At 37.2% G+C, this 115,343-nt stretch carries 113 protein-coding genes, 4 pseudogenes, 1 riboswitch and 1 other annotated feature (1 of these 119 running past the window's edge); of the genes and pseudogenes, 18 read left to right on the top strand and 99 right to left on the bottom strand.

Features of this window, described 5'->3' with window-relative positions:
* The 18 genes from BN1243_RS00610 to BN1243_RS00525 all read right to left on the bottom strand — a co-directional run.
* On the bottom strand, nt 1-154 hold the beginning of the coding sequence (locus BN1243_RS00610) for a pentapeptide repeat-containing protein (protein WP_062104364.1). The gene continues 566 nt to the left of window position 1, outside the view; 154 of the gene's 720 nt are visible here — the first part of the coding sequence; the start codon lies at nt 152-154; the stop codon falls past the left edge of the window.
* An 18-nt stretch (nt 155-172) separates the two neighbouring features.
* Nucleotides 173-451, bottom strand: a complete 279-nt coding sequence (locus BN1243_RS00605) for a PadR family transcriptional regulator (RefSeq protein ID WP_407638875.1) — start codon at nt 449-451, stop codon at nt 173-175.
* Nucleotides 452-633: 182 nt separating this feature from the next.
* Nucleotides 634-1,050: a DUF1801 domain-containing protein gene (locus tag BN1243_RS00600; RefSeq protein ID WP_062104362.1), complete on the bottom strand. Its 417-nt coding sequence runs from the start codon at nt 1,048-1,050 to the stop codon at nt 634-636.
* A complete protein-coding gene (locus BN1243_RS00595; RefSeq protein ID WP_062104361.1) occupies nt 1,043-1,615 on the bottom strand; it encodes a TrbL/VirB6 family protein in 573 nt (190 codons plus the stop codon). The genes BN1243_RS00600 and BN1243_RS00595 overlap by 8 nt, the downstream gene beginning before the upstream one ends.
* Nucleotides 1,616-1,741: 126 nt before the next feature.
* A complete protein-coding gene (locus BN1243_RS00590) occupies nt 1,742-2,728 on the bottom strand; it encodes a BadF/BadG/BcrA/BcrD ATPase family protein (protein ID WP_062104360.1) in 987 nt (328 codons plus the stop codon).
* A 112-nt stretch (nt 2,729-2,840) separates the two neighbouring features.
* On the bottom strand, nt 2,841-3,536 hold the full coding sequence (locus tag BN1243_RS00585; RefSeq protein ID WP_062104359.1) for a YjjG family noncanonical pyrimidine nucleotidase: 696 nt from the start codon (nt 3,534-3,536) through the stop codon (nt 2,841-2,843).
* Between the two features lie 602 nt (nt 3,537-4,138).
* On the bottom strand, nt 4,139-4,843 hold the full coding sequence (locus tag BN1243_RS00580; RefSeq protein ID WP_062104358.1) for a class I SAM-dependent methyltransferase: 705 nt from the start codon (nt 4,841-4,843) through the stop codon (nt 4,139-4,141).
* Nucleotides 4,844-4,937: 94 nt separating this feature from the next.
* A complete protein-coding gene (locus BN1243_RS00575; protein ID WP_062104357.1) occupies nt 4,938-5,786 on the bottom strand; it encodes a deoxyribonuclease IV in 849 nt (282 codons plus the stop codon).
* Nucleotides 5,787-5,806: 20 nt separating this feature from the next.
* Nucleotides 5,807-6,616 carry a bifunctional DNA-formamidopyrimidine glycosylase/DNA-(apurinic or apyrimidinic site) lyase gene (mutM, locus tag BN1243_RS00570; protein ID WP_062104356.1) on the bottom strand — a complete coding sequence of 270 codons (810 nt, stop codon included), beginning with the start codon at nt 6,614-6,616 and terminating at the stop codon, nt 5,807-5,809.
* 164 nt (nt 6,617-6,780) lie between these two features.
* A complete protein-coding gene (locus BN1243_RS00565) occupies nt 6,781-7,923 on the bottom strand; it encodes a GNAT family N-acetyltransferase (protein WP_062104355.1) in 1,143 nt (380 codons plus the stop codon).
* Nucleotides 7,917-9,218 (bottom strand): F390 synthetase-related protein, encoded by a 1,302-nt coding sequence (locus tag BN1243_RS00560; protein ID WP_062104354.1) that lies wholly within the window; start codon nt 9,216-9,218, stop codon nt 7,917-7,919. The genes BN1243_RS00565 and BN1243_RS00560 overlap by 7 nt, the downstream gene beginning before the upstream one ends.
* The gene (locus tag BN1243_RS00555) at nt 9,215-10,057 is read right to left on the bottom strand and encodes an MBL fold metallo-hydrolase (protein WP_407638807.1); all 843 of its coding nucleotides are present in this window, start codon (nt 10,055-10,057) and stop codon (nt 9,215-9,217) included. Before BN1243_RS00555 ends, BN1243_RS00560 begins: the two co-directional genes overlap by 4 nt.
* Nucleotides 10,041-11,039, bottom strand: a complete 999-nt coding sequence (locus tag BN1243_RS00550; protein ID WP_062104353.1) for an NAD-dependent epimerase/dehydratase family protein — start codon at nt 11,037-11,039, stop codon at nt 10,041-10,043. The genes BN1243_RS00555 and BN1243_RS00550 overlap by 17 nt, the downstream gene beginning before the upstream one ends.
* Nucleotides 11,036-12,184: an ATP-grasp domain-containing protein gene (locus BN1243_RS00545; protein WP_062104352.1), complete on the bottom strand. Its 1,149-nt coding sequence runs from the start codon at nt 12,182-12,184 to the stop codon at nt 11,036-11,038. The genes BN1243_RS00550 and BN1243_RS00545 overlap by 4 nt, the downstream gene beginning before the upstream one ends.
* Entirely contained in the window at nt 12,174-13,169 is a 996-nt protein-coding gene (locus tag BN1243_RS00540; protein ID WP_062104351.1) for a beta-ketoacyl-ACP synthase III, read from the bottom strand. The genes BN1243_RS00545 and BN1243_RS00540 overlap by 11 nt, the downstream gene beginning before the upstream one ends.
* 317 nt (nt 13,170-13,486) lie before the next feature.
* A complete protein-coding gene (locus tag BN1243_RS00535) occupies nt 13,487-13,936 on the bottom strand; it encodes a hypothetical protein (RefSeq protein WP_062104350.1) in 450 nt (149 codons plus the stop codon).
* Nucleotides 13,937-14,086: 150 nt separating this feature from the next.
* Nucleotides 14,087-15,688, bottom strand: coding sequence for an ABC transporter permease (locus tag BN1243_RS00530; protein ID WP_062104349.1), 1,602 nt, complete (start codon nt 15,686-15,688; stop codon nt 14,087-14,089).
* A complete protein-coding gene (locus tag BN1243_RS00525) occupies nt 15,688-16,581 on the bottom strand; it encodes an ABC transporter ATP-binding protein (protein ID WP_062104348.1) in 894 nt (297 codons plus the stop codon). Before BN1243_RS00525 ends, BN1243_RS00530 begins: the two co-directional genes overlap by 1 nt.
* 163 nt (nt 16,582-16,744) lie before the next feature.
* On the opposite strand from BN1243_RS00525, the gene BN1243_RS00520 reads away from it, so the two are divergent.
* A complete protein-coding gene (locus tag BN1243_RS00520; RefSeq protein ID WP_062104347.1) occupies nt 16,745-17,332 on the top strand; it encodes a TetR/AcrR family transcriptional regulator in 588 nt (195 codons plus the stop codon).
* A 177-nt stretch (nt 17,333-17,509) separates the two neighbouring features.
* Here BN1243_RS00520 and BN1243_RS22260 read toward each other — a convergent pair whose 3' ends face one another.
* The 7 genes from BN1243_RS22260 to BN1243_RS00490 all read right to left on the bottom strand — a co-directional run bounded on the left by BN1243_RS22260 (nt 17,510) and on the right by BN1243_RS00490 (nt 22,750).
* Nucleotides 17,510-17,863, bottom strand: coding sequence for a hypothetical protein (locus BN1243_RS22260; protein ID WP_230200062.1), 354 nt, complete (start codon nt 17,861-17,863; stop codon nt 17,510-17,512).
* A gap of 249 nt (nt 17,864-18,112) precedes the next feature.
* On the bottom strand, nt 18,113-18,961 hold the full coding sequence (locus tag BN1243_RS00515) for a DUF72 domain-containing protein (RefSeq protein ID WP_062104346.1): 849 nt from the start codon (nt 18,959-18,961) through the stop codon (nt 18,113-18,115).
* Nucleotides 18,962-19,204: 243 nt separating this feature from the next.
* Nucleotides 19,205-19,726, bottom strand: a complete 522-nt coding sequence (locus BN1243_RS00510) for a DUF6886 family protein (protein WP_062104345.1) — start codon at nt 19,724-19,726, stop codon at nt 19,205-19,207.
* Nucleotides 19,727-19,747: 21 nt separating this feature from the next.
* The gene (locus tag BN1243_RS00505) at nt 19,748-20,440 is read right to left on the bottom strand and encodes a YwaF family protein (RefSeq protein WP_062104344.1); all 693 of its coding nucleotides are present in this window, start codon (nt 20,438-20,440) and stop codon (nt 19,748-19,750) included.
* Between the two features lie 50 nt (nt 20,441-20,490).
* Nucleotides 20,491-21,702, bottom strand: a complete 1,212-nt coding sequence (locus tag BN1243_RS00500) for an MFS transporter (protein WP_062104343.1) — start codon at nt 21,700-21,702, stop codon at nt 20,491-20,493.
* 75 nt (nt 21,703-21,777) lie between these two features.
* Nucleotides 21,778-22,335: a D-glycero-alpha-D-manno-heptose-1,7-bisphosphate 7-phosphatase gene (locus tag BN1243_RS00495; RefSeq protein ID WP_069201743.1), complete on the bottom strand. Its 558-nt coding sequence runs from the start codon at nt 22,333-22,335 to the stop codon at nt 21,778-21,780.
* Nucleotides 22,316-22,750, bottom strand: a complete 435-nt coding sequence (locus BN1243_RS00490) for an NUDIX hydrolase (protein WP_062104342.1) — start codon at nt 22,748-22,750, stop codon at nt 22,316-22,318. Before BN1243_RS00490 ends, BN1243_RS00495 begins: the two co-directional genes overlap by 20 nt.
* 279 nt (nt 22,751-23,029) lie before the next feature.
* Between BN1243_RS00490 and BN1243_RS00485 the strand changes: the two genes are divergently transcribed.
* Nucleotides 23,030-24,625: an aspartate:alanine exchanger family transporter gene (locus BN1243_RS00485; RefSeq protein WP_062104341.1), complete on the top strand. Its 1,596-nt coding sequence runs from the start codon at nt 23,030-23,032 to the stop codon at nt 24,623-24,625.
* A 47-nt stretch (nt 24,626-24,672) separates the two neighbouring features.
* Here BN1243_RS00485 and BN1243_RS00480 read toward each other — a convergent pair whose 3' ends face one another.
* The 8 genes from BN1243_RS00480 to BN1243_RS00445 all read right to left on the bottom strand — a co-directional run bounded on the left by BN1243_RS00480 (nt 24,673) and on the right by BN1243_RS00445 (nt 33,100).
* Nucleotides 24,673-25,752, bottom strand: a complete 1,080-nt coding sequence (locus tag BN1243_RS00480) for an AI-2E family transporter (protein ID WP_062104340.1) — start codon at nt 25,750-25,752, stop codon at nt 24,673-24,675.
* A 209-nt stretch (nt 25,753-25,961) separates the two neighbouring features.
* On the bottom strand, nt 25,962-26,732 hold the full coding sequence (locus tag BN1243_RS00475) for an APH(3') family aminoglycoside O-phosphotransferase (protein WP_062104339.1): 771 nt from the start codon (nt 26,730-26,732) through the stop codon (nt 25,962-25,964).
* A 33-nt stretch (nt 26,733-26,765) separates the two neighbouring features.
* Nucleotides 26,766-27,782: a S66 family peptidase gene (locus BN1243_RS00470; protein ID WP_062104338.1), complete on the bottom strand. Its 1,017-nt coding sequence runs from the start codon at nt 27,780-27,782 to the stop codon at nt 26,766-26,768.
* 30 nt (nt 27,783-27,812) lie between these two features.
* Nucleotides 27,813-28,295, bottom strand: a complete 483-nt coding sequence (locus tag BN1243_RS00465) for an NUDIX hydrolase (RefSeq protein ID WP_062104337.1) — start codon at nt 28,293-28,295, stop codon at nt 27,813-27,815.
* Nucleotides 28,296-28,427: 132 nt separating this feature from the next.
* A complete protein-coding gene (locus BN1243_RS00460) occupies nt 28,428-29,465 on the bottom strand; it encodes a sensor histidine kinase (protein ID WP_062104336.1) in 1,038 nt (345 codons plus the stop codon).
* Nucleotides 29,462-30,139 (bottom strand): response regulator transcription factor, encoded by a 678-nt coding sequence (locus BN1243_RS00455; protein ID WP_195892056.1) that lies wholly within the window; start codon nt 30,137-30,139, stop codon nt 29,462-29,464. Before BN1243_RS00455 ends, BN1243_RS00460 begins: the two co-directional genes overlap by 4 nt.
* A 38-nt stretch (nt 30,140-30,177) precedes the next feature.
* Nucleotides 30,178-32,331: an ABC transporter permease gene (locus BN1243_RS00450; protein WP_062104334.1), complete on the bottom strand. Its 2,154-nt coding sequence runs from the start codon at nt 32,329-32,331 to the stop codon at nt 30,178-30,180.
* The gene (locus BN1243_RS00445) at nt 32,321-33,100 is read right to left on the bottom strand and encodes an ABC transporter ATP-binding protein (protein WP_062104333.1); all 780 of its coding nucleotides are present in this window, start codon (nt 33,098-33,100) and stop codon (nt 32,321-32,323) included. The genes BN1243_RS00450 and BN1243_RS00445 overlap by 11 nt, the downstream gene beginning before the upstream one ends.
* A 116-nt stretch (nt 33,101-33,216) precedes the next feature.
* Here BN1243_RS00445 and BN1243_RS21445 point away from each other — a divergent pair.
* Nucleotides 33,217-33,348: pseudogene (locus tag BN1243_RS21445) on the top strand (IS3 family transposase); the annotation flags it as partial.
* 70 nt (nt 33,349-33,418) lie between these two features.
* Here the strand turns inward: BN1243_RS21445 and BN1243_RS00440 are convergent.
* From BN1243_RS00440 to BN1243_RS00300, 29 genes are all read right to left on the bottom strand, one after another.
* Complete coding sequence (locus tag BN1243_RS00440; RefSeq protein ID WP_062104332.1) at nt 33,419-34,531, bottom strand: CAP domain-containing protein; 1,113 nt, start codon at nt 34,529-34,531, stop codon at nt 33,419-33,421.
* A 150-nt stretch (nt 34,532-34,681) separates the two neighbouring features.
* Entirely contained in the window at nt 34,682-35,170 is a 489-nt protein-coding gene (locus BN1243_RS00435; RefSeq protein WP_062104331.1) for an NUDIX hydrolase, read from the bottom strand.
* A gap of 13 nt (nt 35,171-35,183) precedes the next feature.
* A complete protein-coding gene (locus BN1243_RS22820) occupies nt 35,184-35,318 on the bottom strand; it encodes a hypothetical protein (protein WP_268258059.1) in 135 nt (44 codons plus the stop codon).
* 297 nt (nt 35,319-35,615) lie between these two features.
* Nucleotides 35,616-36,575, bottom strand: coding sequence for a hypothetical protein (locus BN1243_RS00425; RefSeq protein ID WP_062104329.1), 960 nt, complete (start codon nt 36,573-36,575; stop codon nt 35,616-35,618).
* 20 nt (nt 36,576-36,595) lie between these two features.
* On the bottom strand, nt 36,596-36,958 hold the full coding sequence (locus tag BN1243_RS00420) for a GNAT family N-acetyltransferase (protein WP_062104328.1): 363 nt from the start codon (nt 36,956-36,958) through the stop codon (nt 36,596-36,598).
* Nucleotides 36,959-37,075: 117 nt separating this feature from the next.
* A complete protein-coding gene (locus BN1243_RS21925) occupies nt 37,076-38,902 on the bottom strand; it encodes an ABC transporter ATP-binding protein (RefSeq protein WP_062104327.1) in 1,827 nt (608 codons plus the stop codon).
* Nucleotides 38,903-38,946: 44 nt separating this feature from the next.
* A complete protein-coding gene (locus BN1243_RS00410; RefSeq protein WP_062104326.1) occupies nt 38,947-40,797 on the bottom strand; it encodes an ABC transporter ATP-binding protein in 1,851 nt (616 codons plus the stop codon).
* Between the two features lie 209 nt (nt 40,798-41,006).
* Nucleotides 41,007-42,311, bottom strand: a complete 1,305-nt coding sequence (locus BN1243_RS00405) for a nucleobase:cation symporter-2 family protein (protein WP_062104325.1) — start codon at nt 42,309-42,311, stop codon at nt 41,007-41,009.
* Nucleotides 42,311-42,895 (bottom strand): xanthine phosphoribosyltransferase, encoded by a 585-nt coding sequence (locus BN1243_RS00400; protein ID WP_062104324.1) that lies wholly within the window; start codon nt 42,893-42,895, stop codon nt 42,311-42,313. The genes BN1243_RS00405 and BN1243_RS00400 overlap by 1 nt, the downstream gene beginning before the upstream one ends.
* 139 nt (nt 42,896-43,034) lie before the next feature.
* Nucleotides 43,035-43,136: riboswitch (purine riboswitch) on the bottom strand.
* 101 nt (nt 43,137-43,237) lie between these two features.
* Nucleotides 43,238-43,564 carry an HIT domain-containing protein gene (locus tag BN1243_RS00395; RefSeq protein WP_062110239.1) on the bottom strand — a complete coding sequence of 109 codons (327 nt, stop codon included), beginning with the start codon at nt 43,562-43,564 and terminating at the stop codon, nt 43,238-43,240.
* 174 nt (nt 43,565-43,738) lie between these two features.
* Nucleotides 43,739-44,107, bottom strand: coding sequence for a GNAT family N-acetyltransferase (locus tag BN1243_RS00390; RefSeq protein WP_062104323.1), 369 nt, complete (start codon nt 44,105-44,107; stop codon nt 43,739-43,741).
* A gap of 53 nt (nt 44,108-44,160) precedes the next feature.
* Nucleotides 44,161-45,603: an RNA-guided endonuclease InsQ/TnpB family protein gene (locus BN1243_RS00385; protein ID WP_062104322.1), complete on the bottom strand. Its 1,443-nt coding sequence runs from the start codon at nt 45,601-45,603 to the stop codon at nt 44,161-44,163.
* 234 nt (nt 45,604-45,837) lie between these two features.
* Nucleotides 45,838-46,239, bottom strand: coding sequence for an HIT family protein (locus BN1243_RS00380; protein ID WP_195892055.1), 402 nt, complete (start codon nt 46,237-46,239; stop codon nt 45,838-45,840).
* Nucleotides 46,232-46,765 (bottom strand): ankyrin repeat domain-containing protein, encoded by a 534-nt coding sequence (locus BN1243_RS00375; RefSeq protein WP_154669777.1) that lies wholly within the window; start codon nt 46,763-46,765, stop codon nt 46,232-46,234. The genes BN1243_RS00380 and BN1243_RS00375 overlap by 8 nt, the downstream gene beginning before the upstream one ends.
* Before the next feature lie 571 nt (nt 46,766-47,336).
* The gene (gene thrS / locus BN1243_RS00370) at nt 47,337-49,265 is read right to left on the bottom strand and encodes a threonine--tRNA ligase (protein ID WP_062104320.1); all 1,929 of its coding nucleotides are present in this window, start codon (nt 49,263-49,265) and stop codon (nt 47,337-47,339) included.
* 54 nt (nt 49,266-49,319) lie between these two features.
* Nucleotides 49,320-49,556: a binding site (T-box leader), on the bottom strand.
* A 44-nt stretch (nt 49,557-49,600) separates the two neighbouring features.
* Nucleotides 49,601-50,428, bottom strand: coding sequence for a putative sporulation protein YtxC (locus BN1243_RS00365; RefSeq protein ID WP_230200290.1), 828 nt, complete (start codon nt 50,426-50,428; stop codon nt 49,601-49,603).
* Between the two features lie 163 nt (nt 50,429-50,591).
* Nucleotides 50,592-51,524: a primosomal protein DnaI gene (dnaI, locus tag BN1243_RS00360; RefSeq protein ID WP_062104318.1), complete on the bottom strand. Its 933-nt coding sequence runs from the start codon at nt 51,522-51,524 to the stop codon at nt 50,592-50,594.
* Nucleotides 51,508-52,917, bottom strand: a complete 1,410-nt coding sequence (locus tag BN1243_RS00355; RefSeq protein WP_062104317.1) for a replication initiation and membrane attachment family protein — start codon at nt 52,915-52,917, stop codon at nt 51,508-51,510. The genes dnaI and BN1243_RS00355 overlap by 17 nt, the downstream gene beginning before the upstream one ends.
* A gap of 18 nt (nt 52,918-52,935) precedes the next feature.
* The gene (gene nrdR / locus BN1243_RS00350) at nt 52,936-53,391 is read right to left on the bottom strand and encodes a transcriptional regulator NrdR (protein WP_062104316.1); all 456 of its coding nucleotides are present in this window, start codon (nt 53,389-53,391) and stop codon (nt 52,936-52,938) included.
* Between the two features lie 122 nt (nt 53,392-53,513).
* Nucleotides 53,514-54,116, bottom strand: a complete 603-nt coding sequence (gene coaE, locus BN1243_RS00345) for a dephospho-CoA kinase (RefSeq protein WP_062104315.1) — start codon at nt 54,114-54,116, stop codon at nt 53,514-53,516.
* Nucleotides 54,117-54,133: 17 nt separating this feature from the next.
* Nucleotides 54,134-54,778 carry a sporulation membrane protein YtaF gene (gene ytaF / locus BN1243_RS00340; RefSeq protein ID WP_062104314.1) on the bottom strand — a complete coding sequence of 215 codons (645 nt, stop codon included), beginning with the start codon at nt 54,776-54,778 and terminating at the stop codon, nt 54,134-54,136.
* 90 nt (nt 54,779-54,868) lie between these two features.
* Complete coding sequence (mutM, locus tag BN1243_RS00335; RefSeq protein WP_062104313.1) at nt 54,869-55,702, bottom strand: DNA-formamidopyrimidine glycosylase; 834 nt, start codon at nt 55,700-55,702, stop codon at nt 54,869-54,871.
* Between the two features lie 80 nt (nt 55,703-55,782).
* Nucleotides 55,783-58,413 carry a DNA polymerase I gene (polA, locus tag BN1243_RS00330; protein WP_062104312.1) on the bottom strand — a complete coding sequence of 877 codons (2,631 nt, stop codon included), beginning with the start codon at nt 58,411-58,413 and terminating at the stop codon, nt 55,783-55,785.
* Between the two features lie 164 nt (nt 58,414-58,577).
* Nucleotides 58,578-59,507 carry a protease modulator HflC gene (gene hflC, locus BN1243_RS00325; protein WP_062104311.1) on the bottom strand — a complete coding sequence of 310 codons (930 nt, stop codon included), beginning with the start codon at nt 59,505-59,507 and terminating at the stop codon, nt 58,578-58,580.
* Nucleotides 59,500-60,480 (bottom strand): FtsH protease activity modulator HflK, encoded by a 981-nt coding sequence (hflK, locus tag BN1243_RS00320; RefSeq protein WP_062104310.1) that lies wholly within the window; start codon nt 60,478-60,480, stop codon nt 59,500-59,502. Before hflK ends, hflC begins: the two co-directional genes overlap by 8 nt.
* A gap of 304 nt (nt 60,481-60,784) precedes the next feature.
* Nucleotides 60,785-61,723 (bottom strand): malate dehydrogenase, encoded by a 939-nt coding sequence (mdh, locus tag BN1243_RS00315; protein ID WP_062104309.1) that lies wholly within the window; start codon nt 61,721-61,723, stop codon nt 60,785-60,787.
* 125 nt (nt 61,724-61,848) lie between these two features.
* Complete coding sequence (icd, locus tag BN1243_RS00310) at nt 61,849-63,117, bottom strand: NADP-dependent isocitrate dehydrogenase (protein WP_062104308.1); 1,269 nt, start codon at nt 63,115-63,117, stop codon at nt 61,849-61,851.
* Nucleotides 63,118-63,186: 69 nt separating this feature from the next.
* Entirely contained in the window at nt 63,187-64,302 is a 1,116-nt protein-coding gene (gene citZ, locus BN1243_RS00305; RefSeq protein WP_062104307.1) for a citrate synthase, read from the bottom strand.
* Between the two features lie 276 nt (nt 64,303-64,578).
* Nucleotides 64,579-65,040, bottom strand: coding sequence for a DUF441 domain-containing protein (locus BN1243_RS00300; RefSeq protein WP_062104306.1), 462 nt, complete (start codon nt 65,038-65,040; stop codon nt 64,579-64,581).
* Between the two features lie 97 nt (nt 65,041-65,137).
* Between BN1243_RS00300 and ytvI the strand changes: the two genes are divergently transcribed.
* A complete protein-coding gene (gene ytvI / locus BN1243_RS00295; RefSeq protein WP_062104305.1) occupies nt 65,138-66,256 on the top strand; it encodes a sporulation integral membrane protein YtvI in 1,119 nt (372 codons plus the stop codon).
* A 32-nt stretch (nt 66,257-66,288) separates the two neighbouring features.
* Here ytvI and BN1243_RS00290 read toward each other — a convergent pair whose 3' ends face one another.
* From BN1243_RS00290 to dnaE, 8 genes are all read right to left on the bottom strand, one after another.
* Nucleotides 66,289-66,675 (bottom strand): FxsA family protein, encoded by a 387-nt coding sequence (locus BN1243_RS00290; RefSeq protein ID WP_062104304.1) that lies wholly within the window; start codon nt 66,673-66,675, stop codon nt 66,289-66,291.
* A 91-nt stretch (nt 66,676-66,766) separates the two neighbouring features.
* Nucleotides 66,767-68,527 (bottom strand): pyruvate kinase, encoded by a 1,761-nt coding sequence (gene pyk, locus BN1243_RS00285; protein ID WP_062104303.1) that lies wholly within the window; start codon nt 68,525-68,527, stop codon nt 66,767-66,769.
* A gap of 239 nt (nt 68,528-68,766) precedes the next feature.
* Nucleotides 68,767-69,726 carry a 6-phosphofructokinase gene (pfkA, locus tag BN1243_RS00280; protein ID WP_062104302.1) on the bottom strand — a complete coding sequence of 320 codons (960 nt, stop codon included), beginning with the start codon at nt 69,724-69,726 and terminating at the stop codon, nt 68,767-68,769.
* A gap of 160 nt (nt 69,727-69,886) precedes the next feature.
* Entirely contained in the window at nt 69,887-70,864 is a 978-nt protein-coding gene (gene accA, locus BN1243_RS00275) for an acetyl-CoA carboxylase carboxyl transferase subunit alpha (RefSeq protein WP_062104301.1), read from the bottom strand.
* Nucleotides 70,858-71,730 (bottom strand): acetyl-CoA carboxylase, carboxyltransferase subunit beta, encoded by an 873-nt coding sequence (accD, locus tag BN1243_RS00270; protein ID WP_062104299.1) that lies wholly within the window; start codon nt 71,728-71,730, stop codon nt 70,858-70,860. The genes accA and accD overlap by 7 nt, the downstream gene beginning before the upstream one ends.
* Complete coding sequence (locus tag BN1243_RS00265; protein ID WP_062104297.1) at nt 71,723-72,352, bottom strand: FadR/GntR family transcriptional regulator; 630 nt, start codon at nt 72,350-72,352, stop codon at nt 71,723-71,725. The genes accD and BN1243_RS00265 overlap by 8 nt, the downstream gene beginning before the upstream one ends.
* Nucleotides 72,353-72,357: 5 nt before the next feature.
* Nucleotides 72,358-73,596, bottom strand: coding sequence for an NADP-dependent malic enzyme (locus BN1243_RS00260; protein WP_062104295.1), 1,239 nt, complete (start codon nt 73,594-73,596; stop codon nt 72,358-72,360).
* A 187-nt stretch (nt 73,597-73,783) separates the two neighbouring features.
* Nucleotides 73,784-77,116, bottom strand: a complete 3,333-nt coding sequence (dnaE, locus tag BN1243_RS00255) for a DNA polymerase III subunit alpha (protein WP_062104293.1) — start codon at nt 77,114-77,116, stop codon at nt 73,784-73,786.
* Between the two features lie 189 nt (nt 77,117-77,305).
* Between dnaE and BN1243_RS00250 the strand changes: the two genes are divergently transcribed.
* Nucleotides 77,306-77,638: a sporulation membrane protein YtrH gene (locus BN1243_RS00250; protein WP_084781757.1), complete on the top strand. Its 333-nt coding sequence runs from the start codon at nt 77,306-77,308 to the stop codon at nt 77,636-77,638.
* Nucleotides 77,635-78,141: a sporulation membrane protein YtrI gene (gene ytrI / locus BN1243_RS00245; RefSeq protein WP_062104291.1), complete on the top strand. Its 507-nt coding sequence runs from the start codon at nt 77,635-77,637 to the stop codon at nt 78,139-78,141. The genes BN1243_RS00250 and ytrI overlap by 4 nt, the downstream gene beginning before the upstream one ends.
* 174 nt (nt 78,142-78,315) lie before the next feature.
* Here the strand turns inward: ytrI and BN1243_RS00240 are convergent, their stop codons facing one another.
* Nucleotides 78,316-79,251, bottom strand: a complete 936-nt coding sequence (locus tag BN1243_RS00240) for a DHH family phosphoesterase (RefSeq protein ID WP_062110233.1) — start codon at nt 79,249-79,251, stop codon at nt 78,316-78,318.
* A 106-nt stretch (nt 79,252-79,357) separates the two neighbouring features.
* Between BN1243_RS00240 and BN1243_RS00235 the strand changes: the two genes are divergently transcribed.
* Nucleotides 79,358-79,663 carry a YtpI family protein gene (locus BN1243_RS00235; protein WP_062104289.1) on the top strand — a complete coding sequence of 102 codons (306 nt, stop codon included), beginning with the start codon at nt 79,358-79,360 and terminating at the stop codon, nt 79,661-79,663.
* Nucleotides 79,664-79,687: 24 nt separating this feature from the next.
* On the opposite strand, the gene BN1243_RS00230 is transcribed toward BN1243_RS00235, so the two are convergent.
* The 3 genes from BN1243_RS00230 to BN1243_RS00220 form a co-directional block, all read right to left on the bottom strand.
* Nucleotides 79,688-80,998, bottom strand: a complete 1,311-nt coding sequence (locus BN1243_RS00230; RefSeq protein ID WP_062104287.1) for a CBS domain-containing protein — start codon at nt 80,996-80,998, stop codon at nt 79,688-79,690.
* Between the two features lie 72 nt (nt 80,999-81,070).
* Nucleotides 81,071-81,301, bottom strand: coding sequence for a hypothetical protein (locus BN1243_RS00225; RefSeq protein WP_062104286.1), 231 nt, complete (start codon nt 81,299-81,301; stop codon nt 81,071-81,073).
* A 58-nt stretch (nt 81,302-81,359) separates the two neighbouring features.
* Nucleotides 81,360-82,043 (bottom strand): metal-dependent hydrolase, encoded by a 684-nt coding sequence (locus BN1243_RS00220; RefSeq protein ID WP_062110231.1) that lies wholly within the window; start codon nt 82,041-82,043, stop codon nt 81,360-81,362.
* 193 nt (nt 82,044-82,236) lie between these two features.
* Between BN1243_RS00220 and BN1243_RS00215 the strand changes: the two genes are divergently transcribed.
* Nucleotides 82,237-83,331, top strand: a complete 1,095-nt coding sequence (locus BN1243_RS00215) for a M24 family metallopeptidase (protein ID WP_062104284.1) — start codon at nt 82,237-82,239, stop codon at nt 83,329-83,331.
* A gap of 76 nt (nt 83,332-83,407) precedes the next feature.
* Here the strand turns inward: BN1243_RS00215 and BN1243_RS00210 are convergent, their stop codons facing one another.
* The gene (locus BN1243_RS00210; RefSeq protein WP_062104283.1) at nt 83,408-83,614 is read right to left on the bottom strand and encodes a zinc ribbon domain-containing protein; all 207 of its coding nucleotides are present in this window, start codon (nt 83,612-83,614) and stop codon (nt 83,408-83,410) included.
* A gap of 82 nt (nt 83,615-83,696) precedes the next feature.
* Between BN1243_RS00210 and BN1243_RS21920 the strand changes: the two are divergent.
* Both BN1243_RS21920 and BN1243_RS00205 read left to right on the top strand, forming a co-directional pair.
* Nucleotides 83,697-83,827 (top strand): annotated as a pseudogene (locus tag BN1243_RS21920) (IS1595 family transposase); the annotation flags it as partial.
* 130 nt (nt 83,828-83,957) lie between these two features.
* Complete coding sequence (locus BN1243_RS00205) at nt 83,958-84,182, top strand: hypothetical protein (RefSeq protein WP_062104281.1); 225 nt, start codon at nt 83,958-83,960, stop codon at nt 84,180-84,182.
* A 204-nt stretch (nt 84,183-84,386) separates the two neighbouring features.
* Here the strand turns inward: BN1243_RS00205 and ald are convergent, their stop codons facing one another.
* From ald to BN1243_RS00190, 4 genes are all read right to left on the bottom strand, one after another.
* Nucleotides 84,387-85,502 (bottom strand): alanine dehydrogenase, encoded by a 1,116-nt coding sequence (ald, locus tag BN1243_RS00200; protein ID WP_062104279.1) that lies wholly within the window; start codon nt 85,500-85,502, stop codon nt 84,387-84,389.
* A gap of 307 nt (nt 85,503-85,809) precedes the next feature.
* Nucleotides 85,810-85,947: a hypothetical protein gene (locus tag BN1243_RS21915; protein ID WP_154669776.1), complete on the bottom strand. Its 138-nt coding sequence runs from the start codon at nt 85,945-85,947 to the stop codon at nt 85,810-85,812.
* Nucleotides 85,948-86,340: 393 nt separating this feature from the next.
* Entirely contained in the window at nt 86,341-87,714 is a 1,374-nt protein-coding gene (gene argH, locus BN1243_RS00195; RefSeq protein WP_062104277.1) for an argininosuccinate lyase, read from the bottom strand.
* The gene (locus BN1243_RS00190; protein ID WP_062104275.1) at nt 87,711-88,916 is read right to left on the bottom strand and encodes an argininosuccinate synthase; all 1,206 of its coding nucleotides are present in this window, start codon (nt 88,914-88,916) and stop codon (nt 87,711-87,713) included. The genes argH and BN1243_RS00190 overlap by 4 nt, the downstream gene beginning before the upstream one ends.
* 188 nt (nt 88,917-89,104) lie before the next feature.
* Between BN1243_RS00190 and BN1243_RS00185 the strand changes: the two genes are divergently transcribed.
* From BN1243_RS00185 to BN1243_RS00175, 3 genes are all read left to right on the top strand, one after another.
* A complete protein-coding gene (locus BN1243_RS00185; protein WP_062104273.1) occupies nt 89,105-89,284 on the top strand; it encodes a hypothetical protein in 180 nt (59 codons plus the stop codon).
* 356 nt (nt 89,285-89,640) lie between these two features.
* Complete coding sequence (locus BN1243_RS00180; RefSeq protein ID WP_062104271.1) at nt 89,641-90,183, top strand: ClbS/DfsB family four-helix bundle protein; 543 nt, start codon at nt 89,641-89,643, stop codon at nt 90,181-90,183.
* A 59-nt stretch (nt 90,184-90,242) separates the two neighbouring features.
* On the top strand, nt 90,243-90,524 hold the full coding sequence (locus tag BN1243_RS00175) for an NUDIX hydrolase (RefSeq protein ID WP_062104269.1): 282 nt from the start codon (nt 90,243-90,245) through the stop codon (nt 90,522-90,524).
* 498 nt (nt 90,525-91,022) lie between these two features.
* Here the strand turns inward: BN1243_RS00175 and BN1243_RS00170 are convergent, their stop codons facing one another.
* The 9 genes from BN1243_RS00170 to sppA all read right to left on the bottom strand — a co-directional run bounded on the left by BN1243_RS00170 (nt 91,023) and on the right by sppA (nt 98,324).
* Nucleotides 91,023-91,529, bottom strand: a complete 507-nt coding sequence (locus BN1243_RS00170; RefSeq protein ID WP_062104267.1) for a MogA/MoaB family molybdenum cofactor biosynthesis protein — start codon at nt 91,527-91,529, stop codon at nt 91,023-91,025.
* Nucleotides 91,526-92,368, bottom strand: a complete 843-nt coding sequence (locus tag BN1243_RS00165) for an EcsC family protein (protein WP_062104265.1) — start codon at nt 92,366-92,368, stop codon at nt 91,526-91,528. The genes BN1243_RS00170 and BN1243_RS00165 overlap by 4 nt, the downstream gene beginning before the upstream one ends.
* A gap of 29 nt (nt 92,369-92,397) precedes the next feature.
* Nucleotides 92,398-93,591, bottom strand: a complete 1,194-nt coding sequence (locus BN1243_RS00160; protein ID WP_062104264.1) for an acetate kinase — start codon at nt 93,589-93,591, stop codon at nt 92,398-92,400.
* 130 nt (nt 93,592-93,721) lie between these two features.
* Nucleotides 93,722-94,726 carry a class I SAM-dependent methyltransferase gene (locus BN1243_RS00155; protein WP_062104262.1) on the bottom strand — a complete coding sequence of 335 codons (1,005 nt, stop codon included), beginning with the start codon at nt 94,724-94,726 and terminating at the stop codon, nt 93,722-93,724.
* A 327-nt stretch (nt 94,727-95,053) separates the two neighbouring features.
* Nucleotides 95,054-95,554, bottom strand: a complete 501-nt coding sequence (gene tpx, locus BN1243_RS00150; protein WP_062104260.1) for a thiol peroxidase — start codon at nt 95,552-95,554, stop codon at nt 95,054-95,056.
* A 153-nt stretch (nt 95,555-95,707) separates the two neighbouring features.
* Nucleotides 95,708-96,187 carry a GerW family sporulation protein gene (gene ytfJ, locus BN1243_RS00145; protein ID WP_062104258.1) on the bottom strand — a complete coding sequence of 160 codons (480 nt, stop codon included), beginning with the start codon at nt 96,185-96,187 and terminating at the stop codon, nt 95,708-95,710.
* Complete coding sequence (locus BN1243_RS00140; protein ID WP_062104257.1) at nt 96,180-96,785, bottom strand: DUF2953 domain-containing protein; 606 nt, start codon at nt 96,783-96,785, stop codon at nt 96,180-96,182. Before BN1243_RS00140 ends, ytfJ begins: the two co-directional genes overlap by 8 nt.
* A 54-nt stretch (nt 96,786-96,839) precedes the next feature.
* Nucleotides 96,840-97,304 (bottom strand): RDD family protein, encoded by a 465-nt coding sequence (locus BN1243_RS00135; protein WP_062104254.1) that lies wholly within the window; start codon nt 97,302-97,304, stop codon nt 96,840-96,842.
* 15 nt (nt 97,305-97,319) lie between these two features.
* Nucleotides 97,320-98,324 (bottom strand): signal peptide peptidase SppA, encoded by a 1,005-nt coding sequence (gene sppA, locus BN1243_RS00130; protein WP_062104252.1) that lies wholly within the window; start codon nt 98,322-98,324, stop codon nt 97,320-97,322.
* Between the two features lie 128 nt (nt 98,325-98,452).
* On the opposite strand from sppA, the gene BN1243_RS00125 reads away from it, so the two are divergent.
* Nucleotides 98,453-99,253 carry an NAD kinase gene (locus tag BN1243_RS00125; RefSeq protein ID WP_062104251.1) on the top strand — a complete coding sequence of 267 codons (801 nt, stop codon included), beginning with the start codon at nt 98,453-98,455 and terminating at the stop codon, nt 99,251-99,253.
* An 84-nt stretch (nt 99,254-99,337) separates the two neighbouring features.
* On the opposite strand, the gene BN1243_RS00120 is transcribed toward BN1243_RS00125, so the two are convergent.
* The 4 genes from BN1243_RS00120 to ezrA form a co-directional block, all read right to left on the bottom strand.
* On the bottom strand, nt 99,338-99,538 hold the full coding sequence (locus BN1243_RS00120; protein ID WP_062104249.1) for an alpha/beta-type small acid-soluble spore protein: 201 nt from the start codon (nt 99,536-99,538) through the stop codon (nt 99,338-99,340).
* 93 nt (nt 99,539-99,631) lie between these two features.
* Nucleotides 99,632-100,840, bottom strand: a complete 1,209-nt coding sequence (gene thiI, locus BN1243_RS00115) for a tRNA uracil 4-sulfurtransferase ThiI (RefSeq protein WP_062104248.1) — start codon at nt 100,838-100,840, stop codon at nt 99,632-99,634.
* A complete protein-coding gene (locus BN1243_RS00110; RefSeq protein WP_062104246.1) occupies nt 100,837-101,985 on the bottom strand; it encodes a cysteine desulfurase family protein in 1,149 nt (382 codons plus the stop codon). Before BN1243_RS00110 ends, thiI begins: the two co-directional genes overlap by 4 nt.
* A gap of 158 nt (nt 101,986-102,143) precedes the next feature.
* Nucleotides 102,144-103,910: a septation ring formation regulator EzrA gene (ezrA, locus tag BN1243_RS00105; protein ID WP_230200061.1), complete on the bottom strand. Its 1,767-nt coding sequence runs from the start codon at nt 103,908-103,910 to the stop codon at nt 102,144-102,146.
* 223 nt (nt 103,911-104,133) lie between these two features.
* Here ezrA and BN1243_RS00100 point away from each other — a divergent pair, with 223 nt between their 5' ends.
* Nucleotides 104,134-104,664 carry a YcxB family protein gene (locus BN1243_RS00100; RefSeq protein ID WP_062104243.1) on the top strand — a complete coding sequence of 177 codons (531 nt, stop codon included), beginning with the start codon at nt 104,134-104,136 and terminating at the stop codon, nt 104,662-104,664.
* Nucleotides 104,665-104,784: 120 nt separating this feature from the next.
* On the opposite strand, the gene refZ is transcribed toward BN1243_RS00100, so the two are convergent.
* Nucleotides 104,785-105,423, bottom strand: coding sequence for a forespore capture DNA-binding protein RefZ (gene refZ, locus BN1243_RS00095; RefSeq protein ID WP_062104241.1), 639 nt, complete (start codon nt 105,421-105,423; stop codon nt 104,785-104,787).
* 174 nt (nt 105,424-105,597) lie between these two features.
* Here refZ and BN1243_RS00090 point away from each other — a divergent pair, with 174 nt between their 5' ends.
* Nucleotides 105,598-106,077, top strand: a complete 480-nt coding sequence (locus tag BN1243_RS00090) for a GAF domain-containing protein (protein WP_062104239.1) — start codon at nt 105,598-105,600, stop codon at nt 106,075-106,077.
* Between the two features lie 102 nt (nt 106,078-106,179).
* Here the strand turns inward: BN1243_RS00090 and BN1243_RS00085 are convergent, their stop codons facing one another.
* Nucleotides 106,180-107,598: a sensor domain-containing diguanylate cyclase gene (locus BN1243_RS00085; protein ID WP_062104237.1), complete on the bottom strand. Its 1,419-nt coding sequence runs from the start codon at nt 107,596-107,598 to the stop codon at nt 106,180-106,182.
* Nucleotides 107,599-108,311: 713 nt separating this feature from the next.
* On the opposite strand from BN1243_RS00085, the gene rpsD reads away from it, so the two are divergent.
* Complete coding sequence (gene rpsD / locus BN1243_RS00080) at nt 108,312-108,914, top strand: 30S ribosomal protein S4 (RefSeq protein WP_062104236.1); 603 nt, start codon at nt 108,312-108,314, stop codon at nt 108,912-108,914.
* Nucleotides 108,915-109,049: 135 nt separating this feature from the next.
* On the opposite strand, the gene BN1243_RS00075 is transcribed toward rpsD, so the two are convergent.
* The 5 genes and pseudogenes from BN1243_RS00075 to BN1243_RS22975 all read right to left on the bottom strand — a co-directional run.
* Entirely contained in the window at nt 109,050-109,751 is a 702-nt protein-coding gene (locus tag BN1243_RS00075; protein ID WP_084781756.1) for an N-acetylmuramoyl-L-alanine amidase family protein, read from the bottom strand.
* 30 nt (nt 109,752-109,781) lie between these two features.
* Nucleotides 109,782-110,678, bottom strand: coding sequence for a polysaccharide deacetylase family protein (locus BN1243_RS00070; protein WP_407638806.1), 897 nt, complete (start codon nt 110,676-110,678; stop codon nt 109,782-109,784).
* Between the two features lie 408 nt (nt 110,679-111,086).
* Nucleotides 111,087-113,051: a sensor histidine kinase gene (locus BN1243_RS00065; RefSeq protein ID WP_062104234.1), complete on the bottom strand. Its 1,965-nt coding sequence runs from the start codon at nt 113,049-113,051 to the stop codon at nt 111,087-111,089.
* Nucleotides 113,048-113,308, bottom strand: a pseudogene (locus tag BN1243_RS22980) (winged helix-turn-helix domain-containing protein); the annotation flags it as partial. The gene BN1243_RS00065 and the pseudogene BN1243_RS22980, both read right to left, overlap by 4 nt.
* Before the next feature lie 62 nt (nt 113,309-113,370).
* Nucleotides 113,371-113,731, bottom strand: a pseudogene (locus tag BN1243_RS22975) (response regulator); the annotation flags it as partial.
* 502 nt (nt 113,732-114,233) lie between these two features.
* Here BN1243_RS22975 and BN1243_RS00055 point away from each other — a divergent pair.
* A complete protein-coding gene (locus BN1243_RS00055; RefSeq protein WP_062104230.1) occupies nt 114,234-115,025 on the top strand; it encodes a TerC family protein in 792 nt (263 codons plus the stop codon).
* Nucleotides 115,026-115,343: the final 318 nt, after the last annotated feature.

The raw sequence follows: 115,343 nt of genomic DNA, 5'->3' as shown, positions 1-115,343 counted from the left end.
GATATGCTTCTTCCTCACTGTACCCTTTCTGTTTAAAATCTCGAAATTTATCGGTTAAATTTTGCAAAAGCTCCTCTTCTAACTCTTGGGCAGAACTCGAATTTTTATATGGTGCAAAAATGTTCTGAACACGTGTCATTAACTGATCCATCATACAATCAAATCTCCCTTCCTATAACAAGCGTTCAAGAATTTGCTTCGCTTGTACCCAGTTTTCCTTATTTTTCCGGTATGTCTCTTCTCCAATCGACGTAATCTTATAGTATTTCCGTCTTCCTCCTTGTGAAGAATCTCCCCAATAGGAGCGAATATTTCCTTCTTTCTCAAGCCGCTTCAAACTGGAGTACATAGTGGCTTCTTTTAATTCAAATTGATCGCCGGATTGAGAAAAAATTAGTTTACTTATTTCATAACCATATTTATCACCGCTTAAGAGTAGTTTAAGAATCATCGTATCCGCATGGCCTCTAAGCAGATCCGAGGTCAATTTTGCTTGTGTCAACTTCCTCACCGCCTTGAGTATAATATAAAATATATTACTATGCCTGTCAAGGTAATGTTTCAAGTATAACACCTGTCTAAAAAAAATCGGCATAAGCCGATTAAATTGGTAACTCCTTATGTTTTTTCTCTTTATCCGTACATCTTCTTCAAAAAAGTGATTGATTCCTTGATCAATTCTCTAAGTACCTCTACGTCAATATCTGCCACTTTACTAATGTACACACATGCCTTTCCAGAAGTGTGTTTACCGAATTTTTTTAATATCTCATCTCGTTTCGTATCACCTGTTGCAAAATATAAGCTGATTTTCGCTTTTCTAGGAGAAAAACCGACAAGCGGGGCATCCCCTTCATGACCGGATTCATATTTATAATGATAAGACCCAAACCCAATAATACTCGGTCCCCACATTTTTGCCTCATAACCTGATGTTTCAGTAAATATATCAAGCAATTTATAAGCGTCTTCGCGTTTTTTCGGACTATCGACACTTTCAATGAATTCAATAACACTTTCATCATTTTCTTTTGTCTTCAGTTCATACATCTTCTAACACATCCATCTTATGATTTATATTAATATATTTCCGTTCAATTCTGAGCAGCTTTTCAGTCCGTGGCAAATAGCGGATAAAATAAGTCTCTCCTTCCTCTATTTGTGAAAAACCCTTTCCTCTATAGCCCTCTTCAAAAGTTCGACCATCTGAAAAAGTATAATAGTACAAATGACCTTCGGTTGTCTTTATATAGCGAAAATCAGAAATAATGACCGTTTCTTCTTTTACATTACCGACCAAGTAAGATCTCGCATCAGCAAAATCATCGAATATATTATAACTCAAACCGATCCCAAGGCTAAATGTAATAAGCATCAATACAATGGCAGGCATGATCGTACCTTTAGGATTGACTGCTTTCTTGCTAATGATCATATACAAAGTGAAAATTAGCGTAAACAATCCCGCCAACAGGAGGATGGTTCCCCAAAAGTTAACAATAAACACGTCAAAAAGTAGAAACTTGATAAACTGGCCAAAATCTTCCAGTGCGATTAACCATTTTGAAATTAATACCATAGCCAAAAGGATAATGAAAATCGCAAAAAACCTCATTTTTTAATATTACCTCCTCTCCTCTTTAGAAGCGCTATGGGATGAAGGTAGCTGTTTGATATACGTACTTGTACTACGATTTGAAGATTGTTTTTGTTTCATTTATGATTCAATCCTACATCTAGCTTACAAAACACTTACCAATGATTTTTCATGCATTAGTAACCGCTCTACAATATTATCTGTAACATGAATCCCACTTTCTTTTAAAGACATGGCCACCGCCCCAGCAACTGGTGACATGAGTGGCTCCATGATGTTATAACGTTTATGCGAGCAGCGTTGAAGTATATCTGAAAAACGTCTACTGAAATATGGACTACGAATAACACTACCTACGAAACAAACTGGAATATCGTGATCAGTAAAGTAACTTCCTAGCAAACGGACACCTGTCTCCAAAGTACGAATCGCTTCATCACAAACTCTTACAGCTAAAGGTACTCCTTGTGAAGCAGCTACTGTTAAAATAGGAGCCATTAACCCAAATCGACGATCCATTTCCTGTTTACTTAAATGATAATCTTGTAGAGCCAGCTCTCGGAATTCAGCCATATCTTTGACTCCCCAAAACTCAAAAATCTGTTCTATAAAAGCGGTGTCTTCCAGTTCCACTTGACCTGCCAACAAATAGTGAATAGCCTGGTATGATAAAAAACGTGCAGCTGTCGGGGCATAATGTCTAAAAGTACTGTTGAAAAGAACATGCCCATTCTCGGTGTAGCCCATTACGATTGAGCCTGTTCCTGAAACAACCATGATTCCCGGTTGAAATAAAAGCGCACCAGCATGACCAACAACAGAATCATTGACAATCGTTTTTTGACATGCAAGACCTTCAATATCAAGCAAGCTATGAGCTAATGGTAAATCTTCTTCTTGTTGATAACTAGGAAGACCTGCAGTAAAGTGAACTACTTCATTTAATGAAACTTCTGCAGTCCTCAAGGCTTGTAACACCGCGTTTTGAATATTTTCCCCTGCTCGAGGATCTCGATATGGATGAGCGCTGCCCGATTCTTTATACGCCAATATATTCCCTTGCAAATCCGCAACCATGACTCTCGTAAAACTTCCGCCGCCTTCCAAGCCAATTACATATGAATTTTGCATTCGGTCTCCTCCACTTTCTCATATTTTTTGATACAAGAATACTAGGATACTTTTTAGGATTATAATAACTTGAGCATAGAAGTTAATACTAGTTAAGTAAATCTAGCTCTTATCAACCTAAAACATTCAATATCTCTTCTAATTTTTCAACAATGAATTTAGGTCGTTCTTTATCTTGAACGGGAATGCCTTTTGGATTGTATAAACAAAAATCTATTCCCGCGTTTAAGGCGCCATAATAATCATCATTAATAGAATCTCCAATATATAAAGCTTCGGTATGATCGACATTTAATTGCTTCAATGCCAAATTAAATATTTCTTTGTCTGGCTTCCAATATCGAACTTCATCTGAAACTACTAATGCATCAAAATAATGAGCAATACCACCTACAGCAAGCCTACTTCTCTGAGCTTCTCCAATACCATTTGATATAATCGCCAATTTATATTTTCCATGTAATTGAGATAAGATCTCTGGTGCATATTCTTCAAAATGATATGTATTGCAAAAGGTTCGCCAATAAGATTTTGCCAAGGTTGCCGATTCGGAGTAATCAAGATTTAACTCATTTATAGTGTCTTGAAAAGATTTCTCTAGCACTTTATAGATACTATAGTTGGACTTAACCCGATCATTCCAATGATTCATGTTAATTTTTTGATAGAGACCCCAAAATTCACTCCAATTAAATAATTTATTTTCGGTTAATCCATGCTCTTTCACTGTATTTTGCATGGAATGTAGTTCACTAGTAGAATAATTTAAAAGAGTATTGTCTAAATCGAAAATAATTGCTTTATACATTTGTGATGCCCCCTTCTTCTGCCGTATCTTGCAGTCGATCTACATGAAACTCTCAAAATTTGTTTGACTTTTCGCATTTTGTGTTATAATAAACATAAAGTTGAATATATTAAAACTGACCGCCCAGTGCTGGTAACACTGAACGGTCGTTGTAATAGAATCGCTTCAAAGGCGATCAGCAGTTTCGCGATAATCCGCTCTATTGCTTGTGAGGCGCAAGGGCGGATTATTTATTATCCCTAAATGACAAGATCATAAGGACTAAGCCTGAAAATGAAATAGCAAGCATTAATCCTTCGAACACCGTCATAAGGCAGCACCCCCTTCCTACCAAAAGTACCATGGCAGGGACAAAGACAGGTGCTGACCGCCCTTAAATACCTCTTCTATTACAATATTTATTATAACATTTAATAGTTTCCATTTGCTTTTTTATCGGAATATTCGTTAGATTTCGCTAAAATTTATGGATTTTCTTCCTCAAAACTTGTGAAATAGAAAAGAGATCCTTTAACCCGATGGAATTATAAAATAGTGGTAAACATCATGTTGTGAAGTGTGCTTATTCTTAAGGTAGGAAAGTTTGCTTTCATCTCGTATAATTACTCTTTAATTCCAATTACTCCTAATAAAGGTGGAATTTCATAATGGGAGATCTGTTGTCCCTCTAAAGGAATATCTCGTGAAATTGTTAATTCCCTTATATGCTTAAGCTTAAATCCTGTGGAAATAAAGGAATTTATGTAGTTTTCTAATGTCCGATGATAGGCACCTAAAGTCCCCCTAATAGTCCCTTTTCCATTTGATTTCCACCATTGATCTTCATACATTACAATTCTCCTAGATCCGTCTTCTAATGTCTCACTATAAGGTGATTGAAAACACGGATGTGTGATTACCCAAATCATAATTCCCTGATGCTTAAGTATTCTGTATGAGGATTGGAAGACCTTTTGAAAATCTGGAACATCCATAAGCATAAGATTAGATACTACAATATCAAACTTTTCCGATTCTATCTTACTTAATTTTTGTGCATCATCTTCTACCCAATTAATCGTGTCGGAACAGGGATAATCGAGTGCTAATTTAAGAAGCTTCTTGCTGAAGTCGATTCCTGTTACGATCCCTCCATTTTGTGTTAATCGTCGACTAAGTTCCCCCTGACCGCATCCTAAATCACATATTTGCTTACCTTTTATATCATGAAGTTGGTCTATTACAAAGTTAAAGGCTAATTCATTAACAGGTGAACCTTTTCGTATGACATTATCATACGTATCTGCAAAAACGTCATAACCATCCATTTTTCACCCACTCCTTGTTCACGATCTATTTATTACATCGTAATTATACCATTTTATGGAACGAGTAGTTATTCTTTTCTAATTTTTCAATGTTTTATCTCCCCAATTTTTGTCCCCATCTTTCCTGTATAAGTTTTATTTCCTTTTCATGTGGTATCTCTTCTTTAGGGGTTTCCAATATAAAAGGAATATTTTGAAGTTGAGGTGTTTGCATTAGTTGGTCAAATTGGTTTACCTTTATATATCCTGGTCCAAAAATCGGTGCATGACGATCTTTTCCTAAACGAGTGTCGTACTTTGAATTATTGAAATGAATTACTTCTAACTCATCAAAAAATCCAAGCTCTATCCCATTCTCCAATACCTCCTCCCAATTTTCTCCATCCCACAAACCTGAAGCGAAAGCATGACAAGTATCCAGACAAAAGCCAATTTTTTCTGGATACTCACAAAGTTTGCGAACTTGGACGAGTTCTTCCAGAGTTGTTCCAATACTTCCGGGAAGACCCGCATTATTTTCGAGTAAAATCTTTGCTTTTCCTTCCCATCGCTCAAGAACAGTATTTAACATTTCGATCATTATTTGATAGCTGTGAAGAGGGTTTGATGATGAAATCTGCTTTCCAAAGTGAACAACTATACCTATGGAACCACATGCTTCAGTAATTTCGAGATCATTTAACAATGAAGCGATGACTTGGTTTTTCCTTTTTTCATCATGAGGCGTCAAACTTGTTGGATAAGGAGAATGACTAACAGATTGAAGATTGTTTTCCAGACAAAACGCTTTACACTCTGCAGCATCTACTCGATCAAAATCTTTAACTAATAAACTTCGTGGATTTTTTGGAAAGTATTGAAAAGCTGTAGCATTCCATGCAAGTGCCTGTTTCGCAGCACCTAAATAACCTTCCTTTATCGAAAGATGACAACCAAATTTCATATCAATTCCTCCTACACCGTTCACTGCTGACAGTTTGGACAATAATACGTTTTTCGTGCAGAAATCTCTTTTTTCACAATGGAAGTACCGCATCTAGGGCATGTTCTTCCTTCACGATTATGTACATTCATGATCTTCTCGTATTGGCCTGTCTGACTATCTCCGCGAAAAAAGGGCTCATCCATATAACCTCCATATTGAATTCCCTGTTGTAAAACAAATTTGATCGAATTATATAATCGCACTTTTTGATCATGCGCTAACTCATTGGTCTTCATGGAAGGCGATATTTTCGCTTGCCAAAGGATTTCATCAGAATAACGATTCCCAATTCCAGCTACGAACTCTTGATTGATTAAAGTCGTTTTCAGTCCTCCTCTCCTTTCTTTAAGTAATTGAAGAAAGGTATCAAGTGAAAAATTGGGATCTAAAGGTTCTAGACCGATTTTACAAAATTCCTTTTCAACCTTTTCAGGGGATAGAAGATGTAAGTATCCTAACCGCAATCCAATGAAGTAAAGATGGTAATCCCCGAAAGATAATTGAACTTGCACAGTCCGATTCGGCTTGTCTTCATCTTTTCCATAAAACATCCATCCGCCTAACATCAGATGCAATAATAAAGACGAGTCACTTTGTAAGTGAAACACTAAATATTTTGCCCTGCGTTCAACACCGATAATTTTTTGGTTGAGCACATTTTGCTTAAATTGTTCCACTGATACATTGATCGATTTCTCTCGATTGATCACTAAATTTGTGATAGTTTGATCTAAGACTTTTTCATGTAACAACGATTTATAATTTTCCATTTCTGGCAGTTCTGGCATTATAGTACTCCTTTCTCAAAAAAGGCTGTACTCTCATTATTCCTCTCGATTCAAATATCATGACTAAAATAACGATACAGTCTTTGTCCTTCTTCTTTTTCTCTATTACTACAACTCATAAAAAAACAGCGAAACTGTAAGCAACATGGCCTAGTTTCGCTGTTTCATAAATTGAACTTCTTCAATAAGGGCACACCTATTTTCGTAAGCAGGAATTCTAAAGCTCTCCAAATCCACCTTCGACTCCATGGTAAATGATCCGTGAAAACGGCGGAGTATTCGATCTCATTTTGGGAACCACGATTTTTCTTAAATTCCCCTGCTCCTGCACTACGATGAAATAAAATACCTGTTTTAAGGGATGACATTGTCAGGATCAACGAACACAATCGATAAAGTCCGACTTTTTTAGGCTTGGAAGTATCATAACCAAGGATTGGAGTCGTTATCTTTCCATTTCGTACAATGAAGCCAACAACCCCATCAATCTGATTCTCTTTTTTTAATACTCTAAAATGAATCAGTTTGTTCTCGTAAGCATTTTGTAAAAACTCGATTGTAAATTGAGGATTAAAGTATGAATATTTTTTTAAATATAACTCGTTATATAAATCCAGCACTCTTTGCATATCAGTAGAGCTTATTTTATCCTCAATAATATAACCGCTCTTCGCCATAAACTGCTGATCACGGCGAATCGTTTTTCTTTGTTTCTTCGAGAATTGATCATATTGATCAGGATAAAACAAATAAATGGAACGGCTAGGAACATAAACACAACCTTGATCAGCAAAAGCTTCCATAATTGATTGATGGAGCGGTTCTGTTAATGAGCGGAAAAGAATAGCATCGTGAGGAAACTGTTTCTGGACGAATTTCACAATTCTCCCAGCTTGCTCTGTCGTTAGTTCCTCATATAGATTTGTTGACAATAACCAATTGTTAACAGTAACGACACGATCAACTTTTCCCCATTTCATTAAGAAACCAAAACATTGCAGAAATCTTTTCAAAAACCATTCCAACAGCGGATTTTGCAGTTCTCGTAATTCTTCAATCGCATAGCTGACGTAATGGACAAAAGGCGAGACTACGTAACTATTTTTTTCATTATTGATCGCCTTTGTTATAGGAATTAATAAATCATCTACAGCCAAAAGGTAAATTTCTGCGTCGACATTTTTCACATACACTTTTGGTTCCACTTTCATCATTTCGGAAAAATAGCCCTTTACTTCTTCCCCATTTCGAAAATCATGCCAATTAATCTTCTCAAGCTCTTTTTTGCTGAAAAGTTCGATCAACATCTGAACCTTCTTTCTACCCTTCTAAGTTTTTGAACTCCAGGTCGAAAATCATAATCTTTAAATTCGATGTAGGGAACTTTTACTCCAAATTTTTGAAAAACATCCTTGAAAGAATCTCTTAATCTTTCTTCTTCCTTTTTCTCTTTCCATTTAATTTGTAATTCAATAACGTCGATAGCACTTTGAATTACCCGATATTCCTCTATTTCCTCTGAAGCAGTAATAACCGCACGGCGAATGAAATCTGGGAATAATGGAATTTTCTCTTCTCCCTTATAAAAATAAAAAATATCATCGCTTCGTCCTTCGATCTTTTCAAGGGCAAGGGCTGGAGAACCGCATGGGCAAGGTTCTTGTTTTTCAGTTAAAATATCATTTAACCGATAACGGATAATTGGTTGACTTTTTCGGGAAAAATCACTAATTATTGGCATAAATTGCCTATCACCTATGTACTCCCGCTCAACAATAAGCAGATCTTCATTAAGATGGATTGTACCATGTTCACATGTACAACCTAAAAATCCTTCCGTACATTGATAAACTTGATGAACTTTTTGTTTAAAGACCTCTCCAATAAATTTCTCATCGAGAGGATCTAGAACCTCGGCAACTGATATGATTTTTTGGGGTGAACATTTTAGTCTGCCTTCTAAGGAAGCTTTTGCTAAAAAACGAAGTACAGAAGGTGGAGCAACTAAAATGGACGGTTGAAAATCATTCAATCGCAGAACATGGTCGTGAAATGAATCCAATAAATCATAAAAGGTAAACTCGATTCGTTTAGACTGAGTTGTCGTGTACAAATTACTATTAGCACGCAGAAAGAAGGCAATCCGCTGTTTTTCCAAAATACTTCCAGGTAATAACTTTGCTAAGATGACCCCTGCCCACCGTTCTCTTTCTTCTGGAGATACGATAAATAATCCACGATTACCTGATGTTCCAGAAGATAATCCAATCGTTATTCCTTTAATAGTTGGAGAAAAATCTCGTTTTTCTTCGGCCTTCATTGCAACAGAGAAAGCCTGATCCTTATCCAGTCCAACAGTATTTAATTGACTAAATTGGTCCATCATTAAAGTCTTATCGATTGTCGGAAGTTTCCGCCAATCTGCTATTTCAGCAACATTATCCGTTCCATAATAATCACGGTAAAAAACGGAATGCTGTAGAACGAATTGTAGATGTTTTTTCATCATTTTTTCTTGATACTTTTTTAACTGCTCCCTTGTTTTAAAGTGGCGAAAATGCTTTTGGATTATATATTCTTTTACAATCGAGAGCACACTCATTGATCATTCCTCCAAATCTCTTGACAATGGGTCGGAAGAATCTTCCACTTCGGGTGATGTTCATGCAATTGATGAAGCCGTATAAGGTTTTCTTGATAGGATCTAACATCTGGCATAATTAAATAAGCTAACGGATTTGGAAAAACCTTCTCCCTATAGGCTCTACTTTGCCAACACGCATCTGCACATAAGAAGACGCAATCCATTTTAGAATCGTGTAGAAAAATTCCCATTTGACCAATTGCATGACCTGTTAAATCAACGGCGAATAACGAACCGTCCTGAAAAATATCCCATCCCTCTGTAAAGGGTGAAAAATCATCTGATAACTGTGAACCATCCCCCTCCTCTAAAAAAATAACACGCTCCAGAAAATCTTTAGGCAGCAAATCAGGTAAATAGCCATTTTTGATTGCAGAAAAGCCTTTTTTATCTTTAATAAATTGATAGGCCCGTTTGAAACATATATATGTTGATTTAGGGAAATCTAGCAATCCCCCAATATGATCTCCGTGAAAATGTGAAATAATTATGTAACTAATATCCTCTGGATAAATTCCTTTTGCACTAAGTTGATTTTTAATACTTTGTTCATCTTCAAAATAAACTGGAGTCACTTTTGGGTAAATTGAATAAGGAAACTTCCTGCTCGCAGCAAAGAAATGTTCAGCATATCCAGTATCAAATAATATATAACCTTTTTCAGGGTGTTCAATTAAACCAACAAGAGCTGGAAATTTCACCTTTTTCCAACTGCCATCTTTAACAGTCACTTTTTCCGGATGTACACAATAACCTGTTTGAAAAAGAGTTAGAGATAGATCAGTTTTCTTCATCATTTTTCTTCCACCATTCAACAAATGTAGCTATCCCTTCTTCTATACCTACTTTGGGGGTGTAGCCCAAATCACATTTTGCTGCCTCAATATCCAATGTTTGACTATTACCTAGAACACTAACTGTATATTTCGTTAATAATGGTTCTTTTCCAAGTAAAAGATAAGTAGATACCCATTCGAAAAGCCCAGCTAATTTCATCGCTTTCTTAAAAGAGATTTCTTTCGTTTTCATCGGGGCGTCCATATAAGTAAATAACTGTTGCAGTACATCACGAAAAACGACATTTTCACCGTTCGTAATATTATATTTTTTCCCAATTGTATGTTCAGGTGATTCCATACATAATAAAAGTGCATCCACAACATTTTCCACATAAGTTAAATCTATTCTTGCACGGCCACCATCGACAAGCGGAATAAACCGCTTCTTGTTTACCTCAATTAAGCGAGGGATAATAGTTGTATCTTCAGGACCAAAGATGGCCCTTGGTCGAATAGTTATCACAGGAAGCCCTCTGGAAAAGGCACGATCAATTTCGATTTCCGCCAAATATTTTGTATGCGCATAATGATTGATAAACTTTTGTGGAAGGCTGTCTCCTTCTTTTACATCCAAGCGATTATTATGATAAAAATACAAACTTGGTGTTGATACATGAATCAATCTTCGAACTTGATGCCGCTCACATCCAGCAATAACATTTTTCGTTCCAATTACATTCGCCTGATAAAACCGTTGAAACTTTCCCCAAGGAGAAGAGAGAGCACCACAATGAAATACATAATCTTGATTTTCAATTAGTTCTTCCATTAACTTGGCATCTTCTAAATCTCCTGCAACAAAGCGGATGCCTTCCCTTTCAAGTTTACTGCCAATCTCTTTATTTCTACCAAGCACTGTAACATCATGCCCTAATTGCAGAAACCTTCTCGCTAGTGCCTTACCTAAAAATCCAGTTCCACCAGTAACAAACATCTTCACTTGTCATCACCATTCCATTCAATATCAAAAGTAGTTGCCTCTAATGGTGACTTACGAATTGTGCGGCTCAACTTCAGCATCGCTATATAAGAATAAAATTGATAAAAAAAAGGCTTCTTATCTTGCCAAGACCAAATAACATCTTTTGATTGATGCATGGCCTTCAGCCATTTCCACAATCCTTTATTACGCCAACCATAAATTAGCATCGCTAGAGCGATCATCCGATTTGTTTGCAAGGAAGGCTTTAACAATTCCCTTTTTTCACCTAAAAAAGAAGATGGTAGTGCGCGTCCAGCAAACAAATGTACCCCACTAGTCGCACGGGGGTTGCATTCCAAAGGAAAGATTTCTCCTTTCTCCGTCTCAATAAAGTCAAAAGCAAATTGACCTGTTACTTTTTCACCATCAAAAAATGTACGAATCCAATTTTCTATTTTTGAATGTTCTATATGACGAAAATGAATTGCTGCACTGTTGCCAGCTGAAAATTCCACTTTATATTGCGTATGGGCAACAATTTCTCCTTCCAACAAAACACTGTAGCTACAAATAGGCTGTCCACTAATCTTTTTTTGAACTACATATTCTCCATTAGGAAAATTTAATTTTGGAATGGAAGTTTTATCAAAAAAGGTAATGTGTGAACCAAAACGGGAAAAAACAGGTTTAAGAACCGCCTCTTCGCCTATTTTTTCCCATGCAGAAGGTAACTCTTCTTTACTCGTAATAAATACCGATCTAGGAGCTAGTAGCCCTTTTTCTGCCACTAATTTGATAAACTCGTATTTTTGATGCAGCTTCAAAAGGTAAGTTAAATCAGGACAAAAAACGTTACAATATTTTTCTAATACTGACTTTCCTTTCGCCACATAAAAAACCTCTTCACATGTCGGGAGTATGAGGTCGATTTGTCTTTCTTGGACGATCTTGAGTAAATCAGCTATAAAGCTAGTAAAGTGTTGAACAGGACTATGAACCGTAAAAGCTTCTTTTACACCATTTGAAGCCTTAGTCAATTGGGAAGAAAAACTGTCCGCTACATAGACCTCTTGACCTGCATGGGCAAATAATCTAGCTAACTCCAAGGTGACAGGAGCTCTTCCCCCCGTTAATAAAACTTTTTTCTGATGATCAATATTCAAGGACCATTCCTCCCAAGGATAATCCTGCAGAAGTCCCGAGTAACATCACTTTCCCGCCACGTGTAAGGCGCTTTGCTCGAATTGCTTCATGAAGTGCTAGCGGAATAGACGCGGCAATCATATTCCCATAATTCTCTATTACATCAATAAAAATTTGATCCGGAATTTGGAGTTTTTTCTTCATAAGACGCATCGCCATTCCACTTGCTTGATGAGGGACGACTGCCTGCAAATCAGCCATCTTTAGATTACTCGCAGCAAATATTTTTTCAACAAAGTCTGGCAAAAGTTTTGATGACATGCGAAAAACAGCTGGACCATTCATATGAAATAAAAAGTCAGCTTCTGTTTCCAGACGATGCTCTCTTGGATGTTTTTTAGTACCCCCACCACGAATCTCAGTGTAAGAAGCACCCTCACTATAAGTTTCCATGCGAATCGTGTAAATTCCCGAGTCTTCCCCTTCTGGTGTTTTCTGTACAACTACTGCTGCTGCTCCATCACCAAATAGCACACTGCTCTCCTTTTCCTTCCAGTTAATTCCTACAGAGGCGATCTCCGAAGAAACAATAAGAATCGTCTCATATACCCCTGTTTCAATATATAAAGATGCTACATCTAGTGCCTGCACAAAGCTTAAACAAGTTGTATTTATATCAAAGCATGGGATGCCGGATTCACCGAGATTTAGTTCCCGCTGAATAAGGGCAGCATTACAAGGTATAGGTTGTTCCATTGTCCCACTTCCCGCAATGATACAATCAATATCAGTCAGGTCAAGATTAGCATCTTGAATAGCCTTAACTGCCGCTTTCGCCCCCATCTGAGAAGCTGTTTCTCCATCTACATAAAAACGCGATTGAACGCCAGATTTTTTATAAGTCCATCCTGGTTTCAATTGAAGAAATTGATCAATCTCACTAGACGTGACTATTTTCGATGGTAAATATGTTCCAACTCCAACAATCTTTAACTTTCTTTTCATATTAAATTCCCTTCCACATAGGCTTTTTCTGAGTATATCAAAGGACAGGCATAAGAAAATATAGTAATATAGCAAAATATGTAATTGTACCTATATCGCCCTTAAAATTAAAGAGACCCACTATAAAGTGAAACTTCAATCAGTGGGGGTTTTTTCCATCCCCCACTGATTGTTAGTTGAACCAATCGGGCTTTTACTGGCTGTTGATCCCCACTTACAATTCTTGGATTCTCCTCGAATTCTTGAAGTGGGGGTCTTACAGCCAGTTAATGCGGGATAAATTACATAGTGAGCCCATCATCAATCATCTTAATACACTAGAAACACTGAAATGATTCAATTCTGTTTAAGTCAATACCAAAATAAACCCACCTAAATCCATTCCATCGAAAACCTGCAATAGAGTTTCTTCCGAGGAAAGTCGGATAAAACCAGAATGAATCCCTTCTTAACCAAATATAGGTAAACCTGAATAAACACCTTCTAATTGCACCAGAGTCAATCGCAAATGTTTGAAACTCTGCTTTTTGAGGGACAAAATTTGGCGGCGGTGTCATTGGTGCTCCAGCAGATTGTCCCGGCCCCGCTTGGCCACCACTCTGTCCCGGAAAGAATCCACCTTGTCCTGGTCCGCTAGGCTGCCCTGGAAAAAAGCCTCCTTGTCCAGGGCCACCAGGTTGTCCCCCAGGTCCCAATAATTGATTTAATAAATATCCTGGCAAATTTGAAAGTTGCCTACTATCATGATAAGGGTGATAATAATACATTTTTGATTACCTCCACAATTTTTCCATTTTCTCTTTAATATATGGGATAATCACCTAATTGGGAATTCATTAAAGTAAGATTGGGCGTAGATTTCACACATTGTAATTTTCCCTTTACTTTATGCGTAACGGAATGATCAAAAACCTAAATTATCCTTCTATATCTCGTCTTTTGTAACCTATAAATCCAATAATTATAAAGAATATGGATATCGCAATTAGGGATAGTACTGACAACCAGTTCATTTCTTCAATAGGAAGTTGCGGAATATAACCAAATGGTGTAAGTTTTCCGACCCAATCGGGGAATTGAAATAACCCTCCTAAATAAAGAACAAAGAAAGAATAAAAGACATATATCCATATGAGATTCGTTAATTTTGGATAAAATCCAATGAATAACACAGCGATCCCAATCATCACGAGGGTTGCTGGATAATAGACTAGAGCTGCCCCATATATTGTTCCGAACGAAAAACCATTCTCCATTACAGCTGTTCCTGCCGTCCAAAGTCCGATCGCAGCAAGTGAAATCATAATAAATCCATTCAGGACAGAGAGTACTAAGTAACTCCCCATTAACTTATATCTAGAAACAACTCTACTTAACATATGTTCAATCCGATTTTTTCTCTCCTCCACAGTAAGCTTTAAAATAGACATTAATGGAGGAATGGCTGAAAGAATAGCGATCACCATCATTAACATTGGAATGAATTGTTCGGTGAGCGTATATCCTTCTTTTACGGCTAACATTTGTTCCAACATCTCATTGCCTTCGAAGAAAGATTCTAAATCACCAAAAACAGAACCGTAAGAAAGCCCCATTACAAGCATTCCGATTGCCCATGCGATCGTTCCTGTGCGTTGCAGCCTAAAGGCCAAGCCAACAGGACTTTGTAAATATGCAGAGGCTTGTTGCTTTCCTGGTCTTGCCGAAAAAAATGCTGCTTCCAAATCTCGTATGGCGTTTAAATAATTGGCTAATATAAACAGGAAAATAGACAGTGTGATCATGAACACCATTGGCAGCCAGTTATTATTTGAATAAACATCTGTTTGTGTCACCCAGCCTAAGGGTGAAATCCAAGACATTATTTCATTACTTACATCACCAATTGCACGAACAAGATAAGCAATAAGTAAAAAAGCGATTGAATAGCCAATCACACCACGAGAACTTTCTGAAAGCTGAGCAAATACTCCTGTCACACTAGCAAAGAAAATTCCAGTTACACTTAAAGCTGTTCCATAAAGCAAAGAACCCTCTAGATTCATACTTTCAATACCTAATACATATAGCCCGATACCTGTAATTAGCCCCAAGATGACATTAACTAAAACTAGAACAACAAATGTTGCATTTATATTAGAAAGGCGTCCGGTCGGAAGTGAACGTATTAGTTCAATACGCCCTTCTTCTTCATCTGCTCTTGTATGACGAGTTACAAGTAAAATATTCATTAACCCAACAACAACAGCTGTTAGTAATAACATTTGGTGTGCGGTCATTGCACCAATAGTGTACTGATCCAAATCTCCATGTCCCACCATTGCTGTCATTGCAGGATTTTTCATCGTTTCTGCCATCAAATCTCTTTCCTGTTGATCAGGATACATATCCGCAAAGGTAACTGGAACGATGATTGTAAAAAAAGAAATGCCTATTATCCATAAAGCGATCCGAATACGATCACGTCTTACAATCAATTTGGATAAAGACCCTGTATTTATAAAGATGGAGCGAACCATTAGGATACACCTCCTTTATTTTCATAATGGCGCATGAACAAATCCTCTAATGTAGGAGGGCTACTCTCCAATTTGAGAATGCCGAATTGACCTATGTGCTTAATAATCAAGTCTAATTCCTCTGAATCAACCTGAAAGGAAAGGCCTGCATCATTCTCTACCACTTCATGTACACCTCTAAATTCATGTAGAGCTGTTATCGGACGTTTTGTTTTAACTATCAAGTTTGTTCGAGTTAAGTGCCGTAATTCGCTTAAGCTTCCTGTTTCTATTATTTTTCCCTGCCGAATAATCCCAACCCGGTCACATAATTTTTCTACTTCCGATAGAATATGACTTGAAAGTAAAACTGTCTTCCCAGCGTTTTTTGCTTCTAGAACACACTCTTGGAATACTTGTTCCATTAAAGGATCCAGTCCTGAAGTAGGCTCATCTAATATATAAAGGTCTGCCTCTGACGAAAAAGCAGCAACTAATGCAACCTTTTGTCTGTTTCCTTTTGAGTAAGTCCTACACTTTTTACTTGTATCTAAGTCGAATTTCTTAATTAGTTCTTCTCTACGACTTTTATGATTTCCACCACGAAGTTTGACAAATAAATCTATAACCTCTCCACCTGTTAAGTTAGGCCATAAATTTACATCTCCTGGCACATAAGCAATCCTTTTGTGAATTTCAACAGCATCTATCCATGCATCCTTCCCAAAAATTTTTGCTTCACCAGTAGTTGCCTTTAAGATTCCAAGCAAAACACGAATGGTCGTCGACTTTCCTGCGCCATTCGGACCAATAAATCCAAAAACTTCCCCCTTCATTAGTTCAATGTTAATACCATCAAGTGCGGTAAACTTACCAAACTTTTTTGTTAGATTCGTAGTTTTTAATACAGACATGTTTTTCGCTCCCCCTACTAAAGAACTTATTATCAAAGTTATGAACTTTATAAGCCCATATAGTTCATAATATACAAAAGTTAGTCAATCAGCAATAGTTTATGAACTATTATTGTTGTTTTATTACAAAACTTTTATTACACTATGATGGAGGTGAACTGTTGTGAACGGGTTTGAAAGACGGAAAGAGCAAAAAAAGAGGAAAATTTTAGAGACAGCGCTTACGTTATTTATGAAGTACAACATCCGGAAAGTATCCGTTTCTGAAATAGCTAAAGAAGCACAAGTATCACAGGTTACAATTTATAATTACTTTGAAAATAAAGATAACTTAGTTCATGAAGTGATTATTTTTTACGTTGACAAAATCTGGGGGGAATATGAGCAGCTATTTAATAGCAACATTCCATTTCCAACAAAAGTGAAAAAGATCATTTTTGATAAATCAGAGGTAGCTAGTCACATTAACGAAGAATTTTTTGAGTACTTTATGAAGGAATATTCTGGTGAGGATAATTATATTGATAAATTATATATGGAGAAAGCATTACCGCGGTTTATGAAGTTATTTAACGAAGGCAAAGAACAAGGATTTGTAGACCCAAGTATTTCGAATGAAGCGATTTTGTTATATATTCAAATGTTTAAAGAATTTTTGCAACGTGGGGATGTGACCAAAAACATTCTCCCCATAACAGAAGATCTAACAAAACTTTTCTTTTTTGGAATAGCTGGAAAAAATGAAGAGTAGTATTGAGATAGAACAGAGGATGCCCACGGACTTTGAGAGGCTTTATCATGAATCGTGCCCGCAATGTGCTGATCTCCTGTGAAACGGGAACCATTGACACTGAATCGTGCCCGCAATGAGGTGATCTGCTGTGAAACGGTAACGATTGACGGTGAATCGTGCCCGCAATGAGGTGATCTACTGTGAAACGGGAACGATTGACGATGAATCATGCCCGTAATGAACTGATCTGCTGTGAAACGGTAACGATTGACGGTGGATCGTGCCCGCAATGAGTGGAACTACTGTGAAATGGTAACGATTGACATTGAATCGTGCCCGTAATGTGCTGATCTCCTGTGAAACGGTAACGATTGACGATGGATCGTGCCCGTAATGAGTTGATCTTCTATGAAAGGGTAACGATTGACGGTGAATCGTGCCCGTAATGAGTGGAACTACTGTGAAACGGTAACGATTGACGCTGGATGGTGCCCGTAATGAGTGGAACTGCTGTGAAACGGTAACGATTGTCATTGAATCGTGTCCCATTCAGGGAATAAAACGGCACATAAGGGACATGAGAGGCTTTATCATGTCCTTGTTCGTGAAAAAAGGAACCAACGGCATTTGGAAGTTCGGCCAATTTACACCTTGAAATTCCGAGAATGTACTTGTTTCTATCAGCTTGTCTTTAATTACAAGTTTATCCTTTAATCACAGGATTAAATACTACTGCAAAAAAATAACTAAAGATTAATCATTTTCTGTTCAAAGTAGTAAATACTTAAGCGTCAATCACTAAAAAAGCTTCATCTGTCTAGGAGAAAGCCCCTCATAATTTAGCCCTAACATCTCCTGAAATTCTTTTGCATTTCCCGCAGCATCACCGCCCGAATTATTGTTAAATAAAACGATAATATCTTTTGTATCTTTTGATAACGTTAAAACATGGTTTTTCCATTCCAAAAGTTCACTATGATTATATTTATATAAATATCGCACCTCTCGCCAATTCCGATCATTTGGTTTATTCCATCCATGTACATTCCTTCCATGCATGCGAATAAGTGTCAAATTGGGATTTATAGCTAGCGGTACTGTCGGTATGGAGCCAGCACCTGCTTGGGGTTCATCAACAATGGTATGAATCCAGCCTTCCTCTTCTATAAATGCAAGAGTGCTTGTCCGAAATTGGTTACTGAACCAAGATTGATTCCTGAATTCCAATGCAACTGGTATATCTCCCATGAAATTTCTACAATAACGTAAATAATCAACGTTCTCCTTTTTACAATCAAACCATGGTGGAAATTGAAATAACACCGTAGCCAACTTATTAGCTTCCTGATAAGGTATTAAAGAATCCTTAAATGATTGAAACATTTCTCTCTTCGATTCAAATGGGATATCTTCTCCACGCTGATGTCCTGTCATCCCTTGGTAAGCCTTCACAACAAACCGGAATTTTTCCGGGGTTTCGTTTACCCATTTAGAGGCATTGCGAACAGGCTGAATCGCATAAAAAGAAGCATCTACCTCGACTACTGGAAAATGACTGCTATACTCTGCTAACTTATCTTTTGCTTTTATATGAGCCGGGTATAAGGAGTCATGATCCCCCCACCCAGTTACACCTATGTAGATCAACATAATCCCTCCTTTTACCATGTTAACATAAGGAACAATGTAACTTTGATTAATAAGTATTTATGAGATTGACAGACAATTAATATTCGCCCGCATGAAAGGAGATTCATTCAAATTTTCAAAGTGAAGAAGCCGTTACTTCATCAAAAATTTCGCCTATTCCCTTTTCGCGACAATATTCCAAAATTCAACTGTCATTGAGTACCTGCACGATAATTCTAGTCGGGTACTTTTAGGCGTCAATTATCTTTTCAGTTGTGCAAACTTCATTCTACACAAGGACCAATTCATAGTCGTTTTTTGTATTTCCTCACCGATCCCCCATAGATTATCAACAACACGCAATTCTACTTCATATTTAAATAACTCTGAAAATAAGTCTTCTATTATAATTTGATTAATGGGAATTTGCGTATGCTCACTTGTATAATACCCAGCATTTTCATCTTGAAGCGTAAAATACTGGGGATCGAACTCATAAAGATATAATTGAGTATTTTTCATTCTTTGAAACCAAGCATTTTCGATGACGACAACATGAGGGCTTGTTTTTGATGTCAAATATGTTTGTTTATCAATGTCTGATGTTTCGGGGCCAACATAATAACAAACACGCGGACAATTTCTCGGTGTAAGAAAATTCGGTAAACACTTTTCATTTATTGCCCAAACAAGTGCTGTTGTCTGATCTAAATCTTTCCTTGTTGGTTTTCTTGGATGAAATACTTCTATATTGCTTTCTTCACTAACATGGAATAACCGCATAAATTTTCTCCCTCGATTTTTTTAATCAGTCATAATCCCGCTCATCGCCTCTCCCCTTCTCCTAAAAATCAGCCACAAAATAAGGAAGATGAGAAACGCAACCACTTCCAATGATAAAAGGTACCATGGATACGGGCCTAAATAATCTAACAAACTACCTCCCACCGGTTTTTCGATTAGAAACATATAATTACCTTGAAAAATAATATTGATAATGAAAATAAACGGTAGTAGTATGTTTAAAGCGACCATCGTTTTAATAATCCCTTTGAACGTAGGTGTATATCCTTTTATCCACGTAAAATAGCAAGCTGTCATTATGATTCCAATATGTGTGTAAAAAAAGTGAAAAAAGCGAAAATGAGGAAAGCCCATATCTAAATCTGGAGTCAAAATTGCTTGTAATGCGCCCCCAATGCCTACATAAAAAACAAATTCATAAAGACGCCTATTACCTGTCCAGAGTAGAAGTATAGTTAAAATTAAACTAATACTGCACAATTCCAGTGGCAAAGAGTAACTTAAGTTCCATCTTCCTGTTCGTAGCATCCATACATGGTATAGAGCCTCCATTACCAATAGTGAAAGTGCAAAAAGACGTTCCATGAGGCGATTCGGTTGCGGTAATCTTTTAATAAGAAAAAGAGAAACTAATAATGCAAGGATCGCTCCTATATGCTCTAACGAAAACATTTTAAAAATATTGTCCGACATATACTTCCCCATTTCATCCTTTTTACAGTGAAATCAGTTAAAAATGGACTTTAAACTCTCCCGCTCGGAACATTTACTTTTTCAGTTCGAGAACTTGGACGATACGATAACATAATAGCTAAATAAATAATCGCGCTACAAAGATAAACGATTAGTATTCCATTTTCCATATTAACAAACCAGTAAGTTAGCATTGGCCCTAATGCAGAACCAAGGTCAGTGACAACTGAATAAGCAGTCATAACCGTAATGACAGAAGTTACCTTTGCGGTATCTGATGCTAACGCATCCATCAATGTTTGTGTTGCCGTTCCGGTCATCATTACGAATAAAACAATGATTATCCAAAAATAGATGGGGAGTTCCCACGGAATTAGCGAATAGCCGACAGCTGCACAAATAAGAGAAAAAAGAAACAATGGTACTCGCCCTGAAATTCCATCCGATTTCCGACCGATCTTCGTAGCAAGAAACGGCTCCCAAACCCATCTTACAGACTGTAAAATCCCTGCCAATGCCGTACTGCTTAAAACAATGCCAAATATAGAGATGGACTGCGAATAATTTGTATCGATAATTAAGCTGAGCGTTGAAGTGAAAATCGCTTGTAAAAGAGCGATCGATAATCCGCACACAAGCACTCTGACGACGCGTTTAGACCAAATACTCGTAGTCCAGTCGCGTTCTGTATGAGTATTCTCTGTAACTTTTTTGTTTGAAATAAATATTAGAATCAACGGGATCCCTATGAAGATGCTTATTCCAAACAGAATGGATACAGCTTGCAGTCCAAAAATAGGGACAAGAATTCCCCCTGCTAACATACCAGCCAAACTGCCCAACCGAGAAATCCCATTATAACTGCCCATCCACTGGCCACGGTTTCCATCATTCGAATAGCTGATCACGGTGAAATAACCACCCATCTTTAGGAATGACCAAGCTACCCCCCATAAGGCTCTTAATATGAACCAAAGTAAAAATCCTTTAAAAAGGCCATATCCAATTGTCGTCATCGCGCCAATTATAACAGCTATAATAAGCCCCGTTCGCAGTGTCATTTTATTATATAACCAACCGATAAATGGGTTTAAAGGTAGTCTGACAAATCGATTGATTGAAAGCAAAATACCAACTTCCCATAACGAGTGAAGACCTGCATCCTTCCAAAAAACTGGTAAAACAATATATAACATCGAATCCCCTAGCAGGCAAATCGCTGTGACGATTGCCACGATAATGACGGGTTTTCGCTCTTGCATGCTTCAACAATCCCTTCCCGTACAGCTGCCTTCATATAGCCTCAATATTATGGCATTTATTTCTAATTCACCCTCTCATATAGAACACACATCTTTCACAATCCATTCTGCTGCACTTAACACATCATCTGCAATAAAATCTATCCTTAGTTTTTCTGAAGCTTTTTCATTATGAGTAACTAGCGTTTTTTCTCCTCTACCCGTTTTCACTAAAATCTTTTTTGAACCAACGTTTTCTGCAGCTACCAAGTCACTTAACCTATCACCAACAACATAACAATGACTAAAATCAAGACCAAACTCTTTTTGAGCTTCAAATAACAATGTTGTCTTAGGTTTTCGACAAAGACAACCATCCTCTGGTTTATGTGGGCAATAGTAAAGTCCATCTAAAAAGGCGTGTTGGTCCTCTAATTGCTTCTTCATTAATTCAAATCCTTTTAAAAAGGTCTCTTCGGAAAACTTCCCCATTCCAATCCAACTCTGATTTGTGAAAAGGAGCACCTTGATTCCCGCGTTATTTAAAATTCGTATTGATTGTGCTGCATATTCATAAAGTTCAAATTCAAACGGATGAATCCCTCCTCCATCCCCACCAATTGTTCCATCTCGGTCAAGAAATACTGCTATCAAAATTCCATCTCCTTTGTACACAATTCAATAAAAACTCCCTATCTTCTGGATAGCTCAAATCTAAAGTGCTAATTTCATCTACTGATTTCCAATCAATATCGTAAATGAGCTGATCAGGATCTTGGATAACTGGATTTCCACCAATGACTTCTGTCAGAAAGTAATGAACTTCAAATAAGAGATTGATTTCTTCATAGCTTCCTTTTTTAACAAATAGTTTTTCAATAAGGCGAACTTCATATCCAGTTTCTTCCATTATTTCTCTTATGCAGCATTCTTCAAAAGTTTCGTGTTTCTCCAGTCCTCCTGATGGAATAGACCACGTTTTCGTTTCTTCTCGTCTACCTTGCAAAACCATTAATAATTCATTGTTTTCATTGATACATACACCGGCGGAACCAAACCACTTATCCACGTCATTTCAACTCCAAGCTAAAAAATTATTCTTTTTATCACCCGTAGGTCATTACAAAAACAATTCCTCTATATCGAATATTTCTATTAATCCAAATTATAGCAGTTCCGATTATAGAATTGGAAAATTTTTATGCAAGTGATCTAAGTTGAAGAACTCTAGAATCAGTAAGGAGAATATTATAATGAAATCTTAGAAAAATAAGATGACAAAAGTTTTATAAGATCAACAAAATATAGTAGAATGTGAATAGATATACAAACTTTGAGGTGAAAAATGATGGATTTCATCCGTGACCTTCTACAAGAACCGCTCGTTCTCCTTTTTGTCATTTTGTTTTTCGGATCATGGTTAGGGCAGTGGAAAGTAAAAGGAATTAGCTTAGGCGCCGCAGGAGTCTTACTCGTCGCTATGGTATTTGGGCATTTTGGCTTTCAAGTCTCCCCTATTGTTCAAAATTTAGGCCTAAGTCTATTTATTGTTGCTATCGGTTTACAAGCAGGGCCACGTTTTTTCAGGATGTTGCGAACAAACGGACTAGTATTCGGGCTAATTGCTTTATTCATTACAATTGTCGCTGTCATCACAACAATTATCGTAGCTAAAGTATTTCATTTTCCGACTGCTTTAAGTGTTGGGTTAATGACTGGAGCTTTAACAAGTACTCCGGGCTTGGCGGCAGCACTTCAAGCAACTAATGATCCACTTGCATCAGTTGGGTATGGTATCGCTTATCCTTTTGGCGTATTAGCTGTCATATTGTTTGTGCAATTACTTCCTAGAATAGGAAAAATGGACTTACAAAAGGATTTAGAAGAGACTACAAATCCAATTAGGAATGAAAATTCACCGGAAATAGCGACTATTGAAATTACAAATACCGAATTGAATAAAAAAACATTGGATGAGCTTGATTTTAGCGAGCATTCTATTGTCATCAGTCGTGTCATACGTCATCAGCATATGATGATTGCGATGGGAGATACAGTCCTTCTCGTTGGAGACAAATTAGTGGCAGTTGGTATAGCACCTGAACTGAATGCAATGGCAGCTTATGTGGGACAGAAAGTGGAGACTCATTTAGAAAACACAGACAATATTCATTTACGCAAAGTAGTAGTAGATTCTGATGAGATTATTGGAAAAAGCTTGAAGGAATTACAGCTACGCGCAAAATACGGCGCAACCGTTACGCGAATTGAGCGTGCTGGACTGGAATTAAACCAAAACCCGAATCTGCCTTTACTTCGTGGAGATGTGCTTACAATCGTAAGTACGGAAAAACGCCTTGAAGAGGTAGAGCTTCTTTTTGCTAGGAAAAAGCTAGCTGTAACCAATATACATATTTTCTCGCTAAGTCTAACATTATTAATTGGCGTTTTGTTTGGAATGCTTCCATTTTATTTACCAGGGTTAGGCAGCATAACATTGGGAGTTGCTGGCGGTCCACTCTTTATAGCTCTAATCATTGGGCATTTCGGAAAATTAGGGCCTATTCATGTTCGTTACTACGGTCCCTCCAATCTCATTGTCCAAGAATTAGGCCTTGTTCTCTTTCTCGCTGGAGCAGGAACAACGGCCGGACAAGGGGTTATAGAAGTTATCCAAACCCAAGGATTTAAGCTTATGTTCGGGGGAACAATTATTACGATAGTACCGATTATTGCAGGATATTTAATTGCAAAAAAAGTTTTTAAATTAAGCATTGTTCATTCATTAGGTGGTTTATGTGGCGGACTTACAAGTACCCCTGGTTTAGGAGCATTAAATCAGTTAATCGACACAGAAGATACAGCTATCGCTTATGCAGCAGCCTACCCGTTTGCTCTCATTCTCATGGCGATTTCGGCACAGCTAATCGTTTTGATTTTGTAGGATAAGTATGCTAAAAGCCCTTCTACTAAGAAGGGCTTTTAGTATACTTATATATCCTTTGTTGCTGCATGTTTAATTTGTTGACGTTGTTCATAAATATTTATAACGATTACTTTAATGACAGCATAAGCTGGTACACCAACGATAATCCCGACGAACCCAGCAATATTACCTGCAGCTAATATAATCGTAATGACCGTAAGAGGATGAATATCTAGTGATTTCCCCATAACATTCGGTGTAATTAAATTACTGTCAATTTGCTGTGCAACTAACGTAACTATAGCTACTCCGATGACAAGTTTTGGATCTTGCAAATAGGCAATGATCAATGCCGGAGTTACCGCAATCCAAGGTCCAACAAATGGAATCAGGTTCATGAACAGGGCGAAAATAGCTAGTAATAAAGCGTACTGTAACCCTATAATCCAATAACCAATTAAGATCATTAGGGCAAGTATGGCACTGATTAATAATTGCCCCTGTATATAAGAGCGCAAAACACGATCAATATCACTCAAAGTTTTCTTTATCCAATTACGACGTTCCCCAGTAAATAAGTTATAAATAATCGGCGCAAATTTTTCATGATCCTTGAGCATAAAAATAAAGAAAAATGGCACCAATATTAGCAGAAACATTGCTTGGAAGAAAGATTGTAAAAATTGGACAATCCATTTCCCAAATTTAATCGCAACATCCTGAAGTGAATTAGCAGCACTATTAATAGATTCTTGTAAGTTTTGGGGCAGATTATTTTTTTGTTGCAACAAATTATCTTTGACTAAATCTAGCTCCTTTGCCAATTTAGGAGCATTCTCAACAAGGTTATTCACTTGCTCCGCGACAGGTGGCCCAACAATGGCTGTAAATCCCCAAATGATTAATCCTAGACTTACGAAAATGATCAAAATACTTGCCCATCGCGGAACTTTCCGCTTTTCTAACAGCTTTTGCACTGGTTCAGTCATATAATAGAGCACACCACCAAGTAAAAGTGGCAGAATTATGGCTTTTATAATGATTACGACTGGCTCAAAAATAAAGCTAATTTCCATAAAATATTTAACAATTAAGATGGCTAACAACAAGCCAACTCCAACCTGAAACCAAAGTTTTCTTGTCAATGTCCCACGTCCTTTTTCGTATCCTCTTTCTATTTTACAATGGAATACGTATTATGTAGAGATAAGTTTCATGTTTTTAGTAGTTTTAGTTATATTTTAGCATAATTATGTCTGAAGCTTTTCATTTTATTTATAATCCCGCTTAATATAAGAAAAAGACCAAGTGCTCTACTCGGTCCTTCGGGCAAGGAATTTTCTTAATTATAGAATTAAAAAAACTCATCGAGTAATTGATAGTAATATATTTTCGAATAATCCGGTTCCGATAGACCATATTCTTCTAAAAATATTGGTACAAATGTTTCTCCAAAATTATAAGTTATACTTCTAACGGCTAAAGCAATGTCCTGATATCGATCTGCTATTCCTGCCCTTCCCATGTCGATAAACCCACCAATCGAATTTCCGTTGATGATAATATTGGGGAGACAATAATCTCCATGGGTAAAAACTAAATCTTCTTCGACAGGGCGTTTCTTAAGAAGTTCTTGATAAAGTTCCTCTGCTTTTTGCCCTGCCCTTATGTCATCGAAGTCATCCTCATCGACAAGCTGTTGTTCAACCCGTAATCCAGCTTCTAATATTTTAACATACAGTGTTTGTTGAAATGGACAATTATCGATGCTTACACTATGAATCTCCCTTAAACCCTGGGCTAATAATTTCATTAAGTGTTCAACATTTTTCTTATGTGTCTCATCTGAAGCGTTAATCCCTTTGATTTCCGTCATCAATAAAAACTCTTTATACTCACCACGCCCATAATACAACACTTCTGGTACATCTAGTCTTCCTTGTAACCATTCTAATTTTATCTTCTCATCATATAAGGGACTTTCCTTAGAAAATGGTTGAATTTTCAGATATAGATTTTCTCCTCCTGCTAACAAATATGTACTAGCATCAGACATTCCAATTGTAATTTGCTTCCACTCATAACCATTAATCATAGTGGCTAATTTTAGCGGTACGTGCTGCATATTTCATCGCCTGCCTTGTTAATCGTAAATTTTTTATGGACGAAAATGTTGAATCACTTTTCCGCTCCCATCATTTACCTCTACTTCAGCAAACGCCCCATTAATAAAGGTGATTTGCGGAGGAACGTGGCCACAATCAATATCATATATGATAGGAATATTGAGTTCTTCTGCTAACTCCTTATACACATCCTCAGCGGTATAATGATCGATAGGATGGTTTGCTGAACTTCTTCCAAACATAATTCCAGAGCTATTGCGAAACCATCCCGCTAGCTTCATTTGAATTAATGATCTTCGCAAATCAGTTGTCGTTAGTTCACAGTTTTCTAAATACCAAAGTATTGGTTCATCCTTTATAAAGTTTTTTCTAAAATTCTCTACATCGCCATAGGGCGTTCCTATTAAATGTCTAATGACATCGATACAACCACCAAGTAAACGACCTTCGATTTTCTCACTTTCTTCTGACATCGTTTTCCAGGAGGTCGGTTCTGTTAAATGAAATGCTGATGTGGATGGTTTATCATTCCCCCACTCTTTTTGAAACTTTTTAGAGGAAAACTGAGTGACTGAATGTCCCACTTTAGTTGATAATACCGATTGCCACATAGCTGTTGTTTCATCCGAGTGCTCCCCTCGAAGACTTGTCAAATTAGTCCCATGAGCTGTTCCCATTCCCGTTTTCAACGTGATTGCCAGTAATAATACACTTACATCAGAATACCCTAGAATCCACTTATTAGGGATATTTTCAAAATCAATGAATTCCAGTATCTCTATTAATAACTCCCCGCCCCATGGAGGGATAATAATGTCGATACTGTTATTTCGTATCATTTCATTGAACTCCATTGCCCTTATTTGCGCAGGAGCTGATTTTGCCTTATGTTGAGTCCAAACAGTATCACCTACAGCAATATTGAACCCACTCGCCTTTAAACTATTACATGCAAAATAAAGAAATGATTGTCTTTCCCCTTTTACTCCAGAAGATGGGGCCGTTACTCCGATTGTAGCGTCTTTTCTTAAATATGGATAATGGATCATCGTTCTCCTCCAAGCAATTCAAAAGCTTTTTTATACTTTCCTCTCCAGCTTCAATTCAAATTCTGGCTTCGTGACATACTCCATATAAGAAATTCCCCCCTGAAAATCCAAGTAGGCTTGATAACGAGCGCGAATAGCTGGCGCAGTAATTAAATCAAGCACCTTTTCCTTAGCAACCCAACGGCTATCAGTCGTTTCATCCGATGTCGTTAATGTGCCACCTACAGGCTTGCAAATGAAATCAAACATGACTTTGGTCGGTACATCTGTCACACCGTCATACCATTTATGAGTGCCCGTATTAGAAAAAACGCCAATCAATTGAGTAACAGCGACATCAATTCCGCTTTCTTCTTTTATCTCTCTGCATACTGCATCAATTACATTTTCTCCAACTTCAACTTGCCCACCAGGATACACCCAACCGCCATGGATCGTCTTAACTAATAGGATATTCCCTTGATCATCTACCACAATCCCACCAGCAGCTACTATATGTGTTGGCATTTTCATCGTTTTAGCCTCCAAATCTCTACTGTATTAGACCTTTTTCATAGTATTCTTTACTTAGTGGAAAATCCCTTCTTTTGTAGTTTTAAAACAATAAAAATCCGTCTTGAAAAAAAGGATCAAAACGGATTCCGCTTATTGTTTCACATTTGGAAATATTAGCTCTATGCTTAACCCCGAACCAGGCTCTGACTTTGCATTCAACTTAATCGCTAAATCAGAAGCCATCTTGCTCACTAAGAAAAGGCCCATACCTGTCGCTTCTCTAGTATAAGTGCCTCTCCTACCCGTAAAGCCCTTATTAAAAATAAATGGTAAATCCTCTTTATATACCCCAGGTCCATTATCACTAATATGTAAAATGGTTTGATCATTTACAGTGTCATAAACCGTTTCAAATTTCAAAAGGGGGCGTTCCTGTTTATGGGCAATATGTTTCGTACTATTTGCTATAATTTGTGCTAAAATGAAAGCTAATCCTTTGCGGTCAGAAACAATTTCCTTTTCTTCCCCGCTGATCTGTACATGAAATCCGGCTTCTTCTAGTAGTGTTTCATAGTCTTCAATAGTCTGTTTACAAAAGGTTAGCAAGCTTATAGACTCGAAAATATAATCTTTATGAGCAGCCCCAAGTCTGGCGAAGTATAAAATTCGCTCTACATCCCCGTGCATTTGATCTTTAATATGGTGCATCCGCTGTTTTACAAGAGGAGACATTTCATCACTGCGATTATCTAATACTAATGTCATCAATGATAAAGGCTTTTTAATTTCATGGACCCAACCTTCTATATAGTTTTCATAATCTGCTAACTCAATTGCTTGCTCGTTCAGTTTCGACTGATAGGATCTAATGATTCTCCCCATTCTGCGAATATGTGTCGAATGTGTCTTAGGGGAAACACTGCATAATTTTTCTTCGTTCGCCTCATTCGCTTCAAACAAAAAGTCTTGAAAGGCTGATTCTATTAATTTTTGTTTTCTAATAATCATGAATAAAGATAGCACAATTATACCTAAAGTAAAAATAATCATCAGTCCTACTAACACTTTAAAAGTTTCCGGGTAAGCTAACCAAGCAAGAAAGATAAACAGGAAATTTGTCATCGTTAAAACAAGAAACCAGAGTTTATAAGCATGCAAACAATCATAAATTTGCTTGATCCATTTCATCTTTTCACTTGCCCCCTAAGTCGATAACCCTTTCCCCTTATTGTTTCAATCTGATTTTCCAAGTTTAAGTGACGCAATGTCTTTCGTAAGCGAGTGAGATTTACTTGCAGAGCATTTTCGTCAATATATTCACCTGTCCCCCATAATCGTTCACTTAATTGCGACTTAGAGACAATATTAGGCCTATTCTCTACTAAGGTTAATATAATTTTCCCTTCATTCGCTGATAATACTATTGATTGCGATCCTTTATATAAAGTAAAGGTATTGGAATCTAGTAAAAAACAGCCACCATCTATTAATTCTGGTTGGCCTTCAAATCTTCTTAGCAAGTTCTGAATGCGGGCTAATAATCGATCACCATTACATGGTTTTGTAAGATAGTCATCCGCACCTAAATGCAAACCATGTAATTCATCTTGTAACTTATCTCTAGACGTCAGAATTAATATTGGGCCAATTCCTTTTGTTTTTAAACTTTTACATATTTCAAATCCAGATTGCTCTGGTAAATTGATGTCTAATAAGACTAAGTCTGGGGCCAAAGTGACTATCTGTGTATCTATATCATGAAAATCCGTAATAGCTACGGCTTCATAGCCAGCTTTTTGCAATATATCTATTAACTCTTCTCTCATCCATAAATCATCTTCTACAATAATAATCCTCGCCACTTCAGCCCCCCCTTTTGCTGTAAAATATAATGACCTTCCTAATCTATATTTGGTTTCCATCGCAATTTATCTATCTCCTGATCAGCTGAACGGGCAACGGCAATTCCATAAATAAGTACAGTAACAATTACTAGAAAAGCAAAGGCCACTGCAATTGGAGAAAGTAAGGCTGTGCTATCAATATAAATAATTTGAAAAGAAATCATAGCCATTATCCCAACAGCACCACTGACACATGCAAGAGACATAGGTAAAAGAAAGGTCAACCATACTTGCCTTTGCATGGATTTTTTCATTTGATCTCGTTTTGCTCCTAACTTGGAGAGTGTTAAATAGCGCGCGCCAGTTTGCTTCATCTGTGTTAAAAATTGTAAGGCTAATACCGTACAGGCCAAAATTAAGAATAAGAATCCCATATATAGTTCCGTATAACTTCCAGCAACAAGATAGAAAAGTTTGCGTCCAAAGTTTTCTAAATAACTTTCAAACCCAAAGCCAGAGGATTTTAATATTTCTCTAGCTTTCATCATTGGTTTCATTAAACCTTGTTGCTCTTGCAATTTTTGCGGGATACGAAAATTCCAATAAGACATGTACGTTTCCGTATTAATTAATGGTTTAAACATATGATCAGGAACAATAAAAGCTGAATGAATTCGTATGGAACGATCAGCTACTAACCCCCTCATTGGAATAGACGGGCGAATAAATACTGCCTGATCGTTAATACTCATCAAACTTTTACCTTCTTTTGCAGCCTTATTAAGAATATGATCAAGGACAGGCAGACTTCCTAGATCAGTCATAGGCACAAAATCTGGATTAAAGTATAAAGCAATTTCATTTGATTGAAGATTCAGTGGTTTTTCTCCAATCGCTTCTAAAAGTCCATTATACGATGATTCCGGAATAAGATATGGAGATGTTGCATCAATCTCTAACACTCCAAATAAATTCAGCGCTTCAGGATTTTCCGCACTAATATTGTACCCCTGCATCTCTCCAGATAAAATTTGTTCTTTTACCTGATCTGGTAGAGCCATCATAATTTGCTCTCTTAGCTCAGACCATTCAACTAATGACAAAAACTGGCTCACGTCCTGATATTGCATTTTCCCCATTTCTAATAGGTTTAGGTCACTTACATAGGGTGTCATTTTTTCTGAAGATAGAAATTGCTCAATCTTTTGACGATCTCCGACAACAGTGAAATCGTACACTGAGGAAGACCTATGAAACACTCTATCTGAACTTAAAAAGGTAGATGCTCCACTTGCTATTAGTATAATGGCCAACGTCATCAGAATCGATGTTACTGCCACTGATGTAGATCGATTCGCTATGTTTTCTTGAAACTGCCTTAATGTAAAAGTGTGCAGCCCTTTAGTTGATCGATCTTTAAACAAGCTTACCAATAAACCTAGTAATTTTCCAAATCCCCTCATAAATAGGATTGTTCCTAAACATCCGAGAGCCAGCGCCACAAACAGAAGCATTCCTGCAAAATCCATAAAACGATATAAAACTATCCAATAAGCAACTGCTAATAAGAGAGAGCCTATTAATATATGGAATATATTCCCTTTGAAATCACCCATATCTAGTTTCTTATCCATTTGCTCGTAAAGTAATGGATGTACCTCTTGATTAAATAACGTTCTGCCAAGAATAGCTAGTGCTATAAACTGAATACATAAAAAGCCAATGGTAGTAAAAATAACCGCTCCTATTGAAAAACTCATCTGGTGACCGATAATTCCTTGACCAACTAATCTAGAAACCGTCAGACTAATGATTTCTGCTAAAAATGCACCAATTAAAATACCTCCGATGAGTGCCAAAACAGAGGAAATGAGTCCCTCTGCTAAAAGCTGTAGAATGAGGCGTTCCTTGCGCATTCCTAACAAGAGATAGAGCCCAAACTCTTTGCTTCTTCGAGTTAATTGGTAACGATTTGCAAATAAAATTAAGAAAAACAATAACAATAACGCAAAACCATATACAATGGGCATTTGAGCTAAGAGACTATCGATTGCATCACTTTCAAATTCCTTCAAAAATATAATTACATCTTGTCTGCCTAGTGAAAGAATAATATAAAAAGATGCAATCGCCGTTACAAGTGTTGCAAAATAGATGACATTTTCCTTACGACTTCGCCTTGCGTTGCGGTAAATCAGCTTAGAGAACATTAGCACTTCCTCCCCCAAGCTGGGCCATTAATTGCAGGATTCTATCATAAAATTGTTCGCGTGATTCATCATGTTTGCGGCGCAGTTCATGAAAAATAACACCATCTTGGATAAAAAGGATTCTTGAACAAAAACTTGTAGCATTGGGATCATGGCTAACCATTAAAATCGTTCTTCCACTTTCCCGATTCATACGTTTCAATTTGTTCATTAAGTTTCTTGCAGAACGTGTGTCTAAGGCTCCTGTCGGTTCATCTGCTAGAACAATATCTGGCTCAGAAATCAAACTACGGGCAGCTGCTACCCGTTGCTTTTGTCCCCCAGACATTTGTGATGGAAATTTATTAAGAATATCTTCAATTTCAAAAAAATGGGCTAATTCATCCAATTTAGCACGTGCTTTTGCAAAATCCATCCCATGAATAGAAAGAGGTAATAGAATATTTTCTTGTCCCGTTAAATTATCTAATAATGCAAAGTCTTGAAATAAATAACCAATCCGTCGCCCCCGGTATTCCGCTAAATCCTTACTACCAAAAGCGCTAATGTTTTTCCCATTTAACAGTACACGTCCTGATGTTGGTTGTATAATTGTAGCAATACAGTTTAATAATGTCGTTTTACCTGAGCCACTTGGACCCATTATACCTAAGAATTCCCCTGAAAGAACTTCGAAACTAATCCCTTGTATTGCTTTCGTTAGATTATTATTCTTGCCGTAGTTTTTTTGTAAGTCTTGAACCTCTAGTAATTTCTCTTGACCAACCATGTATAACTCTCCTTTCATTTTTTTCAATTTCGGTCAAATTGAGTTATACATATTATAACTAGTATAAAAGGCTAAAAATACTTACAGATGATGTAAGGTAAAATGGCTAATCACCACGCACATATGAGGAGCTCAAACGGACTATTGAAGCTTATATCGAGTACTACAACAACAAACGGATAAAACAGAAATTGGCTGGCATGAGCCCGGTTCAATACCGTCTTTACACCAGCCAGTTAGCTGCATAATATAAAACTCTAACTTTTAGGGGTCACATCAATCTGTGCAATACAGAGGTTGTTTTTTGATCAAATTTTATTATTGACTCAGGAAATTTTCAGTATAGTAAGGTTGCGACTCTTTGTTAAAATCAACACCAACACCAAGCGCTTCATATTCTGGGAGTAATATATTTTTTCGATGACCTGGAGAATTCATTAAGCCTTCATGGGCAAAAATGCTGCTGAATTGACCCATGGCAATATTCTCACCAGCCATGCTGTACACGATATCATCTTCTGCCATACGATCAAAAGGTGATTTCCCCTCTAAATTCGTATGATTGAAATAATAGTTTTCAGCCATGTCAGTACTATGACTGCGTGCTGTTTCTTTAACTGCCTCATCAAATGTAAGTGCTGGAAGATCGTTCTTCACTCTCGCAGCATTAGTTAAATCAAACAGTTGATATTCAAAACCTTCTTTTAACTCTTTGCTTGGCTTTCCGTAAATTTCCTCTTTCATTTTTTCGAGATTATCATTAACAATGAGGATGGCTGTCACCGAATTACCTTCTTCAATATCATAAAAAATCGTTACATAATTATCGTCAATTTGAAAAAAATCATACTCTTCCTCAGAATTAATTTGATAAGATACCCACCCTTTTCGAATATATTCGAGTGGATCATAGTTCATTGCCAAGACTGATTCTCGCGTTGTTCCAAGCTCTATTCCTACACTTGAAGATAATAAATCTTGATTCGTGTACAAACCGACGACAAGGTCTTGTTTATCATAAGCAACCATGAAAAAATTATGATAGCTTTCATGATAAGCGACCCAGTCTACCCCATATTCATTCATGGAAGAACGCTTTGGTTGTCCTACTATTTTTTCAACGTAAGAACGTGCATCACCTATTTCGATGTTATGCACAGAAAACGTTTGATCTGTTGGAATATCAAGCTGAGGTTTTTCCACAATTGGCTGATTCGATTTCGGTTCATTTTTATCTAATAACTGTTCGATTTCTGTTTTTACGAAATCCACAGTATTTTTAAAAAGGGGATTTGCTTTTATCAAATTAATATCGGATTGAATTTCATCAAAAACTCCTTGGAAACCTGTCGTTTTTAATGTCTCACCGTAAAAGTGCCAAAACCCTAATGCAATGAGCAATAAAAGAATCACATTTCTTAATTTCGGCAAACTGATACTCCTGTCTACTTTAAATTTATATATATATATTTTAACAATCTTTTTCAAGGAGAACAATGAAAGGGCAAAGAAAGAACCGTCATACAATAAGGAAGTTGACGGTTCTTTCTTTTTTATCTAACGGAAGATGGAAATATCGAATCAAACATCAAGCGTTATCTTTTTTTCCAACCTCGACACTAGTTGATAGTCAGGCTCCATTTTCCACGCTTCATATGGTATAAAATATTTCGCCTTCATCGCATCCAGTGTACGCGATCTTTGTTGGGGTCGAGTTATGTACTCACCAATATTTAATTCATCGATTTTAATATAGCGTGCTTCCAAAATTTCTTCTGGTTGAATGTTGATTTCTCCACTAACATATTCTGCACGAAAAACTACACCTATTGTAGCTTTTGTCGTATTGGAGTAAATTCCCGTAATTCCAATTGGCCGAATCACAATTCCTGTTTCTTCTAAAAATTCCCTGCAAACAGCCTCGTCCAACGGCTCTCCTACTTCTACATTTCCACCTGGCATTTCCCAAGTGTCTTTTCGCCAATGAGTTCGGAGTAAAAGCACCTCACCCTCTTCATTCTGAAGAAAAGCCGATACGCTAATTGTTTGCTTTGGTGGTTCATAGCTCATATGTACATCCCCCTTATTTTCTTTTCCCGATAATCCCCATGAGCAAAAATCCCGCACCAACGCCAATTAATGCTCCAGCTGGAATTTGATCAAATAAAAAACCTAGACCTACACCAAGTAAGATACAGCAAATAAAGTGAAACTTCAATCAGTGGGGGTTTTCTTCATCCCCCACTGATTGTTAGAGGAACAAAGGCTAAATTCGCAACATCCTGTTGCAACGCCTTTGTGACCCGCGTCCTGCGGGCCCGAACCAATCGGGCTTTTACTGGCTGTTGATCCCCCACTTACAATTCTTGTATTCTCCTCGAATTCTTGAAGTGGGGGGTCTAACAGCCAGTTAATGCGGGATAAATACGACACCGCCACGTTCATAATTCATTCAGCCTGCCTCCTTTATCTTACTAACTTTCTAATCCTTTGGTAAAATTACTCACTAACTTTGTTACATCCTATTTGTAAGAAATCCCTTCATTTTAAAGTGATTGACCAGCTCTTGAAGCTGTTCCTGTCCTTTTTTGACCCACTCCTTAATTTCTTCTGAATCATCACCCCCTACGATTTCCTTAATCCAATAAAGAAAGCTCCCTACTTTATAGTAGATTCTTGCACATAGATGGGAACGGGCAAAATCATCCCATCGAATCGAAGCATTTGAATGTTCATTCCAAGCATCTACATAGGCTTTTAATGCGATATCAATATCACTTTGCCGGTAAGGGATGGATGTATATTCCTCACCAAAATGCTCAACTACCATAATCATTGGCCTAATAGAACAGTACTCAAAATCAATGAAATTAACCTTGTCCTTTCGATCCAACAAAACATTATGTAATGATATATCCCCAGGATCCAATGTAAGTGGGAATTTTTCTATATGTTGGATAATAATGTGTTGGAAGGATACGATTTGTTGAAGCAGGGTGACCAAGGAATTTCCAAACATGTGCTTCAAACTTTCGCTATGTTTGTTTAGTAAAATTTCTAAACTAGATATATCATATAACTCGGTCTTAGGAATGTTAGATAATACTTCAATTTGTTTTGACCACTCCGCCGTCCATTTTCCAAGCGCTGTGAATACTATTTCATTATGATTCTTATTCTCAAATTCCGGATGTATCCCTTCTATCCATTCAAGGGCTAAGAAATATTCATTATTTTCCACTTCTTTTGCCTTGATGACTGCAGGTACTTGGTGTTGGTTCCCATTTAATACACTTTCATACACTATTATTTCATTCCGCAAGCCGTCGTCATCACCATACTTTATAAAAACTTTTCGGTTATTTATCTTTATCATCTCAATGAATCTATCACTTTTTGAATCATCAATTATTTCTCGTTTGCTTATGTCTCCATTCAATAATTGCTCTAGCCGCTCTGTCGTCCATTTTTCCATTACTTCACACCCTCGTAACCTTACAATTCCAAGGTCAATATTTGTAGGCCATCTTCATCTATTCCATTTTCTATAAATCCCACGTGTTTGAAACAGGCGAGGCTTGCTAGGTTATCGATTTCAACGTAAACAACCAGTTTCTGAACCCGTACCATCTCTGGCCTTTGAAGTAATGTATTCAACATTTTCTTTCCAAATCCTTTGTTTCTTAAGCGCGGGTTTGTTAATAATGAAATCGAAGCCGAAAAATCTGTGTACATTTCCATATCAATTTGACCTATCGGCACTTCCCCTTCATACACAAGCCATGCCCAATAATAGGGGCTTTCCTGTACATAGCGAAACCATTGATTCAAAGGCAGTGTACCACTTAATCTGTTCAACACTTCTTCATCTTGAAACCATTCTTATCTTGAAACCATTCTTCCAAGATATCAATATTGCCCTCATCTAGATCACGGAAATCTAACATTCATTTTCCTCCACTCTCAAACTAGTATTCACGCATACCACTGTGCTTGAAGACGATACATATGGGCATAATGACCATTTTCCTGTATCAATTGCTCATGGCTTCCTTGTTCTACAATTCCACCATCATGTAAAACAATAATTCGATCGACTAACTTGCAGATTCCGAGACGATGAGAAATAAAGATCGTCGTTTTATCTTTCGCAATATCCCGAAATTGTTTATAAATCTCCACTTCTGCTTGCGGATCCAAAGCAGAAGTTGGTTCATCAAGAATCAATAAGTCGGCATCCCGGATATAAGCTCTGGCAATCGCCACCTTCTGCCATTGTCCTTGAGAAAGTTCCTGACCACCAAACTCTTTGCCAAGAAGTGTCTCATATCCATTCGACAATTCCTGAATCATCTCATCTGCTCCCGCTGCAATCGCCGCCCTTGTGATTTGTTCGGCATCTCCTATTTTTTCAATTTGGCCAATCGCAATATTGTCTTTTACTGTCATATGATATTTATGGAAGTCCTGAAAAATGGCCGTACATCTTTTTCTCCAAGTGGATAAATTGATCTTCTCTAAATCGCTTCCTTCGACTAAAATCCTTCCATCTGTGGGTTTGTACAATCCCATCAATAATTTAATCAGTGTTGTTTTTCCTGAACCATTTTGACCGACAAGTGCTATTCTTTCACCAGGATAAACATGCAAATTAATATTTTTAAAGACTTGCTCCTTTGTCCCTGGATAAACGAAACTCATATTTTCACATGCAATCCCTTGTTTTAAAGGCTCCTTCAATAATAAAGCCCCTTCACTTTGTTCCTCGGGTAATTCCAGATAATCGAAGAAATCTTTTATATAGCGAAGATCATTATTAATCAATGCTATCGACCAGAATAAATTTCCCAATGCTTCTTGAAATTGGAGAACAGCATTAATAAAAGCCGCATATTGCCCAACCGATAATAATCCTAAAGTAGCAATATACACTACACCGGTTAAAACAATAGAAAACGTTAATGTATTACCACTAGAACTGACCCATTCAAGCCGACTTTCTCTTCGTGCCAAATGGATGCGTTCATCCATTAATTTTATATTAAGCGCTTTCCATTTACCTCTAAGATGATCGCCTAATCCAAATAGACGGATTTCTCTTGCCGATTCACGAGTACTCATCAATCGCTCAAAATATCCCAACTTCCGCATTTCTGTTGTCTGTTTTCGATCAAGAATATACTGTTCCGTGAATAGTCGAATCCGGACAAGAGTGAAAATGGTGCTCCCAATAAAGAGAATGAGGGGAATACTCCAGTGAATGAAAAATAAAAAGATTAATAATGAAACAATTGTGATGAAATCACTGATGCTTTGAAAGATAAAAGCCATCGTTGAAAACAGTCTTGACTCTAGACCTCTATTTGCTCGTTGCAGCTGATCATAAAGCTCTGGATTTTCAAATTGAGCCAATGATAATTGATGGGTTTTCTTAATAATCAATCGTTGAATATCCGCCTTCATTCGCTCCTGCATATGGTCCCTTATCATTCCCCCAAAAATATTACCGACAAACTGTAAAATCAGTGCAAAGATAAAGAGCAACACCCATAAAATGAGTTGCATCGGGAATCCAGGGCTAGCGTGACCTCCCAGTTGTGTAATCGCATTCACCAATTGTTGCAAAGCAAAAACTGATAAAAGTGGGATCATCCCCATACAAATGGTCACGAACATAATAATCAGTACTTCTTTTGGAGCAGTTGATAGTAAAAGTTTAAATAATTTAAACAAATACTTCCAGCGATTCATTAAATCTTTCCAATAAATTGATTTCTTTTGTTGTTCTTCTGTTTGTGTCATGATTTGTCTCCTCTCCATACGCCTGAAACGAAAAACATGAGCATTTACCCTAAAAAACTTTCCTCCTGCTGATACCATTCCGCTTGTTGGTGATAAACTTTAGAATAGGAGCCATTCTGTGCCAATAATTCCTCATGTGTTCCTATTTCAACAAGCTCCCCTGCTTGTAAATAGATGATCTTATCAGCAAGTCTTGCAGAGCCTAGACGATGGGAGATGAGCATTGACGTTTTCCCATCGGAAACCTCACTGAATTGTCGATATACTTCATATTCCGATTGGGCGTCTAGTGCCGCGGTTGGTTCGTCCAACACTAAAAGATCCGCTTCTTTAAAATAAGCTCTGGCAATGGCCACCTTTTGCCATTCCCCACCAGATAAATCTTTGGAATTTTCATATTCTCTTCCTAATAATGTCTGATAGCCATGAGGCAGGTTATGTAGCACTTCATCTACCCCACTCTTTTCGGCAGATTGCCGTAATCTCTCCAAGTTGTTTTTTTCAAATATATCACCATATACAATATTTTCTTCAACACTTAATTGATACTTAACAAAATTTTGAAATACAGCTGCAGCTTTCCTCCTCCATGAATGTGGATTTATCGTTTTTAAATCAATTCCATCAATTAATATTCTGCCTTCTGTTGGTTCATATAGCCCTAAAAGCAATAAAGCCAATGTACTTTTCCCAGCTCCATTTTCACCTACAACCGCTAACTTCTCACCGGGCCGAATCTGAAAACTAATATTTTGCAAAGAAGGTTTTGCACTTCCTGGATAAGTAAAATCAACGTTTTCAAAAACAATACCTTGTTGAATTTTTTGAGGAGCTGCCACGCCTTTCTGTAACTCTTCTTCCCCCGATTGCAAAAATTGAGGGACATGTTGAAATTGAAAATAGAAATCAGACAGCATTTCACTATAATAAGCAATTAGCCTAATAGCATCCTGATAACGATTCAACATGTATAAAAACGCAACAAGCGCTCCAACTGTGATCACGCCCGACGCACCTGTGTAAACGATTCCAATAATCATTGTTATTAATGTAAGCATCATGAGGATGGTACTTTTCGCACTCGTAAAAGCTAAGTTTTTCCGAGCCATATGTAACTCACCAATAATCTGGTCACTAAGTTTCTTCCAGTTTTTCAGAAAAAAGGGACCCAGTTCAAATAATCGCAATTCTGCTGCAGTAGAGCGTGATGTCGATATATTCAACCAATACTGAAGTTGTCGTTTCAATGGTGATTGTCGATAGTTAATACGGACGAATTCCTGACTCGTTTTTATATTGACGATGATCAATGGGATAGACGCTGCCAATAGAAATAGAGCTAAAAGGAGTCCGCCTTGTGAAATTGCAGTGATGATGACAATCAGTTCAAATATATTCCCGATCATGAAGCCAACACTTTCAATAGCATAGGTTAATTGAGCATTTGTTGATCTCTTCGCATTTTCCAATCGATTGTAGTAATCTTCTGTTTCAAAGGAACGTAAATCTAATTTTACTGCTTTTTCATAAATGTCGTTTTTCAAAATGCTAGAAGTCTTTTCTTGTAATTGCTTTGAGATATACGGTTGGATTGCATTTACTGTATTTTTGATTAACATAGCTCCAATAAAAAGGAGAACCCATGGTAGCAAAGTCAGCATCATTCGCTTGAAATCATGCTGGATGGAGCCTTGTTCAATCAACAGATTAATCAAACTTGTCATTGCCCATAATTCAATAGCAAGGGTCAAGCCACCGAATATATTTAAAGTGAATAGTAACACTGTCCAAGTCCTAGATGCTTGCCAAAGTACAAGTTTAAGATAATTCGCTACTTCTATGAACTCCCTAAATTGACTCCGCAATTCTCGAATTTTATAAAGCCGTTTTTTCAATAACTGTCCCTCCTTGTTTTCATTTACATCTCTAACAATTATTATTTTATTAGAAGTTACAGTGCGAAGACGTTTACAATCTATTAAGACACAAAGTATATGTTTTGGAAAGGGAAAGAATTATTATAAGTATTATTTTTTGAAGTAATTAGAATAAAAAAACCTACCATACATGCGATTATTACGCAATATGGATAGGTTCTTGTTATTTATGCACTTTGCTTTGCTGCAACAATGTTTTCCTTCTTTTTCCTTTTCGGCAACATATGAAAGATAATATTAAGCACAATGGCTGTAACACTGCCTGCAACGATACCGTTACTTGTTAAAATTTGTAGACCTGAGGGCAAGGCTGCAAATAAATTAGGTGCAACCGTAACACCAAGTCCAAGACCGACAGAACATGCGATGATCATCGAGTTTTCCTGCGATTCAGATATAACCTTACTTAACATTTTAATTCCTTGGGCAACAACCATTCCGAACATCGCCATCATTGCTCCTCCTAAGACAGAGGTCGGGATGATCGTTGTCATTGCCGCAATTTTAGGTAAAAAGCCAAGTGCGATTAACATTGAACCCGTAATCAAAATCACTTTTCGGGAGCGGACGCCTGACATTTGAATGAGACCGACATTTTGTGAAAACGTTGTGTACGGGAAGGCATTAAAAAGACCGCCAATAACGGAAGCTAGCCCCTCTGCACGGTAGCCTCTCGCTAAGTCTTCTTCCTTAATTTTTTTCTCACATATATCACTTAGTGCGTAATAGACACCCGTTGATTCTACTAATGAAACCATCCCAACTAATGTCATCGTGAGAATAGCTGACCATTCAAATGTTGGATAACCAAAATAAAAAGGTTGGACGATTTGAGCCATTGCTGCATCCTGTACTGGCATAAAATCAACTTTTCCCATAATAATGGCTGCTATTGTTCCAACACCAAGCCCGAGCAAAATGGAGATCGCCCGAATAAAACCTGTAGAAAAACGATAGATTAAAATAATCGTAAGCAAAGTTCCAAACGCTAATGCAATATTAGCCAATGATCCGAAGTCATTAGCATCTTGTCCTCCGCCCATATTGTTGATTGCTACAGGAATAAGAGTGATACCAATTATTGTGACCACACAACCTGTTACGAGCGGTGGAAAGAATTTAACTAATTTACCGAAAAAGCCGCTAATCAACATGATAATTAGACCGGAAGCAATGATGGAACCATAAATGGCAGAAATCCCAAAATCCTCGCCAATTTTCATAATTGGACCAACTGCTGTAAATGTACACCCTAGCACTACCGGGAGACCAATACCTGCAAATCGATTGCTTGTAATTTGCAAAAGTGTCGCAACTCCACACATCATAATATCAATCGAGACGAGATACGTTAATTGTTTATGATCAAAACCTAAAGAATTTCCAATAATTAACGGTACTAGAATGGCACCTGCATACATGGCCAAGAGATGCTGAATTCCCAAAGTAGTAGATTTAAGTGCATTTTTCATTAGTTGGAATTCTCCTCCGCAAATTCGACTTGTCCATTTTGTAAGGAATCAATAATAGCTAGTGATTCAACCTGGATTCCGCGATCACGAATTAATTGACCACCCGTTTGAAAACCCTTTTCAATAACAATTCCAACCCCTGCAAGGTTCGCCTCTGCCTGCTCAATCATATCAAGCAAACCAAGAACAGCTTGTCCATTTGCCAAAAAGTCATCAATGATCAAGACGACATCATCTTGTTGAATAAAATCGCCTGAAATTGATATTTCATTCGTTTCCTTTTTTGTAAAGGAATGAACTTTAGCAGTATAAAGATTTTCTGATAGTGTTAATGACTTTCTCTTCCTTGCAAATACAACGGGGACATTCAGCAAAAGTCCTGCCATCGTTGCTGGAGCAATGCCAGATGATTCAATCGTAATAATTTTTGTCACTCCAGCATTCTGAAAACGTGAAGCAAATTCCTCGCCAATTTCCTTCATCAGTTGTGGATCGATTTGGTGATTTAAGAAAGAATCCACTTTTAACACCGTATCTGATAATACTTTTCCTTCAGCAACAATTTTATCCTTTAATGTTTTCACAATGATGTCCCCTTTCAACTGTCTGGATATTAATACGAAAAACTCGCAGACTATGCCCCTAATAAAAAGTAGGGCAGCAAAGTCTCCGAGTCTATGTCTCAAGAATTAGAAAAGACAATAAGATATTATAACCTTATTTATCTAATCACTTGCCACCCATAGTCGATTTGTTTACGGCAAATCGGTAGAAACTTGCAGGCCCTATTCCTGCGATTATATGAGTGAGTGCTATTGAATTGTAGAATATTGCTATTATATCACTTTCTTATAAAGATTCAATGTTTTTTCAAAATGAAAATAGTGTATATTTTTGGTTTCAAAATAATTAGACGTTGTAGAGGATTATCTTTTTTCCCCAGACACAATATGCCAATGCAAATGTTTCGAATCTTGGTATGCACCTAAATTAGTGATAACACGGCAAGCACCATATTCAGATTCTGTTTTCGTAGCCACTTTTCGGACTACTGTCATAAGTTCTATAAAAAGCTCCATATCGTCATCTTGTAACGTTGTCAGTAATGGGATATGTTTCTTCGGTATCACGACAATATGTACCTTATAGAAAGGCCGCGTATGATAATAGGCCAATACATTTTCAGTTTCATAGACTTTATCAACTTCAGTTTTACCACTTAATACTTCATCACAGTAAAGTGAAACTTCAATCAGTGGGGGTTTTTTCCATCCTCCACTGATTGTTAGTTGAACCAATCGGGCTTTTACTGGCTGTTGATCCCCCACTTACAACTCTTGGATTCTCCTAGAATTCTTGAAGTGGGGGTCTTACAGCCAGTTAATGCGGGATAAAAATCTGATGTCATTTAATTCTTCTCCCTTCTATTAAGATAAAAAAAGCATGTAGATTTCTTTGTTCTCGAACCTTTCAAATCCGCTAGATTCATATAACTTTCTTGCTTGGATATTGTTAGTTCCTGTATTCAATTGGAGTCGATTTGCGTTATTTCTTTTAGTAATGACTATCGATTCTTCTATAAGCGCGGAGGCAGCCCCTTTTCTTCTAAACTCTTCTAAAACAAACAGATCTTGAATTCTCAAAAAAGGTTGACCTTTTGTCGTTGAAAATCCCCAATTTAACGCGATAAATCCCACATATTCACCATCTATTTTTGCTAATAAAAATTGGGCATGTTCAAATTTGAGTAAGCGCTCGATTTTGTTCTTACACTCATCCTTATGTATCGAGCCCAAGCTGACTGAGTATGAACCTCCCACGACTGAAGTCGCAGGTTTCAGGGTTGGTGCTAATGCACATTGACCGCTAGGGGCTGGGTACACACAACCGCTATCCCGTTGGCAAATGCCTTTGGGACTACTTTTCTTAGTATATTCGCCGAGCCATTTACATCGGCGTTGATTAAAATTCCCTTTTTTGAACGGTACATCCCCCTCGAGATTCGCTTACCGCTAAAGATGCCATCACTTTTTTCCCCCGATTTGTAGGTTGGGATCGGATCCTCATCTAAAAAGCTTGCTCGAGATGTATAGCTTTCTTCTGTTTCAATGACGGCAATGCCTTCGGTATTTGCTTTGTACCGAATCATTGAAACCAACATCGAGTGCGGGATTTGAACAAAATTTTGATTGCTTTTTGAGCCTAAAGCGACTTTCTGTTTCCAATCCATATTTTTACCGATAATTATGGTATCGATGTGATGTTCTTTTGCTACTTTCACAATGTTAAAACTCACTTTATGAAAGAAATCTTTGATTTGATTATGACGCTTGCTGTCTAACTTGCTTAATCTTTTTGAATATCTTTGACCCTCTTTTGAACTCCTGCCGTTTCGTAATGCAGCATAATAATAACTTTTTAATTTATTGTACCAACGATTAACGGATTTAATTTTGCCGCTTTTAAAAAGAATAGGAGTCACTTCAACGTTCGATACCAATGTGGCTATATTTTCCACACCCAAATCAATGCTTAAAATGCGTTTCTTTTTAGGATTAATTTCAACTTTTTTACCCAGGAAAAAAATGACCTCTACTGTGAAGGTATCATATTTCGGGATAATCCTTACTTGTTGGAACTTACCCGAAACATTTGCCAACTTGCCAATATTTAACTTCCCCCTTGTTTTAGGGAATCTTAAATATTTTTCACTTTTAAATTGACAGATTTGGTTCGATAAAACCACTTCTTTTTGGCTGCCTTTCGGTAGATACCCAGGAATGTTAGGTCGGCCTTTATATTTCTGGGGGTTTTCGTTATAACCTTTTAGGCTTTTAAAAAAGGAATCCCAATTTTGAACAACATTTTTGATGACTTGTTGATTAATTTGTCCAGGTAAAGAATAATAGTCTTTTTGTTTAATGGTTTTAAACAAAGCATCTAAGAAGTTGTAACCGACAAATGCTTTTTCTTTAGTTGGCAGTGTAAATAGTTTTAACTCTTTTTGATTTTCCTTTCCTTTTAACTTCTGCAGCTTTTTGTAATAGGCCATGGTCTTTTTCTCGTTCATTTTATCGATGTTACGATAAATGGTTTCTAACACTTCTTTCTGCAATGGTTGCAGTGGTTTATCACTTTGCAAAGCAGTGTAAACCTGCCTAATATAGAAGTTTGTTGCATTGTATAAGTTGTTGCCGTTTGCACATAATTCTTCAAAATAGGAAAATAGACGATGGCCTTTTTTTACATCCATTTGATAGGTACGATATTCCTTTCCTCCATCTCGTTCCATGTTATCACCTCGTTTCCATACTATTATTTTACTATGCGGAACATATGTTTGCAATCTATTACATGCCAATTTGTAACAAAAATAAGCCGATTCATCCCACGACTGAAGTCACGGGTGTTCTCGGCTTAATCATAAATAACGAGAAAGTAAGAAGCTTGCCTCATCAACTGTTTTTTGTGACAATGATACGATTGCCACTTGTTCGGATTTCATAAATTACCTCCAACTAAAAAACTAACCTCGACTATTGTTCGGATTTTTAAACAGATAACGAATACCCTTTCCTGCCATTGGCTCATCCGCATATCTTGGCAAAATGTGAAAATGGGCATGGAATATATGCTGCCCTGCAGTCTCACCGCAGTTCCACCCTAAGTTATACCCGCTTGGCTGATAGTTACGATCTATGTAGGATTTTACTTCTTGAAGTAGCTTGTATGTGGAATTCCATTCTTCCTCCGTTAAATCAAAAACCGTTTCCCGATGGTGTCTTGGAACAATAACACCTGCTCCTGATAGCTGATTACCTTTTTCTCGAGCTTCATCTAATTGTAAAAACAGACAATATTCATTGCTAAATAACATTTTTTGCTTAGCGTCTAGTTCAGGCTCACAAAAAACACATTCTTTAATCATACGGACCACCTTTAACTTCGTATCCTTTCAATAACTTTGCCACTTCATCATGGCCTTTTTCCTTAGCAAGTTGTAACGCTGTTTTACCTTCTAAATCTAGTAAATTTACTTCTGCCCCATGATTGATTAACATTTCAATAATTGTTCGATTATCTTCATGAAATGCTGCCGTATGAAGGCAAATATGGCCGTTACTATCTAAAATATTTGGATCAGCACCATGATTTAGGAGCAATTGAATAACTTGGAGATTTCGAGCTCCAGCAATTGCTGCGTGTAGTGCTGTGTTGGATGGAATGAAATCGATTTTAGAATGAGAGATTTCATTAACGCTCGCACCATAATCTAATAACGCTTGCACAGCATCCTTGTGGCCAAAATGGGCCGCATATCCCAAAGGAGTTAATCCATCATCATTTTCCGTATTAGACAAGGTTTTATTGGTTTTTAGTAAAGTCTTTAGTTTCATTACATCATTTGACTGAGCTGCTTGAAATACATCATGAACTTCGTCGGATAAAGTCACTTTTTTTACCTCCATAAAAAAATCTAATTATTCCTATAATATATCAAAATGACGAAATTATCTATATTTATCAAAAAGTCGATTAAAGGATTGTGGACTGTGAATCTTTCGACTTTCGCGGATAATCTTTTGATTTTTGGAATTATTTTTTAAGCTTGGATTTTATCTTTCGAACTAGAGAAAGGATTTCGCGACTTTAGCTCGTAATTTTTTAATTGCGATTTTCGACCAACTGATTGGGGTTGACCTTAGTTCGAAACAGCTTACGAGATTGTGGACTGTGATTCTTTCGACTTTCGACGATAATCTTTTGATTTAAGCGAATAATCTTTTAACTTTTGGAATTATTTTTTAAGCTTGGATTTTATCTTTCGAACTAGAGAAGGGATTTCGCGACTTTAGCTCATAATTTTTTAATTGCGATTTTCGAACTGTCAACCAGGTACGAAATTATAGAGGATTCTTTTAGTCCCCATCATACTAAATAGATAAAAAGCAATCGTGAAGCCACAGTGCGAGGCTTCACGATTGCTATTAGTACATAGGGCCGATATTAACTATCCTCATTCATTTATAAAATATGAACTTCTTCTTTTAAAGCTGCTAAAAATGTTTCAAACGAAATCGTTTCTGATTTCTTCTCACCATATTTCCGGACATTAACAGCTTCCTCTTTAATTTCATTCTCGCCTACGACAAGCATATAAGGGATTTTCTGCATTTGAGCTTCTCTAATTTTATAACCCATTTTTTCATCGCGCTTGTCAAGTTCGACACGGAAGCCTGCTCTCTTCAACTCATCCACAACTTTTTTAGCATAATCAAAATGAGCGTCTGTAGACACCGGGATGACTGTTGCTTGGACTGGTGCCAGCCATGTTGGGAATGCGCCTTTGTACTCTTCAATTAAGAAAGCAACGAAACGTTCCATCGTCGAAACGACACCACGGTGAATAACGACTGGACGATGCTGCTGACCATCTTCCCCTACATAAGTGAGATCAAATTTTTCTGGTAACAAGAAGTCAAGTTGTACAGTAGAAAGAGTTTCTTCTTTTCCAAGTGCTGTTTTGACTTGAACGTCTAGTTTTGGACCATAAAATGCCGCTTCACCATCAGCTTCGTAATAATCAAAACCAAGATCATCCATCGCTTCTTTTAACATTGACTGAGCCTTGTTCCACATTTCATCATCATCAAAATATTTCTCGGTATCTTCCGGGTCACGATAAGATAGACGGAAGGAATAATCACTAATATTAAAATCTTTATATACTTCCACGATTAGCTGAACAACTCGTGAAAACTCATCTTTAATTTGGTCAGGACGGACAAAAACGTGTGCATCATTTAAAGTCATACCACGGACACGTTGTAAACCAGAAAGAGCTCCGGACATTTCGTAACGGTGCATCGTACCAAGTTCGGCAATGCGAATCGGTAATTCGCGATAGCTATGAATATCATTTTTATACACCATCATATGATGCGGGCAGTTCATAGGACGAAGAACGAGTTGTTCATTATCCATGTCCATAATTGGGAACATGTCATCTTGATAATGGTCTAAGTGTCCACTTGTTTTATATAATTCTACGCTCCCGAGAACAGGTGTATAAACATGATCATAACCTAGTGCTACTTCTTTATCGACGATATATCGTTCAATCGTCCTGCGGATTGTCGCACCCTTTGGTAACCAAAGAGGGAGACCTTGACCGACTTTTTGTGAATTAGTAAAAAGACCTAGTTCTTTTCCTATTTTACGGTGGTCACGTTCCTTTGCTTCTTCACGCATTTTCAAATAAGCTTTAAGATCTTCCTTTTTGAAGAAGGCTGTTCCATAAACACGTTGGAGCATTTTATTATCGCTATTACCGCGCCAATAAGCACCGGCAATACTTAGAAGTTGAAACTCCTTTATTTTACCAGTCGATGGGACATGGACTCCTCGGCAAAGATCAATAAAGTCACCTTGCTCATAAACTGTGACAAGCTCGTCCTCTGGAATGGCATCAATTAGTTCTTGCTTATACTCATCATGGGCAAAAATTTGCTTTGCTTCGGAACGAGTAACTTCTCTCCGTATGACTTCAATATTTTCACTAATAATTTTTTTCATTTCTTTTTCGATAACAGGCAGATCTTCTGGAGTAATGGCATGTTCCATATCCATATCATAATAGAAACCATTTTCAATAACAGGACCGACGCCAAATTTTGCATCTGGGAAAATTCTTTTTACAGCTTGAGCCATTAAATGAGCACTGCTATGACGTAATATTTCAAGAGCATCATCACTATCTGGAGTAATAATTTCTATTGCTCCATCTTGTTCAAGCGGCGTTTTCATATCAATGAGCTTTCCGTTTATTTTGCCGGCAAGAGCCTTTTTTCTAAGGCCTGGGCTAATGGAAGCTGCAATTTCTTCGGTTGTAGTTTGTTTAGGGAACTCTTTTACAGAGCCATCTGGAAATGTTATGTTTAATTGATCCGGCATTTGACTGCACTCCTTTTCATTCATAATAGGACAAAATAAAAAACCCGTCTCCTGGAAAGGGACGAGTTTATACACGTGGTTCCACCCTGGTTCTCATATACATGAAACATTCATTGTATACGACTTGGATTAAGTTAACGGTTTTTATCCGTCAATCATTACTTTTACTTCATAATTTCATGATTGATGTTCAAAGGTGGTAAGCATCCAGTTCGTATTGGGAAGTTCTCAGCTATTCTTCCCTCTCTGTGAATCGTAACGGAACACTCTTGTCCTTCTCATTACATTGTCCTCGATTAATTATAAAATTTATTATACCATTTTTTCGAGTAAAATCAAGAGCGTTCGGAATAAGCTTCTGACAATGAATATAAATAATGACACGGAAAAATAGTTAGGCGCTCCTCAAAGATATTAGCCAATGTTCTTACAAGCGGCTGATCTTCGTCCTTCGTATATAAAAATATTTTCTTCGGTGCCATAGAGAGCAGTGGAGCGATTACAGCAGAGTCAACATAAACAGGATGATTCGATAAGAGTCGAGGATCAAGAATATCTAAAATCATTTCGTCCGGCATTTCTCGTAAAGCTTCATCAAAAAAATGAATAGGCCTTTCAAGAAGAAGGTGAACAATATTTTGTTTTGTATTTCTTTTATGCAAATAATCCCGTAGCATTTGAATAAAAACCTGGTAATCTTGTTCCATTTTATATTCATCAATGGCTACTTCTAAATAACCCGATACACGTTCAAAGTAGTTTTTTAAACGAAACCTTAAAAAGGAATCAAAAGCAACAGCCCCATCAAAATTAAGTAAATCAATCACTGACTCACCGATAATCTCTTTTTCAGCAATAACCCCTACGAGAGATGTCAACTCCTCTCTCTCTCCATTAAACATATCGGTAACGATCTCCATTATTTCGTTCCGCTCGTCCTCATTTTCAAATCTATATTTCCTAATTAGAACTTGATTGAGCCATTCATTTCGTTTAATGCTACGTATATACTGAACAATTGCCGATAAATAGTGGTCCTTTTTTGTCAACAAATCTTGAAAAGAGTATATAAAATGGCCCCGCTTTTCCTGAAAGGAGTCATGTAAGCCATTGTCAGCTAAAAAAGTTCGAAAGCGGATTGCCTCTTTAATGGATTTGAACATTAATTCCAAGCCTGTTCCCCCTTTTTTCCGCGTTGATAAATGTATATGAAGAGAAAAAGGGACTAGACCTAGGAATAGAAAAAACATTTATCATAATTAACAGTTTAGCTATTACTAGCGAAAATCAATCAACGTAAAAAAACACCCGTCATAGGGTGCAAATTTAATGACGGCGATTTGGACCCGAGAGCATCATCGGAATCGCCAAATATTTTATTCTTTCCATAATACGAGCAGCCTTTAATTTTTCTTCCTCGCCACGTTGTGAATGTGTAAGGTGATGTTCTAATCCGGAAAAATCGAAATTGGATGTGAAAAAGGTCGGAAGTTGTTCATGCATTCTAAATTGAAGGACAGAACCCAGTATTTCATCCCTTGTCCAACTTGACATAGCTTCGGCACCGATATCATCCAACATCAAGATGCTGGCATTTTTAACAGTTTCTAATTTTTCATTTAATGTTTGGTCTCCTAGTGACTGTTTCATTTCACGTAAAAATTCTGGAACATAAACGATTAAAGACGCGATTCCTTTTGAAGCTAGTTGATTCGCAATGGCACCAAGTAAATAGGATTTTCCAACGCCAAATTTCCCATATAAATATAAACCTTTCATCCGAGTCCCTGGCTGATAAGTAGAGGCAAATTGTTCTGCAAATTCAAATGCATCACTTCGGTCTGGGGTATCCAAGGAAAAATTAGCAAAAGAAGCTTGTAATATTTCTTTTGGAACATAAATACTTTTGATTAATTTTTCCGTTTTTCGACGTTCATCATCAATTATTTTATTAGGACATGGGCGATAAAAAAGCTCAATCTTACCTTTTTCCAGGGCTAAAACTGGTTCGTAACCTTGCATCATATTCTTGCAACCATCAAGCCCATTACAATTTGCGCACCCTTTGGATTGAGATGCGTACTCATGTAATTTCATTAAATTTTGTTCAATCATTTGTTCCGTTAGCTCATTTTGATTTTCTAGTAAAAAAGATTGGACATCGGAGTTTGATAATACATCCATTTTCATTTGATCATACCGTTTCTGAAAATTGGATGAACGGGTCATTTTGTTAAGAGTTTTATTTATCCGCTCCACCTTTTTCACCTCCATTTTCACGGTACTTTTGTTGAATCGCTTCTAACCTTCGACGTTTTGCCTCTTGTTCTTCATTAAAAACGACCTCTTGTTGTTCCTCCGGTTCGGTAAACCAATCTGGTAGTTTCTCCGTTCGGATTGGCTGGTTTCTTTTTGTAGTGGATGTCTTTTTATCACTTGCCCATTCTTGGTATTGACGGTGTTCACTTTTAGCTAGATCCATTGCTTCGCGAACTGTTTTTATTTTTTTTCGTGACCAATGTGAGGCAATTTTTGCTATATAACTTTTCGAAAGCTTCATGTCCGTTCTCAGCATTACATAATGAATAAGGACATTTGTTACACCTGGTAATAGTTTTTGCTGAAACATAACATCTTCCACAACTCGCAGATCTGATATAGCAGGCTCTCCACCATCAGATAAATCAATTAAAAATTGCCTTGGCGATACAGTCTCAAGGTAAGATACTAGCTGGTCCTCTTTCGTTTTTGGTTCAGTTTCGATTGTTCTGTGCAAGACCGGCTGTTTACGATCTACTAATTGAGGTAGTTGATTTTCATGTTCCATTTGGTACCAATCACGGGCAGCCTTTCTAAGTTCATCTATATCTATTTCTTGATCTGCAGATAAACTAGAAAGTACAATGTTTTTCATATCAATTGCATTTACTGAATACAAATATGAGAGCTTTGAGATCGCTTCGCGTACGCTTTTCGTAAATGCTTTGCGCGGAATCATGATCTCGGATAATCCCGTGAATAAAAGGTCAAAATCAAAATCCGTCCCATCAATTTGGATGGGGTTTGCTCCCTTTCTTGTCATGAATTCTTGATTCTGATCTGCAGCACTTGCTAATTGGACATCTGTATCTGCTAAAACGGACTGGCCTAATGATGAAAAAACGTCCTGAAAAGAACGTGTCATTTCTTTATATTCATTCAAGTCTAATGCTTGATCCGTGAAAAATCGCTTTAGTTTCAAAAACTGAGATTGACCAAGCTTTTGATATAAATATATATTTAGCATTCCATCTGTAAAAAAATCCTCCGCAGATAATGGAGGCTGTATCTCGTATAAGAAAGTTCGGCCACTTTCATGACTTTTTATATAAGTTTTAAGTAAACCAATACCTTCTAGTTTTAGTCGTGCCTGAAAGATTTCTTCAAGATTCAAATCGAAAAAGTTCATTAAATGATAATGATTCCATTCTTCCGACCATGTTCGATTTCTTTCTACCTTATTCCAGAGTGTATGATATAGGCTTGTACTTATCGGCCCTATCAATGGTTGGTATAAAAGATCAATGATTTTTTGGTCAAATTCATGTAAAACCCCATTCGTCTTTACAAAAAACGAATCAATAGGCTGAATTTCATTCCAATAAGGCTTCATGTCAAAAACACACTTTCATTAATCTTTTTTAATAAGATCTTTTAATTCATCTAAAAAAACATTAATATCTTTAAATTGACGATAAACAGAGGCAAATCGAACATAGGCCACTTCGTCTATTCTGGCTAATTTATCCATAACCATTTCCCCGATACAATCTGACTTCACTTCAGCTTGACCAAGATTACGGAGTTCTCTTTCAATTTCATGAGTGATCTGGTCAAGTTGATCTAAAGAAACTGGGCGTTTTTCACAAGCCCGAATTAAACCACGCAATATTTTTTCACGGCTAAATTCTTCACGAATCCCTTCTTTTTTCACAACAATGAGCGGAGTTTCTTCGACTCTTTCAAATGTAGTAAACCGATACGAACATTTCTCACATTCTCTTCTTCTTCTAATAGATCGAATATCGTCAACAGGTCGGGAATCAACAACACGTGTACCATTATGATTACAAGACGGGCATCTCATCCTATCAGCTCCGTTCATAGTTCTTTTCAATATTATACAATATTTTTATGTTAAAAAACAAAGATGCCCTTCTTTCATCTTTATTTCCATTAAAAAATGCCTCCGAATATCGAAAGATCCAATTATGGCTTTAATTTCCAATTAATAATAAGATCGTCTATTTGAAACTCAGTTTGCGTCAATGAACCATTATTATCAATGACATAATCTGCAAGGTTGATCTTCTCTTTTAATGAAAGCTGAGACTGTATTCTGGCCATCGCCTCAGACTCAGTAAGGTTATTTCTTTTCATCAGTCTTTGTAACTGTGTTTCTTCGTTTACGAACACAAGAATTGTTTTTTTAACTAAATGGGTTAGCTTGCTCTCGAATAATAACGGAATGTCGTAAATAATCGTTTGTTTACCAGCTACAATGGCTTCTTTCTTCCATTCTTCCATTCTGATTCTGACTGCCGGATGAACAATTTGATTTAATTTCTTCCTTTCATTCTCATCATGGAAAATAATAGAACCTAATTTAGCACGATCAATTGACCCGTCGGAGTGAAGTATATCCCTCCCAAAGGAAACCACCACTTGCTCATAAGCTTTTTCTCCTGGTTCAACAACTGCTCTTGCGGCTAAATCTGCATCAACTATGGTAAATCCTCTTTTTTTAAGCATATTGGAGACGGTACTTTTCCCACTTGCAATACCGCCTGTTAATCCAATTACGGTGGCCATCCTTAACACCTCGTTACTTACTGCATTTTTAATATTCCGATTAGAATCAGCAAAACACCAGGCATAAAAGCAAACTTTTGTATTCCGGCAGATTTAGAGAAAAAACTACCGATATGAAGTCCTGTTGTTAAAAAAACACCACTCATGAGAGCTGCCAAACCAGAAAGCATGAATGGAGAATAACCGATCATTGCTGCACCTATTCCTGCTCCAAATGCATCCAGTGATAAGGCAACCCCGAGCAGGAGTGCTTCTACTCCTGTTATCGTACCAGACTGGTCGAAATCCGCCCGTGTTGGCTTTTTTAAAATATGAATGACAATGCCAAGAGCTTTAATTTCCCAGTCAAGTACTAATCTTTCTTCCACTTCTTCTTTTTCAATATGAGCTCTTTCAGAACGAAAAAATTGGAAAACAACCCAGCCACCAATCATTATTAAAATAACTCCACCGATTCGATTGGCTATTGTTGGTGACAATACATGCAAAAGTAGTTGCCCGGCAAACATTGCAATCCCTAGTGAAATGGCTGTGCATATAGCAATAATGATAATAGATTTTATAGGAATTTTCATTTTCCTTAAGCCATAAACTACTCCTGTACTAAAACTGTCTAAGCTGATTGCCATAGCTAGTAGTAGGAGTGATATTGTCATACCCATAGATAACACCTTCCCTATAACAATGGATAAAGCCATTATATGAAGAAGATGTAGGTACGGTTAAAAAGGCGCCCGCCCAATTTTGAAGGATCATATTCCATTCCGCTGGCAAGCAGGGCAAAAATGGGTGCCTCGTCCAGCAAGCTTTGTTTTTTCTATCGGTGTACCACAATTAGGGCACAATTCATTTTTTCTGCCGTAAACCAATAAAGATTGTTGGTACGTACCCGAAATACCATGGGAATTCATATACGAATTAACCGAGCTTCCCCCGGAGGCAATTGATTCTGTCAACGTATCTATCGCTTCCTTTCGTATTTTGGATACCTCTTCTTTACTAAGGGAGTTAGCTCGTCTTCCTGGATAAACTTTCGCGCGAAAAAGAACTTCATCAACGTAAATATTTCCAAGTCCTGTCACAATAGTTTGGTCCAGCAAAACAGCTTTAATATTTCTCTCTGTCCGTTGGAGTCGCTCAAATAAATAGTCATCTGTAAAATCTGAATCAAACGGTTCTGGGCCTAATTTAGCAAGCGGCAATACCGAAAACTCTGTACCTCTTGTAAATAAATGCATTGTCCCAAATTTACGGACATCACGATAAAACAGTGCTGTCCCATCTTCAAATTGAAAAACAACATGCGTATGTTTATCCGGAAGTTCGTTTTCATTGTGAAGGGAGTAGTTCCCTTCCATCCTTAAGTGGGATACGAGCGTATAGTCATTGAGTAAAAATAAAAGAAATTTGCCCTTTCGACTAATATCCTGTATCGTTTGCCCCTTTACAGCATCTTGAAATTGCTCATACTCCACTGGATGCTTGATAATTTTAGGCCATGTTATGTCCACTTTTCGAATAGTTTTCCCCGCGACAAGTTCTAATAATGACCGTCGAACTGATTCGACTTCTGGTAATTCAGGCATTTCCACACCCCATTTTTAATAAAGTCTATCTTGATGTGTATTAGCCCCCATCTTTTATAGTGGAGGCTAATAATTCTTTCTTATTTTGAATCAAACCAAGTAGGTCCGTACGCATATTCAACTTTTAATGGTACAGTTAGTTGTAAAGCCTGTTCCATCACTTCCGGGACTAGTTCTATTAACGTTTCAATTTCTGATTTTGGCGCTTCAAATATTAATTCGTCATGTACTTGCAGTAAAAGGCGAGTTTGTAAGTTTTCTTTCTCCAAACGCTTGGCCATATCAATCATTGCTTTCTTAATGATGTCGGCGGCACTCCCTTGAATGGGTGTGTTCATCGCAGTTCGCTCACCAAAACCTCTTATATTAAAATTGCGGCTCGTTACTTCCGGAATATAACGTCTACGATGGAGAAGTGTCGATACATACCCCTTTTCCCGAGCTTCTTGGACAATATCTTCCATATAATTTTTAACCCCTGGGAAGCTTTGTAAGTAGCGTTCAATAAATTCCCCTGCTTCTTTTCTCGTAATTCCAAGGCTCTGGGATAAGCCGTAATCACTAATGCCATAGACAATACCAAAGTTAACTGCTTTTGCGTGCCTACGCATATTACTATCAACTTCATCCGCAGGAACATGAAAGACATCTGATGCTGTTTTCGTATGGATATCCATATCTTGTAAAAAGGCTTCCTTCAAATTTTCGTCCTGTGCGATTTCCGCTAAAACACGCAATTCAATTTGAGAATAGTCGGCTGCAAAGATCACCCAGTCCTCTTCAGACGGTATAAATGCTTGTCTAATTCTACGGCCTTCTTCTAAACGAATCGGGATGTTTTGAAGGTTAGGGTCTGTTGAACTTAATCTTCCTGTTGAAGTAAGTGCCTGATTAAAGCGTGTATGCACTTTATTTGTATCCCTATGAACAACTTTTAACAAGCCTTCAATGTAAGTAGACTGGAGTTTTCCAAGTTGCCGATAATTTAATATCTCTGGAATAATCTCATGCGCCTGCTCTAATTTTTCCAATACATCTGCAGAAGTCGAATAGCCGGTCTTCGTCTTTTTAATAGCAGGTAGCCCTAGCTTATCAAACAGAATAACCCCTAGTTGTTTAGGCGAATTAATATTAAATTTTTCACCTGCAAGTTCATATATTCGTAATTCGATCTCATTTAATCGTAAAGCTAGTTCCTCTTTCATTTCAGTAAGCCTGTTAACATCTACCTTCACACCGGTATACTCCATTTTGGCTAAAATCATGGAAAGTGGCAACTCAAGATCATAAAATAGATCTGTTTGTTCATTTTCTTCTAGTTCTTTTAAGCAACGGTCATATAACGCATTAATTCCTACAGCTTTTCGTGCGAGATGTTCTGCTAACTCTTGTACATCAGGAATTTTTCTTTTTGCCCCTTTGCCAAAAATAGCTTCATCTGAATGAATATCTGTATATTGATGGCGCTTCGCAACACCAGCAAAATCTTCCGTTGATTCAGATGGATTTAATAAATAGGAAACAAGTAATAAATCGAAATCAATTCCTTTTAAATCAATTCCACGCCATTTCAGTGCCACAACCGAACGTTTAGCATCATATACACGTTTCTTTTTTGAGGAATCATTTGCCCATTGTTTAAATGTATCAGATTCTAGCGCTACTTCTGTTGGTATATAATAATTTCCAGTCTCATTCGCAAGCCCTAGTCCAATAATATCCCCAGTATGATAATTATCATCAAGTACTTCAACATATAGAGCTGTATTATCAGTCAGAATTTCTTCATCTATAGTTTCAATGATATGAAAAGGAAGCTCCTTTACTTCATCGATCTCCATTTCTTCTACGCCATCAAGTTTGTCCAATAAAGAGTTAAAACCAAGTTCTCTAAATGCAGCCGATAATTGGGTTGGATCATATCCTTCATAACTGAGATCATCTACAGATATCTCTACTGGTGCTTCCTTCATTATCGTGGCTAGATCTTTACTCATAACTGCTTGATCTTTATTTTCGGCGAGTTTTTCTTTTAATTTTTTTCCGCTGACTTCATCAATATGTTCAAGTAAATTTTCCAATGTATGAAATTGTTTTAATAATTTGATCGCCGTTTTTTCGCCAACACCAGGTACTCCAGGTATATTGTCAGATTGGTCGCCCATTAAACCTTTCATATCAATAATTTGCTCTGCTGTAAGACCATATTTCTCTTGAATGTGTTCAGGAGTATATTCTTCAATATCTGTAATACCTTTTCGTGTAATCGCAACTGTTGTTTTTTCCGTACTAAGTTGCGTAAGGTCTTTATCACCAGAAATAATTAGAACGTCAAAGCCTTCTTTTTCCGCTTTAGTAGCTAATGTTCCAATAATATCATCTGCTTCATAGTTTTCTAGCTCATAGCGTTTGATTCCGTATGCATCAAGCAGATCGCGCAAAAATGGAAATTGCTCGGATAGTTCAGGTGGCGTTTTTTGTCTGCCACCCTTGTATTCCGTAAAAGTAGAATGACGAAATGTTGTTTTTCCTGCGTCAAAAGCAACAAGTATATGAGTTGGCTTTTTCTCTTCTAATACTTTCATTAACATAGTAGTAAATCCGTAAATTGCATTTGTATGGATTCCTTTATCATTGTTCAATAGCGGCAAGGCGAAAAAGGCTCGATATGCAATACTATTACCGTCAATTAACATTAATCTTTTCTTCAATAAAAAAACCTCCTGTGGAGCAGGTTCGTCCAATATTTAATATATCTATTTTAGCATGCGGGCGTAGAAAGTAAAAATGATGGGGATTGCTTTTCTTGTAGGAAGTATTTCTGTTATATATAAAGAATCCCGCACAGCCATTGATATGCGGGATTCTCAATAATTTATTCTGTATAGCCCATTAAAATTCTTGCATAAGGTGAGTCAGACGGAATGACAATCACAGTATCTTCACCAATCGTTTTCTTATACGTTTCTAATGTCCGATATAGATTATAGAATTCTGGATCTTTTGAAAAAGCTTTATTATAAATCTTAGCTGCTTCTCCTTCTCCTTCAGCGCGGACTTCTTCTGCGTCTGCTTTGGCTATTGAGAGCATTTCAGTAACTTTTCGGTCGGTTTCTGCCATAATTTCATTTTTCTTGGCATCCCCTTTTGATAAGTATTCTTGCGCTGTAGATTGCCGTTCTGAAACCATTCGAGTATATACTGAGTTTTCGTTTTCCTCTGGTAAATCTGTCCGTTTTGTACGAACATCAATAACTGTAATCCCATATTCGTCTTTAGAAAGTAATGCATTCACTTTTTCTGTTACTTGATCGTTTAAACTTCCCCGCGATGATTTTTCATCATTGATGATTTCAGCGTAGTTTAATTGACCGAGCTCAGCACGAACAACGGAGTAAATAAACTCTTCCATCCGTGATTCAGCATTGAGCACCGTTCTCGCATTGGAAATCATTTTTCGTGGATCGTCGATTTTCCAAACAGCATAGTTATCAATAATCATACGCTTTTTGTCTTTCGTATTAATTTCTGCTTGTGATACATCATAAATCATTTGGTATTTTGGTAAAGTGGAAACCGTTTGGAGAAACGGAATTTTAAAGGCGAGGCCAGGTTCGCTTTCCACTCGAACTACTTCTTGAAATTGACGAACTACTTTATATTCGCCCTCTCTAACGATAAAAATGCTAGATAGGAACAACACGAGTAAAACAATCAATCCGATGAAAAACATTCCGACCTTCATGTATTTTCGCACTTCTCGATCGATCGTTTTTTTCTCCATATTCACTACTTTATCACTCATTCTTTTCCCCTCCTTCGTCGTTAGGCGCTGGGGTATTGTTGTTTGTGTCTGCTTGTTTTGTAGTTTCTTTCTCTAATGGGCGAATAGGGAAATATTTTAATGTATTACCATCATCATTCATAATATAGATTTCAGCCCCTGGAAGCACTTTTTCAAGTGTCTCCAATGTTAGACGTTCACGCGTAATTTCAGGATTTGTTTTATATTGTTCATAAAGAGAATTAAATACGGAAACATTACCACGTGCTTCCTCAATCCGCGCCGCTTTCTCTCCATCAGCATTAGATTTGATTGCAGCCTTTTCCCCTTCAGCTTCATTCATACGTTTGTTTTCATATTTTTTCGCTTCATTTATCTTTGTATTCATCGTCTCACGAGCATCTGTCACAGCTGTAAATGCACTGCGGACTTCTTCGTTTGGCAATTCAACATCTTTCAGATTAACAGCTAAAACGGAAATGCCGATATCATATTTATCTAATAATGATGTTAGAAGATCACGGACATTCCCCTCTATTTCGGCTTTTCCCGTCGTTAACGCATCATCAATTTTTGAACTTCCGATAATACTTCTTAAAGACGCGGATGTTGCGTTATACAATATTCCTTCCGGATTTTCGGCATTAAATAAGTATTTTTCAGGATCTGTTATTTTCCATTGAACTACGAGGTCTGCTAATACAATATTTTCGTCACCAGTAATCATCTTTGTTTCACTTTTTGATCCTGCCTCATCCAAAAAGCCAAAATCTAATTTCAAAGTCTCAGCTTGCAATTTTTCTACATTTTGAATTGGCCATGGCAGTTTAAAATGTAACCCTGGATCTGTCACTGTTTGGTCAACTTTTCCAAAAGTTAATATTACAGCCTGATCTGATTCGTCTACTGTGTACCAAGAAGTCATCGCAACAATAGCGAGAACAATAATGCCTATGATCATACCTGTTGCTGTATAAATTCGCTTTAAGCTCATAGTACCCTTCCCCTTCTAGTAATCTCTCAATCTCTTTATACGAATAAGTCGTTAAATGGTTTCATTAAATTAATATAAAGTGAAACTTCAATCAGTGGGGTTTTCTACATTGCCCACTGATTGTTAGTTGAACCAATCGGGCTTTTACTGGCTGTTGATCCCCCATTTACAATTCTTCGATTCTCCTCGAATTCTTGAAGTGGGGGTCTTACAGCCAGTTAATGCGGGATAAAACTGAAATTCATAAACTGTCCTAAAAAAGCCGCCCGATGTTGTCTTCACAATCGGACGGCTTAAAATTCTTTTAAACTAAGACCTTCATGACATCACGAACCGAGTTGGCTGATTTCTCTAATGCTGCTTTTTCTTCAGTAGTTAGTTCAAGCTCAATGACTTCTTCAATTCCACCTTTACCAAGTATTGTAGGTACTCCGAGATAAATACCATCGAAACCATACTCACCTTCCAAATAAGCGATAGATGGAAGTACACGACGTTGGTCTTTCACAATTGCCTCGACCATTTCTACAAGGGAAGCTGCCGGTGCATAGTAAGCACTTCCATTCCCAAGTAAATTAACAATCTCTCCGCCGCCTTTACGAGTACGTTCGACAATTGCCTGAAGACGTTCCTTTGACATTAGAGTTTCAAGTGGAATTCCACCAGCGTAAGAATAACGAACTAGCGGAACCATGTCATCACCATGGCCGCCCAATACAAAACCAGTAATGTCTTTTACAGAAAGATTTAGTTCTTGTGCTATAAATGTACGGAATCGCGCTGTGTCAAGTACACCAGATTGCCCAATTACGCGATTTTTCGGAAAGCCTGATTCCTTGTAAACGGTATATGTCATCGCATCAACTGGATTTGTTAAAACAAGAATGAAGCAATTCGGAGAGTACTTCACAATTTCCTTCGTCACACTTTTCATCACTTTTTGGTTTGTTTGAACCAAATCATCACGACTCATTCCTGGTTTACGAGCAATTCCCGCTGTAATGACAACTACATCTGAATCTTTTGTATCTTCATAGTTTGACGTACCAATAATGTTAGCATCAAATCCTTGAACAGGCCCAGCTTCCAGCATATCTAAAGCTTTCCCTTTAGTAGGGTTTTCCATTTGCGGTATATCCACTAATACAATATCGCCAAGTTCTTTTTGAGCTAATAAAAACGCTGTTGTTGCACCTGTAAAACCACCGCCGATTACCGAGATCTTTTTTCTTTTCAATGTCATGAAAAAGTCCCTTCTTTCTTCAGGATGTTTTGTAGTTGCCGTGAGCAGCACTAGCATTATAACGCTCGAAAGCGAGCGAAGCCAATTGGCTATAGCGCTCGCTCACAGAGGTTCTTTTTTACTTCTTACATATTTTCAATTAATGCATTCGCAAATTCAGATGTTTTTACTTCAGTAGCACCATCCATTAAGCGCGCAAAATCGTAAGTAACAACTTTGGATTCAATTGTTTTTTCTACAGATTTGATAATCATATCTGCAGCTTCGTTCCAGCCCAAATGTTCTAGCATAAGAACACCTGAAAGAAGAACAGAAGATGGGTTTACTTTATCAAGGCCCGCATACTTAGGTGCTGTACCATGTGTTGCTTCAAAGATAGCGTGTCCAGTTTCGTAGTTAATGTTAGCACCTGGAGCAATACCAATTCCACCAACTTGAGCAGCTAGAGCATCGGAAATATAATCTCCGTTAAGGTTCATTGTCGCAACTACATCAAATTCTTTTGGACGAGTTAGAATTTGCTGTAGGAAGATATCAGCAATAGCATCTTTAATGATAATCTTTCCGTTTGCTTCGGCATCAGCTTGAGCTTTATTAGCTGCATCTGTACCTTCAGCTTCTTTAATTTGATCATATTGATTCCAAGTGAATACTTGATCAGCAAATTCCTTTTCAGCTAGTTCATAACCCCAATTTTTAAACGCGCCTTCTGTAAATTTCATAATATTACCTTTATGAACAAGTGTTACAGATTTGCGCCCTTCTTTAATAGCATAGTTGATTGCTGCACGAACAAGTCGCTCTGTTCCTTCTTGCGATACAGGCTTAATACCGATTCCGGAAGTTTCTGGGAAACGAATTTTATTAACACCCATTTCGTTTTTAAGGAAAGTAATCAGCTTTTGTACTTCTTCTGAGCCTTCTTTATACTCAATTCCTGCATAGATATCTTCTGTATTTTCACGGAAAATGACCATATCTGTATCTTCAGGACGTTTAACAGGGGAAGGTACTCCATCAAAATAACGAACCGGACGTAAGCAAACAAATAAGTCTAGCTCTTGACGAAGAGCAACGTTTAGAGAACGAATTCCACCGCCAATAGGTGTTGTAAGTGGTCCTTTGATTGCAATTAAATATTCGCGAATTGTATCAAGTGTTTCGGCCGGAAGCCACTCGCCCGTTTTATTAAAGGCTTTTTCCCCAGCGTATACTTCTTTCCACTCGATTTTCTTTTTGCCGCCATATGCTTTTTCTACAGACGCATCCAATACCTTTTGCGCTGCTGCCCAAATATCAGGGCCTGTTCCATCTCCCTCAATAAAAGGAATAATCGGGTTATCAGGAGTTTGAAGTACTCCATTTTCTACTGTAATCTTTTGACCTTGTGACATTTTGTTCCCTCCATTTTCATATCAACAACTATGCTATCAAAGTTTTTATAAATTTTCTATATTCTTTGATTATCGATCTGCAAGTGATTTAAATTCTCTCATTCCAGGTCCTGTATACTCTGCACGAGGACGAATTAATCTGTTATTTTCATATTGTTCAAGAATGTGGGCAATCCACCCAGATACACGAGATACAGCAAAGATCGGTGTAAACAGATCATGATCAATACGAAGACTATGGTAAACAGATGCTGAATAAAAATCCACATTTGGCGGTAATGGTTTTTTCGAAGTTAGTACTTCGCGTACTTTTTCAGAAATTTCAAACCATTGCGGTTCTCCAGTAATATCTGTTAGCTTTCTAGACATTTCACGTAAGTGCTTGGCACGTGGGTCTCCTTGACGGTAAACTCTGTGACCAAATCCCATGATTTTTTCTTTATTTGCTAACTTATCTAATATATAAGGCTCAGCATTTTCTAATGTACCGATTTCACTTAGCATGTTCATTACTTGCTCATTTGCTCCACCATGCAACGGACCTTTCAAAGCGCCGATAGCTGCAGTGACGCCTGAATACATGTCAGATAAAGTAGCAACACACACTCTAGCAGTAAATGTGGAAGCATTTAACTCGTGGTCAGCATGAAGAACGAGCGCTTTATTCATTGCTTCTTCTTCAACAGCTGTTGGCTCTTCGCCATTCAACATATATAAGAAGTTTTTTGCAATGCTATAATCTTTTCTTGGAGCAATTGGATCTAATCCCTTTCGAATTCTCGAAAATGCCGCTACGATCGTAGGCATCTTCGCTTGAAGGCGAATCGCTTTCCGATAGTTCGCTTCTTGCTCCATAACATCTGCTTCATCATCAAAAAGACCCAATGTCGATACAGCAGTACGAAGAGCTGCCATTGGATGAACCTTATTGATAGGATACATTTTAAAACTATCAATCACTTCTTGTGGAATCTCCATATCATCCGCAAGCTGTTGTTTCAGTTCTTCTAGTTGTTCATTATTTGGTAATTCTAAATGCCATAGCAAATAAATGACTTCTTCAAAACTTGCATTTTCGGTCAAGTCATCAATATTATAACCAACGTATGTAAGGGTATCATCGATGATTGAACTGATGGAGGAAGTTGTTGCAACAATTCCTTCCAGTCCGCGTGTTGCTGTCATAAAAGTAACATCTCCTTTATCTTTTTTAAATCGCCTAGTTTTGCAGCCAATCCATACTAGACTGTAAAACAGCAATCCATTTTCACATAATAAATGAAACAGTTTTCATACATTATTATAGACTAAATATGAATCTTGTCTATTCGGATTGAGTTGCTTCCTTTGCCATTATAACTAAATTTTTCAGTTTTGGGAATGGAAACGCTTCATATTCCCAAGCATTTTACATATATTTCATCTCTTACGATTTTATGTGTATCAAAAATCGGCAACATTTTACTGAAAGAAGTCAAAAATTTTCATAGCCATATAAGCGATACCAGCTCCAATTAATGGTCCTACTGCAACTCCTTTAAAAACAGCTACTGCAAGGATAGTCCCAATTACAAGTGCAGTTGTAATATGGGGATCTGTCGATAATAACTGTATTCCATATTTTGCAATGAGGGCAACAGCCATGCCTGCTCCAAGAGCTATCCAAGCATATGGAGATTTAACGGCATCGCCCAATTCTTTGAAACCGATATGACCACTAGCAATCGGTGCAAGAACAGCAATCGTTATGATCGTAACTCCCCAGTTAATCCCTTTTGTTTGTAAAGTTTCAAATAATTTTCCATCTAAGCCAATTAGCTTTAAAATTATTAATACTGCTGCAGCAACGATTAGAGAATTATTCTTTGCAATAAAACCAATCGTTAATAATAAGATCATAAATAAAAGCGGCTGATTAAACATTTAAATCTTCCCTTCCTAAATCTTACAGTCAACCCAGTAAACATGATATGATTAGTAAAAACAGAATGATCATTCAAGAAATTGTTGAGGTGACCGAATGAAACGTGAAAATGTTCAAAGATTAATTCGTTTTCTTATAGTCATCATGACCATCATCATTTCATTTATTTTAATCTATTTTGTCGCAAAATTTACCTACCCTTTTATTATTGCAATTGTTATTGCCCTGTTAATTAATCCAGCCGTCCATTTTTTAGAAAAAACTTGTAGATTCCCTAGAACTTTAGCTGTGCTTACATCATTAATTTTATTAATTGGTATTTTTGCTGGGTTAATAACCTTGTTGATCGCGGAAATAGTTGACGGAGCTAATTATTTAGCGAAAGTAGTGCCTGACCAGACCCGAATCCTTATTGAGTCGATCCAAAATTGGTTTGCCGCTCAGGTCATCCCTTTCTATAATCAAATTGCTAGTATGTTCAATAGCCTTGAAAGTGGGCAACAAGATACGATTATGGATAGTATTAGCAAGACGGGAAGTAGAATTACTGAAAGTGCTACAACTTTTTTACAAAATTTCTTTTTAGGATTACCTTCATTAGTCTCTTGGATCCCTAATGCTGCAACAGTTCTTGTCTTTTCTTTATTAGCTACTTTTTTTATTAGTAAAGATTGGTATAAGTTGAGGGACATCGTAATCCGTTTAATACCAGATAAAGTTACAGGCAGTGGAAGTAAAGTTTTCTCTGATTTAAAAAAGGCATTAGCAGGATTTGTGAAAGCCCAATTCACACTGATTTCTATAACACTCGTTATTGTCCTAGTTGGTTTGCTCATTCTTAAAGTTAAGTATGCAATCACAATCGCATTAATTGCCGGGATTTTTGATTTGCTCCCCTACTTAGGAACCGGAACTGTTTTCGTCCCTTGGATTATTTATGAGATGATCACCGGAAATTATGGACTCGCTTTAGGACTTGGTATTTTATACACGGTAGTTGTTGTTCAAAGGCAGGTAATGGAACCAAAAATTTTATCTTCCAATATTGGCATGAATCCATTAGCAACATTAATTGCGTTATTTGTTGGTTTTAAAATGATAGGATTCCTTGGTTTGATCGTTGGCCCGGTTCTACTTGTTTTAATTACAACACTTCATAAAGCCCATGTTTTTCAGGATATCTGGACATATATTAAGGGGGATCCCTCCAAATAGTCCTAAAAAAAGAGCCGCTAGTGGCTCTTTTTTTATCGATAAATGTATATTTGTTTGCGATTTATCCACTTTTTAATGAGCTTTAAAAGGTAAGGTCTTACTAACTTTCGGGTAATTGGCAGAAGCAATAAAAGTCCTGTCACATCTGTAATGAAGCCGGGACTTAATAATAAAATCCCTCCCAACAAAATGCAAACACCATCAAGTAAAGCAATACCTGGAGGTTGGCCTGATAGAAGCTGATCTTGCACTTGATAAAGAGCCTTTATTCCTTGTTTCCTCGCTAAATAAGCTCCTAAAAAACCTGTTACAATAATCAATAACACAGTTGGCCAAGCACCTATCGTGTTTCCAGCTAATATAAACAAACCTATTTCCAAAGCGGGAACAATAATAAACAATAATACGAAAAACCTCATCGGCTCCACATCCGATTCATTATAATTACTTTCTTATCATACCATATGGAAAAGGAGCCGGAAAATAATCCGACTCCTTAATACAATATTCTTAAAGTACACTTGCATGCCCGTTATAAATAATTCCACGCGTTGCATCTACGGTAATTTCTTGGCCATCTTCAATAAGTTTCGTCGCATTCTCTACTCCAACGATCACTGGAATATTGAGATTAAGCCCAACAACGGCAGCATGGCTTGTTAAGCCGCCTTCCTCAGTGATTAGCGCTGAACAGTTTTCTAAGGCGGAAACCATATCACGATCAGTTCCAATTGCTACCATTACCGAACCTGGTTCTGCTTTTTCTTTTGCCTCTTTTGCATTCCTTACAATAACAGCTTTACCAATTGCTGTCTTTTTACCGATCCCTTGGCCTTTCGCCAATACATCGCCGATCACATGTACTTTCATTAAGTTTGTTGTTCCTGCTTCACCGACTGGAACTCCACCAGTGATGATAATGAGATCACCGTGTTGAACTAATCCGGAATTTAAGCATTCTGTCACTGCACCATCAAGCATATCATCTGTTGTCGATACTTTTTTGCCCATTTGTGGATATACACCCCACTGAAGCATAAGACGACGTACAATAGCTTCGTTGTATGTTACAGCAATGATCGGAGCTTTTGGACGATATTTAGAAATCATTCGAGCTGTGTGACCACTTTCAGTTGGTGCAACAATCGCATCAACGTCTAAATTGATAGCGGTATGTGCAACAGATTGACAAATAGCATCTGTCATATTCGGTCTATTATTTTTACTCACATAATCCAAGATTCCTTTATGATCCATCGCTTCTTCTGTTGATTCTGCAATGTTGCTCATTGTTTGCACAGCTTCTACAGGATAATTCCCAGCCGCTGTTTCCCCTGACAACATAACAGCATCCGATCCATCTAAAATCGCATTAGCAACGTCACTAGCTTCTGCTCTAGTTGGTCTTGGATTGCGCTGCATAGAATCTAGCATCTGTGTCGCTGTAATAACAGGTTTTCCTGCTTCGTTACATTTTCTAATTAACATTTTTTGAACTAGGGGAACAGCTTCAGTTGGAATTTCTACCCCTAGGTCACCACGTGCAACCATTAGACCATCAGATACAGCTAATATTTCATCAATATTATCTACACCCTCTTGGTTTTCGATCTTAGGAATGATCTGGATATGTGTTCCACCATTCTCTTCAAGAAGTTGTCTAATCTCAAGAACGTCCGTAGCCCGTCTTACGAAAGAAGCTGCAATGAAATCAACACCTTGCTCAATACCGAACAAGATATCCCTTGCGTCTTTCTCAGTCATACCAGGTAGGTTCACAGAGACACCTGGGACATTGACACCTTTTTTGTTTTTTAATACGCCAGTGTTTAAAACCTTTGTTTCAATTTCATTGTTTTCTTTTCTAATTTTCGTTACTTCAAGCCCAATTAGGCCATCATCAAGCAAAATAGTAGAACCAACATGAACGTCATTAATTAAACCTGGGTAGGAAAGAGAGAACTTTTCTTCTGTTCCTTCAGTTTCATTCATGGAAACAATTACAGTTGAACCTTGTTGTAACTCAATGGCACCATTAACCATATTATGAGTTCGAATTTCCGGCCCTTTTGTGTCAAGTAAGATCCCGACATTTTTTCCAGCGCGTTTAGCTGCTTCTCTAATATTAACAATTCTATTTAAATGTTCATCATGATCACCATGGGAAAAATTCAATCTCCCCACATTCATACCCGCATTAATAAGTTGATACAATGTTTCTGTATCTTCACTAGCTGGGCCAATTGTACAAACGATTTTTGTCTTTTTCATGTAATTATCCTCCTAGAGTCTGTTGCAGAACAAAAGCGCCTGCTCAGCGCCACACAAACTTGGCGATAATGGAAACGCCATCCGAATGGACGCCCCATTATCAAATTGATATCAAAATTTGCAAGACACTAAGCATTTTGCTAGATTCAGCACAAACAATTTCCTCTTAATTATCTCTTAAAATAAGGCGCTTAGCAAAACCTTGAAGATTATTGCCGTATGGATACAAGCATTTGGCTTTAAATTGATAATTCCTTAGAAAGATCAAACATTTCATTTTGGAAAGAATGTGGTTGATCCAATATCTGTGAAATGTCATTGTCTACAATTTGATCTTTCATTATTCCAACAGCTCGTCCACCTTTGCCTTCCATCAGAATTTCAACTGCCCTTGCACCTAAACGACTTGCTAACACCCGGTCAAATCCTGTTGGAGTTCCACCACGCTGAATATGTCCAAGAACTGATACTCTTGTCTCAATATCTACAGCCTCTTTCAATTTATCGGCGAATTCTGTACCACTCATAACACCTTCAGCCACAATAATGATCGTATGTTTTTTACCACGTAATTGGCCTTTTTTCAAGCGGTCACTAATATCATTCATATCAAGCTTTTCTTCTGGAACAATAATCGTCTCTGCTCCGCCAGCAAGACCTGACCAAAGTGCAATATCCCCAGCACCTCGTCCCATCACTTCAATAATGAATGTTCGTTCGTGCGAAGAGGCTGTATCACGAATTTTGTCAATTGCATCCAATACAGTATTTAACGCTGTATCAAATCCAATTGTAAATTGAGTACCCGAAATATCATTATCAATTGTTGCAGGAACACCAACACATGGGAATCCATGCCCTGTTAAAGCTCTAGCACCTTGATAAGAACCGTCACCGCCAATTACAACGAGGCCATCGATTTGATGCTTTTTTAATTGCTCCACACCTTTAAGCTGACCTTCCCTTGTTTTGAACTCCTCACAGCGGGCTGAACGCAAAACAGTTCCTCCACGTTGAATAATATCGCCTACGGAACCTATTTCCAACTTTTTAATATTTCCATTAATCAATCCACTGTAACCTTGGTAAATTCCATATGGCTCGATTCCGTGATAAATGGACTTTCTAACAACAGCTCGTATGGCTGCGTTCATGCCTGGAGCATCTCCACCACTTGTTAATACGCCTAGTCTTTTCATCCTAGTCACTCCAATGTAAAATAATCAAATATCTCTACTTTTATAGAAATTTTTTTACCATGCAAGATAAAAATACCACTTTATCGACAGATTCTCAAATTTTTCACAAGAAAAGGTATCGATTTTAATAGTCCGATACCTAATTGCGAATTAATTGAACTTAGAAAGTTTTTTCATAATTTCTTTCTTCATGAAAATGACCCATTTTTTTATACTTCTGATAGCGTTCTAAAATTCTTTGCTCATTAGGGATTGCTATGACTTCTTTAAGAGTAGCCATTAATATATTATCAATATTTTCAGCTTGTTGCCCAACGTTTCTATGGGCACCGCCTTTAACTTCTGGAATAATATCATCAATAATTCCAAGTTCCAGTAAATCTGGGGCAGTAATCTTCATCGCTTCCGCAGCTTTTTTCGCCAAAGAACCGTCTTTCCATAGAATACTTGCTGCTCCTTCAGGAGAAATAACCGAGTAAATAGAATTCTCAAGCATAAAGATGCGGTCACCTAAACTCAAACCTAAGGCACCTCCACTACCACCTTCTCCGATTACTATACAAATAATCGGAACTTTGAAACCAGCCATTTCAAATAAATTTCTAGCTATAGCTTCACTTTGTCCCCGTTCTTCTGCAGCTTTTCCAGGATATGCTCCTTTTGTATCTACAAAAGTAATAATTGGACGATTAAATTTTTCGGCCTGTTTCATGAGACGAAGTGCCTTTCGGAAACCTTCAGGATGTGGCATCCCGAAATTCCTTAATATATTTTCCTTCGTATCTCTTCCTCTTTGATGTCCAATTACTGTAACAGGTAATCCTCGATATTTTGCAATTCCGCCAACTATCGCTGTGTCATCACCAAAAAGCCGATCACCGTGTAATTCAATAAAATCAGTAAAAATAAGATTAATATAGTCCAATGTAGTCGGGCGATTAGCATGGCGGGCTACTTGTACACGGTCCCAAGGAGCCATATTTTCATAAACTTCTTTTTCTAATTTTTCCAATCTAGTTTCAAGTTTATCTATTTCTTCTGTAAAATCGACATCAGAGTCTTTCGTGAACTCTCTTAACTCGGCAATTTTTTTCCGTAGTTCCAATACGGGCTTTTCAAATTCTAATCCATTTACCATGTGAGTTCACCTGCCTGCTGATGTATTTCTAAAATTGTTGTCAGTTTATCTTTAAGTTCATGACGATGGATTACTGCGTCCAACTGTCCATGTTCCAATAAAAATTCAGCTGTTTGAAAATCATCTGGCAGCTCTTCCCTAATCGTTTGTTCGATTACACGTCGACCAGCAAAACCGATTAATGCAGCTGGCTCAGCAAAATTAAAATCACCTAATGAAGCAAAGCTTGCTGAAACTCCGCCAGTTGTTGGATGGGTCATCACCGAAATTATCAATCCGCCCTCATCGCTAAACATTTTTAAGGCTGCACTTGTTTTCGCCATTTGCATGAGTGAGAGAATTCCTTCTTGCATTCTTGCTCCACCAGATGCTGTGAATATCAAAAATGGAACCTTCATCTCTCCAGCTGTTTCAATTGCTCTAGCAATTTTTTCGCCGACGACAGATCCCATACTTCCTACTCCAAAAAAGTGCGAATCCATTACAGCAATTACAATATTCTGCCCATTAATTGCTCCAGTACCTGTAAGTACGGTCTCATCGAGTTTTGTGTTTTTTTGGTACTTTTCAAGTTTTTCCATATATCCTGGAAATCCTAGTGGATTTTCTGATGCTATAGAATCGTTAATTTCTTGGAAACTGCCTTCATCCAACAAACTGTCCACTCTTTCAAAAGCGGTCATTCTCATATGATGACCACAGTACAAACATACCTTCAAACTTTTTCGCAAATCCTTTGTATACATAATCTTTTTACATTCTGGACATTTAGTCATAATTCCTTCAGGTACATCTTTTTTTGCTGCTTCAGATGGTATAGCTGCGTATTTCTTCTTCTTTGGCTTCGAAAAAAAATCTTTAAGCATGCGGATCCCCCCCTAAAATCGGCTTCGATCGGCCAGATAATACTCCCCTATGTGAGTCTTGATAATAAGTAAGAACTTTTTCAATGTTTCCTGCGAGTATTGATTCTAAAAACGAAGAATCAACTTGTATATCTGGCTGTTTCCATTCAGATGCATAATTATTAATGATTTGCCAAATTCTATAAAGCAATCGATTATGGGCGAGTTCCATAACATCTTCCCATTTTACATTATCTTGCAGAATCAATTTCTGAAGTTTTGACTTGTCCTCTAAAGAGCTAATATGTTGAAGTATGTTTATTTCTATTATTCTTCTCGTTTCAATTAAATCCTCTTTTACATTCGGATCTTCTAAAATAAACATTCCTAGCAGATTAATCAATTGATGATTTTTAAAATCACACAAAAAAGTCCCTTCGCCTCTGCGTGTTTCTATTAGACCTAACAGTTCAAGTGAACGAAGGGCTTCGCGGACTGAGGAGCGTCCTACTTTCAAACGTTCTGATAATTCTCGTTCAGAAGGAATTTTGTCCCCTTTTTCCAATCCATCCGCTCGAATCATTTCCTTAATATCTTTCACAATTCCTAGATATACTTTAGATTGTTGTGCACTATTGTCCATGACTTTCACTCACTTTTGCTAATGACCGCGAGCCTTTTTGTTCGGTCGCGAATTTCATCTGGGTCCACTTTTATTCGTGCAACTCCTGTTTCCATTGCAGCTTTAGCGACAGCAGCAGCTACTTCTGGAGCAACCCGAGGATCAAAAGGCCCTGGAATAACATAATTTGCTGAGAGCTTTTCATTTGAAATCAAATTGGCTATAGCTAATACAGCTGCCTGTTTCATTTCTTCATTAATGTGAGTTGCTCTTACATCTAAAGCACCCCTAAATATACCCGGAAAGGCTAACACATTGTTAACTTGATTTGGGAAATCAGAACGACCTGTTCCAATCACTTTTGCACCGGCTGCCAATGCATCGTGAGGCATGATTTCCGGATCAGGATTAGCCATCGCAAAAATAATCGGATCTTTATGCATAGATAGAATCATATTCCGTGTTAAGGCACCGGCTACAGAAACACCAATAAAAACATCTGCATCTTTTATAACTTCTGCAAGATTTCCTTGTTGTTTGTTTAAGTTTGTATAGCTTGCCACTTTATTTTTGACATCATTCATTCCTTCTTGACGACCTGCGTAGATGGCCCCCTTAGAATCACACATAATGATATCTCGGACGCCGTAACTGTGTAAGAGCTGAAGTATAGCTATTCCAGCCGCACCCGCTCCATTCAATATTACTTTAATGTTATTCATGCGTCTTTTCGTGATTTTCAACGCATTTATTAACCCAGCAACTGTGACGATTGCAGTTCCATGTTGATCATCATGGAAGACAGGAATATTCGTTTCTTTTTTTAGCCTTTCCTCAATCACAAAACATTGAGGAGCAGCAATATCCTCTAGGTTAATACCACCAAAATTGGGTTCTAATAATTTCACAGTTCTTATAAATTCTTCAACGTCAGTCGTATTTAAACATATAGGAAAAGCATCGACTCCGGCAAAACTTTTAAACAGAACTGCTTTTCCCTCCATCACAGGCAAGGCAGCTTCCGGGCCTATATTGCCAAGACCTAAAACAGCTGTGCCATTTGTAACAACCCCCACCATATTCCCCTTCATTGTATAGTCATAAACTGTTTCAGGCGCTTTAAAAATGGCCTTACTAGGTTCAGCAACACCAGGAGAATAGGCAAGACTCAAGTCTTTGGCATTCTTCACTTCGATCTTTGATTTCGACTCCAGCTTACCCCTATTGATTTTATGCATATGCAGTGCTTCTTCTCGTAAAGTCAAAAAAACTTCACTCCTTTATGCCTAGCTTTGGCGCATAACGACAGACTAGTCACAATTGTCGTAGCGCTTCTAGCTTGTTAGGTCGATCCGCTAATACCCTGCACGTTTTATTGCATTTTTCAGTGGAAGTGGTCTGGCCACAAAAGCTTCTAAAATAATATATCATATTTTGTGCAGATTGAAAAAGTTATTTCAGAACTACATTTTCTTTCCCAAGAAGATTTTGTAATTCAGTTAAAGTAGTTTTTGACACATTTACCCAATCCTTTGATCCTAACCTTATTGTCTGGCTTGTTTTTTCGTAATGAAGAACTGTCATCGTGGAACCGGGATGTGCCTGGAAAATACCTTGAAGTTGGTAAAGTATCTTCTGGTGATGAAGTTCAGTAGGGATCTTAATGTATAGTGTTGGTCTCTTTGGGATAGAAATCTCCTCAGGTGATTGAATCCTTTGAATGATAAATTGGGTGATTTCTCCCCGCTGTTCAATATTACCGGAAACTAAAACCGTTTCTCCTTCTTTACAATGCGCTCCATATTTTCGAAAAACATCTGGAAAAATAACCCCTTCCATATCACCTGAGGAATCGCTCATTTTCACAAAAGCCATAAGCTCCCCTTTTTTTGTTCTAATTTTTTTCAGGTTTATGAAATAGACTCCAGCTATCACATTTCGCTCTCCACTCTTTAATTCATGCAATGACTTTGTCCCTAGCGCACGAAATTTCTCCGTAAAGACACTTGTTGGGTGATCTGAAATATAGAGTCCAAGTACTTGTTTTTCATAGAAAAGCTTATCAACTATAGCGATCGGTTCAACTTTTACATATTTTGGTTTTACTTGAAACTCATCAATAAATAAATCTAATTCATTTGTTGGCCTCATAAACTCAGCATGATCTAAAGCGACGTCTAAAGTAGCTAATAATACAGCCCGATCATAACCAAATTCATCAAATGCTCCAGAATGGATCAAAGATTCTATTACTTTACGGTTAATAGTTCTTGGTGAAACTCTAATGCAAAAATCAAATAAATCTTGAAATGGTCCTCTTTTTCTTGCTTGAATGATTTCTCTCAAAACGGCAGCACCGATTCCTTTTATTGCCCCTAAACTAAAGCGAATCCCTTTTGCATCAGAAATAAACGGAAAGTGACTAGCATTAATAGAGGGAGGCAGTATATTTATCCCGTTTTGTTTTGCTTCAGCTATATATTTTGAGAGTTTTTCTTCGTTTCCAATGACAGAGGTTAAAAGGGCAGCCATGAAATCTTCTTGATAATTTGCTTTTAACCACGCTAATTGCCATGATATGAAACTATACGCAACAGCATGACTTCTATTAAATCCATAATTGGCAAAACGAACAATTAAATCATAAATTTCATGGGCTGTTTCTTTGTCATATCCCTTTCCTAGTGCTCCTTCAACAAAGTGTTTCCTTTCCTCGTCCAATACATCCCTTTTCTTTTTACTAACTGCTCTTCTAAGTAAATCAGCTTCCCCTAATGAAAAGCCTGCCATCTTAGAAGCTATCTGTATGATTTGTTCTTGATAAACTATAACACCATAGGTAAGGCTTAAAATATCATGCAAATCTGGGTGCGGATATTGCACCTTTTGGACACCCTGCTTGCGAGCAATATAAAGCGGAATATTCTCCATTGGACCAGGTCTAAATAGAGCGTTAACCGCTACAATATCTTCAAATTCAGTCGGCTTAAGATCTCGTAAGACTTTTCTCATGCCCTCTGATTCTAATTGGAAGATACCCGAAGTCTCCCCTTGTTGTAAAAGATTAAAAGTCTTCTGATCTTGAAAAGGGATCTCTTTAATGTTTATTTTCTTCCTCGTTCTTAATTCAATGCTTTTTTGTATTTGCTCCAAAAGTGTTAAATTTCGTAGTCCCAAAAAATCCATTTTTAATAGTCCAATTTCCTCGAGGTTCTCCATTGGAAACTGAGTTAAATAAGTCCCCGTCTCTCCACCTTGAAGCGCGATATAATTCGTTAATGGACGTTCCGAAATAACTACACCTGCAGCGTGAGTTGAAGTATGACGAGGAAGTCCCTCAATTTTCAAAGCTGTTTCAAAAAGCTTTCGATTATGGTCAGATTGATTAATAAAGTCCTTAAGACCGTCTGACTCCTGAAAAGCTTGCTTCAATGTTATACCAAGCCTTGAAGGAACCAACTTCGATAACTTCTCCATTTGCTCAGAATTCAAGCCGAAGACGCGAGCAGTATCGCGTAGGGCCGCTTTTGCTGCAAACGTTCCAAATGTAATGATTTGAGCAACATTTTCTCTACCATATTTATTCATGACGTATTGAATGACTTCATCTCGCCTATGATCCGGAAAATCAATATCGATATCTGGCATACTCACTCGTTCTGGATTTAGAAACCGTTCGAAAAGCAAGCCATGTTTAATTGGATCAACATCAGTGATGCCTAGTAAAAAGGAGACGAGCGCTCCCGCAGCTGACCCCCTACCTGGTCCAGTTAAAATATTGTGATCCCTGGCATATTTCATAAAATCCCAGACTATTAAGAAGTAATCATTAAAACCCATTTGATTAATAATTTTCAATTCATACGCCAATCGATCCCAATATTTTTGGTCTGGATTAGAAATCTTCTCAATTAGTCCTCTTTTACATAATTCACTTAAGACATGACTTGACTTTTCCCCTTCAGAAAGAGGGTATTTTGGTAACAGCTCTCTACCTGTTTCAATCATAACATTGCATTCTTCGGCAATTTTCAATGTATTTGCAATGGCGTCAGGTAGGTCAATAAATAAGTCCACCATTTCTTTCTGAGATTTGAAATAGTAATCCTGATGGTCCTCCTCCGTCACTAGTTCTCGAATATTCTTTACACCGTCACGAATAGCTATTAAACAGTCGCGAGCGAAAGAATCATCCTTCTCGAGATATTGAACATTATTCGTAGCCACAAGAGGGATATCAAGATTGCTTGCTAACTCCTTTATCGAAGTTAGCAATTTCATATCATTGTGATGTTGTTGAACGGAGAGATAAAAATGATCTTTGCCGAAAATATTTAAAAACTGTTTAGCTATTACAATGGCCTGATCTTTTTGATCTTGTAGAAGTAATTGTTCAATCCTACCGTTTTTTCCTGGAGTTAAAGCAATTAAGCCAGAAGTATAGGAGATGAAATCTTCCAATATGATCGACTCTTCTCGCGTTGTTTTAATTACACTAGAAATTTTCAACAAATTTTCGTAACCATGGTTATTTTTAGCAAGTAAAATAAATGGACATGCAGCTGACTCATCCAATTTGATAAATGCTGTCATGCCGATAATCGGTTTAATTTTCGCTTTTAAGCACTGTTTATAAAACGGCAAAACACCGTACAAAACATTATGATCTGTAATGGCTAGCGCTTTATAATCCAACTTTTGGGCTTGATCAATTAATGCCGGGATGGAAATCGTACTTGAAAGTAAACTATAAGCTGTGGATATTTGTAAATGGGCAAAATTCATGAGTATAACACCTACCCTTATTTCTATTTTCTATTATGGACTAGCATGAAAAAAAATGGAATAACGATGACTTTCTTTGCCATGGACAAGTTAAATAAATTATGTGAAAGAAGCCCCCTTTCCATCATAGAGTGAGCCATTGTCCCATATATTTAACTAAGGACAATCTATAAATTGGAGATGATCGTCGTGAATGAGGCTTTTTTTCCTGCATTTTTTAATGGCTTCTTTATTGCTTTCGGAGTAGTAATTGGCGGTTCACTAATCGGAGGACTGGCATCATTTATTACTGGAGAACCTCTACTTACCGAAATCCATAAAATCTCCGGGAGTATCAGAATTTGGGCGATCGTGGCTGCGATTGGAGGTACTTTTGATACAGTTTACAGTTTTGAAAAAGGATTTTTAGATGGGGGAACAAAAGATTTATTTAAGCAATTTTTACTCATTTTATCCGCAATGGGTGGAGCGAAAGCAGCATCATTAATCATTTCATGGCTAACACAGGAGCATATATCATGAGAATCCCTCCATTGTACCGCTCTCCCGTATGGCAACGCTTTATGGCAGGTGTTGCCATTGGAGGCTGTATAAGCTGGATAATTTTTCTATATATGTTTGGGGTTGTACAAGAAAGAAACAGTGTTGTCTTACAGGAACAGGCGAATGAAATCAAAAGGCTTAATAGTGACATTGATATTTGGCGAGAGGATTACCGAGAGTTAAATAAAAAAAATGAGGAAAAGTTAACGATTCAAGAAATTAAAGTAAAACTTACTGGCTATGAAAAATATAATATTAAAGACAGTCAAAGTATTTTAACTGCAGAAGAAGATATAAAAGAGGATTTGAAGTCACTACTCACTAAAGAGCTAGGAATCATCTATAAAAATAAAGAAATTATTAAAAAAACAATCCAAAATAAAATAGTTGCAATTAACGGTAAAAAATACGAACTCCTTATTCGAGAAATATATTTTTATACTACGATCCAAATAGAGGTCGAACTAAGGCTTGCGGACTAATTTGAAAAACGGTGGAAGGCCGTTAGCGACGTAAGAATTTTTGACTTTTGATGGAATTATACGATGGGTGAATTTCTGTATTAGGATGAAAAGCACATCTGAGAGACAAAGCAAGGCCCTTCCTGCCCTGCTTGTCTCACAGATGTTAGCTAGTTGAGCAAAATAAAGACCAACCTATTCTTTACACACTGCTTGAATATCTACTATTACCTGTTCCGTTTCTTCCCATGAATAAACAGATGCCCCTGCAGCAAGCGGGTGTCCACCTCCGCCGTATTTCATAGCAATTTTGTTAATGACAGGTCCCTTCGATCGCAACCTAACTCGTATTTCATCTTTTTCCTCAATAAAAAAGCACCATGCTTTAATCCCCTTAATATTTCCTAGTGAGCTGACAAGAATCGAAGCTTCTGACGGTGTTGCCGAAAAAGATTCCAACGTTTCTTTTGTAATTTTAACCGTTGCAGCACCATCTTCATTCATCACATAATGTTCATACACATAGCCCTGAAGCTTAATCATATGAGGTTTTAGTTCATACATTTGATTGAAAAGCTCAGTTCGATCAAAGTCATAGCTGATTAATTCGCCAGCGTAATGGAATGTTTGGGAAGTAGTACTAGGATACTGAAAACGGCCTGTATCTCCGACAATCCCTGCAAATAAAAGTCGAGCAGCCTCATTTGTCATTTTTAAACCTTGATTTTTTCCGAACTCATAAAAATCATAAATCATTTCGCTCGTTGAGGATGCATCTGTATTTACCCATAATAGATCACCATATGGATCTTCATTCGGATGATGGTCAATTTTAATTAGTCGTTCACCTCTAGAATAGCGTTCATCACAAATTCTCTCCAGGTTAGCTGTATCACAGACTATTACGAGCGCTCCTTGAAACATTTCATCAGAAATAGCATCTGGTAGAAATAAAAAATCCAATTCTGGATCTCGTTCCCCTGTTACATATACTTCTTTATCTGGAAAAGAAGCTTTTAAAATTTCTGCAAGTCCTCCTTGAGATCCATACGCATCAGGATCTGGACGTACATGACGATGGATTATGACTTTATCATATTTTTGGATTGTATCTAGTATTTGCTGTTTCATTTGCACGATCCTTTCCTTGTTCATATATTTTTCATTTGTCTTATTAAAACATTACGATACAATAGGAATAGCGTTGTCTTCACATTGAAACGGAGGAAACACCATTATGCCATTTCTTGTTTTCTTTATTGTTGTCTCTTTATCTTTTTATGTTTTTTATAAAATTAAGTATGTAAGAAGCAGATTGCCTATGGAGCGAAAATTATTAAGCGGAAAATCGAGTGTGGCACTCGGGACTTTTGTTGCTCTATTTGGAATTAACCAAGTATTTCTTTACCAAACACCGCTCACTTATATTATAGCAGCTATATTCTTAATCCTTGGAGCAGCTAGCGCCTGGGTCGGTTTTAAATCTTATCGCCACCATATTCCATACGCTATTAAAGAAGCGGAAGAAGCTGCTCGCCAATAAAGTCGCCTTTTTAAGGCGACTTTATCATTTTTCAATTAACTTGCACATCATCAATGCTTTTCCGATTAATTCACCGCCATTAAATACCTCGACATCCACTTTTCCAAATTTTCTTCCCGCTTCAAGAATTCGAGGTTGTACAAGTAAAACAGCATCCATTTGGGCCGGCTTTAAAAAGTAAATCGTCAAATTTTCTACAGCCAGTTCTCCCTTTTTTTGTTGCCGGAATACTTGACTAGCAGCATCTGTCACGATCGTTGTGAACACACCATATGAAATGGTTCCTAAATGATTCGTCATTTGTGGGGTAACTTCAAAATAGAAGGCGTTTTCGTCTATATTTTCTCCAACATCAAGCTGTTTTGTCACCGTATCGTCAATGGTCTCCCCAACGTGAGGCTGGCGCTGAATCATTTGGAGAGCTTTCAAGACATCTTGCCTACTAATGATTCCTTCAAACCGATTTTGCCCATCGACAACTGGCAGTACTTCAATTCCTTCCCAAATCATCATATGTGCTACCGATGCGACACTTGTCTTTTTTCCAACTGTTAAAGGATTTCTAGTCATAACTTTATCAATTGTTAACGTTTCATTTTGACCAATAACATCCTTTCCCGTTACGATCCCTACAACTTTATTGCTGCCATCAAGTACAGGAAAACGACTGTGATTCGTCTCATACTTTTTCGCATACCAATCAGAAACTGTTTCTTTCATTTGAATGCTGGCAGATTCGTTTTCAGGGGTTAAAATATCCTCAACTAAGATGATTTCCTTTTTAATCAATTGATCATATATCGCACGGTTAATCATCGTAGCGACAGTAAAAGTATCATAACTTGTAGACAAAATCGGTAATTTTAATTCATCAGCTAATTGTTTCACATCTTCATTTGTGTCAAATCCGCCAGTAATTAAAACTGCCGCTCCTGTTCTTAGAGCAAATTCATGTACATCTGTCCGATTTCCAACGATCAACAAGTTTCCAGGACCTGTATACCTTTTGATGGCATCCATTTTCATCGCACCAATGACAAACTTTGTTAACGTCTTATGCAATCCTGCTTTTCCCCCGAGCACTTGTCCATCAATAATATTGACTACTTCAGCGAAAGTAAGTTTTTCAATATTTTCCTTTTTCTTGCGTTCGATTCGAATCGTTCCGACTCTTTCAATTGTACTCACATATCCTTTATTTTCAGCGTCTTTAATAGCTCGATATGCCGTTCCTTCACTTACTTTTAGTTCTTTTGCTATTTGCCGTACCGATATTTTTTCTCCGATCGGGAGACTGTCGATGTGGCGAATAATTTGTTCATGCTTTGTCGCCAACCTTTTCACCCTTTTCCTTTACCGTTCTATGAGTAGCTCTATTATATCGGGAAAAGTGGCAGTCGACCAATTTTAAGAATACATCCTCCTTTTTACTCTAGGTGTTTTCTTGTCACCAGCCGACGCTTTTTTCGGTAAAAAGAGGAGCGCAGATAAATTTCCAGCTAAAACAATCACCGCAAAAACGAGCCATGCGAGTGCAAATGCGCCCTCTATTCCTGGAGCACCAGGAGATAATTTTGGAAGAGCAAAATACAACATAGCTACACATAAGAGTGAACAAAGTAAATAACGGTTGTTCATTAATAAACCCTCCTTTTTGCTATTGTATGCAAGGAGGGTTTAACAAAAAACCTTTTATTTATAATGCGAGTGAATCACCAGGATTTAATATCCTGCCTTCAATACTTTCATCAAGTAATTCAATAAAATCTTCTGGATTCTGCTTAATAGGGGGAAACGTATTATAATGGACTGGTACAACTATTTTAGCCCCTATAAACGTTGCTGCTAACGCCGCATCTTCAGGCCCCATAGTAAAATTATCTCCTATTGGCAAAAACGCAAGATCAACGGGATGTCGCGCTCCGATTAATTTCATATCAGAAAATAAGGCTGTATCCCCAGCATGATAAATCGTTTTTCCTTCGGACATCAATAGAACACCTGCGGGCATGCCCATATAAATAATCTGTTGATCGTCAGTCGTAATCGATGAGCTATGGAAAGCAGGAGTATATTTTACCTTACCAAAGTCAAATTCATAAGCACCACCAATATTCATTCCATGTGTATTTAGACCCTTAAAGCCTAAATAAACCGCAATCTCATTGGGGGCAATAATAAGTGGATTACAACGTTTTGCAATTGATTCTGTATCACCTACATGATCTCCATGTCCATGCGTCAAAATAATTACATCCGGATTTTCATTTTCGGCTTTTAAGTCAGTCAATTCATTTCCGGTGATAAAAGGATCGAAAAGAATTGTTTTTCCGTTTGTTTCAATTTTCACTACGGAATGACCATGATAAGATACTCTCATTAATGCATCTCTCCTTAAAATGATCTGTCTATACTCACTTCGCTTCTTTTTTAGTTTTCCCTCTAATTTCTTTTCTTCTTTCATAAAAACTGATACATTTTTATAGAGAAGCGAGAGGCCACTTATAATGTTTACGGGAGTATGTTAGTCGCTATCACATAAGGATGGACAGTTAGAAAAGGAGATGGACGATTTGAATACGCGCCTAAAAAAACTTTCTACATGGCTTAGAGAAAAAGATTTTGATGCTGCTTTTATCACTATGCCAGATAATATTTTTTATTTAACTGGTTTTCGGAGTGAACCGCATGAACGGTTGCTAGGATTAGTCAATTTCCAGGATGAGGAACCATTATTGATTTGCCCTGCGATGGAAAAAGATGATGCAAAGCAGGCTGGATGGGAATATGAAGTGATTGGTTATAACGATACGGAAAATCCATGGGAAATGCTCGAGGAACGCGTTAAGGCTAGAATTGGAAATGTGAAAAATTGGGTTATTGAAAGAGAGCATTTAAATGTTTCTCGTTTTGAAGAACTTATGTGGCGATTTTCTGGTGCTGCTTTTCAAGGGGCTGAAACGATTCTTAATGAATTGCGATTAGTTAAAGATTCAGAGGAAATTAAATTACTTCGCAAAGCATGTGAACTTGCGGATTTCGCAGTGCAAGTTGGTGTAAACGAAATTGCGGAAGGAAAAACGGAACTTGATCTTATAGCAGCAATTGAGTATGAAGTTAAGAAAAAGGGCGTGTCAGGAATGTCCTTTGATACGATGGTATTAACAGGAGCAAATGCTGCATCACCACACGGAACTCCTGGTATGACAAAAATTCAAAGAGGAGATCTCGTTCTATTCGATCTAGGTGTTATCTATGAAGGTTATTGTTCTGATATAACGAGAACCGTAGCATTTGGCGATATTTCGGCCGAGCAGGAAAAGATTTATCAAACCGTACTACAAGCTCAAGAAGCAGCTGTACGAGCGGTTAAACCAGGAATTCTAGCAAAGGATCTAGACCTAACAGCACGAAATATCATTGCGGAAGCTGGTTACGGCGAGTATTTTCCACATCGTCTCGGGCATGGTCTTGGAATAAGTGTTCATGAATATCCATCCGTGACAGCAACAAATGAATTAGTTATGAAAGAGGGAATGGTGTTCACTATTGAACCTGGCATCTATGTTCCAGGGGTTGCAGGCGTTCGTATTGAGGACGACGTATTCGTGACAGAGGATGGAGCTGAAGTGCTAACGAAATATCCGAAGACTTTGCAAAATATATAAGGGCTAAAGGACACTTTTCTAACATTTATAGGAAGAGTGTCCTTTTAAGTAAACTTTTGAGAGCACACTTTTAAATTCACCCAAAAAACAAGTCAAGTATGTTACTCCCTGTTGAACTTTGCTTATTGTAAAACTCCGAATATCCGCAATTCTTACAGAAAATGACGGTGAATTGGTTGTGTTGAATATCAAACATCTTCGATAATCCTGTCCCTGTCATCGCTACATCTTTTGTACCTGCATTTCTACTTCCACATTTTATACAACCTTTAGTATCTGCCATCGTCATCAACTCCTTTTTAAGGTTTACGGATTGATGACTCATTTGGTTTCGCTCACTTTTAAAAATAAGGCTATGTTAAACTTTGTTGTTGTTTCAAGTCTTAGAAAGTATACATTATCAAAACAATGAATAAAGAACTTGATTATTCAAGGGAACTTTATACAAAATACAGAAACATATGATACATTAAGGTTAAGTAAATGTACAATTTAGAAATTATTTTTATTCAAAGGTAATTGGAAACCTATGTTAAAAGTGTATGATCGATATTTTGTTGGATTGTATTTTAACTAAACTATGTAGCTAGTTAGGAAATTAACTCTTAAAAATGGGGGTATGAAAATTGTTGCTTTGGATAACTGTCGGCTTCATCGTAACTGGATTTATTGTTCTTGTTTCTATGAAAAAAAGTATGGAAATGAAGGTTGCTTTAATAATAGAAAACGAGGAAAGTATGGAGAGTAAACAGATTTCATATAAACCCGTTATTTGGTGGATAGTGGGAGCTACGGTATGGGGAATAGCTAGTATGTTTTTAATTGTACGGTCTTTTTCTGTTTTTATGTAAAATAGAGTTATGACGAAGTCTTTAATTTTTATGAAAGACTGTATTTAAGTAATCGGGCTCGATCGTTTCAGAAGCCAATATTAAACAGTAGAACTTTCAAATGATGAAGTTCCTTCTTTTTTTATTTTTTATCAACATTAACCTTTAACATAGGCAAATATAAAGAAAAAGCAGGTGGAAATAAATTCCCATCTGCTTCATATTTTAATTTAGCAAACTTGTCGCATCTGTACATGATAATTGAAATGCATCTGCTACTCCTTGATGTGTAATATGCCCTTTTAGAGTGTTAAGTCCTTTCATTAGCGACTCATTCTCTAAGCATGCTTTTTCAAAGCCTTTATTCGCAATTTGAAGGGCATATGGAATGGTGGCATTTGTCAGTGCAATCGTGGAGGTACGTGGAACTGCACCTGGCATATTAGCAACTGCATAATGGACAACGCCATGTTTTACATATGTTGGATTATCATGTGTTGTCACCCGATCACTCGTTTCAAAAATTCCACCTTGATCGATAGCTATGTCAATCACAACTGATCCCGGTTTCATTGTTTTAATCATATCCTCAGAAACTAGCTTAGGTGCTTTTGCCCCAGGAATTAAGACGGCACCAACGATAAGATCAGATTCTTTAACAGCTTCGGCAATATTAAATGGATTGGAAACTAACGTTGTCACTTGCCTTCCAAAAATATCTTCTAGTTCACGAAGGCGATTAGCACTTAAATCAATGATCGTTACTTCAGCGCCAAATCCGACAGCAATTTTCGCCGCATTCGTTCCGACGATCCCCCCACCAATAATGGTGACTTTCCCGCGTTTAACTCCTGGAACACCTGATAATAATATTCCTTGTCCACCGTGATTTTTTTCTAAAAACTGTGCACCGATTTGCACAGACATCCGTCCTGCAACTTCACTCATTGGTGTTAATAGAGGCAGGGAACGATTGGGAAGTTGAACGGTTTCATAGGCTATCGAATTCACTTGTTTATCAAGCAAATCTTTAGTTAAAGCTTCTTCATTAGCTAGATGTAAATAAGTAAATAAAATTAAGTCATTACGCAAAAAGCGAAATTCTTCCTCCACTGGGGCTTTCACTTTCATGACCAATTCTTGAGCCCAAGCTTCTTCCGCGGAATCAACAATCTTTGCACCGACTTCACGATACAATTCATCTGTAAAGCCAGAACCAAGGCCCGCTCCTGTTTCAATATATAATTCATGTCCGGCTGCAGTAAGAGTAACTACCCCCGCCGGAGTCATCGCAACTCGATTTTCATTATTTATTAATTCCTTTGGTACTCCAATTCTCATATGTTTTGTCCCTCCATACGAAGATTATCCAAGGCAAGGTGTTGATGTAGAATTTACTCTTCACCTTATCCTTAAAACCGGGGTGTAAAGTAAAGTCAGTCGAAAGAATCTCTTGCCTTTTCCCCATACAAACAATCATAACATTATGTAGAGTTGTTGACATCCATTTTTTAGGAATGAAGAAGAAAAAATAGAACTAGTCTTCTAATAATTTACTTTTTTTCCATGAGATCAAAGTTTGCATCCCCTAATTTTTTAAATAAAGGAACCAAGCAGAAAATTCTGCTTGGTTCCGAAGTTTGCAAAATCAATCTTCAAGCTTTTCCTCATTTTCCTCATCTTGTCCCATGGCTCCGTCAGTGTACACATTTTTAATCTGTTCCATCGTTTTTGCGTTTTCTTCTTCAGCGTATTCATATTGATGTTTGTCATGTTGTTTTTTCATGAATAATCCGCTCCTTTTCGATGTTTCCCTTATATTATTTACAGCGACTGAACAGATATACTAAGAAAAGCGGAGGTGCCCGTTTAGCGACGTTCAAACTGTTGAAAAAGGATGAACGGCTAAAAAACGCGCCGTCCTGGCGCAACGCCGTTCTGACCAACATCCTGTTGGCCCGAGATTTAGGAAACACGGTGAGTCCCACTGGACGAACCGATGTTGACTTATCGTAGGAGGAAGCGAAAAGTTTGCTAGTCGCTGGGCACCGGAGCTAGACAAAGAAAAGCGGAGGTGCGATGAATGAAGCCAAAAGTTTGCCAGCAGCTGGACGCTGGAACTAGCACAACAATAGCAATAGCCGAATTTCATCCTAAAAAAAAGCTGAGGGACTTGCTTTTAGTTCAATTTCTGTTGTGCCTTGTCCAATTGGATTCTTACCTGATCGAATCCTGTTCCACCGTATGAATTCCTGCGTTTAACGGCTTCTCTAGGAGATAGAATGTCAAAAATGTCTTTTTCAATTTTAGGACATGCGTCTTGAAGCTCTTCTAAAGTTAAATCAAGTAAGTAACCATTTTTCTGAATGCAGGATAACACCAGTTTCCCAACAATTTCGTGTGCTTCACGGAATGGAATACCTTTCGTTGCCAAATAATCCGCAAGTTCAGTAGCATTGGAAAAATCTTGATGAACTGACTGTTCCATAACATCTGTTTTAACAGACATTGTTTGAATCATCCCTGCAAAGATTTTCAACGAACCAATCATCGTATGTACAGTATCAAACATACCTTCTTTATCTTCTTGCATGTCTTTATTATACGTAAGCGGCAAACCCTTTAGAGTTGTCAGCATTCCCATCAAATGACCGATAACACGTCCACTTTTACCACGAATTAACTCAGCCATATCAGGATTTTTCTTTTGCGGCATGATGCTGCTGCCTGTTGCATATGTATCATCAAGTTCAATAAAATTAAATTCTTTACTAGACCATAAAATGATTTCTTCTGCAAGTCTTGATAGGTGAGTTATCGTTAATGAAGAATTACTTAAAAATTCAACAACGAAATCTCGGTCGCTCACCGCATCCATGCTATTTTCATAAACTGCTGAAAAACCAAGCTTTTCCGCTGTGAAATGACGATCGATCGGGAATGTAGTACCAGCCAAAGCACTAGCGCCGAGCGGAGATAGATCAATCCGCTTTAAACTTTCCTCAAAGCGTTCATAGTCTCGCTCTAACATCCAGAAATATGCGAGTAAGTGGTGTGCAAACGAAACGGGCTGAGCACGCTGCAAATGTGTATAACCTGGAAATACAGTTTCAACATTTTTTTCAGCCTGTTCCACAAGTGCTCCTTGTAATTCCTTAATATGGCCCATAATTGTTAAAACTTGTTTTTTCAAATATAGGTGCATGTCAGTAGCCACTTGATCATTACGGCTTCTTCCAGTATGCAATTTCCCCCCGACAGAGCCAATTTCATCAGTCAACATTTTTTCTAAATTGAGATGAATATCTTCCTCTGAAACGGAGTAATCCAACTCGCCTGCTTCAGCTTTCTCCTTTAACTTCAAAAGTCCGCCGATAATTTTTTCACTGTCTTCTTTTGGTATGATATTTGTTTTTCCAAGCATCGTCACGTGAGCGATACTACCCTCGATATCTTCAAAAACTAATTCCTGATCAAAAGAGATCGAGGCACCAAATTCCTCGATCCATTGTTCAGGGGTTTTGGAAAAACGTCCACCCCATGCTTTCTTCATGCTTTCACCTTATTCTTCTTATGAATCATACTGTGTACTTCTGTTGGTAGACCCCAAAGTTTAATAAATCCAACTGACGCGGATTGGTCGAATTCGTCATCTGAAGTATACGTAGCTAGCTTCTCATTATAAAGCGAATTCGGTGATTTTCTTCCTTCAACAATAGCATGGCCTTTAAAGAGTTTCACTCTTACAATTCCATTAACAAATTGTTGTGTTTCTTTAAGAAATGCTTCTAATGCTGGTTTTAATGGCGAAAACCAAAGTCCTTCATAGATCATTTCTGTTAATTTCTTTTCAATAACAGGCTTGAAATGTGCCAATTCTTTTACAAGTGTCAAGTCTTCTAGTTCTTTGTGAGCAGTAAGAAGTGTAACAGCTCCTGGACATTCGTAAATTTCGCGAGATTTAATTCCTACTAATCTATTTTCTACGTGGTCAATACGACCAACACCGTGTTTCCCAGCAATTTTATTCAAAGTTAAAATGAGGTCACTTAAAGAATAATGTTTTCCGTCGATCGATACAGGAACTCCCTCAACAAATTCAATTTCAATGATATCAGGTTGATCAGGTGTATCCTCCAAAGCTGCTGTTAAATCGTAGGCATTTTCTGGTGGAGCTGCCCAAGGATCTTCCAGAATTCCACACTCATTACTTCTTCCCCACAAATTTTGGTCAATTGAAAACGGACTATCTAAATCAATTGGGATTGGTACACCTTTTTCCTTCGCATATTGAATTTCCTCTTCACGTGACCAACTCCATTCACGAACAGGAGCTAAAACTTCAAGTTCCGGATTTAAGGCTTTAATAGAAACTTCAAAACGGACTTGATCATTTCCTTTACCTGTACAACCATGTGCAACCGCATCTGCATTTTCTTGTTCAGCAACTTCAACTAATTTTTTAGCTATCAGTGGTCTAGAAAGGGCCGACACGAGCGGATATTTTTGTTCATACATCGTATGAGCTTGTAGCGCTAGTAATGCATATTCATTAGCAAATTCTTCTTTTGCATCAACTACAATACTCTTGGAAGCGCCCATATCCAACGCTTTTGACTGGATAAAAGCAAGATCTTTTCCCTCACCGACATCAAGGCAACATGCAATGACATCATAATCTTTATCTAAAAACCACTTAATTGCAACGGATGTATCTAGACCGCCGGAATAGGCTAAAACAACTTTTTTCTTCATCCTAAACCCTCCTGATAGGTTGTATACTTATACACGAACATTTATTTTTAATCATTTGATATATTGGATATTACCATATGGAAAATTTTATTTCAATACTTATTCATAAAAATGTATAAAAAAACATTTTCTTTTTTTCGAAACTCTTTGATATTATGAACTTATAATTGAATTGGAGGCTAATTTGAATGAATGGCTATATATTTTTAGGAATCGGTTTTATCCTAGGGGTCTTGTTTATTGTGGTATTTTCCGATCTAATTGAAAGTATCATTCAAAAAGAGGACTATAGGAGAGAGAAATGGGTTAGTGCTATCCTTTTCGGATTGATTATTGTTTTTATTATGCTTTTTGCTACTATTAAATAAAGGCTCTTTTCGTGTAGATTGTTGTTATTGAGACCGCACCCCGAATACACTTCGCTTTCCGTGGGCGAGTGGCAAGCCTCCTCGGGCTGCGCCCTGCGGGGTCTTGCCTAGCTCTTACTTCCCACAGGAGTCTACGTGTATTCGGGCTGCTCCGTGCATGTTTACTAGTTACTTACTCTATACGAAAGCAACAATCCGTTAGAAAACAACCTAATTAAAAACGTCGGGAAAAGGACACTGAAAAACCTAAGTATTTTACTTTAGATAGAGAAAAACTCAATTAACAAGTTAAAAGTCATTTTAATACAAGACCATACACTCTTGTTTAATATGTAGTAAAAAAGGGGGGAATTATCATGATAGTAAAAAGTGAAAAAGAAATTTTATTATTGGATAGCGACAAAAGTTTTAAATCATTACTTGAAATAATTGAATCTATTCCTAACAGAAAACGGGGCATTTCTATTGAAACTCAAGAAAGAGATAAGAATTTTCGTGATGTGTTGATGCACCTGTATGAATGGCACGCAATGCTGGAGAGGTGGTATAGCGAAGGTATGGATGGAGATATTCCTATAATGCCCGCACCTGGTTATAAATGGCGTACTATCAAGCTGCTTAATATGAAAATTTGGGAAAACTATCAAGAAGTAACATTGAATCAAGCTATTAAAAAATTGAAGTTAAGTCATGAAAGAGTGATGGAGCTAATTAAATCGCATTCCAATGAAGAAATCATTACAAAAAAATACTATAAGTGGACAAAAACAAGTAATTTATATAGCTATTTTGTAGCAAACACTTCCAATCATTACAATTGGGCGATAAAAAAGTGTGAAGCTATTGCAAAGTCTATAAAAGAAGGGGAAAAGAGTGAGTATATGAATAAAAGTACTTAAACTATCGGGGGCATAATCAAAGAAGGATTAATGCTTTTTTTGTTGAAGTTATTAAGCAAATGGGTGTAAAAAGAGAAGTGTTAGAAGAAACAGGTTATGTTGTGGAGGTAAATAATCTTATTTCAACTTACTATTCTTGCTCGAATGACAATTTGGTTTTTTTGTTTAGGGCGACAATCTTGAATAGAATTGATTGGAAGCCGAATGAAGAAATAGAACAAGTGCAGTTCTTTGAACGAGAAAAGTTACCTGAACAAATACATCCGTGGAATATTAAAAGAATTGATGATGCACTAGAAAATAAAATATGTCATTTTCATATTTTTGATGAGAGTTCTTAACTAACGGAGGGCTTTAGTTGAGCAAGACAATAATATAAATAAAACAAAAAACGCTTGGATGAGTTAACCTATCCAAGCGTTTATGCTTGTTAAATTGGGTGTGAAGGAAGCTGCTATAAGCAAAGTTAGTTTTAATGCTATTTGGATGTTATTTGGCGTTTTCTCCACGGTAAGTGAACTACCTATGAAAAACCTCCACCCTTTAATACAAAAAGGGATAATTCCCTCAAATCTATGAGGCATTTTACCTTTTTTACATAACAATGTAAGAAGTCTATATATTTTTTTAACGCTGTTGATTGGAGCGGAAAGCGCGAAGACTCCTGCGGGAGTAAGGGGCTGGGGAGACCCCACAGGCGCGCAAAGCGCCGAGGAGGCTCCCCGGGCCGCCCGCGGAAAGCGAAGCCGCCTGGAGCGCAAATCAACAACCAAGTTTAACAGAACTTTTTCTTTTAGGGTACTTTTTCAGTGATCCTCACAGAAAAGAGGAGTTTTTTCTTACTTATTTAATTCCCTCACTATATGACTAAGCTCATTCAATATCAATTTATTCATTGCAAGCCTTACTGCACCTGATGATCCTGGCATAACGAAAATGGCTTTGTTTTGATAAATGCCTGCAGTCGCACGCGATAAAATGGCAGCTGATCCGATGTCTTCTAAATAACTGACCATTCGAAAAATCTCCCCAAAGCCAATGATTTCCTTTTCGAACAAGGGGGACACAGTTTCAATCGTTATATCCCTTTTTGCGATGCCAGTGCCACCTGTTATTAAGATAACATCGGTATCGCTTTTTCCACATGCCTCTTCAACTGCAGCTTGAATTTGATTAGTATCATCGTGGACAATTTTATAAAATGTTGTGCGATGACCTTTTTCTTCTAGTAGCTCCATCACTAATTTGCCGCTCTTATCTGTTTCGGCTGTTCTAGTATCACTAACCGTTAGGACTGCACAGGAGACAGCATCAGGTGATTGACGTTTATGGTCAATTACACTCATACAATTCCGCCACTTTTTCCATATAGATGCTTATACTGATAATATTTCAAAGCAAAACGAGTGACTTTTCTTGTTGTTTGATAATTGACTCCTGCACCGATCGCAACGGAAATAAAAGGTACACCTGAAACCTTTCGGCCGGCAAACATCAATATGAGAGCAATTTTTAGAAGTTGTTTTATTGGTTCATCGATCCAGCTTGGATCTGTAATCCGATCAGGTAAATCCAAATAGAATTGTTTATCATCTTGTTGTAAATCATCCATTAACTGCTCCCAGCCATACATTTTCATACGCTCCGGCATCGTAGCCACATTAAATACCTTTAATGTTTCACGTAAACCCGCTGGAGATTGTACGTCATAGCCAAATGACATGGCTATTAACTGAACTGCACGCAGATTAATGACAAGCATGGCCAAGAAATCACTGCTAATAGCGATAGTTTGCCCAGATCCAGAAACCCCACCTTGACAAAGAGAATACAATCGATGCTTAGCCGCTTGCTGTTCTCCTAAAAATGTTAATTGGTCAATCGACATTTTCCTCATATCACGAAAATCAGTTACTTCATCATTCATCATTCTTGCTGAAGTTAAAATTCTTTCCCTTGCTTCTGTTTGTAACTTCGAAGACCTAAGTAAAGAGTTTAATTGAAATAACCAATCATCAAGTTTTTCAAAAAATTGATCTTGAACTGTTTCTGGTAAAAGGGAAAATGCTTTGTCCAGCCATTTATCATAAGAGTTCTCTAAGTCGGTTGGTTCATATTCAAAAAAGGTTTGGCGCCATTCATGAAGTTCCTCCCAAAGCTGTTCCTCTCTCTTGGTCAATTCCATTTGAATCCACCTCAATTTTTAGATTTTAATTAAGATTGTGGTGAAAGTCGAACAACATCCCGTGCAATCATGATTTCCTCGTTTGTCGGAATAACAATAACTTTAACTGGTGAATGCGGGTAATTTAAAAAGACTTCCTGACCACGAATTTTATTTGAATCTGGATCCCAATATACACCCATAAATTCAAGTCCATTTAACACTTTTGCACGAATAGTACTGCTATTTTCCCCAATCCCAGCAGTGAAAATAATCGCATCAAGACCTGACATGCGTGCCGCATAGGATCCCAAATATTTATGGATTCTGTCCGCGAAAATATGCAAGGCTAGTTCAGCACGATGATTTCCATTATTAGATTCTAATTCAATATCACGAAGATCACTAGAGAAACCTGAAACTCCAAGCATTCCGGATTCTTTATTCAACACGTCAATGACCTCGTCAGCAGTTTTACCAGTCTTTTCCATCACATACGGAATAAGGGCTGGGTCAATGTTTCCAGATCTTGTTCCCATTGTTACCCCTGCGAGAGGTGTGAATCCCATCGAAGTATCAATTGATTTTCCACCTTTAATAGCCGCAATACTTGCTCCATTACCTAGGTGACATGAGATGAGACGAAGTTGAGAAAGCGGACGTTCTAAAAGCTCGGCTGCTCTTTCTGAAACATATTTATGAGAAGTTCCATGAAATCCATATTTACGAATTCCGTATTTTTTATAATATTCATATGGCAGACTGTATAGAAATGAACTTTCAGGCATCGTTTGATGAAAAGCCGTATCAAAAACAGCAACATGAGGTACATTTGGTAATGCCTTTTGAAATTCTATAATTCCTGTCGCATTGGCTGGATTATGAAGGGGCGCAAGTTCGGATAGTTTTTCGATATCTTCTAATGCCTTCTTGTCAATCAATGCAGAATCATCAAAGATTTCTCCGCCGTGGACAACCCGATGACCTACTCCGTCAATCTCGTTGAGTGTTTTGATCACACCTAGTGAAGTAAGTCTATCTAGCAATATTGCAACAGCTTCTTCATGATTATGGATATCTTTTGTTTCTTTATGCCTTTCAGTACCAACATTCATAGAAAAGATAGAATCTTTTAGACCAATACGTTCGATTAAACCTTTGGTGATGACCTTTTCTTCGGGCATATCGATTAGTTGAAATTTCAAAGATGAGCTACCAGCGTTTACCGCGAAAATTTTTGCCATAAATCATCATCCTTCTGTTGTTATTCTAATTAATATTTTTTGTTTTTTACTACAATATTTTTCCTGCTTTTGACAGAACTGCTATCTTGTTCTTCGTGTAAAGTATAGGCATAATAACTCGCCTTACTTTTTATTTGTTCTCTTTAAACCATTTTTCCATTTTCCAAAGAATTTTATCAACAGCTTCTTTTTTGGAAAGACTTGGTAAAGTTGCAAGCAACACTTCTTTCGGTGCTTTCACCTCAGGACTTTTCTTTTGTAAAATAAAAATACTTTTTGCTGCTTGATTATTTTTAAAAATTGAAAATGGCAACTGGAGAATCCCTTGTATATAAGCTGTGTCTTTTAGGAATCGATGTAGCTTTGGTGCCTCTTCAGTTTCAAACAAACCATTCGGTATTAGAAAAAATAAGTACCCGCCTGGTTTCGTATGCTTAATACTCTGTTCAATAAATAGGTGATGAGCAAAAGCATGTCCCTCTGACGCATTTAGCTGAAATTCTTTAGCCTGTATATCGTTTGGATAATAGCCTACAGGCAAGTCACAAACAACGAGATCAACAGGATCAATTAAAAGTGGCCCAAGTCCATCTTGATGGAAGAATTCAGTAAACTGTCCCTGTAAGTTCGCGCCAATATAAGCTAGTCTAATTAACAGCTCATCTACTTCAACACCGAATGACTGGATATTTGAACCCTGATTGTATGCATTGACTATTGTGGACAATAAATTCCCTGTTCCAACAGCAGGATCTAATATCGAAATATCTTCTATGTCAGATAGAAATTTTCGAGTTAAATAACTGATTAATAACCCAATTGAGTCAGGGGTCATTTGATGATTAGGTTGAGTGTGTCCCTTCATACCTTTTAGTATTGCCAACTGAAAGGCTCTACGAATCTCCTCAGGTGGAAAAGAAGTAATTGTCAATTCTGCATACTCTTTTTGCAATCTTTTTTTCGTAATTTCACTTACAGTATCTTGTAAAACTTCTCCATGAAACAAGTTTTCTCCTGTCTCAGCTAGTGCCTCTAAGTATGTACAAGCCAATTCTTCTTGTAAAATGGCGGATGTTTGATCAAAGATGGTAAAAAGTTTTTCAATTGATGTCTCGTACAAAACAAACCCTCCCATCTATTCAATTTTTAAGGTTTCCTCTGTTAAGCTAAAAGCAATTGATAGCTTCAAGTCCAATTTCATCAAAAACACTCTTAACTGTAATCTAAAATGCTGACTTTATATACATGATTCCCCTCTGTATAGTTTAGCTGTCACACGATGCGGAAACAAGGAAAAAGCGTGATATAAGGGAAGTTCGAAATTATGTGAAATGTTCATCAAGTGGAAAGGGTTTCTTTTAAAGAGAAGAAAAGCGTGAGCACCAGTTTTACACTGGATCTAAAGATTATTTTTCAGCTTTTAAAAAGTCCTAGGAGGTTGTCCTAGGACTCATTTTAAAAGTTATTTTGCTTGTTTTGCGGCTTCAAGTGCTGCATCGTACTCCGGGTGATTCGTTCCTTCACTAACATATTCTGCATAAACAACTTGGTCATTGCTGTCAATAACAAAGACACTACGAGCCAAAAGGCGAAGGTCTTTCATGACAACACCATAAGCCTCTCCAAAAGATAAATCACGGTGATCCGAATAAATTTTTGCATTACCAAGATTATTTTCGGTTGCCCAACGTGCTTGAGCAAATGGCAAATCAGCAGATATTGTTAGTACTTGAACATTGTTCAATTCAGCTACTGCCTCATTAAACCGTTTTGTTTGCACTGAACAAACCCCTGTATCAACAGAAGGAACAACACTAATTAATTTTACTTGTCCAGCAAAATCACTAAGCTTAACTTCAGATAAATCATTTGCAAGTACTGTGAAATCTGGAGCTTTATCTCCTACTTTCACTTCGCTTCCGACTAATTCCATTGGGTTTCCCTTAAAAGTAACTGTTGCCATGAATTTTTCCTCCTTAGAACACAAGTATACTTATATAATTGAACAAATTTTCCGATCATGCAAGTAATAAGTGCTTTTTGAATGTTTTATAAGCCTTTTTTAAATCGCCATTACTGAAACTCTCCATAGAAAAAGCCGGTAACTTTGACCGGCTTATATATCAAAATCCAAGTTTGTTTTATTTTCTGATTGCTTTTTTTGCTGCCCACTTTTACTAGCTAGTTGTTGAATTTTATCAATCGCAGCAGGTGCAAGGTCTAGCATTTTTTCAAATAAATGGGTGTTTTGTTCCAAGTGAAGGATATTCACTCCTGATTTATTAACGACTAGAAAAGCAATGGGTGTAATCGAAACACCGCCACCACTACCACCACCGAAAGGAAATTTTGCGTTTCCAGAACTTTGATCCGATTCATCATCAGAGGAATTCCCGCCTGATTGCCCACCAGAAGAATTGCCACCTTTAAACTCACTTCCTCCAGTCGCAAAGCCAAACCCTACTTTAGATACAGTTAGAATAACCCCACCATCTGGCGTTTCAACTGGTTCTCCAATGATCGTATTGACGTCGATCATCTCTTTCAAATTTTCCATTGCAGTTGTCATTAATGCTTGGATTGGATGTTCAGCCATTTATGACCCTCCTATTTTTTTCAGAGTAATGAGATAATCTCTTATATCTTTTCCATTGTCTGTAAAACTTATATCCTGTCCATATAGCATGACCTGCTTTTAAATCAACCATACATTGGATTCTCGTTTGAAACCATATTTGCTGGTAATGAGGGAAGACGTGAACACGAGGGTTGAATGTTAAATAACTTTTCATCCAAGATAGAATAATTCCTTTTATTGACCAAATAGCCCCTGCTAAGACGGCGGTATCCGCAGCATCCCCTAAGCCAATACTTGTTTCCCATTCCATTTTTTTCACTTTTAATTTTTGAATAAAATCCAGGAAAAAATGATAGAAAAACTTCAGATCACTCATTAGCGCTTTTATGTTAACAGAAGTAGAATCGGGTTCCTCCTCCATCTCCTCTTCAACTATGTGATAAAGATCAGAGAAGTCTTTTTTAAACCGAAACAGGCCAAAAAAACTTGTTATTTCTATAGTAGCTTTATTTTCTTCCACCCCTGTCATAATCAGGATTTGGATGTTGATATTCATCATGATGAATATAAGAAATAAAAATAAGATTGCAATTCCGCAGATTATCATAATTAGCATAGAGGATCCCTCCGCGAAATCATTATCACCTTTAAACTATAAAAATAAACCCGCTTACGTATAAGCGGGTTTAGACGGAAGTGATCGTTCATGAATGACAGATGTATCTGCCAATAAATCGTGAATTCCTTGCTTTTTCATCGTAAAGGCAACGACTACATATAAAATAGTAATAGTTGCAGATATATAGCGGCCAATTCCTTCTCGGAAAATGACCGTTCCCCAAGTGAGTTCAGCCTGTTCAATAGGAATCACTTTTAAACCAAAGACCATCTTCCCTAAAGTTTGTTTGAAAAATTTCGTCATTAAAATGAAATAGGCATAGAATATAATTGTTGACGCTATGCCATATCCAGTGATAATACCACTTTCTGATAATGAAATACCAAACGCCCTAAAAATCGGTTTTACTATAATCCCGTTGATACTAAATATAATCAGAAGATCTAACAGATAAGCCCAAAAGCGCATCCAAAATCCTGCGTAAGAGATCATATTTTGCGTATATACCCCTTCCATTACTTCCCCTCCTTATCATTCAGAATATAAATACATAAGTCTTGGTGCATTAGGTTGTGATAAAAGTTTAGCAATTCCCTGCATTTCCGCTTCTTTGCCACCGAACTTTTGAGTTACTACCCCAAATAAAGAACCGAAGCCAATACTTGAGCTATAGCGAATCACTTGTGCTCCATCAAGTTCATGATCTTTCTTTAATTGCTCAATTACATCTTCTTCATACCCAAAATCGTCAATCAATCCTACTTCTTTTGCCTGCCTACCATCATAGATCCTTCCATCCGCAAGTTTCCTAACATCTGATTCGGGCATTTGACGACCTTCTGATATAACTCTGACAAATTCATCATAAGAGTTTTTCAACATTGAATCGAGGATGGCCTTCTCTTCATCTGTCATTTCTCGATACTGACTCATAATATCTTTATAAGGGCCGCTTTTAATAGTAGTAAAGTCAATCCCAAGTTTATCAGCTAATTCAGCAATATTTATCCCTTGCATAATGACACCTAAAGAACCTGTCAGCGTTTCTGGACTTGCAAAAATTTTATCAGCAGGTGCTGAAATATAGTAACCGCCAGATGCTGCCATCGACCCCATTGACACGTAGATCGGTTTATTAGTTTCTTCCTTAATTTGAACAAGCTTATGATGAATTTCAGCGGACTCATTCGTTCCCCCACCAGGAGAATTAACTTTTAGCACAATTGCTTTAACAGTCGCATCCTCTTTCACATGATTTAATTGCTTCATAAATTCCTTATGTAAGTATCCCCCTGTTTGGAATATTGAGGCTTCACCTGTATCCTGAATAACACCGTCTACCTCCAATACAGCAATTTTATTCAGCGGACTCCCTGTTTCTACTACTTCCTCAAAAAATTCAGTACTTCCTGCCATACCTTCCCCAAATAGCTTTGAAAAATCAGTGAAAAGTAATGAACTGGCTAGATTAACCATTGTTGATACGAAAAAAACTGCGGCTGCTATTCCTAGAGCTAACCATCGTTTTCCAGTCATATTTAAATTCCTCCTTTTTCCTGCGTACAACGTTACATACGTTCTTTTCTTTCAAAAAGTTTCAAAGTCATGATAAACTAATAGAAACGTTCTAATCAAATAAAGTACAACTTCAAGGAGGAACTGAAATGGATTCACGAAAAAAACTTTATTTTTTCCATGAAAACGATCCCATTATTACAGAAAAAATTTTGGACCTACAAGAAGTAGCGGAGCGCTATGGATTTACGATCGTAAAAGATTTCCGTGACGCCAATGTCATTGCTAGTATTGGTGGTGACGGAATGTTCCTTCAAGCCGTTCGTAAAACAGGATTTAGACAAGATTGTTTATATGCCGGAATAGCTGTCGGCAATACTCGTGGACTTTATTGTGATTTTCACATTGACAAAGTTTCTGACATGATTGATGCTGCTACAACAGAGCAAATGGAAGTGAGACGCTATCCAGTTATTAAGGTTAACGTCGATAATGAAGGTTCGTTTTATTGCCTAAATGAATTTACGATTCGTTCTGGAATTATAAAAACTTTTGTTATGGAAGTATTTATAGATGGACTTCACTTTCAAACATTTCGAGGGGATGGGCTTGTAATTTCTACCCCAACAGGAAGTACTGCTTATAGTAAATCATTAAAAGGTGCAGTCATCGATCCATTGTTGCCTTGTATGCAAGTGACGGAAATGGCTTCTCTAAACAATAACAGCTATCGTACACTCGGTTCGCCGTTTATTTTAAGTGGAGAACGTAAATTACAACTCAAAGTTGTGCAGGATGGAAATGATTATCCATCAATGGGTATGGATAATGAAGCCCTTAGTGTTCAGCATGTGCAAAAGGTAGATATTGAGTTAAGTGAAAGACGGATCAAAACCGTTAAACTGAAAAACAATTCATACTGGGAAAAAGTGAAACGCACTTTCCTTTAATCAATTTATATAAACATCAAAGATATCAGGTAAGCAAATAGAAGCGGAGGATATCCCCCGCTTCTAGCCATCTGTATTTTATTTTTAGAAGCTTCCGCCGCCTAACTGTTGTTGAGCCAAGGATACAAGACGTTTGGTGATTTCACCACCTACAGATCCGTTTGCACGTGAAGTGGTATCAGCACCAAGATTAACTCCAAATTCTTGAGCGATTTCATACTTCATTTGCTCAATAGCCTGCTCAGCTCCAGGTACTAAAATTTGGTTGCTATTGCTGTTTGCCATGTGTCTTCACCTCCTTGTAAGTTTAGAGTGTGCGAAAACACGTGGCATCATTCAAAAAATCTTTGGTAGTTCCTGGCATTGACATATATACAATCAAAATAAATCTTCTATGCTGTTCTCGGGTTTTTTGACTCTTGCACTGACCATAATTGTCTCTACTCCATCAACAGCCTCTTTCAGTAACGGTCCCCAATCAAGTTTCTCTTCAAAAGTAATGATTTTATCCAACCTTGGTCTTGTTTTTGGAGATGGTGGTGTAAAAATCGTACAGCAATCTTCATATGGACGGTTTGAAATTTCGAACGTATCAATTTCTTCGGCAATTTTAATAATCTCTAGTTTATCCATCGCAATAAGCGGTCGGATAATTGGTGTATTCGTTACCGCATTGATCGCTAGCATGCTTTCCATTGTTTGACTTGCCACTTGCCCAAGACTCTCACCGGTAATAATCGCCAACCCTTCCCGTTGATTCCGAATCTCATCAGTAATCTTTAGCATCATTCTTCGGGTAGCAGTCATAGAGTACCCAGAAGGAATTTCTTTATGGATTGTTTCTTGAATTTTTGTAAAAGGAACTATATGCACCTTCACACTTCCAGAATATTGAGCTAACTTCCCAGCTAAATCTAGCACTTTTTGTTTTGCACGTTCACTTGTAAATGGAGGGCTGTGGAAATGAACTGCTTCAATACCAACCCCACGCTTCATCGTTAAAAAACCCGCGACAGGACTATCTATTCCGCCTGAAAGCATTAACATCGCTTTACCAGAGGAAGCAACGGGAAATCCTCCTGCTCCATGAAAAACCTCTCCAGAAAGATACGCTGCATCCTGTCTAATTTCAACAACTAGCTTAAGATCTGGTTTTTTTACATTGACACTAATATCATCCACATTGATTAAAATATGTGCCCCAACAGTATGATTTAGTCCATTTGTGTCATATTCGAACGTTTTATCTGTGCGCCGTGCCGATACTTTAAAAGTATTCCCCGGGGAATGTGCTTGTTCAACTAAATGCAAAGCAGCAGCCTTAATAGCATCAATGTTTTTCTCTGTTTTCAAAACTGGACTAAATGACTGAATTCCAAATACTTTTTTCAATTGTTTGACGACATAATCAACAGGCTCATCGTTTAATACAACAAACATGCGATCCCATTTTGATTCAATCCGTATATTTTCAAAGTCGCGTAACATAAATTGGATATTTTTCTTTAATTTTTGGACAAAATGTTTTCTGTTCCGTCCCTTTAAAGACATTTCGCCATATCGAATCATTATTCTATCATATTTCATTTATTTCGCCTCACCACGGTATTTAATTGATCTAAAGTTTTCTTCAAGGCTTCTATAAATTGTCTAGCTTCTCCCATTGTATTTTCATACGAAAGGCTCACACGAATAGCTCCAAGTGCAGCTTCCTCCGAAGCTCCCATTGCCAATAAAGTCGAGCTAGGTGTCTTCTCTTTTGAAGAACAGGCACTTGTTGTTGACACGATGCAGCCAGCATCTTCTAACGCATGGACTAGAACTTCTCCTTTAAGACCAAGCGCAGTAAAGTTAATAATATGTGGAGCCGCTTTTGCCGGCGTATGAACGACAATGTCATCAATTTTTTTTAGCTCTTCAAGTAAGAAATTTCTTATTTGCAAAATAGAATCTACATTGTTTTGTAAATTAGTTTGGGCTAGGCGAAGTGCCTTTGCCATTGCAACAATGCCCCCCGTATTTTCGGTTCCGCTTCTCCATTTTTGCTCCTGATTTCCCCCAGCAAATAGCGGCTCAAGTCGGATTCCATTTCTTTTAAACAAAAATCCGTTCCCTTTCAAACCATGAAATTTATGGGCAGAGAAAGTACAAAGATCAACGGCCGCACGATATAAATCTAACGGAACTTTGCCAATGCCCTGAACATGGTCAACATGGTAGATGATCTTAGGATAGTTTTTCAATATTTGACTAATTTTTTCAATGGGTTGAATCGTGCCAATCTCATTATTTACATGAATGATGGAAACTAATATCGTTTCGTCCGTAATTGCGTTTCGAACAGCTTCTGGATCAACTATACCATCTGAATTTACTGAAAGCCACGTAACTCGGAAACCAATTTTCTCGAGTTGTTTTATAGCATTTTTTACGGAAGAATGCTCAATCTCTGTTGAAATGATATGGTTTCCTCTTCCTTTATATTGAAATGCAGCCCCTTTAATTGCTAAATTATTTCCTTCTGTTCCGCCAGAGGTAAAAATAATTTCAGCTGGTTTAACACCAGCCAACTCAGCAATTTGTTCTCTTGCCTTCGTAATCAATTGCTCTGCTTTTCCACCAAAATTATGCAAAGAAGATGGGTTACCGAAAAAATCACGATTTACTTTCAAAAAAGCCTCTAAAACATCTTCATGGGGCCTAGTTGTCGCACTATTATCAAAATAAATCATTGCAAACACCTTCTACTATTAATTCACTTCACAAATATATATCATAACATAATTTTATTGAAGGAAAAGCAGGAATTTGTCTCCGAGTAGCAGCCTAATCTCATCAACCTTCAGAAAGAAAAAAAGGAGAGTCAGAATGACCTCTCCCCTGTCGTTACTTATACTTCGACACCATCGTTGTTATATATATCTTCAATTCGTTTCAACGCACCTGGTTCTACCTTCTCAACTGCTGTTGCAGCTTCTTCTAAAGCAACCAAATATTCATAATTACGAAAAGCTTGTTCTGCCTTTTCAAGGTTTGTAGCCAGCTCGGGATTTCGGCTCCGATATCTATTCGCATATTGGATAACTCGTTCAGCAAGTTGAGCTGTTTCAATATGTTCTTCCGTTTTTTCATAAAGATGATCAACTGAATTGCTTGCCTCACTTAAAAAGTTTTGGACAATTTTCATATTGAGCGGCTTTTCGTTTAAGCTATGGTGAACATCAGCTAGTTGCTCTTCTGCTCGATCATAGAGTGATTCAAAGTCAGCTGGAAGCCCTGGCATATGACTTTGCTGAACAAGTCTTATAATCTCTTTTACCTTTCTCTGCAATTCCATAACCTTTTCCTTAGCTGCTAATTCATCCTTACGAAGACTCTGAAGATGTTCCATATACTCTGCCTGCTCCGTTTGCATCTGTTTTAGCTGTTCATCAATATCTTTTAATTCCTCTTCTAAAATAGAATAGGCCGTAATTTCATCGGTCATTTTTGCCTTAAGAAGATCGTAGCGTTTCGCAATTTGAAGCAGATTCTTTTCAATTCTTTTAGGAAGTTCTAACTCATTGTCTAATAATTGATAGCTATTTTGCACAATATTAGTTTCATTAATAATTCCATCATTTTCTTCCTTCAATTGCACTAAAGCTATTTCTGCTTTTTCATTTTCTTGTAAAACATAATGTTTAGCATATACTTCTTTTTCTAGTAATTCGTATAAAGCATCGACGGTTTCCTTCGTCTCTAGAAGTCCTTTTTCAACTTCATTTACTTCTCCTGCTTCAAGTAATGATTGATAAGATGTAATGTTATTTTCCATTTCTTCCAATTGCTTATCAATCTGCAGATGATCAAGAACAAAACCTTGCTGCTTCATTTCCTTATAACCATCTCGAAGCTCGCTTTGTTGGGACGGAAGAATAGTCTGACATTCTGTAAGAAGATCAGGAATTTTTTCCATTTTATCGGATAATTGCTCCAAATTATTAGCTAGGGAGAGGACAACTTCCCGTGCTTCAAAATAATTCCCTTCATTTGTAAGCTCTTCATAATTTTTGATTTGATTTCCAATCGTTTCAACTAGTTGTTCTAGGTGTGGTGCAGCAATACCAAACAGATGACGATGAGCTAATAAATATCGCTTTCGTTCCATATATCCTTCTACTAAACCTTCAATTTCAGTTCTACTTTTCTCTTCACTACCGACTAAATCATCTAACTCCTGAAGAATTCGGTCAATTTCTAATTCAATTGTTTGAAGTGATTTCTCAATTTTAATATGTGCTTCTTTCGCTTGTTTAAAGCGATATTTATCCGTATGTTCCTCGGCGTAAAATAGCATTTCATCTATATCTGGGAATTGAACCGCAACGATTTCGTCCCAATTTTTCCGCCACCGTTCAAACATTTCTTCCGTTTGCCCTGTCATGTTTAATCGTTTTATTTTTGCGAGTTCTTCCGCAATAGGTCGATTCATCAATTCTAGTTTTTTAGTATCAAGGCGATCTACTTCCCGATAATATCTTTTTCTAACTATATATCCCACTACAAATAATATCAGGATGATCAAAATGATCGATATCATGATCTCCACAGCGTATTTCATTGTAAGCCCCCGTTCCTCCACTTTCCTCGTACCTTTATGTAAAAATAAATTCATTTATTAAAAGAAAAGAAATTATTATTATGGCTAGTGCCATATCTAGCTCAAGTCCCCAGCGACTCGCAATCTTTCAGCTTCTTCCTACGATAATCTATTATGTTATTCTATAATACCATGTAAGCGACATTTTTTGACTATGAAAAACATTTTTTTTACTATAAAATAGCATTACGCTGTTCCATTCTGTTTTTTCAAAAGTCTATTGAACTAGGAGATAAGCATGAACATTCATTTTAATCTATCTGAAACAGATTATTTACACTTCAACTTATTTCATGTTAAACATTCAGAAACTGCAAGGAAAGCATTACTTATGCAAAGATGGACAGGTCCTGTTCTTTTTTTGATTTTATCGTATTTATTTTCCACGATAACCGACATATCTTTTTTGTTATCATTCTCTACTTTTTTCGTTATTAGTGTTATATGGTTTGTTTTTTATCCTAAATATTTCTTCAGCCTCATTATCCGTCATACGAAAAAGATGTTAAAAGAAGGGCAAAACGATGGATTAATTGGTGAGCACCGCCTGATGATCTCTGAAAAAGGAATTACAGATTGTACATCTAACGGAGAGAGTCATGCAAACTGGTCTGGAATTAAAGAGTTAAAAGAGGATGACCAATTCTTTTATCTCTATAACACTTCTGTTAGTGCATACATTCTTCCCAAGAGTGCTATAACAAATGTTGATGAAGTTCGATCTTATATTAAAAACCATTTTATTTCATCAACTGTTGCAAAGCGATAATCACTATGTTTTTCACAATTATTTCAGGGATTATTGTCGCACTTATCATTTTGTATTAAACAACTTCAAGAAAAAGCGGAAAAGACGCCTATCTAGTGCCTTTTCCGCTACGTTTATCAATCAAAGTGCGATTACACTCTTTTGGATTTCTTTTCCTCCAAATAAGGATTCAAGCCATTGATGGATCGTTGAATGATATTTTTCAATAAAATAAGATTCGTTTAGATTCATGCCCCACACTTCCGCCACATAGAGGCTATTAACATATGGCATCATTAACATCCCTTTTAATTGAATCACAATCATACTTATAGGGAGTGCAGTTTTATGTTCTTTTAAAGCGGATTGAATCATTGTTTTTAAGTAAAAACGCTCTTTCATTAAATAGGAGGAGATAATCTCGCGGGAAATTTGCGAATCGATCGTCACTTCCCGCCATACAAAGCGGGCTAATAGTCTGTTTTCACTTTGATATTGAAGAATTTTTTTGATGGCCCTCGTTAAACAAATATCTGCGCGTTCCTTGTCCAACTTCACAATCTCTTCATCTAAACATTTCAAATACGGTTCAAAAAAACGCACAAGGCACTCTTCTAGCAATCCTTGTTTTCCGCGAAAATAATACGAAATATTCGCTATGTTCACATTAGCTCTTGCCGCAATATCACGAATCGTCGCTCCCTTAAAACCCTTTGAATTAAAAAGTGCAATCGCCGCCTCAAGAATAACTTCCCTAGTTTCCCTTGGATGATCTTTCATTAATTATTCCCCCCATTCTAGTATCATATAAAATCCACTTACTTTTCTAATTTATAATGATAAAATAACATTATGACGTTTTATGATTACTAGAACACTTCTCTAGATAAAAAGCAATTCCTTTGAAAATATATCGACAGTTTCTTTAAGTGCTTGTCGAATGGAGGTAGAATAATGTTTACAGTAGCAAGTTATGGCGATAATCGCGTTAAAAATTATGATTTAGTGATAAAACAACTTGAAGCCCTCTTAGATGGAGAACCGAATATAGTGGCCAATTTAAGCAACGCCTCGGCTTTGCTTAATCAATTTCTGGAGAGAATTAATTGGGTCGGCTTTTATTTGCGAGAAAATGAAGAATTAGTACTTGGACCATTCCAAGGACTACCAGCCTGCGTAAGAATACCGATGGGAAAAGGTGTGTGTGGGACAGCTGCTGCAAGGAAGGAATCACTTGTTGTGAAAGATGTTCATGAATTTCCTGGCCATATTGCATGTGATGCCGCTTCGCAATCAGAAATCGTCATACCAATTATGAAAGCTGGAGAAACATTTGGCGTATTAGATATTGACAGTCCCGAAAAAGACCGTTTCGATGAGGTAGATCAATTATATTTGGAAAAGTTCGTGAAGACACTAGAGCGTTATTTATAAACCCCCGAAAAATAGTGAAATTGGGGCTTACAGGATAAAAGGAGGGCTTCCAAAAAGTCAATTTCGACTTATTGGAAGCCCTCTAATTTAGTATGTTCGATTTCACAACTCACTACTAGCTGTCATCTTCCGAACAGCAATTTGATTTTTCCCTAAGCTTTTCGCTTCATATAAAGCCGAATCGGCTCTACTAAATAATTGAGACACCTCTTCAGTTTTATCGCTCGTCCAATTAGAAATTCCACATGACATCGTTACACTAGGATTAGTGTTTTGTGAAACACTTTTTAGTAAACGTTTTGCAACCGAAATGCCTTGTTCTAGAGAAACACTTGGCAAATATATGGCAAGTTCTTCTCCGCCCCACCGTGCGGCAATATCATTAGGTCTAATCGACCGCTTAATCATTTCCGCAACTTGAATCAATACTTGATCCCCTATTTGATGGCCATATTTGTCATTAATTTCCTTAAAGTCATCCAAGTCAATTAAAATAAAGGTACCTTCACGATCTTTCTCCATCGACACTTTAATAGCATCATCTAAATAATTTCTAGCATAAAGTCTTGTAAGATAATCTGTTATGACCATCCGTTCCAATTTCTCTCGTAAAATTACATTCGCCATTCCCAATGCTGAACGCTGAACAAGCGACTGGAATAAACGGAATTGCTCAAAAGAAAAGGCGAGAGGACTCTCACTGGCTAAAATGACGCACCCTTGTATGGAATTCGTTTGAAATGGCACAGACATCAGTGAGCCTACATACGATTCAATCCCCTCTAAAAGACTACTTGTATCACCTATGAACAAACTATCAGACTTATTTTCTGCTTTTTCAAAAATAGCCTTAACTAGTAGCTTCCCATACTTTTTGTGAAAAAAACTTGAACTTTCACGCATAATATAATGGGAATCCCCATTTAAAACAATATAACCTATATCTGAGGCATGAAATATGCTCATTATCTGCTTTCGTAAATAATGAATCGTTTCTTTAAATGTTGATGTCGAATTTAATTTTTGGGTAATTTCATCTATCAATCTTAAATCTTCGATTAGCTTTTGTGATTGCTGGTACAATTTTGCATTTTCCAACGCATTACCTGCTGTATTCGCCAAAAGTCTAATAAAGTCTAGTTGAGTATAGTTGAATGAGGATGGAAAATGAGACTTGACATGCAGAACCCCATATACACCTTGTTTTCCTTGTAATGGAGCAAAGACAGATGGACATTCTTCATGATCCGTCTCGATGGTAGCGTTCACATAGGCTGCAATAGCCAAAACATTTCCGGAATTAAATTCAAGATTTTTCACTGGTAATCCTGAATCAATTTCCTCATCATGAGATAATAATAAAAAAGCATCATTTTCAGGAAAAACTTTTTTCAGTGTATGAATAATTTCAAAAAGCACTTGGTTAGTATCCATGGAAGAATAGCATTTATCTGTGACTCTGAATAATTCTCGATACATAATTTCCTTGAAAGTCTTAGAGTTATTCTGATTGATCTCCATCCCTATCCTCCCAACTCAATCTTTTCTTTAATAAAATAGAAATAAATGGAAATTTTTCCACTATTCCACTGTATTATAATTAATATATCATAAGTAGAACTTTTTACCTACATTTTTAGTTTTTTTAGTTTATTTTAACGGATATATTTTTCAAGAGGATTTCACCGTCTGAAGCTCCGTTGAAAATTAATTGGCATGATATATTTATCAAATTCCATAATAAGTCATTCACTGGTTCTCTCACATTTAAAGATTCCTTAGAAAAATGTACTGACCTTTCTCGTAGTTCCTTTCATTTTATACTTCAAAAATTTCCACTGCAATCCTTTTCTATAGTTCTGACTAGTCATAAACAACCTTCATATTAAAGTGAAACTTCAAGCACCCCCACTTACAATTTTTGGGTTTTCTTCGAATCCTTTAAGTATGGGCCTTATACTCGTTAATGCTTAATAAATGTGAAAAATATAATCTGAACTTCTACTTAGTTGACTTTACGATTATTCAATTATATAATGGTCGTTGTGTAAAATAATTGCAGCCTAGATGAACACTTGATGATCGTATTTTGTTCCCTTATGGATAAGGTCCATAAGAGGTGCATCTCGTAACCCGCTGCTGCTAGGGCGAAGGTGCATGAAAACAAAATACCCACTAAGTTGTGTCATATCGGTTTTTATTTTACAAAAATAAAACCTAAGGAGGAGACTACTATGTCTCGTTATACCGGCCCAAGCTGGAAATTGTCTCGTCGTCTTGGAATTTCTCTAAGCGGAACGGGAAAAGAATTAGAAAAGCGCCCTTATGCGCCAGGACAACATGGTCCTAACCAACGTAAAAAGCTTTCTGAATATGGTCTTCAGCTTCAAGAAAAGCAAAAGCTTCGCCATATGTATGGTGTAAATGAGCGCCAATTCCATAATACATTCTTGAAAGCTGGTAAAATGAAAGGTAAGCACGGTGAAAACTTCATGATTCTTCTAGAACAACGCCTAGACAATGTCGTTTATCGTCTTGGTCTTGCTCGTACTCGTCGCCAAGCACGCCAAATCGTTAACCATGGTCATGTTCTTGTAGATGGACGTCGCGTTGATATTCCGTCTTACAAAGTAGTACCTGGTCAAGTAATCAGCGTTCGTGAAAAATCTCGTAACCTTGCGATCATTAAAGAATCAGTTGAAGCTACTAACTTCGTACCTGAATACCTTTCTTTTGATGCAGATAAACTTGAAGGTACATTCTCACGCCTACCAGAGCGTTCTGAACTACCTGCAGAAATTAACGAAGCGTTTATCGTTGAGTTCTACTCTCGTTAAGTTTTATACTTTGCAAAGAGTAGTATTAAAAGCCCCAAAATCTTTGTTATATCAAGATTCTGGGGCTTTTTGTTTTACGAGAATGACACTTTTGGTTCAACAAATAAAATTTCATAGCTCTACTTGCCCATTGGATCATCCACTATAATATCGAATAACCCCCTCTACAATACGTGTTGTCACTTTATTTTGAAAGTCGTCTGTATTGATTAGAGCCTCATCCTCAGCATTCGAAAGATATCCAAGTTCGAGTAATACTGCTGGAACCTTATTCTCTCTTAGTACATAGTAGTCTCCAAATGACACTCCTCGATTGCGCGTGCTAATGTCCACCTTAAAAATTTGTTGATGTATATATTCCGCTATTTTCTGATCCTCCTTACGATAATAATAACTAGTCATGCCATGAACATCATTAGTTTCAAAGGCGTCGTAATGAATGCTTATAAACAAATCGGCTTGATGTTTTGCTGCCATTTCTACTCGATCATCAAGTGAGGTATAATTATCACCATCACGCGTTATCTTTACATCAGCACCAACCTGCTCCAATCCAGATTTGATTTTAATAGCCGTCTTTAATGTGATGTCTTTCTCAATAGTTCCTTTTTGACCACTTGCTCCAATATCTCTACCACCATGTCCGGGGTCAAGTACGATTCGGATCCCGTCTAAAACCAACTTTTCTTTGTCCTTTACTATTGGGTTGTCAATTTTTGGTGTATCGTTAAACGCTGCACTACCTGGCTGTCTAGCTTTTTTATATTCAAGTAAAAGAAAGGCCGTAAAGACTAGTAACAAAATTATAATCGTGATGAATACTTTTCTTCTTTTCATAAAAAATATCCCTTCTAGTTTGATACACTCTCATAACCGCTCGTCTGAATAAAAATTATTAGTAATATGTGCCTGATCGCTATACACCCCAAACTCATAGCCTTGGTCTTTTAAAAAAGCAATGATCTGCGGGAGAAGCTTAAGAGTTTGTTCTTTTTCATGCATAAGAATCACTTCAATATCCCCCATTGGAGCTGTTTCGAAAACTTCCATTATTTTTTCTGGTTCATCTGGATATTTCCAATCTTGGGAGTCAATCGTCCAATCCCAAATTTTCAATTCCGCTTCTATAATTTCGTTCAAAATCACCTGATCGTTTAAACCCGGATAAGAACCATAAGGCGGACGTACTAAACGAGGGCTCGTTCCAGTGATTTCATGAATTAACGCTAATGTCTGCTCCATTTCCGAAACAAACTGCCGTTTTTTGTACAATTTATCAAAATCATGGGTCATACTATGTGCCCCGACATAATTCCCTTCCCTAACTGCTCGTTTTACATCTGCTTGGAGAGATTCTTTCTTCAAATTGTTTCCTTGCATGAAAAAAGTTGCTTGGACCCCATGTTCCTTTAAAACATTAAGGAAATCCCCAGTCCATTTACTAGGACCATCATCAAAAGTTAAATAGACTGTCTTCCCACTCTTTTTTTCGATTTCAATCTCTTTTTTTTCTTCATTCGTTTCCTTCAATCGCCTATTCGCCTCTTCTATCATTTGCTCATCCATTATTTCAGGCAGTGGATTATTTTTTTCAGTTGTCTCAGCCATTATTCTTTTCTCTTCTATTTGTTGTATAGGGAACACGGCTTTTATAAAGTAAACTACCGCCCAAATACAAGGAATAGCAAAAACAAGTATTAAAATTAATTTTAGAAGCTTCCTCCTCTTCATCCGATCTGCCCCGCCTGTTTTCCATTTTCCCACCTGTTTCAACCCCTCTTGTTATCTCTAAAAGGAGATTAACAGGGTGAAGTATAGATAAAATGAAGATGAGATGAATATTGTCTAAAGATGCAAAGAAAAGCGGAAGCGCCCGTTTAGCTACGTAGAAACTTCCTAGCTTCTGACGAGATAAAGGAAACACGGCGAGGCACGAGCCGATGTTGACTTATCGTAGGAAGAAGCGTAGAAGTTTCCTAGTCGCTGGGCGCTGGAGCTAGACCGAGCACTAGCCAAATTTTATACTTCCTTATTTATGTACAAATTCGCAGATATATTGATTAAAGCTAAAAAACAATCGTTCTACATCAAGCGGCTAGACGCAAAAACTAAAACAAGAAAAGCTATCAAACATGGTATCTTCCCATGATTTGATAGCTTTTTAACAAATTACTATTGATTTTTCTTTAAATAAAAATAAAACAATACTCCTTTTTCTGTATTTACTACACCATATTTACTTTCATGAAGTTCAAGAATATTTCGAGATATGGCTAGTCCTAAACCTGTTTCTCCTTTTGATCGTTCACGCGAAGTGTCCCCTCTGTAAAATCGCTCCCATATTTTCCCAATCCTTTCAACTGGAATCGGTTCACCTGTATTTTCAACACATATTTTCACTTCGTTCTCTTCGTCCTTTAGAGAGACAAAGACATCCCCTTCTTTTCGTGTATGACGGATAGCATTCGTTAAAAAGTTTGTAATAACTTGCTCAATTCTATGCTCATTTGCCAACACTTTAAACGGCTGCAATGATAGTTTGATCTTTACTTGCTTTTTGGCAGCCTCTAACTCAAGTAGTGCACATAGCTTTTCGATCGTTTCGTCAATATGAAAAGGTTCCATTTTCATTTGATATGTGCCAGATTCATATTTTGCTAGTTCAAGCATATCGGCAATAAGCCGATCCATTTTATCTACCTCTTTCTCCAATGCTTGAAAATAATATCCCTTTTTATCTTTGGCTACATCATCCTGTAAAATAGATATGGTGCTTTTCATTATGCTTAGTGGTGTTTTTAGTTCATGAGAGACACCAGATATAAATTCTTTCCTTGTATTTTCCAACTGTTTTTCTTTTTGAATATCCTCATGTAGTTGATTTATATGAGTATGTAATGTATCAGAAAGAATATTAATATTTTCCGATAATGTACCTAATTCATCCTTTGATTTTACGGATACTCGCTCTGAAAAATCAAGATTGGCCATCTTTTTCGTTGTATAATTGATCTTTAATAATGGGTTAGCAATTTTTTTTGAGTAATAAAAGGATGCTATTAAAACTAACAACATAACAATGGCGATCAAATATACATAATACTCCTTTACCATTTGAACAGCCTCATCTACTGGCTGTAACGATGTCATTGCAAATAGATGTGAGGGGTGATCATCTACTTTCAATCGTTTAGTTAAGATTTTATACTGAATATTGTTTTGTTCCTCATCCCTTATTTGAGTGGCCTGATGCATAGTGCTGCTTGATTCAAATAGAAGTGACGCTTGAAATTCTCTAATTTTATTCATAAATAATGGGTTAGTATATATAGCATTAGAGCCTTCGCTCTGAGTAGGTAGGTGAATAGCTGTAACTGTTCCAATCAAATGAACAATTACTTGCTCGGAGTCTGTAGATGGCGTTTGTTTTTCGTCTAATACTTCAGATTCCTCCATTAAAACGGATGGTTCTTGAAAATATGTTTCATTAGGTGAGGAGAAGTCCTCTTCCTCCAAACCCGGACGATTCTCTTTAAGATATTTTCTTATCGCATTTTTCAGCTCTTTATTTTCCCAGTGAGATTCCATTACTTGTTCATTTTCCAATTTATGTTGATCCAAGGCAAATAAAGAACCAGGATATTCAGATATATATATTCCTAATTGACCAACACTAATAGGAACAAGAGCTGTTTCTCCTCTTACCGCATATATAGCAATAGGTTCCCCTATGGTTAGAGGAAAGTTGTCTGTTAAGGTCTCTTCAAAATCTATTAGATAATATAAAGGAATACGAATCTTTTTATCTATTATAGATAGATCGTTTGATTCTTCCGTATGAACTTCGATGTAGAAGTCATCCACATTTGTTAAATTGCCATTTTCATCCAAAGTCGTAATCCAAGTGCCTTGTTCTTGATAAAAATCTTGCTCAAGCTTTTGTACGGTATATTTGTTGTCATTATTATTAAGATATTCATCCGCGTAGCGATCCATCGCACTTTGAATATCGTTGATTTTTTGACGTGCATAATATTGCTTAAAGAAAATGGTTTGTCCGATAAAAACTGTTGTTAAAATGAACATGCAAAGCAACGTTGTAAGAGTAAAAAGTTTCAGGACAATTTTACTCCTCATCTCGTCCCCTCAAATTTATAGCCCTGTCTGACAATTGTTTTAATCGCATCTGCCTTATCCCCGAGTTTAGTCCGTAAATTCCGAATATGGGTATTAATCGTTCGATCATCTCCATCGTATTCATACCCCCAGACCTTAATAATTAATTGTTCTCTCGTCATTACAATCCCTTCGTTTTGCATTAAATAAGATAGAATTTCAAATTCGGTATGTGTAAGCTTAATAGTTTGATCATCGACAAGTACTGTTCTTGAAGCCATATTAATGGAAATTCCATTCAGCGAATGTATCTGTTGTTGCTTAATATCATTTTTATGCTGGCGACTATATAATAAACGTTTTGCCCTTGCCAACAATATAGGTGGACTATATGGCTTTGTTACATAGTCATCTGCCCCAAGTTCAAATCCTAATAAAGTATCTTCTTCCTCACCACGCGCTGTCAACATAATAATGGGAACATCTGCTGTTTTTCGTATCCGTCTGCACACTGACCAACCATCTAATTCTGGTAACATAATATCTAGTATGATTAAATCAATCTTTTCGCTATTAAATAATTCGAGCGCCCTTTTTCCGTCACTTGCTTCCAACACGGTGAAATTTTCATTCAAGAAATAGTCTTTGAGTACTTCTCTCAGAATTTGTTCATCTTCGACAATTAGAACCGTATCACTCATAGTCAAACACCCTCCATCATTATCATTTACAGTATAGCAAATCGATGTAAAGATAAGATAAAGATGGTGTAATCCTACTTGTCTTAATCAACAAAAAAATAGCCCTCGAATAGGCTTGCAACACAGCCCATATTGTTACAGCCATTAGTAAATGCCATGGTGGAATAGTAAGAGGGCTTGTTTATCGAGGGAGAATAATAATCGAGGAACTATGTCGTTAGCTATTGTTTTGTATAAGTCGGCTCATAAACTTAGACACTAAAAAATATTGACTTTTGAAAAATAGAGTGTTATAATTTTTTTAATTTCAAAGGGGAGTAGCTTTTACGGTAAAGTCGTCATTTCAGAGTATTGGTAGCTCATACTCTCGGCTTTACGGGCAACTTAACGTGTTGTTAGCAAGACCTTTGCCAATATATGGTAAAGGTCTGTTCTTATTTTGGAGGCTTTTACCATTCATTGGTAAAAGCCTCTATTTTTATTTCTGAAGGGAGAACACTACATGGATTCATTATGGCTAGAATATGGTTGGACTTTACTAATCCTTATAGGACTAGAGGGGATTTTATCTGCTGACAATGCACTTGTTATGGCGGTCATCGCTAAACACTTGCCAGAAGAACAAAAAAAGAAAGCAATCAATTATGGGATTATTGGGGCATTCATTTTCCGCTTCCTAGCCCTTTTCGCAATTTCCTTTATTGCTAATGTATGGCAAGTACAAGCAATTGGTGCAGCATATCTAATTTATTTAGGTTTAAAACATGTGCTCACCGATTTATTTTCCAAAAAAGGTGTTAAAGAAGAGTTGGAAAAAGAAACTGCTGGCAAAGGATTTTGGCCGACTGTTGCAAAAATCGGCTTAGCAGACCTTGCTTTTGCAATTGATTCAATCCTTGCAGCCGTTGCACTTGCGATTGTCCTTCCTAAAACTTCATTACCTCACATTGGTGGAATGGATGGCGGACAATTTCTAATAGTCGTTATCGCTGGAATAGCAGGTTTGATCTTAATCAAATATGCGGCAAACCTCTTCGTAAAACTGCTTGCTGTGCGACCAGGCCTTGAAACAACAGCTTACTTAATTGTTGCTTGGGTAGGAGTAAAACTTGCCGTCATTACACTTAGCCACGAAAAAGTAGGTATATTAGCTGAAAGTTTCCCACATAGCACAGGTTGGACAATTGCTTTCTGGGTAATTCTTTTAGGTATTGCAATTGGTGGTTGGTTTATGTCAGGTAAATCAGTTGCTCATGAAAAAAAGTCGACTCATGAGAGTCATCTGAAGGGATAAAATAAAAAAGAGCTGAAACAGAAATTATCTTTCTGTATCAGCTCTTTTTTTATAAAAGTATAAAATTTGGCTAGTGCACAGCGACTAGCAAACTTTCAGCTTCTTTCTACGATAAGTCAACATCAGCTCGTGCCTCGCTGTGTTTCCTTTATCTCGTCAGAAGCTTAAAAAGTTTGTACGTCGCTAAACGCGCGCTTCCGCTTTTCTTTGTCTAGCTCCAGCGCCCAGCGACTAGGAAACTTCTACGCTTCTTCCTACGATAAGTCAACATCGGCTCGTGCCTCGCCGTGTTTCCTTTATCTCGTCAGAAGCTAGGAA

The sequence above is a fragment of the Bacillus niameyensis genome (genome assembly GCF_001375535.1).
Taxonomy (GTDB): Bacteria; Bacillota; Bacilli; order Bacillales; family Bacillaceae_C; genus Lederbergia; species Lederbergia niameyensis.
Note: the sequence above shows the minus strand (reverse complement) of the source record. Positions and strands in the feature narration are given on the sequence as shown.

Coding starts and splice junctions, on each gene's coding strand:
- BN1243_RS00405 (WP_062104325.1), bottom strand. CDS start 42,311: ATGAAAAATGCACTTAAATCTACTACTTTGGGAATTCAGCATCTCTTG.
- nrdR (WP_062104316.1), bottom strand. CDS start 53,391: ATGAGATGCCCGTCTTGTAATCATAATGGTACACGTGTTGTTGATTCC.
- BN1243_RS00240 (WP_062110233.1), bottom strand. CDS start 79,251: ATGAAACAGCAAATACTAGATACAATCCAAAAATATGATAAAGTCATA.
- pfkA (WP_062104302.1), bottom strand. CDS start 69,726: ATGAAAAGACTAGGCGTATTAACAAGTGGTGGAGATGCTCCAGGCATG.
- pyk (WP_062104303.1), bottom strand. CDS start 68,527: ATGAAAAAGACAAAAATCGTTTGTACAATTGGCCCAGCTAGTGAAGAT.
- BN1243_RS00235 (WP_062104289.1), top strand. CDS start 79,358: ATGCCATTTCTTGTTTTCTTTATTGTTGTCTCTTTATCTTTTTATGTT.
- sppA (WP_062104252.1), bottom strand. CDS start 98,324: ATGACTGGAAAACGATGGTTAGCTCTAGGAATAGCAGCCGCAGTTTTT.
- BN1243_RS00535 (WP_062104350.1), bottom strand. CDS start 13,936: ATGTATTATTATCACCCTTATCATGATAGTAGGCAACTTTCAAATTTG.
- BN1243_RS00125 (WP_062104251.1), top strand. CDS start 98,453: ATGGATTCACGAAAAAAACTTTATTTTTTCCATGAAAACGATCCCATT.
- BN1243_RS00475 (WP_062104339.1), bottom strand. CDS start 26,732: ATGCAGCACGTACCGCTAAAATTAGCCACTATGATTAATGGTTATGAG.
- citZ (WP_062104307.1), bottom strand. CDS start 64,302: ATGACAGCAACACGCGGACTGGAAGGAATTGTTGCAACAACTTCCTCC.
- BN1243_RS00225 (WP_062104286.1), bottom strand. CDS start 81,301: ATGAACAACCGTTATTTACTTTGTTCACTCTTATGTGTAGCTATGTTG.
- BN1243_RS00165 (WP_062104265.1), bottom strand. CDS start 92,368: ATGGAATTGACCAAGAGAGAGGAACAGCTTTGGGAGGAACTTCATGAA.
- BN1243_RS00065 (WP_062104234.1), bottom strand. CDS start 113,051: ATGAGGAGTAAAATTGTCCTGAAACTTTTTACTCTTACAACGTTGCTT.
- tpx (WP_062104260.1), bottom strand. CDS start 95,554: ATGGCAACAGTTACTTTTAAGGGAAACCCAATGGAATTAGTCGGAAGC.
- hflC (WP_062104311.1), bottom strand. CDS start 59,507: ATGAGTGATAAAGTAGTGAATATGGAGAAAAAAACGATCGATCGAGAA.
- BN1243_RS00180 (WP_062104271.1), top strand. CDS start 89,641: ATGATAGTAAAAAGTGAAAAAGAAATTTTATTATTGGATAGCGACAAA.
- BN1243_RS00100 (WP_062104243.1), top strand. CDS start 104,134: ATGAACATTCATTTTAATCTATCTGAAACAGATTATTTACACTTCAAC.
- BN1243_RS00605 (WP_407638875.1), bottom strand. CDS start 451: ATGATTCTTAAACTACTCTTAAGCGGTGATAAATATGGTTATGAAATA.
- mutM (WP_062104356.1), bottom strand. CDS start 6,616: ATGCCAGAACTGCCAGAAATGGAAAATTATAAATCGTTGTTACATGAA.
- BN1243_RS00120 (WP_062104249.1), bottom strand. CDS start 99,538: ATGGCAAACAGCAATAGCAACCAAATTTTAGTACCTGGAGCTGAGCAG.
- thrS (WP_062104320.1), bottom strand. CDS start 49,265: ATGCCGGATCAATTAAACATAACATTTCCAGATGGCTCTGTAAAAGAG.
- BN1243_RS00555 (WP_407638807.1), bottom strand. CDS start 10,057: ATGATGAAGAAAACTGATCTATCTCTAACTCTTTTTCAAACAGGTTAT.
- BN1243_RS00445 (WP_062104333.1), bottom strand. CDS start 33,100: ATGGTTGGTCAAGAGAAATTACTAGAGGTTCAAGACTTACAAAAAAAC.
- BN1243_RS00385 (WP_062104322.1), bottom strand. CDS start 45,603: ATGGAACGAGATGGAGGAAAGGAATATCGTACCTATCAAATGGATGTA.
- BN1243_RS00485 (WP_062104341.1), top strand. CDS start 23,030: ATGGATTTCATCCGTGACCTTCTACAAGAACCGCTCGTTCTCCTTTTT.
- BN1243_RS00170 (WP_062104267.1), bottom strand. CDS start 91,529: ATGAGTGTAATTGACCATAAACGTCAATCACCTGATGCTGTCTCCTGT.
- BN1243_RS00300 (WP_062104306.1), bottom strand. CDS start 65,040: ATGTTTAATCAGCCGCTTTTATTTATGATCTTATTATTAACGATTGGT.
- BN1243_RS00500 (WP_062104343.1), bottom strand. CDS start 21,702: ATGCAAGAGCGAAAACCCGTCATTATCGTGGCAATCGTCACAGCGATT.
- BN1243_RS00585 (WP_062104359.1), bottom strand. CDS start 3,536: ATGTATAAAGCAATTATTTTCGATTTAGACAATACTCTTTTAAATTAT.
- ytrI (WP_062104291.1), top strand. CDS start 77,635: ATGAGAATCCCTCCATTGTACCGCTCTCCCGTATGGCAACGCTTTATG.
- BN1243_RS00460 (WP_062104336.1), bottom strand. CDS start 29,465: ATGAAATGGATCAAGCAAATTTATGATTGTTTGCATGCTTATAAACTC.
- BN1243_RS00450 (WP_062104334.1), bottom strand. CDS start 32,331: ATGTTCTCTAAGCTGATTTACCGCAACGCAAGGCGAAGTCGTAAGGAA.
- ytfJ (WP_062104258.1), bottom strand. CDS start 96,187: ATGGCTGAACATCCAATCCAAGCATTAATGACAACTGCAATGGAAAAT.
- BN1243_RS00505 (WP_062104344.1), bottom strand. CDS start 20,440: ATGTCGGACAATATTTTTAAAATGTTTTCGTTAGAGCATATAGGAGCG.
- BN1243_RS00530 (WP_062104349.1), bottom strand. CDS start 15,688: ATGGTTCGCTCCATCTTTATAAATACAGGGTCTTTATCCAAATTGATT.
- hflK (WP_062104310.1), bottom strand. CDS start 60,480: ATGAGCTTAAAGCGAATTTATACAGCAACAGGTATGATCATAGGCATT.
- refZ (WP_062104241.1), bottom strand. CDS start 105,423: ATGAAAGATCATCCAAGGGAAACTAGGGAAGTTATTCTTGAGGCGGCG.
- BN1243_RS00160 (WP_062104264.1), bottom strand. CDS start 93,591: ATGGCAAAAATTTTCGCGGTAAACGCTGGTAGCTCATCTTTGAAATTT.
- BN1243_RS00355 (WP_062104317.1), bottom strand. CDS start 52,917: ATGAAGCCTTATTGGAATGAAATTCAGCCTATTGATTCGTTTTTTGTA.
- icd (WP_062104308.1), bottom strand. CDS start 63,117: ATGTCACAAGGTCAAAAGATTACAGTAGAAAATGGAGTACTTCAAACT.
- BN1243_RS00595 (WP_062104361.1), bottom strand. CDS start 1,615: ATGAGGTTTTTTGCGATTTTCATTATCCTTTTGGCTATGGTATTAATT.
- mutM (WP_062104313.1), bottom strand. CDS start 55,702: ATGCCTGAATTACCAGAAGTCGAATCAGTTCGACGGTCATTATTAGAA.
- BN1243_RS00090 (WP_062104239.1), top strand. CDS start 105,598: ATGTTTACAGTAGCAAGTTATGGCGATAATCGCGTTAAAAATTATGAT.
- BN1243_RS00210 (WP_062104283.1), bottom strand. CDS start 83,614: ATGGCAGATACTAAAGGTTGTATAAAATGTGGAAGTAGAAATGCAGGT.
- mdh (WP_062104309.1), bottom strand. CDS start 61,723: ATGACATTGAAAAGAAAAAAGATCTCGGTAATCGGCGGTGGTTTTACA.
- BN1243_RS00525 (WP_062104348.1), bottom strand. CDS start 16,581: ATGTCTGTATTAAAAACTACGAATCTAACAAAAAAGTTTGGTAAGTTT.
- ytaF (WP_062104314.1), bottom strand. CDS start 54,778: ATGGGTATGACAATATCACTCCTACTACTAGCTATGGCAATCAGCTTA.
- BN1243_RS21915 (WP_154669776.1), bottom strand. CDS start 85,947: ATGAAAAAACAACATGACAAACATCAATATGAATACGCTGAAGAAGAA.
- BN1243_RS00290 (WP_062104304.1), bottom strand. CDS start 66,675: ATGAGGTTTTTCGTATTATTGTTTATTATTGTTCCCGCTTTGGAAATA.
- accA (WP_062104301.1), bottom strand. CDS start 70,864: ATGGTAAATGGATTAGAATTTGAAAAGCCCGTATTGGAACTACGGAAA.
- BN1243_RS00435 (WP_062104331.1), bottom strand. CDS start 35,170: ATGAGCTATGAACCACCAAAGCAAACAATTAGCGTATCGGCTTTTCTT.
- BN1243_RS00540 (WP_062104351.1), bottom strand. CDS start 13,169: ATGAAAAGAAAGTTAAAGATTGTTGGAGTTGGAACATATTTACCATCG.
- BN1243_RS00425 (WP_062104329.1), bottom strand. CDS start 36,575: ATGGAAAAATGGACGACAGAGCGGCTAGAGCAATTATTGAATGGAGAC.
- BN1243_RS00565 (WP_062104355.1), bottom strand. CDS start 7,923: ATGTTGATCGAACTTTTCAGCAAAAAAGAGCTTGAGAAGATTAATTGG.
- dnaE (WP_062104293.1), bottom strand. CDS start 77,116: ATGAATTTTGCCCATTTACAAATATCCACAGCTTATAGTTTACTTTCA.
- BN1243_RS22260 (WP_230200062.1), bottom strand. CDS start 17,863: ATGGGACACGATTCAATGACAATCGTTACCGTTTCACAGCAGTTCCAC.
- BN1243_RS00185 (WP_062104273.1), top strand. CDS start 89,105: ATGAATGGCTATATATTTTTAGGAATCGGTTTTATCCTAGGGGTCTTG.
- coaE (WP_062104315.1), bottom strand. CDS start 54,116: ATGGCCACCGTAATTGGATTAACAGGCGGTATTGCAAGTGGGAAAAGT.
- thiI (WP_062104248.1), bottom strand. CDS start 100,840: ATGAAATATGATAGAATAATGATTCGATATGGCGAAATGTCTTTAAAG.
- rpsD (WP_062104236.1), top strand. CDS start 108,312: ATGTCTCGTTATACCGGCCCAAGCTGGAAATTGTCTCGTCGTCTTGGA.
- ezrA (WP_230200061.1), bottom strand. CDS start 103,910: ATGAATTTATTTTTACATAAAGGTACGAGGAAAGTGGAGGAACGGGGG.
- accD (WP_062104299.1), bottom strand. CDS start 71,730: ATGCTTAAAGATTTTTTTTCGAAGCCAAAGAAGAAGAAATACGCAGCT.
- BN1243_RS00510 (WP_062104345.1), bottom strand. CDS start 19,726: ATGCGGTTATTCCATGTTAGTGAAGAAAGCAATATAGAAGTATTTCAT.
- BN1243_RS00175 (WP_062104269.1), top strand. CDS start 90,243: ATGGGTGTAAAAAGAGAAGTGTTAGAAGAAACAGGTTATGTTGTGGAG.
- BN1243_RS00075 (WP_084781756.1), bottom strand. CDS start 109,751: ATGAAAAGAAGAAAAGTATTCATCACGATTATAATTTTGTTACTAGTC.
- BN1243_RS00110 (WP_062104246.1), bottom strand. CDS start 101,985: ATGATTTATTTTGATAATAGTGCGACAACTAGGCCCCATGAAGATGTT.
- BN1243_RS00575 (WP_062104357.1), bottom strand. CDS start 5,786: ATGAAATTTGGTTGTCATCTTTCGATAAAGGAAGGTTATTTAGGTGCT.
- BN1243_RS00135 (WP_062104254.1), bottom strand. CDS start 97,304: ATGGAAGGGGTATATACGCAAAATATGATCTCTTACGCAGGATTTTGG.
- ald (WP_062104279.1), bottom strand. CDS start 85,502: ATGAGAATTGGAGTACCAAAGGAATTAATAAATAATGAAAATCGAGTT.
- BN1243_RS00155 (WP_062104262.1), bottom strand. CDS start 94,726: ATGGGAGGGTTTGTTTTGTACGAGACATCAATTGAAAAACTTTTTACC.
- BN1243_RS00590 (WP_062104360.1), bottom strand. CDS start 2,728: ATGCAAAATTCATATGTAATTGGCTTGGAAGGCGGCGGAAGTTTTACG.
- BN1243_RS00140 (WP_062104257.1), bottom strand. CDS start 96,785: ATGCTAATTATGATAATCTGCGGAATTGCAATCTTATTTTTATTTCTT.
- BN1243_RS00600 (WP_062104362.1), bottom strand. CDS start 1,050: ATGTATGAACTGAAGACAAAAGAAAATGATGAAAGTGTTATTGAATTC.
- BN1243_RS00380 (WP_195892055.1), bottom strand. CDS start 46,239: ATGATTAAAGAATGTGTTTTTTGTGAGCCTGAACTAGACGCTAAGCAA.
- BN1243_RS00190 (WP_062104275.1), bottom strand. CDS start 88,916: ATGAAGAAAAAAGTTGTTTTAGCCTATTCCGGCGGTCTAGATACATCC.
- BN1243_RS00055 (WP_062104230.1), top strand. CDS start 114,234: ATGGATTCATTATGGCTAGAATATGGTTGGACTTTACTAATCCTTATA.
- BN1243_RS00265 (WP_062104297.1), bottom strand. CDS start 72,352: ATGGACAATAGTGCACAACAATCTAAAGTATATCTAGGAATTGTGAAA.
- BN1243_RS00220 (WP_062110231.1), bottom strand. CDS start 82,043: ATGAGAGTATCTTATCATGGTCATTCCGTAGTGAAAATTGAAACAAAC.
- argH (WP_062104277.1), bottom strand. CDS start 87,714: ATGAAGAAAGCATGGGGTGGACGTTTTTCCAAAACCCCTGAACAATGG.
- BN1243_RS00470 (WP_062104338.1), bottom strand. CDS start 27,782: ATGATCCATTATCCATATTTAAGAAAAGACGCTACAATCGGAGTAACG.
- BN1243_RS00465 (WP_062104337.1), bottom strand. CDS start 28,295: ATGAAAATGCCAACACATATAGTAGCTGCTGGTGGGATTGTGGTAGAT.
- ytvI (WP_062104305.1), top strand. CDS start 65,138: ATGAAACGTGAAAATGTTCAAAGATTAATTCGTTTTCTTATAGTCATC.
- BN1243_RS21925 (WP_062104327.1), bottom strand. CDS start 38,902: ATGACACAAACAGAAGAACAACAAAAGAAATCAATTTATTGGAAAGAT.
- BN1243_RS00560 (WP_062104354.1), bottom strand. CDS start 9,218: ATGAGTGTGCTCTCGATTGTAAAAGAATATATAATCCAAAAGCATTTT.
- BN1243_RS00085 (WP_062104237.1), bottom strand. CDS start 107,598: ATGGAGATCAATCAGAATAACTCTAAGACTTTCAAGGAAATTATGTAT.
- BN1243_RS00365 (WP_230200290.1), bottom strand. CDS start 50,428: ATGTTCAAATCCATTAAAGAGGCAATCCGCTTTCGAACTTTTTTAGCT.
- BN1243_RS00580 (WP_062104358.1), bottom strand. CDS start 4,843: ATGGATGGTTATGACGTTTTTGCAGATACGTATGATAATGTCATACGA.